The 89,291-nt window shown below is 66.1% G+C and carries 78 protein-coding genes and 5 pseudogenes; 40 read left to right on the forward strand and 43 right to left on the reverse strand.

Features of this window, described 5'->3' with window-relative positions; translation table 11 throughout:
* Position 1: 1 nt before the first annotated feature.
* From G0D83_RS32655 to G0D83_RS16050, 3 genes and pseudogenes are all read left to right on the forward strand, one after another.
* Positions 2-82 (forward strand): annotated as a pseudogene (locus G0D83_RS32655) (LysR family transcriptional regulator); the annotation flags it as partial.
* 221 nt (positions 83-303) lie between these two features.
* Complete coding sequence (locus G0D83_RS16045) at positions 304-1,767, forward strand: aldehyde dehydrogenase (protein ID WP_164195780.1); 1,464 nt, start codon at positions 304-306, stop codon at positions 1,765-1,767.
* 159 nt (positions 1,768-1,926) lie between these two features.
* A complete protein-coding gene (locus G0D83_RS16050; RefSeq protein WP_108970341.1) occupies positions 1,927-3,603 on the forward strand; it encodes a BCCT family transporter in 1,677 nt (558 codons plus the stop codon).
* A gap of 4 nt (positions 3,604-3,607) precedes the next feature.
* On the opposite strand, the gene G0D83_RS16055 is transcribed toward G0D83_RS16050, so the two are convergent.
* The 7 genes from G0D83_RS16055 to G0D83_RS16085 all read right to left on the reverse strand — a co-directional run bounded on the left by G0D83_RS16055 (position 3,608) and on the right by G0D83_RS16085 (position 12,345).
* Positions 3,608-4,441, reverse strand: a complete 834-nt coding sequence (locus tag G0D83_RS16055) for a 3-keto-5-aminohexanoate cleavage protein (RefSeq protein ID WP_164195781.1) — start codon at positions 4,439-4,441, stop codon at positions 3,608-3,610.
* A gap of 87 nt (positions 4,442-4,528) precedes the next feature.
* Positions 4,529-6,070: a phospholipase D family protein gene (locus tag G0D83_RS16060; RefSeq protein ID WP_164195783.1), complete on the reverse strand. Its 1,542-nt coding sequence runs from the start codon at positions 6,068-6,070 to the stop codon at positions 4,529-4,531.
* 205 nt (positions 6,071-6,275) lie between these two features.
* Positions 6,276-7,364 (reverse strand): patatin-like phospholipase family protein, encoded by a 1,089-nt coding sequence (locus G0D83_RS16065; protein WP_164195785.1) that lies wholly within the window; start codon positions 7,362-7,364, stop codon positions 6,276-6,278.
* A gap of 130 nt (positions 7,365-7,494) precedes the next feature.
* Positions 7,495-9,696: a pyrroloquinoline quinone-dependent dehydrogenase gene (locus G0D83_RS16070; RefSeq protein ID WP_203594988.1), complete on the reverse strand. Its 2,202-nt coding sequence runs from the start codon at positions 9,694-9,696 to the stop codon at positions 7,495-7,497.
* Entirely contained in the window at positions 9,693-10,034 is a 342-nt protein-coding gene (locus G0D83_RS16075; protein ID WP_193989103.1) for a hypothetical protein, read from the reverse strand. Before G0D83_RS16075 ends, G0D83_RS16070 begins: the two co-directional genes overlap by 4 nt.
* 125 nt (positions 10,035-10,159) lie before the next feature.
* Entirely contained in the window at positions 10,160-11,614 is a 1,455-nt protein-coding gene (locus tag G0D83_RS16080; protein WP_164195787.1) for a HAMP domain-containing sensor histidine kinase, read from the reverse strand.
* The gene (locus tag G0D83_RS16085) at positions 11,611-12,345 is read right to left on the reverse strand and encodes a response regulator transcription factor (protein WP_164195789.1); all 735 of its coding nucleotides are present in this window, start codon (positions 12,343-12,345) and stop codon (positions 11,611-11,613) included. The genes G0D83_RS16080 and G0D83_RS16085 overlap by 4 nt, the downstream gene beginning before the upstream one ends.
* 213 nt (positions 12,346-12,558) lie before the next feature.
* Here G0D83_RS16085 and G0D83_RS16090 point away from each other — a divergent pair, with 213 nt between their 5' ends.
* The 6 genes from G0D83_RS16090 to G0D83_RS16115 all read left to right on the forward strand — a co-directional run bounded on the left by G0D83_RS16090 (position 12,559) and on the right by G0D83_RS16115 (position 20,342).
* Entirely contained in the window at positions 12,559-13,803 is a 1,245-nt protein-coding gene (locus G0D83_RS16090; RefSeq protein ID WP_164195791.1) for an ABC transporter substrate-binding protein, read from the forward strand.
* A gap of 90 nt (positions 13,804-13,893) precedes the next feature.
* Positions 13,894-14,766: a carbohydrate ABC transporter permease gene (locus G0D83_RS16095; protein WP_095883539.1), complete on the forward strand. Its 873-nt coding sequence runs from the start codon at positions 13,894-13,896 to the stop codon at positions 14,764-14,766.
* Positions 14,759-15,667 (forward strand): carbohydrate ABC transporter permease, encoded by a 909-nt coding sequence (locus G0D83_RS16100; protein ID WP_164195793.1) that lies wholly within the window; start codon positions 14,759-14,761, stop codon positions 15,665-15,667. The genes G0D83_RS16095 and G0D83_RS16100 overlap by 8 nt, the downstream gene beginning before the upstream one ends.
* Before the next feature lie 5 nt (positions 15,668-15,672).
* Positions 15,673-16,770 (forward strand): ABC transporter ATP-binding protein, encoded by a 1,098-nt coding sequence (locus G0D83_RS16105; RefSeq protein WP_108970348.1) that lies wholly within the window; start codon positions 15,673-15,675, stop codon positions 16,768-16,770.
* 397 nt (positions 16,771-17,167) lie between these two features.
* On the forward strand, positions 17,168-18,880 hold the full coding sequence (locus G0D83_RS16110) for a type I secretion protein (protein WP_164195795.1): 1,713 nt from the start codon (positions 17,168-17,170) through the stop codon (positions 18,878-18,880).
* Between the two features lie 178 nt (positions 18,881-19,058).
* Positions 19,059-20,342, forward strand: coding sequence for an FAD-binding oxidoreductase (locus G0D83_RS16115; RefSeq protein WP_164195798.1), 1,284 nt, complete (start codon positions 19,059-19,061; stop codon positions 20,340-20,342).
* 45 nt (positions 20,343-20,387) lie between these two features.
* Here the strand turns inward: G0D83_RS16115 and G0D83_RS16120 are convergent, their stop codons facing one another.
* On the reverse strand, positions 20,388-21,908 hold the full coding sequence (locus G0D83_RS16120) for an aldehyde dehydrogenase family protein (protein ID WP_164195800.1): 1,521 nt from the start codon (positions 21,906-21,908) through the stop codon (positions 20,388-20,390).
* Positions 21,909-22,002: 94 nt separating this feature from the next.
* Here G0D83_RS16120 and G0D83_RS16125 point away from each other — a divergent pair, with 94 nt between their 5' ends.
* Entirely contained in the window at positions 22,003-22,962 is a 960-nt protein-coding gene (locus G0D83_RS16125) for a LysR family transcriptional regulator (RefSeq protein WP_203595613.1), read from the forward strand.
* Between the two features lie 390 nt (positions 22,963-23,352).
* Here the strand turns inward: G0D83_RS16125 and murJ are convergent, their stop codons facing one another.
* The 6 genes from murJ to G0D83_RS16155 all read right to left on the reverse strand — a co-directional run bounded on the left by murJ (position 23,353) and on the right by G0D83_RS16155 (position 29,368).
* Positions 23,353-24,876, reverse strand: a complete 1,524-nt coding sequence (gene murJ / locus G0D83_RS16130) for a murein biosynthesis integral membrane protein MurJ (RefSeq protein ID WP_164195802.1) — start codon at positions 24,874-24,876, stop codon at positions 23,353-23,355.
* 104 nt (positions 24,877-24,980) lie between these two features.
* Positions 24,981-25,760 carry a sulfate/molybdate ABC transporter ATP-binding protein gene (locus tag G0D83_RS16135; RefSeq protein WP_164195804.1) on the reverse strand — a complete coding sequence of 260 codons (780 nt, stop codon included), beginning with the start codon at positions 25,758-25,760 and terminating at the stop codon, positions 24,981-24,983.
* 12 nt (positions 25,761-25,772) lie between these two features.
* Complete coding sequence (gene cysW / locus G0D83_RS16140) at positions 25,773-26,645, reverse strand: sulfate ABC transporter permease subunit CysW (RefSeq protein WP_164195807.1); 873 nt, start codon at positions 26,643-26,645, stop codon at positions 25,773-25,775.
* Positions 26,638-27,474 carry a sulfate ABC transporter permease subunit CysT gene (gene cysT, locus G0D83_RS16145; RefSeq protein ID WP_164195809.1) on the reverse strand — a complete coding sequence of 279 codons (837 nt, stop codon included), beginning with the start codon at positions 27,472-27,474 and terminating at the stop codon, positions 26,638-26,640. Before cysT ends, cysW begins: the two co-directional genes overlap by 8 nt.
* On the reverse strand, positions 27,471-28,493 hold the full coding sequence (locus G0D83_RS16150; protein ID WP_164195811.1) for a sulfate ABC transporter substrate-binding protein: 1,023 nt from the start codon (positions 28,491-28,493) through the stop codon (positions 27,471-27,473). Before G0D83_RS16150 ends, cysT begins: the two co-directional genes overlap by 4 nt.
* Positions 28,494-28,915: 422 nt before the next feature.
* Positions 28,916-29,368, reverse strand: a complete 453-nt coding sequence (locus G0D83_RS16155) for an Rrf2 family transcriptional regulator (RefSeq protein WP_108970357.1) — start codon at positions 29,366-29,368, stop codon at positions 28,916-28,918.
* A gap of 127 nt (positions 29,369-29,495) precedes the next feature.
* Here G0D83_RS16155 and G0D83_RS16160 point away from each other — a divergent pair, with 127 nt between their 5' ends.
* Complete coding sequence (locus G0D83_RS16160) at positions 29,496-29,966, forward strand: Lrp/AsnC family transcriptional regulator (protein ID WP_164195814.1); 471 nt, start codon at positions 29,496-29,498, stop codon at positions 29,964-29,966.
* Between the two features lie 35 nt (positions 29,967-30,001).
* On the opposite strand, the pseudogene G0D83_RS16165 reads toward G0D83_RS16160, so the two are convergent.
* A pseudogene (locus G0D83_RS16165) lies at positions 30,002-30,181 on the reverse strand (CBS domain-containing protein); the annotation flags it as partial.
* A 77-nt stretch (positions 30,182-30,258) separates the two neighbouring features.
* Here G0D83_RS16165 and G0D83_RS16170 point away from each other — a divergent pair.
* Both G0D83_RS16170 and G0D83_RS16175 read left to right on the forward strand, forming a co-directional pair.
* The gene (locus G0D83_RS16170) at positions 30,259-30,582 is read left to right on the forward strand and encodes a hypothetical protein (protein ID WP_164195816.1); all 324 of its coding nucleotides are present in this window, start codon (positions 30,259-30,261) and stop codon (positions 30,580-30,582) included.
* 208 nt (positions 30,583-30,790) lie between these two features.
* Positions 30,791-31,030, forward strand: coding sequence for a hypothetical protein (locus tag G0D83_RS16175; RefSeq protein WP_164195818.1), 240 nt, complete (start codon positions 30,791-30,793; stop codon positions 31,028-31,030).
* Positions 31,031-31,128: 98 nt separating this feature from the next.
* Here the strand turns inward: G0D83_RS16175 and G0D83_RS16180 are convergent, their stop codons facing one another.
* Positions 31,129-34,257 (reverse strand): efflux RND transporter permease subunit, encoded by a 3,129-nt coding sequence (locus G0D83_RS16180; RefSeq protein WP_164195820.1) that lies wholly within the window; start codon positions 34,255-34,257, stop codon positions 31,129-31,131.
* Positions 34,254-35,432 (reverse strand): efflux RND transporter periplasmic adaptor subunit, encoded by a 1,179-nt coding sequence (locus tag G0D83_RS16185; RefSeq protein ID WP_164195822.1) that lies wholly within the window; start codon positions 35,430-35,432, stop codon positions 34,254-34,256. Before G0D83_RS16185 ends, G0D83_RS16180 begins: the two co-directional genes overlap by 4 nt.
* Positions 35,433-35,539: 107 nt before the next feature.
* Here G0D83_RS16185 and G0D83_RS16190 point away from each other — a divergent pair, with 107 nt between their 5' ends.
* Positions 35,540-36,238 (forward strand): TetR/AcrR family transcriptional regulator, encoded by a 699-nt coding sequence (locus tag G0D83_RS16190; RefSeq protein ID WP_164195825.1) that lies wholly within the window; start codon positions 35,540-35,542, stop codon positions 36,236-36,238.
* Positions 36,239-36,261: 23 nt separating this feature from the next.
* Here G0D83_RS16190 and fdhD read toward each other — a convergent pair whose 3' ends face one another.
* Both fdhD and G0D83_RS16200 read right to left on the reverse strand, forming a co-directional pair.
* Complete coding sequence (fdhD, locus tag G0D83_RS16195; RefSeq protein WP_164195827.1) at positions 36,262-37,068, reverse strand: formate dehydrogenase accessory sulfurtransferase FdhD; 807 nt, start codon at positions 37,066-37,068, stop codon at positions 36,262-36,264.
* Positions 37,065-39,368, reverse strand: a complete 2,304-nt coding sequence (locus G0D83_RS16200) for an FdhF/YdeP family oxidoreductase (protein ID WP_164195829.1) — start codon at positions 39,366-39,368, stop codon at positions 37,065-37,067. Before G0D83_RS16200 ends, fdhD begins: the two co-directional genes overlap by 4 nt.
* Positions 39,369-39,620: 252 nt before the next feature.
* On the opposite strand from G0D83_RS16200, the gene G0D83_RS16205 reads away from it, so the two are divergent.
* From G0D83_RS16205 to G0D83_RS16215, 3 genes are read left to right on the forward strand one after another with little or no spacing between them, the layout of a single operon-like run.
* On the forward strand, positions 39,621-41,015 hold the full coding sequence (locus tag G0D83_RS16205; RefSeq protein WP_164195832.1) for a cytochrome ubiquinol oxidase subunit I: 1,395 nt from the start codon (positions 39,621-39,623) through the stop codon (positions 41,013-41,015).
* Between the two features lies 1 nt (position 41,016).
* Entirely contained in the window at positions 41,017-42,024 is a 1,008-nt protein-coding gene (gene cydB / locus G0D83_RS16210) for a cytochrome d ubiquinol oxidase subunit II (protein WP_164195834.1), read from the forward strand.
* Complete coding sequence (locus G0D83_RS16215; protein ID WP_108970368.1) at positions 42,024-42,125, forward strand: DUF2474 family protein; 102 nt, start codon at positions 42,024-42,026, stop codon at positions 42,123-42,125. Before cydB ends, G0D83_RS16215 begins: the two co-directional genes overlap by 1 nt.
* A gap of 172 nt (positions 42,126-42,297) precedes the next feature.
* On the opposite strand, the gene wrbA is transcribed toward G0D83_RS16215, so the two are convergent.
* Positions 42,298-42,891, reverse strand: coding sequence for an NAD(P)H:quinone oxidoreductase type IV (wrbA, locus tag G0D83_RS16220; RefSeq protein WP_108970369.1), 594 nt, complete (start codon positions 42,889-42,891; stop codon positions 42,298-42,300).
* A gap of 223 nt (positions 42,892-43,114) precedes the next feature.
* On the opposite strand from wrbA, the gene coxB reads away from it, so the two are divergent.
* From coxB to G0D83_RS16245, 5 genes are read left to right on the forward strand one after another with little or no spacing between them, the layout of a single operon-like run.
* The gene (gene coxB / locus G0D83_RS16225) at positions 43,115-44,074 is read left to right on the forward strand and encodes a cytochrome c oxidase subunit II (RefSeq protein ID WP_164195836.1); all 960 of its coding nucleotides are present in this window, start codon (positions 43,115-43,117) and stop codon (positions 44,072-44,074) included.
* Between the two features lie 15 nt (positions 44,075-44,089).
* Positions 44,090-46,645, forward strand: coding sequence for a cytochrome c oxidase subunit I (ctaD, locus tag G0D83_RS16230; protein WP_164195838.1), 2,556 nt, complete (start codon positions 44,090-44,092; stop codon positions 46,643-46,645).
* Positions 46,645-47,058 (forward strand): hypothetical protein, encoded by a 414-nt coding sequence (locus G0D83_RS16235; protein WP_164195840.1) that lies wholly within the window; start codon positions 46,645-46,647, stop codon positions 47,056-47,058. Before ctaD ends, G0D83_RS16235 begins: the two co-directional genes overlap by 1 nt.
* Positions 47,052-47,630, forward strand: coding sequence for a cytochrome c oxidase assembly protein (locus tag G0D83_RS16240; protein WP_164195843.1), 579 nt, complete (start codon positions 47,052-47,054; stop codon positions 47,628-47,630). The genes G0D83_RS16235 and G0D83_RS16240 overlap by 7 nt, the downstream gene beginning before the upstream one ends.
* Positions 47,627-48,736 (forward strand): c-type cytochrome, encoded by a 1,110-nt coding sequence (locus tag G0D83_RS16245; protein WP_235940081.1) that lies wholly within the window; start codon positions 47,627-47,629, stop codon positions 48,734-48,736. The genes G0D83_RS16240 and G0D83_RS16245 overlap by 4 nt, the downstream gene beginning before the upstream one ends.
* A 174-nt stretch (positions 48,737-48,910) precedes the next feature.
* Here the strand turns inward: G0D83_RS16245 and G0D83_RS16250 are convergent, their stop codons facing one another.
* The 4 genes from G0D83_RS16250 to G0D83_RS16265 form a co-directional block, all read right to left on the reverse strand.
* Positions 48,911-49,927, reverse strand: a complete 1,017-nt coding sequence (locus G0D83_RS16250) for a phosphatase PAP2 family protein (RefSeq protein WP_164195845.1) — start codon at positions 49,925-49,927, stop codon at positions 48,911-48,913.
* Between the two features lie 366 nt (positions 49,928-50,293).
* Complete coding sequence (locus G0D83_RS16255; protein WP_164195847.1) at positions 50,294-50,911, reverse strand: Isoquinoline 1-oxidoreductase subunit; 618 nt, start codon at positions 50,909-50,911, stop codon at positions 50,294-50,296.
* Between the two features lie 3 nt (positions 50,912-50,914).
* Positions 50,915-53,089: a xanthine dehydrogenase family protein molybdopterin-binding subunit gene (locus tag G0D83_RS16260; RefSeq protein WP_164195849.1), complete on the reverse strand. Its 2,175-nt coding sequence runs from the start codon at positions 53,087-53,089 to the stop codon at positions 50,915-50,917.
* A gap of 4 nt (positions 53,090-53,093) precedes the next feature.
* Complete coding sequence (locus G0D83_RS16265; protein WP_108970377.1) at positions 53,094-53,552, reverse strand: (2Fe-2S)-binding protein; 459 nt, start codon at positions 53,550-53,552, stop codon at positions 53,094-53,096.
* 263 nt (positions 53,553-53,815) lie between these two features.
* On the opposite strand from G0D83_RS16265, the gene G0D83_RS16270 reads away from it, so the two are divergent.
* Positions 53,816-55,105 carry an O-acetylhomoserine aminocarboxypropyltransferase/cysteine synthase family protein gene (locus G0D83_RS16270; RefSeq protein ID WP_164195851.1) on the forward strand — a complete coding sequence of 430 codons (1,290 nt, stop codon included), beginning with the start codon at positions 53,816-53,818 and terminating at the stop codon, positions 55,103-55,105.
* A gap of 213 nt (positions 55,106-55,318) precedes the next feature.
* On the opposite strand, the gene G0D83_RS16275 is transcribed toward G0D83_RS16270, so the two are convergent.
* The 6 genes from G0D83_RS16275 to G0D83_RS16300 form a co-directional block, all read right to left on the reverse strand.
* Complete coding sequence (locus G0D83_RS16275; protein ID WP_164195853.1) at positions 55,319-56,431, reverse strand: zinc-binding dehydrogenase; 1,113 nt, start codon at positions 56,429-56,431, stop codon at positions 55,319-55,321.
* A 392-nt stretch (positions 56,432-56,823) separates the two neighbouring features.
* Positions 56,824-58,329, reverse strand: coding sequence for a tripartite tricarboxylate transporter permease (locus G0D83_RS16280; protein WP_108970380.1), 1,506 nt, complete (start codon positions 58,327-58,329; stop codon positions 56,824-56,826).
* Between the two features lie 7 nt (positions 58,330-58,336).
* Entirely contained in the window at positions 58,337-58,798 is a 462-nt protein-coding gene (locus tag G0D83_RS16285; protein WP_108970381.1) for a tripartite tricarboxylate transporter TctB family protein, read from the reverse strand.
* A 131-nt stretch (positions 58,799-58,929) separates the two neighbouring features.
* Entirely contained in the window at positions 58,930-59,883 is a 954-nt protein-coding gene (locus tag G0D83_RS16290) for a tripartite tricarboxylate transporter substrate binding protein (RefSeq protein ID WP_164195855.1), read from the reverse strand.
* 29 nt (positions 59,884-59,912) lie between these two features.
* Positions 59,913-60,593 carry an RraA family protein gene (locus G0D83_RS16295; protein WP_164195857.1) on the reverse strand — a complete coding sequence of 227 codons (681 nt, stop codon included), beginning with the start codon at positions 60,591-60,593 and terminating at the stop codon, positions 59,913-59,915.
* A 3-nt stretch (positions 60,594-60,596) separates the two neighbouring features.
* The gene (locus G0D83_RS16300) at positions 60,597-61,610 is read right to left on the reverse strand and encodes a hydroxyacid dehydrogenase (protein ID WP_164195859.1); all 1,014 of its coding nucleotides are present in this window, start codon (positions 61,608-61,610) and stop codon (positions 60,597-60,599) included.
* Positions 61,611-61,789: 179 nt separating this feature from the next.
* On the opposite strand from G0D83_RS16300, the gene G0D83_RS16305 reads away from it, so the two are divergent.
* The 3 genes from G0D83_RS16305 to G0D83_RS16315 all read left to right on the forward strand — a co-directional run bounded on the left by G0D83_RS16305 (position 61,790) and on the right by G0D83_RS16315 (position 64,969).
* The gene (locus G0D83_RS16305; protein ID WP_164195861.1) at positions 61,790-62,680 is read left to right on the forward strand and encodes a LysR substrate-binding domain-containing protein; all 891 of its coding nucleotides are present in this window, start codon (positions 61,790-61,792) and stop codon (positions 62,678-62,680) included.
* Between the two features lie 196 nt (positions 62,681-62,876).
* Positions 62,877-64,001, forward strand: coding sequence for a mannitol dehydrogenase family protein (locus G0D83_RS16310; protein WP_164195863.1), 1,125 nt, complete (start codon positions 62,877-62,879; stop codon positions 63,999-64,001).
* Complete coding sequence (locus G0D83_RS16315) at positions 63,998-64,969, forward strand: aldo/keto reductase (protein WP_164195865.1); 972 nt, start codon at positions 63,998-64,000, stop codon at positions 64,967-64,969. The genes G0D83_RS16310 and G0D83_RS16315 overlap by 4 nt, the downstream gene beginning before the upstream one ends.
* A 14-nt stretch (positions 64,970-64,983) precedes the next feature.
* On the opposite strand, the gene G0D83_RS16320 is transcribed toward G0D83_RS16315, so the two are convergent.
* Positions 64,984-65,886: a GntR family transcriptional regulator gene (locus G0D83_RS16320; RefSeq protein WP_164195867.1), complete on the reverse strand. Its 903-nt coding sequence runs from the start codon at positions 65,884-65,886 to the stop codon at positions 64,984-64,986.
* A gap of 204 nt (positions 65,887-66,090) precedes the next feature.
* Between G0D83_RS16320 and G0D83_RS16325 the strand changes: the two genes are divergently transcribed.
* From G0D83_RS16325 to G0D83_RS16370, 10 genes are all read left to right on the forward strand, one after another.
* Positions 66,091-67,116 (forward strand): ABC transporter permease, encoded by a 1,026-nt coding sequence (locus G0D83_RS16325; protein WP_108969970.1) that lies wholly within the window; start codon positions 66,091-66,093, stop codon positions 67,114-67,116.
* A gap of 62 nt (positions 67,117-67,178) precedes the next feature.
* Positions 67,179-68,123, forward strand: a complete 945-nt coding sequence (locus tag G0D83_RS16330; RefSeq protein WP_164195869.1) for an ABC transporter substrate-binding protein — start codon at positions 67,179-67,181, stop codon at positions 68,121-68,123.
* 80 nt (positions 68,124-68,203) lie between these two features.
* A complete protein-coding gene (locus G0D83_RS16335; RefSeq protein ID WP_203594991.1) occupies positions 68,204-69,013 on the forward strand; it encodes an ATP-binding cassette domain-containing protein in 810 nt (269 codons plus the stop codon).
* Positions 69,010-70,032 carry a zinc-binding alcohol dehydrogenase family protein gene (locus tag G0D83_RS16340; protein WP_164195871.1) on the forward strand — a complete coding sequence of 341 codons (1,023 nt, stop codon included), beginning with the start codon at positions 69,010-69,012 and terminating at the stop codon, positions 70,030-70,032. The genes G0D83_RS16335 and G0D83_RS16340 overlap by 4 nt, the downstream gene beginning before the upstream one ends.
* A gap of 335 nt (positions 70,033-70,367) precedes the next feature.
* Positions 70,368-70,610, forward strand: a complete 243-nt coding sequence (locus G0D83_RS16345; protein ID WP_164195873.1) for a hypothetical protein — start codon at positions 70,368-70,370, stop codon at positions 70,608-70,610.
* 374 nt (positions 70,611-70,984) lie between these two features.
* A complete protein-coding gene (locus G0D83_RS16350; protein WP_164195875.1) occupies positions 70,985-73,393 on the forward strand; it encodes a membrane-bound PQQ-dependent dehydrogenase, glucose/quinate/shikimate family in 2,409 nt (802 codons plus the stop codon).
* Between the two features lie 294 nt (positions 73,394-73,687).
* On the forward strand, positions 73,688-74,671 hold the full coding sequence (gene dctP / locus G0D83_RS16355) for a TRAP transporter substrate-binding protein DctP (protein WP_164195877.1): 984 nt from the start codon (positions 73,688-73,690) through the stop codon (positions 74,669-74,671).
* A gap of 59 nt (positions 74,672-74,730) precedes the next feature.
* Entirely contained in the window at positions 74,731-75,246 is a 516-nt protein-coding gene (locus G0D83_RS16360; protein ID WP_164195880.1) for a TRAP transporter small permease, read from the forward strand.
* Positions 75,243-76,538, forward strand: coding sequence for a TRAP transporter large permease (locus tag G0D83_RS16365; protein WP_164195882.1), 1,296 nt, complete (start codon positions 75,243-75,245; stop codon positions 76,536-76,538). Before G0D83_RS16360 ends, G0D83_RS16365 begins: the two co-directional genes overlap by 4 nt.
* A gap of 6 nt (positions 76,539-76,544) precedes the next feature.
* Positions 76,545-76,991, forward strand: coding sequence for a type II 3-dehydroquinate dehydratase (locus G0D83_RS16370; RefSeq protein ID WP_164195884.1), 447 nt, complete (start codon positions 76,545-76,547; stop codon positions 76,989-76,991).
* Between the two features lie 3 nt (positions 76,992-76,994).
* Here the strand turns inward: G0D83_RS16370 and G0D83_RS16375 are convergent, their stop codons facing one another.
* Entirely contained in the window at positions 76,995-77,681 is a 687-nt protein-coding gene (locus tag G0D83_RS16375) for a GntR family transcriptional regulator (protein ID WP_164195886.1), read from the reverse strand.
* Positions 77,682-77,983: 302 nt separating this feature from the next.
* On the opposite strand from G0D83_RS16375, the gene G0D83_RS16380 reads away from it, so the two are divergent.
* On the forward strand, positions 77,984-78,160 hold the full coding sequence (locus G0D83_RS16380) for a hypothetical protein (protein WP_164195888.1): 177 nt from the start codon (positions 77,984-77,986) through the stop codon (positions 78,158-78,160).
* Between the two features lie 76 nt (positions 78,161-78,236).
* Here the strand turns inward: G0D83_RS16380 and G0D83_RS16385 are convergent, their stop codons facing one another.
* On the reverse strand, positions 78,237-79,790 hold the full coding sequence (locus G0D83_RS16385) for an ISL3 family transposase (protein ID WP_164195890.1): 1,554 nt from the start codon (positions 79,788-79,790) through the stop codon (positions 78,237-78,239).
* A 158-nt stretch (positions 79,791-79,948) separates the two neighbouring features.
* Between G0D83_RS16385 and G0D83_RS16390 the strand changes: the two genes are divergently transcribed.
* Positions 79,949-80,977 (forward strand): IS110 family transposase, encoded by a 1,029-nt coding sequence (locus G0D83_RS16390; RefSeq protein ID WP_164195892.1) that lies wholly within the window; start codon positions 79,949-79,951, stop codon positions 80,975-80,977.
* Positions 80,978-81,592: 615 nt separating this feature from the next.
* Positions 81,593-81,676: pseudogene (locus G0D83_RS16395) on the forward strand (IS5/IS1182 family transposase); the annotation flags it as partial.
* A 174-nt stretch (positions 81,677-81,850) separates the two neighbouring features.
* Here G0D83_RS16395 and G0D83_RS16400 read toward each other — a convergent pair.
* The 7 genes from G0D83_RS16400 to G0D83_RS16430 are packed head-to-tail and all read right to left on the reverse strand — an operon-like array spanning position 81,851 to position 86,909.
* Positions 81,851-82,498 carry a transporter substrate-binding domain-containing protein gene (locus G0D83_RS16400; protein WP_164195894.1) on the reverse strand — a complete coding sequence of 216 codons (648 nt, stop codon included), beginning with the start codon at positions 82,496-82,498 and terminating at the stop codon, positions 81,851-81,853.
* Positions 82,489-83,250 (reverse strand): HpcH/HpaI aldolase/citrate lyase family protein, encoded by a 762-nt coding sequence (locus tag G0D83_RS16405; protein WP_164195896.1) that lies wholly within the window; start codon positions 83,248-83,250, stop codon positions 82,489-82,491. Before G0D83_RS16405 ends, G0D83_RS16400 begins: the two co-directional genes overlap by 10 nt.
* Before the next feature lie 10 nt (positions 83,251-83,260).
* On the reverse strand, positions 83,261-84,043 hold the full coding sequence (hpaH, locus tag G0D83_RS16410) for a 2-oxo-hept-4-ene-1,7-dioate hydratase (RefSeq protein ID WP_164195898.1): 783 nt from the start codon (positions 84,041-84,043) through the stop codon (positions 83,261-83,263).
* Positions 84,044-84,050: 7 nt separating this feature from the next.
* On the reverse strand, positions 84,051-84,944 hold the full coding sequence (locus G0D83_RS16415) for a dioxygenase (protein ID WP_164195900.1): 894 nt from the start codon (positions 84,942-84,944) through the stop codon (positions 84,051-84,053).
* Positions 84,941-85,393: a type II 3-dehydroquinate dehydratase gene (gene aroQ, locus G0D83_RS16420; RefSeq protein WP_164195902.1), complete on the reverse strand. Its 453-nt coding sequence runs from the start codon at positions 85,391-85,393 to the stop codon at positions 84,941-84,943. Before aroQ ends, G0D83_RS16415 begins: the two co-directional genes overlap by 4 nt.
* Positions 85,390-86,187 (reverse strand): sugar phosphate isomerase/epimerase, encoded by a 798-nt coding sequence (locus tag G0D83_RS16425; RefSeq protein ID WP_164195905.1) that lies wholly within the window; start codon positions 86,185-86,187, stop codon positions 85,390-85,392. The genes aroQ and G0D83_RS16425 overlap by 4 nt, the downstream gene beginning before the upstream one ends.
* On the reverse strand, positions 86,184-86,909 hold the full coding sequence (locus G0D83_RS16430) for a GntR family transcriptional regulator (protein WP_164195907.1): 726 nt from the start codon (positions 86,907-86,909) through the stop codon (positions 86,184-86,186). Before G0D83_RS16430 ends, G0D83_RS16425 begins: the two co-directional genes overlap by 4 nt.
* Positions 86,910-87,078: 169 nt before the next feature.
* Between G0D83_RS16430 and G0D83_RS16435 the strand changes: the two genes are divergently transcribed.
* Positions 87,079-87,264: a hypothetical protein gene (locus tag G0D83_RS16435; RefSeq protein WP_235940196.1), complete on the forward strand. Its 186-nt coding sequence runs from the start codon at positions 87,079-87,081 to the stop codon at positions 87,262-87,264.
* A 53-nt stretch (positions 87,265-87,317) separates the two neighbouring features.
* Here G0D83_RS16435 and G0D83_RS16440 read toward each other — a convergent pair.
* The 3 genes and pseudogenes from G0D83_RS16440 to G0D83_RS16450 form a co-directional block, all read right to left on the reverse strand.
* Positions 87,318-87,779: pseudogene (locus G0D83_RS16440) on the reverse strand (IS3 family transposase); the annotation flags it as partial.
* A 242-nt stretch (positions 87,780-88,021) separates the two neighbouring features.
* The gene (locus G0D83_RS16445) at positions 88,022-89,047 is read right to left on the reverse strand and encodes an IS110 family transposase (RefSeq protein ID WP_164195909.1); all 1,026 of its coding nucleotides are present in this window, start codon (positions 89,045-89,047) and stop codon (positions 88,022-88,024) included.
* Between the two features lie 63 nt (positions 89,048-89,110).
* Positions 89,111-89,291: pseudogene (locus G0D83_RS16450) on the reverse strand (IS3 family transposase); the annotation flags it as partial.

The raw sequence follows: 89,291 nt of genomic DNA on the forward strand, positions 1-89,291 counted from the left end.
TATCCGCACCTTCGTCCGTGTCTACGAGTTGGGCAGCATGTCCGCCGCGGGCCGCGACCTGCGAATCTCACCGGCGGGGACCTGCGGGCCGAGAACCGGGAAAAACTGCCCGGAAATCTAGCCTTACCCGAGGTGCGGCACGCCGCTTGCGGCGCGGTGGCCGTGGCGGCGCTGGCCAGCGAAATTTCTCCTCGCTAAGACTGGCGCAGAAGCTTCGGTCGCAAACGCGCCCCGCGGCGCAGCAATGCTGCGCGGGAGGGGCCTTGGCGAGACGACCCACGCGAGACCAACACGAGGTACCCCATGACGTTCGCTTTCGATCCCGACAGGCTGACCCTGCCGAACCAGCACTTCATCGGCGGAGACTATGTCTCGGGTGAGGACGCGCTCGAGCTGCGCTCGCCCTCGACCGGCAAGCTGCTCGGCGCCATCCCCTGCGCCGACGCGGCGCTGGTCGATCGCGCGGTGAGGACGGCGCGCAAGGCGCTCGAGACCTCGGGCTGGGCCGGGCTGCAGCCGCGCGCCCGGCTGCGCGCCCTCTACGCCTGGGCCGAGCTGATCGAACGCGAGGCCGAGACGCTGGCCAAGCTCGAGGCGATATGTTCGTCGCGCCCCTATGCCGCGGCGCTGGCCGGGGACGTGATGGTCACCGCCGAGCAGATCAAGTTCTTTGCCGAGTTCGCCGACAAGGAGGCGGGCACGCTGGTGCCCACGGCCGACAGCCAGTTCGGCTTCATCTCGGATCATCCTTATGGCGTGATCGGCGCGATCACCCCGTGGAACTTCCCGATCTCGATGGCCGCCTGGAAGCTCGGTCCGGCGCTCTCGGCGGGCAACGCGGTGGTGCTGAAGCCCTCCGAGATGACCCCCTACACCACGCTCTATCTCGCCGAACTGGCGGTGAAGGCGGGGATCCCGGCGGGGCTGATCAACGTGGTGCTGGGCGACGGGCCGACCACCGGCGCGGCGATCACCGGTCATCCGGGCATCGATAAGGTCTCGTTTACCGGCTCGACCCGCGCCGGGGCCGCGATCATGGAGAATATCGCGCGCTGCGGTATCAAGCCGATGACGCTGGAGCTGGGCGGCAAGAGCCCGATGGTGGTTTTCGCCGACGCCGATCTCGACGTGACCGCCGACGCGCTGGTCACCGGGATCATCCCCAACGCCGGGCAGTTCTGCGTTGCCGGCTCGCGGATGATCGTCGAGGCCAGCGTCGCGGATGAACTGGCGGCCAAGCTCTCGGAGAGGTTTGCCAAGATCACCCCGTTGGAGACCCACAGCGCCGAGGCAGGTTTCTCGCCGATCATTTCGGAGAAACAGCTGCAACGCATCGACAGCCTCGTGCAGGCGGCGACCGATCAGGGCGGCGAGCTCATCTGCGGCGGCGGGCGTTTCGAGCATGCGGGCTCCTTCTACCGTCCGACGCTGATCGGCGGCGTGGACGAAACCAACCCGGCTGTCCGCGAGGAAATCTTCGGCCCCGTGGCTACCTTCCAGACCTTCGAGACCGAGGAGCAGGCGATGAAGCTGGCGAGCCATCCGACCTACGGGTTGGCGGCGGGGCTCTTCACCCGCGACCTGTCGCGCGCGCTGCGCCTGACACGCGATCTCGAGGCGGGCACGGTCTGGGTCAACCGCTACGGCCGCACCCGGGACCATATTCTGCCGACGGGCGGTTGGAAGGCGAGCGGCCTCGGCAAGGATCTGGGCCGCGAGGCGTATCTCGCCAACCGCCGCACGAAAACGGTGCTGATCGACCTCTGAGAGGCCTCATCCCGATGAAACGAAGACCGCCGGTCCCTCGCGGGGCCGGCGTTTTTCTGGCCGGCTCCGCCGAGCGCCGGGCAGCAAATTTGGGAACCAATGCGGAACCCGTTGGTTCGGAAACGGAGCCCACACGGAATTACACATAGGTTTGAGCCCTTGGAACAGCTTGCCCGCCGCCTCGGACTGCGCACCGATCCGACGATCTTTTTCATCTCTGCCGGTTTCACCATCGTCTTCGTTCTCGCGCTGGTGATCTTCCCCGAAGCTATCGGCGATGCCTTTGCCACCGGCCGCAGCTGGATCGTGACCAACCTCGGCTGGTTCTTCGTGCTGGGGGTGAACGTCTGGCTGGGCTTCCTGATCTGGGCAGCCATGTCGCGCCACGGCCACATCCGGCTCGGGCGCAAAGGCGAGCGGCCGGTCTATTCCAACCTGTCATGGTTCACCATGCTCTTTGCCGGCGGCATCGGCACGGTGCTGATGTTCTGGGGCGTCGCCGAGCCTATCAGCCATTTCTCGACGCCGCCTCTGCCGGGGGTAGAGCCCTACACCGAAGAGGCAGCACGCGACGCCATATCGATTGCCATCTACCACCTCGGGCTGCACACCTGGACGATCTTCACGCTGCCGGGGCTGGCCTTCGCCTATTTCATCAACCGCTACGACCTGCCGGTGCGGGTGAGTTCGGTCTTCTATCCGTTGCTGGGTGAGGGCATTCACGGCCCCATCGGCAAGGCCATCGACATCGCCTCGATCCTCGGCACGCTCTTCGGCGTGGCGGTGTCGCTCGGTCTCGGCTCGAGCCAGATCGCCGCGGGGCTCGACGCGCTCTTCGGCACTGGCGACGGGGCCTTCGTCAAGGTGGCGATCCTGACAGTGTTGACCGTGGTGGCCGTGGGCTCGATCGTCGCGGGGCTCGACAAGGGCGTGAAGATGCTCTCGAACCTCAACATCGCCATGGCGGTGGCGCTGATGATCTTCGTGCTGGTCTGCGGCTCGACACTCTTCCTGCTGCGCGGCATCGTCGAGACCTTCGGGCTCTATTTGACCAATCTGCCGCGTCTGGCATTCTGGAACGACATGCTGGCCAACGAGAACCCGAGCACCGACGGATGGGGCTGGCAGGGATCGTGGACGGTGTTCTACTGGGCCTGGACGGTCACCTGGTCGCCTTTCATCGGGCTCTTCGTGGCGCGCATCTCGCGCGGGCGCACGGTGCGGGAGTTCGTCTTCGGCGTGCTGCTGGCCCCGTCGCTCTTCACGCTGATCTGGTTTGCCATTTTCGGCTGGCAGGCGATGGACTTCGACGGGCTCGGCCTCGCGGCGCGCGCAGCCATGGGCGATAGTGCTGGCGAAATCAGCCGCGCCGTTGCCGACAGCGTGCCGCTGGCGATGTTCGCCTTCTTCGAGCATTTTCCCTTCACCACCTTCATCCAGGGCTTTGCGGTGGTGATCGTGGCGATCTTTTTCGCCACCTCCTCGGACTCGGCTTCGCTGGTGGTGGACATGCTCTGCACCGGCAGCGCGACGCCGGGTCCGGTGCATCAGCGGGTGTTCTGGGGCGCGGCAGAGGGAGTCGTTGCGGCGATGCTGATCCTGCTGGCGGGCGATGCGGGTCTGACCGCGCTGCAGCAGGTGATCACCGTCGTGGGCCTGCCGATCTTCGTGCTGGTGAGCATGATGATCCCGGCGATCATCCGCGGCTTCAACGCCGAGGACATCGAGCACATCTCCATCGGTACGCGGCCGGGCCTCGAGGAGTTCGGCCACGGCCCGGTGAGCGAGGAGAGCACGTCCGGCGGGCTCCGGCCGGAGCCCACCGCGGCGGAGTGAGCGGTCAGGCGGCGCGCAGCCCCAGCAGCGCGCGCGCCTCGGCGGGGGTGGCGATACTGCGGCCGTGCTTCTGCGCCACCTCCGCCGCTCGCTGGACCAGCGCGGCGTTCGAGGGCGCCAGCGTATCCCTGTCGAGGCGGATGTTGTCCTCGAGCCCGGTCCGCAGGTGGCCGCCCGCGGCAGCCGCCCAGTCGTTGAGCTCGATCTGGTGTCGCCCGATCCCGGCGGCGCACCACGGCGTATCCTCGCCGAAAAGAACCTTCACGGTCTCCACGTAGTAATCGAACACCCGCTTCACCGCGGGCATGGAGTTCTTCACCCCCATGACGAACTGCACGTAGGGCGTGCCGACCAGCGCACCGCGGTCCGCCATCGCCTTGGCCTGGTAGATGTGAGACAGGTCGAAAGCCTCGATCTCGGGCTTGATGCCGTAGGTCTTCATCTCTGCCGCCAGCCAGTCCACAAGATCCGGCGGGTTCTCGTAGACGCGCGTGGGGAAGTTGTTCGATCCCACCGAGAGCGAGGCCATGTCCGGCTTCAGCGGCAGCATGCCGCCGCGGGTCCTGCCCGCGCCCGAGCGACCACCGGTGGAAAGTTGTACGATCATCCCGGGGCAGTGTTTCTCGATCCCCTCCTTCAGCGCGGCGAAACGCTCGGGGTCGGAGGTCGGTTTTCCGTCGTCGTCGCGTACGTGGCAATGGGCGATGGTGGCGCCGGCCTCGAAGGCTTCCTGCGTGGACTCGACCTGCTCGGCCACGGTGATCGGCACGGCGGGGTTGTCCGCCTTGGTGGGCAGCGAGCCGGTGATGGCAACGCAGATGATGCAGGGCTGTGTCATGGCGGGAGGCTCCGTCGCTTCGTTGCGGTGCCGCGCGGCACCTCGGCAGAAAGATGTCGCAACCCGGCGTCCGCCGCAACCGCCCGCTCAGAGCATCCATTCCAACGGCAGCCAGCCGACGACATGGGTCAGCGCGCGTTTCAGCGGGCCGGTGTTCGGCTCGTGCTGAAAGACCAGCGGCGGGCCGACCTCGGGGGTGTTGGTCCACACAAGCGCTCCTGCGTCATCCAGCGTGACGTGATAGGCGTAGCGGGGCGTGTCGAGCTGCTCGGAAAGCGAGGCCGCGATGGTCGGGCTGTCGATCAGGATGCCCATCTCGGTGTTGATCTGCGCCGAGCGCGGGTCGAGGTTGAACGAGCCGATGAAGGCCCGCTTGCCGTCCAGCCCGAAGACCTTGGCATGCAGCCCCGAGGCCGAGCCCGAGAGCACCTCTGGCAGCGAGCGCCTCACGTGCTCCTCGCGCATGGCGCGCAGCTCGTAGAGGGTGACACCGCTTTCGAGCAGGGGCGCGCGATAGCCCATGTAGGCGGCATGCACCGGCATCACGTCGGTGGCCTCCAGCGCGTTGGTCAGCACCCGGACGCGCGCGCCCTTGCGGGCGAGGTCGGTCAGCGCCTCGGTGCCGCGTTCGCCGGGAATGAAATAGGCAGAGACGAGATCGAGGCTACTCTCCACCTCGCCGAGCAGCTCGAACAGCCGTTCGACGATCTTGCTCTTGGCGGGCGCCCGGCCCAGCCCCTTCGCGGGATCGTCGACGAGCAACTCGGCCTTGCCCCATTCGAGGTTCAGCGCCCCGCCCTTCAGCCCCGAGACGAGCTGGCTCTCGGTCACCACCTTCAGATAGCCGTTGCCGACCGAGGTGCCGCGCGCCGCCTTGCCCGCCTCGGCCAGCGCCGGGCTGACAAACGGATCCAGCAGCAGGTCCGCATCATAGGCCGAGGCGCTGTTCCAGTAGCGGTCGAACGAGGCCGAGACGTCGCTGACGATCGGTCCCAGCGCCAGCGCGTCAACGTCGAAGAAATGCGTCCCATCGCCGTATTCGAAGTAGATATCGCCGATGTTCCGCCCTCCGACTACGGTGGCCGCCCCATCGACGGTCATCGACTTGTTATGCATCCGCCGGTTCAACCGGCTGAAATCGAAGAGGTAGGAGGCGAGCTTGGGCGCGCGCAGGGTGAAAGGGTTGAAGATGCGCACGTCGGCGCTTGGCAGGGAGTCGAGTTCGGCGAGCAGCGCATCGAGGCCAGGAATGCCGTTGTCGTCCACCAGCAGCCGCACCCGCACGCCGCGATCCGCGGCGGCCCGCAATTCGTCGAGCAGGATCAGCCCGGTCGTGTCGTCCTGCCAAATGTAATACTGCGCATCGATCGACTGCTGCGCCGCCCGCGCCAGCAGCATCCGCGCGGCAAAAGCGTCGCGCCCGTCGGCAAGCGGCAGCACCCCGCTCTCCCCAGGGTGTGCGGCAACGATCGGGGCGATGATCCTGCCAAGCTCGCCCTCGGTGTCGGGCGGCAGCCGGAGCTGTCTTTCCGCAAAATTCTGCTTGGGCAGGGGGAAGATCAGCTTCATCCCGAAGACGAAGGTGACAAGCAAAAGAGCGATAAAAAGAAGGACTTCAAGAAAACGCATCGGACGCACCCACATCAATCGGACCCGTCCGGCAAGGCTGTGCGCCGCGCAAATTCCGACTGCCGACCGGACCCTCCGACCGGTGCCTGCGCGCCGCCGTCTTCCCTTCCGTCGCGGGTCTTTGCCGTCGCTTGGGTGAAATCCTAGCGCGAAACAGGCGCTTGCGTCGAGCGTTACCTTCAGAAGCGAGTCAGGCAGAAGCGAGTCAGGCTCCGGTCTGCAGCATGTCGCTCAGGTAGCGCTCCTTGAGTTTCGCGGTGCCCCGCTTGCCGAGATGCTCGAAGTTGTCCGTCAGCCAGCCCTGCGCGGCGGCGCGCCCGGTTTCATGCAACTCGAGCAGCATGTGGAGGGTTGGGTACATCTTGGTATGGGGATCGAGCTCGGAGAGGCTCGCCTCGTCGTGGATCTCGTGGAAGCGCAGCTCGTGCAGGTCGCTTAGCAAGTCCGAGCCGCTGTCGCCCTCATGTGACTTCATATGCTCGACCAGCGCGTCCTGGATGATGGCGATGGCACGGAGTTCGGTAAGCAGCGCCTGGTTGAAGACCATCTCGCTGACCCTCTGGGTGATCTCTTCGGGCGAGCGCGCCGTGAAGGCGCGGCGGGCGGGATTGATGGTGACCAGCAGCAGGTCTGCCTGCGGGGTGAAACGCACGAGGGCGGCGACGGGCGGGTTGGAGGAGTAGCCGCCGTCCCAGTAATCGACCCCGTCGATGGTCACCGGCGGAAAACTCATCGGCAGACAGGCCGAGGCGATGGCGACGTCGGGGCTGATCTCATCGTTGCGAAAGATGCGCGCGCCGCCGCTGCGGGCATTGGTCGCCGACACGAAGAGCCGGGGCGCATCGGCGCGCCTCAGCGCCTCGAAGTCCACTTGGTCAGCGATGAGTTGGCGGAGCGCCATCTGGGCGCCGCGTCCCTGCCAGGGGCGCGAAGAGACGGTGACCTGCCCGCCGCTGACCACCTGCCACCAGGCGGCGGAGGCGGCGAAGAGCCCGGGGAAGGTTTCGAGCATATGAAAGACCGGCGTCGCCTCGCGCGCCGCGGCATTGACCGAGGTCCAGAAGCGGCGCAACGCGGCGCGCCCGCCCTCGCGTCCGCCGGTGGCGATGCCCGAGGCCGCGACGATGGCGTTCATAGCCCCGGCGCTGGCGCCCGAAAGGGCGCCGATTTCAATGCGTTCCTCTTCCAGGAGCGCGTCGAGGACGCCCCATGTGAAGGCCCCGTGCGCGCCACCGCCCTGCAGTGCGACGTCGAGTATTATCTTGCTGGAATCATGTGATTGTGAAGTCGTCATGGAAAAGCAAAAAGCCTCCGAAAAGTGGAGAAATTCTGCGTTGCAGCATAGCGCGGAAGGGGGTGTGGCTCCAGAGCCTTGGGGGGCCTGTCGGCGGCGTGGCGCCGACAGGCATTTTCGGGGAAAGGGCTCAGAGCGGCAGGCGGTAGACCGAAATCATGTCGCCCACCGACGGCTTCAGGATCGAGTTGCCGCCCGAGATGAAGGCGACGTATTCCTGCCCGTCGTGCTCGTAGATGGCCGGGTTCGAGACCGAGGGCGCCTCGGTCAGGTCGCTCCAAAGCTCCTCGCCGCTCTGCAGGTTGTAGGCACGCACCATGCCGTCCATCGTCCCGCCGATGAAGATCAGCCCGCCGGCGGTGATCGCCGGGCCACCGATGGTCGGCGAACCCCAGGCCTCGGGCATGTAGAAGCCATAGCGCTGCGACATGCCGAAGGGCTTGCGCCAGAGCGTCTCGCCTGTGGTCATGTCGAGCGCCATCAACTCGCCGAAGGGAGGCTCCCAGCACGGCATTCCCCAGCGGTTCATCGCGGTCTTCAGCGACATGCCGTAAGGTGCGCCGGTCTGCGGGTGGAAGCCGCTTTCTCCGACCCCGGCTTCGCCGTTCTCGGCCTCGTAATCCTCGCGCGACCACAGCTTGATGTATTGCACCACATGGCTGAGGTTCACCACGGCGATCTGGTGCTCGGGATCGTAGCCGACGCCGCCCCATTGCACCACGCCCGCCGAGTTCGGGTAGGCCCCGGCGCCTTCACCCTCAGTGGTGGGCGCGGTGTACATGCCGTCGTAGGTCAGCTTGCTCCAAAGCTCCGAACATTCTCCGAAGGAGGCGAGATCGGCCAGTTTCCACACGTCCGGCAGGCGCGACTGGTCGAGCAGCGGCTTGGGGATCGTGGGGAAGGGCTGGGTCGGCGCGTAACGCTCGCTCTCGATCGTCCCCGCGGGGACGGGGCGTTCCTCGATCGGCCAGATGTCCTCGCCGGTCTCGCGGTTGACCACGAAGAGAAAGCCCATCTTGGTGGCCTGCATCAGCGCCGGGATCTCCTCGCCGTTCACGGTGATGTCCATCAGCGTCGGGGCTGAGTTGATGTCATAGTCCCAGATGTCGTGATGCACCCACTGCCGCGACCAGATCACTTCGCCGGTGTCGACGTCGAGCGCGGTGGTCGAGGTGGCATAGGGGATGTCCTCGGTGCGGTTGCCGCCCCAGTAGTTGGGCGAGGGCGAGGCCACGGGCAGGTAGACGATGCCGCGTTCCTCGTCGGCGCTCATCGCGGTCCAGACGTTGGCGGTGCCGGTCTTGGCGCGGATGTCCTCGGGGATGGTGTCGAAGGTCCATTCCAGCTCGCCCGACTGCGCATTGACCGAGAATACCGAGCCCGGAGGCGCCTCGGCCCAGTCCCAGTCATTGCCGGCCCAGCCGATGATCACATGGTCGCCGACGATGGTCGGCGGCTGCAGCAGCGACAGCGGCCAGCGGTCGTTGACCGTGTTCCACTGGTTGACGTCGAGCACGCCGCCATCGGCGAAATCCTCGCAGAGCGCGCCGGTGTCCGCGTCCATGGCGAAGAGCCGCGCGTCCATGGTGCCGAGGTAGACGATCTTCTGGCAGGCCGCGCCCTCCTGTGGATCGTCGGCCTCCCAATAGGCGACCCCGCGGTTTTTAAGCGCGGGCTGGGTGAGCGCCTCGAGGGTTGATTTGCTGTCGAAGGACCATTTTTCTTCGCCCGTGCCCGGATCGAGCGCCAGCACGCGGTAGAAGGGCGTGCCGATGTAGAGCGTGTCATTGGCGTAGATCGGTGTCGCGGACCAGACGGTCGCGGGCAGATCGCCCGAGCCGTCCGAGACATCGCCGGTCTCGACCCGCCAGGCCAGTTCCATGTCACCGACGTTCTCGGGGGTGATCTGGTCGAGCGGCGAGTATTTCGCGCCCGAAACCTGCCCGTGGAAGCTCGGCCATCCGGTGCCGGGGGTCGGCACCTTGGCGTCGGACGACGGGCGTGCGGCGGGCACCTCGACATTGATGGTTTCAGCGTTGGGTTCGGGGGCGCTGTCGTCCTGCGCCTCGGCGGCCGGAGCCTCGGCAGCGGGGGCCTCGGCGCCTTGCGCTTCGGGGCTCACGGCATCGCGGGCGGGGCCTTCCTCCGTCGAGACGCCAGTCTCGCTGCCCTCTTCGGTCGCGGTCGCGCCGGGCGGCGGGGTCTCGGGGGCCTCGGTTTCCGGCGCGGCGCTTTCGGGCTGTGCCGGGGGCGTCGGCGTGTCTGCCTGCTGGGCGAAGGCGGGGCCAGTGAGCAGGGCGAGCAGGGCGGTGCTGCGGAGAAGAGAGGTCATGCGTAGGTTCCTTCCGGGCCGGAGAGCGCGGCGATCCAACCAAGCGCGCAGACCGCCAGAGCGGCGAGCATCACCCATTGATGCATCAGCAAGGCGGCGATGGCGGTGAGCAGCAGGCCGAGCGCGAGCAACACAAGCAGCAGGACGCGCAGGCCGCGGGCACGGGCGCGGATCATCAGCGCCGCGCCGAGCAGAAGACAGAGCGCGCCGAAAGCGGCGGCGAGAGGTCCCCAAACCCCGGTCACGCCGGTGAGAGGGGTGAAATAGGCGTAGAGGCCGCAGCCGAGCGCGACCAGCGCCGAGACCATCATGACGGTCAGGCCGGTTCGATAGGACATGGCGAGGTTCCCGTTTGGTTTCAACGGCGGGCCACGCTGCAGGGAAGGCTCGCGGCCGCGTCCCTTCAAGGAGTAGCGCGGAATCCGGAACAGGCAAATTTTCGCGCGAATTCAGTGCGGGGGGTTCAACCGCGCCGGATGGTGAAGAGCGCGCGCAGCCCATGCGGCGCGGTCTCGAAACGCAACTCCCCGCCGTGCATCATCGCGATGGTGGACACGATGCTGAGCCCCAGACCGATGCCGTCGCTCGAGCGCGCGTTCGCACCGCGGCGAAAGGGGGCCATGAGCGCCTCGATCTCCTCGGTGGAGCGCATGCCGCTCTCATCCTCGACGATGATCGTCGCGGTTTCGGCACTGGCCTCGAGGTGCAGCCGGGCGCTGCGACCGTATTTCAGCGCATTGTCCACGAGGTTCGACACCGCGCGCTGGATCGAGACGGGGCGGGCGGTGACGATGACCCGATGCGCGCCCCCCACCACCTGCGCCCCGCGCCGCGCGGTGAAGAGCGATTGCCCGCCGCGCAGCACGATGGGCTCTACCGCACCGAGACTTACCGGCTGGCCCATGTCGCGGTAGTCGTCCACCAGCGCCTCGACCAGCGCCGAGAGCGACAGCTCGCGCGGGGCTTCGACGTTGAGTTCGGCGCGGGTGTAGTTCAGCGCGCTTTCGATGATCGCGGTCATGCGGTCGATGTCGGCCTCGAATTTTCCGCGCAGTTCGTTGTCCTCGATCAGCGCCGAGCGCAGGCGCAGCCGGGTCGCAGGCGTTCCGAGGTCGTGGCTGACCCCCGAGAGCACCACCGCGCGCTTGGCGAGCTGCTCGCGTTCGGCCTCGAGGTAGGTATTGACCGCGCCGACGATGGCGCGCAGCTCGGTGGGGCCGGTGGCCTCGTAGCTTTCCGGCCCGCCGAGGCGACGGCGCGCGGCGAGCGCCGCGGCGAACTCGGTGAAGCGGGCGGCTGTATTCGTGACCAGCGTGAAGATCACCCCGAGCGCCAGCAACGACAGGACGATGGCGGGCAGGCGCAGATCGGCAGGGGCGGCCTCGCAGCCCCAGACCCCCGGCGCTTCGACGCGCTGCCAATCTCCGGCGTCGGGGCGGGCGATGATCTGCGGGTGGCTGCAGTAGCGCGCCATCAGCCGGGTGAGTTGCCCAAGCGTCTCCTCGGGGCGCTGGCCGGGGCGCGAGGGCAGCTCGGCGACGCGGTATTGCAGCCCGTCCGAGACCACCGCGACTTGCAGCCCGGGGCCGCCGGTGCCATCGGGCAGGATCGGCGCGAGGGTGACATAGGCGGGCCTTGGCAGGGCAGAGACCTGCGCGAAGTTGCCCTCTTCAGCGCGTGCGGCATCGGCGGGGTCCAACGGGGCGAGGCTGACACCCTCGGGCGGAGCCAGTCCCCGCGTCAGGGCGCCATAGAGCAGGAGCCCCGCCCGCTCGGCGCGGTCGAGATGCGCCGTCCAACGGGTCTGCGACAGGCTCCACATGCCGGTGATCACCACCCCTGCCAACGCCGCGGCGAGGATCAGCAGCGTGCCCGAGAGGCGCAGGCTCGGGCCGCCGGAGCCCACGCCCTCCGTCATGTCTCCTCGGTGGTCACATCCACCGCGAATACGTAGCCCACCCCGCGCTCGGTGCGCAGCATCTTCGGGTCTTTCGGCGTCTTCTCGATCTTCGAGCGCAGCCGCCCGACGAGCACGTCGATGGCGCGGCCCCGGGCGTCCTCGGTGCCGCCCTCCCCGGTGACGTCGAGCGCCGCGGCGATCTCCTCGCGAGTGAGCGGGATGAAAGGATTGGCCAGCAGCGCCTGCAGCAGCATGGTTTCGCGCCGCGACAGCGGCACCTGGAAACCCTCGGGCGAGGTGACCTCGGCGCGCTTGGCGTCGTAGCGCCAGCCGGCGAAGCGGAACGCCTGCGTGCGGCGGCGGTGCGCCAGCGAGGCGGTGCGGCGAGTGCGGGCCAGCACCGCGCGCACCTGCGCCACCATGAGCTCGGGGTTGAAGGGTTTAGCGATATAGTCGTCCGCGCCAACCTCGTAGCCCGCCATGCGCTGGTGATCGGCCGAGAGCGCCGAGACCATGATGATCGGCACGTCCTGCTCGCGCCGCAGTCGGGCGCATATCTCGATGCCGCTCTCGTCGCCAAGCATCACGTCGAGCAGGATGAGGTCGATGCGCCCCGCCTCCATCGCCGCAGCGATCTCGGCCATGTTCTGCGCCCCATGCGCGATGAAGCCCTGCCTTTGCAGGAACTGGATCATCATCTCGCGCATCTCGGAATCATCGTCCACGACGAGCAGTCTCGAGATGGTCACTGGCGTCTCCTCGCGGCTGTCCCGGCGCGGAGTTTTTGCCTCCGCTGGCGGGCTTTGCAATCGTGCTGTAACAGCCTGTAACAGATCGCCCGGAATTCTGAAGGGATGCTGCGCGGCGGCGTGGGGTAAGCCCTTGCGAACCCGCGCCGCGAAAACGCAGGGTTTTCGCCACACGCTGCTTGGGAAAGCAGCACGAACGGGAGGAATACCGATATGACATACACCGCAAAAGCGGCGATCTCTGCGCTCGCCCTGACGGTTGCCGGCGTCGCCCATGCCGAGCCGCAAGCCGAAGTTCTGCACTGGTGGACCGCCGGTGGCGAGGCCAAGGCCGTTGCCGTTCTGCAGGAAGAGTTCTCGGAAAACGGCGGCACCTGGACTGACATGCCGGTGGCCGGCGGTGGCGGCGATGCGGCGATGACCGCGCTGCGCGCTCGCGTGCTGTCGGGCAACGCGCCGACCGCCGTGCAGCTCAAGGGTCCGGCGATCCAGGAGTGGTACGAAGAGGGTGTTCTCGCCGACATCTCCTCGGTCGCCGACGCCGAGGGCTGGGCCGACGTGCTGCCCGCGCAGATCGCCGAGCACATGAAGTGCGAGGGCACCTGGTGCGCCGCGCCGGTGAACGTGCACCGAGTGGACTGGATCTGGGCCAACAAGTCGGTTCTGGACGCCAACGGCATCGAGATGCCGACCACCTGGGACGAGTTCAACGCCGCGGCCGAGAAGCTGCAGGCGGCGGGCGTGATCCCGCTGGCGCACGGCGGCCAGTCCTGGCAGGACGCCACCGTCTTCGAGACCGTCGTGCTTGGTCTCGGCGGCCCCGAGTTCTTCCAGAAGGCGCTGGTTGACCTCGATCAGGAGGCGCTGACCTCGGACACGATGGTGCAGGTCTTCGACCAGATGCGCACCATGCGCGGCTACGTCGACGACAACTTCTCGGGCCGTGACTGGAACCTCGCCACCGCGATGGTGATGAACGGCGAAGCCGCCTTCCAGATCATGGGCGACTGGGCCAAGGGCGAATTCCTTGCCGCTGGCAAGGTGCCGGGCGAGGACTTCCTCTGCGCCGCGACCCCGGGCGAGGGCTATCTCTACAACGTTGACAGCTTCGCGATGTTCGACGTCGACGGCGACGACAAGAAAGCCGGGCAGGAGCTGCTGGCCAAGCTGATCGTCGGGCCGAACTTCCAGAAGGTGTTCAACCTCAACAAGGGCTCGATCCCGGTCCGTACCGACGTCGCGCTCGACGAGTTCGACGACTGCGCGGTCAAATCCTCCGAGGACATGAAGGCCAGCGCCGAGAACGGCTCGCTGCTGCCTTCCTACGCCCACGGCATGGCCCTGCGCGGCGCGCAGTCCGGCGCGATCACCGATGTGGTGACGGCGCATTTCAACTCGGACATGAGCTCCGAGGATGCGGTGAAGATGCTCGCGGACGCTGTCGCGAACTCGATGTAATCCCCGTTCCCGGTCTTGGATCATACGATCTTTGACCAAACTCAAGCGGGCCCGTCTCTCACCGGGGCGGGCCCGTCATAGGAGAACACCATGGCCAAATGGTTCGAAACCCATTTGCCGAAGATCGTGCTGGCGCCCAGCTTCATCGCGGTCCTGATTTTCGTCTACGGCTTCATCGGCTGGACTGCCTGGGTGTCGCTCACCCGCTCCAAGCTGATGCCGCGCTACGAGATCGACGGCTTCATTCAATACGACCGGCTCTTTGCCTCCCCGCGCTGGGACACGGCAATGAACAACCTCTACATCTTCGGGGGGATGTTCATCGTCATCTCGCTGGTGCTGGGGCTGATCCTTGCGATCCTGCTCGACCAGCAGATCCGCGTCGAGGGCGCGATCCGCACGATTTACCTCTACCCCATGGCGCTGTCGATGATCGTCACCGGCACTGCGTGGAAATGGATCCTGAACCCGGGCCTCGGCGTGCAGGCCATGGTGCAGGGCTGGGGGTTCGAGAACTTCAAGTTCGACTGGCTGGTGAACCCGGACATGGCCATCTACACGGTGGTGATGGCGGCGATCTGGCAAAGTTCGGGCTTCGTCATGGCGCTCTTCCTCGCGGGTCTGCGCTCGGTCGACACCGAGATCATCCGCGCGGCGCAGATCGACGGCATCCCGACCTGGCGGGTCTATACCGCGATCATCATTCCCTCGATGGCCCCGATCTTCCTGTCGGCTTTCATCGTGCTCGCGCACCTTGCCATCAAGAGCTTCGACCTCGTCATCGCGCTGACCGGCGGCGGCCCCGGCTATGCCACCGACCTTCCGGCCACCTACATGTACGCGATGGCCTTCTCGCGTGGCGACGTCGGCCAGGCGGCAAGCTCGGCAATGATCATGATGATGGTGATCTTTATCATCGTTGTGCCCTATCTCTACTCCGAACTGAGGGCGAAAAATGACTGATGTCTCCGCAACGCCCGCTGCCGCGGCGGCGGCCCGCTCGCAGGGCACCGGCCTGAAGACCGCGCTGCGCTGGGGGCTCTACCTGATCCTCGGACTCTTCGCGGTCTACTACCTGATGCCGCTCTTCGTGATGCTCACCACCTCGCTGAAAAGCCTTGAGGAGATCCGCACCGGAGATCTCGTGGCGCTGCCGCGCGAGGTGACCTTCGACGCCTGGGCCAAGGCCTGGTCCGGTGCTTGCACCGGCATCCAGTGCGAGGGGGTGCGTCCCTACTTCTGGAACTCGGTGCTGATCGCCGTGCCCGGCGTGCTGATCTCGACCCTGCTTGGGGCGGTGAACGGCTACGTGATCGCGCAATGGCGCTTCAAGGGCGCCAACATCATCTTCGCGCTGATGCTCTTCGGCTGCTTCATCCCCTTCCAGGTGGTGCTGCTGCCCATGGCGCGCCTGCTCGGGCTGATGGGCCTCGCAGGCACGATCCCCGGTCTGGTCTTCGTGCACGTGATCTACGGCATCGGTTTCACCACGCTGTTCTTCCGCAACTATTACGTCACGATCCCGCAGGAGCTGGTGAAAGCGGCCAAGGTCGACGGCGCGGGCTTCCTGCGCATCTTCTGGTCGATCTTCCTGCCGCTCAGCATCCCGATCATCGTAGTCAGCGTGATCTGGCAGTTCACCCAGATCTGGAACGACTTCCTCTTCGGTGTCTCCTTCAGCTCGGCCGGCACCCAGCCGGTGACCGTGGCGCTCAACAACATCGTCAACTCGACGACGGGCGTGAAGGAATACAACGTCGACATGGCCGCCGCGATCATCGCCGCGCTGCCGACCCTCCTCGTCTACGTCGTCGCCGGCAAATACTTCATCCGCGGTCTGACCGCCGGATCCGTCAAAGGATGATCCCCATGGCTCCGATCCTCGATATCCAGCATCTCTACAAGAACTACGGCGCGACCGAGATCCTCAAGGACATCAACGTCTCGATCGAGCCGGGCGATTTCCTCGTGCTCGTCGGCCCTTCGGGCTGCGGCAAGTCCACGCTGCTCAACTGCATCGCCGGGCTCGAACCGATCACCGGCGGCACGCTGAAGATCGGCGGCGAGGACATGACCCATGTCTCGCCCAAGGACCGCGACATCGCCATGGTGTTCCAGTCCTACGCGCTCTACCCGACGATGAGCGTCGCCAAGAACATCACCTTCGGCATGAAGGTGCGCGGCGTCGATCAGGCGACCCAGGACCGCAAGCTCGCCGAGGTGGCCCGCCAGCTGCAGATCGAGCCGCTGCTGAAGCGCCGTCCCGGCCAGCTTTCGGGCGGTCAGCGGCAGCGCGTGGCGATGGGCCGGGCGCTGGTGCGCGATCCCAAGCTCTTCCTCTTCGACGAGCCGCTGTCGAACCTCGACGCCAAGCTGCGGGTCGAGATGCGCACCGAGATCAAGTCGCTGCACCAGCGGCTCGGCGCCTCGATGGTCTATGTCACACACGACCAGATCGAGGCGATGACCCTGGCCACGAAGATCGTCGTGATGAAGGGTGGCGTGATCCAGCAGATCGGCACCCCGGCCGAGATCTACAACAAACCCGCCAACCTCTTCGTCGCGGACTTCATGGGCTCGCCGGCGATGAACCTGATCCCCGCCAAGGCCCGCGCCAACGGCAATGGCACCAAGCTCGAGATCGCCCGTGAAGGCGCCGAGCCCGTCGTGCTCACGGACACCCGCGCGACGAACCTGCCCGAGGACGTGATCCTCGGCCTGCGCCCCGAGGACATCTCGGAGCCCGGTTACCGCTCGGGCGAGACGGTGCAGCAGGCGCAGTGCAAGGTCGAGATCGTCGAGCCCGCGGGCGCGGACACCTACGTGATGACGACGCTTGGCGGCAAGCAGATCACCGCGCGGCTCCATGCCGAGACCGCGGCGGCCCCGGGGGCAGCGCATACCTTCGCCTTCGATCTCGGCAAGGTGTCCTACTTCAATCCCGGCACCGGCGAGCGCATCCTCTGAGCGGGCGCCGGGTCCGCCCGGCACCTTGCGCATCACAGGCGCGGCGGCAGACCCCTGTCGCCGCGCCTTTTTTTGCCGGCCCGCCTGACGCGCCTGCGGCAGGTCCTCGCCCATCCCCTCGTCCACCGGGTGAACACGCTTGCGCGGACGGGGGTGCCCATCTACCGTCGAGGGCAGGCGCTGGTGGGTTTCGCGCCGCGTAAGCGCTTTCATTCCGATATTTCCGATCACGACCGCGCCGCGGATATCGCGGCCTTCCCTGTTTCGACGCCTGAGACGAGTGCTGCATGGCGGGCCTCTTGTGGCTCCGCCAGAGCCTTTTTGTGCCCGGCTCCGGCCGGTCCAGCGCCAGTTTCCCGGTTTCCCGCTCCCCCCGCGCCGCCACCCGGAGGACGGCATGCCCCTTGCCCTGCCCACCGAGATCACCGCGAGCGGCGCGCCCGCCGGCGCGGCGCTCTTTGGCGGCAATATCCTCGCACCGCGCACGGCGATGACCGGCGAAGGCTCCTATGCGGAGGCCATCGCGGCGCTCAACGTCACGGGGCTGCGCTACCCGGGCGGCTCGCTCACCGAATACTATTTCGACCTTGCCACCCCCGATGCCGCCACCGCCAGCCACGCCGAGACGGGGGAGCAGATACCCTTTATCCCGCTGTCGGACTTCATGACCTATGCGGGGGAGGCGGGCCACGCGGTGACCGTCGTGCTGCCGACCCGCGACCAGCTGTCGGAGGCGCTGGACGCGTCCGGCAACCGCCTGCCGCAGATCGAAGAGGAAGCACTCCGCGACTTCGTGCACGACCTCGTCTCCGGCGTTTACGGCGATGCCGAGATCGCGGCGCTTGAGATCGGCAACGAATACTGGGGCTCGGGCGAGATGACGGCGGTGGAATACGGCCGTCTGGCGGCGCGTATGGCCGAGATCATCGCCGACGAACTGGCGCTCGTGGCCGAGGTGATGGACCTCGACACCAGCGAGATCCGCGTGCTGGCACAGATGGGCCAGAACTACGGGGTCTCGAAGATTTCCGACGGCTACGCGGGCTGGGAGGCCGAGGACATCATTGCCGATTTGGCGCAGACCTATCCGGGAGCCGGGCTCGGCGCCGCCAATATCCGCGGCAATGGCGAGGTGAACTGGTCCGAGGTGACCAACGCGCTGGTCCGCATGGGCTTTGAGACCGAAGCGCAGCAGGCGGCGCTCGATGGCGTCATCGCCCATGTGTACGCCCGCGGGACCGAGGACAGCCGGTCCTACAATCTTGACACGATCCACGACACCTGGCTGGCGCAGGAGGGGTTCGGACATCTCGAGATCCATGTCACGGAGTGGAACCTCAAGTCCTCGGAAAACCTTGATGCGAGGTCGGACTACGGGCTGCTGCAGGCGCAGGAGATGCTGGAGATCGTCGAAGAGTTCGTCGAGGCCGGGGTCGAGCAGGCCCACGTCTGGCCGCTGATCCAGAACACCGCGAATGCGCTCTCGACAGGGGTCACCTACACGGCCAGCACCGTGCCCGGAGAGATGTTCGCCATGATGGCCGGGGCGATCCCCGGCAAGGCCCTGCTCGACTTCGCCCCCCGCGACGCCAGCGGCACCGAGACGGGGGATGCCGCGCTTGCCGTGCATGGCTTTGCGGGGGAGGGCGATCTTGTGCTCTACGTGATTTCGCAGATTGGGGAGGCCAGCGTCACCGATCTCGATCTGTCGGGCCTTCTCACGGGTTTCGGCGGCATGGAGATCACCCTGCTCGGCGTCTCCGGGGGAGCGCGTCCCGGCGATGCGGCCGCCGCGCCGCAGCTCGAGGCGCTCGACCCGGAGGTGCTCTACGTAGACGGGCTGCTCGAGGTCGCCCTCGCGCCCCAAGAGATCCTCCAGGTCGTGATCCGGGACGTGGCTCCGACCGAGGCCTTCGCCCCGGTCCTTGCCGGGATCGACACCGTGGAGGGCGGCAGTTCGCTCGGCACGGGGATGCCCCTGATCGATCTGGCCGAAGCCGAAGACACGCGGCCCGCCGAAGACGAGGAGGGTTCGGACGAGGACGGCGGCTGGGGGGAGCTCGGCATTCTCCTCGCGCTTTTGCCATTGGCCGGGCTCCTCGCCGCCTGAACGCCCGCCTTTTCCTCTGGACGCCAACTTCCCCGGGAGCCCGGCGCGTGGCCCGTGCCAGCCCGGCCACCATGCGCCGCACGTGTCGGTCCATGCGCAAACGGCACTGGACGGCGGCGGAGGCTCTGACCAAGACTGTCCTCGCGGCCAGAGAGGCCGCGAGGACTGGGCTGAAAACATGGAAGACTTCCCGAAGGGCAACCTCTGGCACGCGAGCGCCTCCGAAGAGGTCTTGGCGCCCCCGCTCGAGAATGATCTCGACGTCGACCTGGCGGTGATTGGCGGCGGCTTCACCGGCTGTGCGGCGGCACTCGAGGCGGCGCGGCTCGGCGCCAGCGTGGCACTGCTCGAGGGGCGGGAGATCGGCCATGGTGGCTCGGGGCGGAACGTCGGGTTGGTCAACGCCGGGCTCTGGCTGCCGCCGGACGAGATCCTCGCGCAGATGGGCGAGGCGGCGGGGCGGCGGCTGATCGACGTGCTCGGCGGGGCTCCGGCGCGGGTCTTCGGTCTGATCGAGCGCGAGGGAATCTCCTGCGAGGCGACGCGGAATGGCACGCTGCATCTCGCGCATGCAGCCTCGGGGGCGGAGGATCTCGCTTCGCGCCATCGGCAGGGCAATCGGGTCGGCGCGCCGGTGCAGCTCCTCGACACCGCCGAGACCGTGCGGCGGACCGGATCCGACGCTTTCGCTGGCGCGTTGCTCGACCCGCGGGCGGGCACGGTGCAGCCGCTGGCCTATTGCCGCGGATTGGCACGGGCCGCGCAGGCGGCGGGTGCAAGACTTCACGGGCGCACGCAGGTCACCGAGCTGTCGCGCTCCGGCGAGGGCTGGGAGATCCGCGCGGGCGGGCGCCGGGTCCGGGCCGGGGCCGTGCTGATGGCCACCAATGCCTATCACGAGGGGTTCTCGGAGCCCTTCCGCCCGTCCTACGTCGCGGTGCATTACAGCCAGTTTGCCACCGCGCCGCTGCCGAACGATCTGCGCGCGCGCATTCTGGCGGGGGGCGAGGGATGTTGGGATACGGCGCTCGTGATGTCCTCTTTCCGCGTCGATCACGCCGGGCGGCTGATCCTCGGAGGCATGGGGGATGCGGAGGGGCTCGGCGGCGGTCTTCACGCGGGATGGGCGCGACGCAAACTGGCGCAGGTCTATCCCGAACTGGCGGATGTGCCCTTCGAGCACGCCTGGCAGGGGCGCATCGCGATGACCCGGGACCATGTGCCCAAGGTGGTGCGTTTCGGCCCCTCGGCGCTCTCAGTCTTCGGCTACTCGGGCCGGGGCATCGCGCCGGGGACGGTCTTTGGCACCGCCGCCGCCGAGGCGCTTCTCGAAGGGCGCGAGGACGCGCTGCCGGTTGCGCCGATCGACAGCTATGTCGAGCGCTTCACCGGTCTGCGCAGTGCCTACTACGAGGCTGGCGCGACGCTGACCCATGCCCTCAAGCCGGGGTTCCTAGGGTAGGCCGCACGACAAAGCGCCGGGGGTTGCACGCCCGGCGCCCCCCGATCAGCCGATGTCGAAGACGACGCCCTGCGCCAGTGGCAGCTCCGAGGAGTAGTTGATCGTGTTGGTCGCCCGCCGCATGTAGGCGCGCCAGGCATCCGAGCCACTCTCGCGCCCGCCACCGGTTTCCTTTTCGCCGCCGAAGGCCCCGCCGATCTCGGCGCCCGAGGTGCCGATGTTGACGTTGGCGATGCCGCAGTCCGAGCCGCGGGCCGAGAGGAAGGTCTCCATCTCGCGCAGGTCGGTGGTAAAGATCGACGAGCTGAGCCCGCCGCCGACGTCGTTGTGATGCTCCAGCGCCTCGTCGAGATCGCTGTATTTCATCACATAGAGGATCGGCGCGAAGGTCTCGCGCAGCACCGGGCCGGCCTGCTCGGGCATCTCGACCAGCGCGGGTTTCACGTAGTAGGCGGCCGCGCCTTCGACCGGCGCGCGCGCTCCGCCGTGCACGGTGCCACCAAGTTCCGCCGCTTCCTGCAGGGCGGTCTGCATGCTCTCGAAAGCGGCCTTGTCGATCAGCGGCCCGACCAGCGCGCCGCTGTCCAGCGGGTTGCCGACGGTAACGCTGGCGTAGGCTTTGCGCAGCGCGGGGACGAGCTGGTCGTAGATGCTGTCGTGCACGAAGAGCCGGCGCATGGTGGTGCACCGTTGTCCCGCCGTACCCATGGCGCCGAAGGCGATGGCGCGCAGGGCCATGTCCATGTCGGCCGAGGGGCAGACGATCCCCGCGTTGTTGCCGCCAAGCTCGAGGATGCACTTGCCGAAGCGGGCCGCCACTTTTGGCCCGACGACGCGGCCCATGCGGGTTGAGCCGGTGGCCGAGATCAGCGCCACCTTCGGGCTGTCCACCAGCGCCTCGCCCAGCTCCGGCCCGCCGATCAACACCTGGCTCAGCCCCTCGGGCGCGTCGCCGAAGCGGGCAAGGGCACGCTCCAGTACCGCCTGGCAGGCGAGCGCGGTCAGCGGGGTCTTCTCGGACGGTTTCCAGAGTACCGGGTCGCCGCAGACCAGCGCCAGCGCGGCGTTCCAGCACCAGGGCGCGCAGGGGAAATTGAAGGCGGTGATGATGCCGACCACGCCGAGCGGGTGCCAGGTCTCCATCATGCGGTGGCCGGGGCGTTCGGTGGCGATGGTCAGGCCGTAGAGCTGGCGAGAGAGGCCGACAGCGAAGTCGCAGATGTCGATCATTTCCTGCACTTCGCCCAGCCCCTCGGAAGGCGACTTGCCCGCCTCGATCGAGACCATGCGGCCGAGCGCTTCCTTGGATTTGCGCAGTTCCTCGGCGTAGAGCCGCACGAGCTCCCCGCGGCGCGGGGCGGGCACGAGGCGCCAGGCCCGGAAGGCCTGTGCGGCGATGTTGATCGCCCTGGCCGCGTCTTCCGCGCTGTGGGTTGCGACCGTGGCGACGACGTCGCCAGTCACCGGGGAGACAACCTGCAAGCCGCCGTCCACGTCAAGCGCGGCGGCGACGCCGCAGCTTTCGAGCGTTTCGGCGGTGAGGGTGGGCAGGGGTTTGCTCAGCATGGGGGCCTCCGGGAGCGATGGGTCGGCGTAAGGTTAGCAAGCGGACAGCCGATGCGCATAACGCCAAGTCGGGCTGACCCCATGCGGGTTTGGCATGGTGATCGCCGCTGCTGCGGCCTATCGTGACCGCCGCATCAACCCGAGGACCGACGTGCCCCTGCAACGACGCCTGCTTCCCGACATGAAGGTGCTGCAGACCTTCGAGCTTGCCGCCCGGCACGGCAATTTCACCCGCGCGGGCGAGGCGCTTTCCCTGACCCAAAGCGCGGTCAGCCGGCACGTGCGGGACCTCGAGGCGCAGATCGGCAAGCCGCTGTTCGACCGTCTGCGGGGGCGGGTGGTGCTGACCCAGGCCGGGGCGGAGCTGTTGCCCGAGGTGCTGCGCCTGCTGCGCATGGCCGAGAGCACCATGCGCCATGCCACCGCCGGGGCGCAAGGCCAGAGCCTCTTGGCGCTGAACGCGCCGCCAACCTTCGCCACGCGCTGGCTCATGCCGCGGCTGCCTGATTTCCTGGCGCGGCACCCGGGGCTGCGGGTGGATGTGAGCACGAATCCTGGCGTCTTCGACCTTGGCAGCCGGCAATGCGATCTCGCGCTGCACTTCGGTCAGCCGCTCTGGCCGGGCGGGCAATGCACCTACCTGTGCAGCGAGATCGTGGTGCCCGTCGCCGGAGGTGCGCTGCGGGACCTTCGGATCGGACGGGCGGGGGAGCTGCTGGCGCAGCCCAAGCTGCATGTCACCAGCCGCGCGACCATGTGGGCGGAGTGGTTTGCCAGCTTGGGGCTGGACGGGGCCGATCCGCAAGGCGGCCACTGGTTCGACGAATTCGCGCTCAGCATCGAGGCGGTCAAGGCCGGGCTCGGCATCGCGCTACTGCCCCGTTACCTGATCGAGGCGGAGCTGGAGCGCGGCGAGCTGACCATCGTGCTGGACGCGCCGCTGAGCACCGAGCAGGCTTGGTACATCGTCGCGCCGGAAGGGCGGGGCGACAAGGCTGCGGCCTTCGCGGACTGGCTTCAGGGACAGGTTTCCTTCCGCCCGCTGGTCGGGTGACGGGCTTTCATTAAACGTTTGTAAACAGCCGGCTCCCGGAGTTGCCTCATGCGGGCCAGAGCCATGCGCCGGATGCAAGGCGGGTCTTCTTTTTCGGCAGTGGTGCTGCGGCGCAGCAAATGGCATCAATAGCTCATCGGCACCACGCAGTGCCGAGGAATTTTCTAGAGGCTCTCCTCCTCCTCCCTGAGCCTCGGAAATCGGCGACGACCCTTCTCCTCCTCCCTTGGGTCGTCGCCACCCTTCCTCTCCTCCCGGACTACTCGTCCCCATGCAGCTATGCCCGACGCCGTGTGCGCGCTCCGTGACGCGCGACAGATCGGTCTCGGTCGTCGCGATGCCATGCGCGCCTGGCGTCATAGCCCGTCTCGGTTCGTGCTCGTGATCGGTTCAAAGTTCCGAGCCGCTGCCGCGCAATCCGCCCAGCATCCAATACGTCCCGAGATAGCTGCCTGCGCCGACCAGAATAACGGCCCCGAGAGCAATGTATCGAAGGCCGTCCGCCTCGAGCGCGCCGCTGAAACCTCCGCAAGCTCCCGCCACCGTGGCGGCCATGACAGCCGTGGCGATGCCGATCCGCGGCAGTCGCTGCCGCAACCGCTGATCAACCCGCGTGGCGGCGCCTAAGCTGCGGGTGCCCCGCCAAAGCTGCAGCGCCATGACCCAGCCCGCGACCGTCGTACCAAGCGCCGCGGCCGAAAATCCCATGACCGGCGCGAGGCCAAGCGCCAGCGCGGCGTTCACTGCCATCGACCATAGCGCAAAGCGGAACGGGCTGCGGGTGTCCTCTCGCGCGAAGTAGAGAGGCTGAAGCACCTTTTGCAGCACGAAGGCCGGCAGGCCCGCGCCGTAGATCGCCAACGCCAGTGCGGTCGGGCCGACGTCGGATTCAAGGAACGCCCCGCGGCGGAACAGCACCGAGATCAGCGGCTCGGCGATGACAACCAGCGCCACCGCGGCGGGCAGCGTCAGAACCAGGGCAAGCTCGGCCGCGCGGTTGAAGGCATGGCGGGCGCCGGCGATGTCGCCAGACTTGTGGCGGCGGGTGATCTCGGGCAGCAGCACGATGCCGATCGCGATCCCGACGACTCCCAATGGCAGTTGATAGAGCCGGTCGGCGTTGGTCAGCCAGGCGATGCCATGCTCGAAGTAAGAGCCGACCTGCCGCCCAACCAGCAGGTTCACCTGCACGACGCCCCCCGCCAGCACCGCCGGGGCGGCGACCACGAGCAGCCTGCGCATGTCGGGACTCAGCCGCGGGCGGCGCAGACGCAGCGCGAAGCCCATGCGCCGGGCTGCCCACCAGACAATTGCCAGCTGCGCCAGTCCCGACAACGGGGTCGACCAGGCCATCGCGAGGCCCATGTCCCAGCCGCGCCGGTCCGCCAGCAGCATCGCGGTGATCAGGACGAGGTTCATCACCACGGGTGCAGCGGCGGCGGTGGCGAAGCGGCCTCCCGCATTCAGAAGGCCCGAAAGCAGCGCGGTGAGCGAGATGAACAGGATGTAGGGAAAGCAGATGCGCCCGTAGACCACCGCCAGATCGAACCTCTCGTCGCCGAGAAAGCCGCTGGCCTGCAGCGCCACCAGCCACGGCATCGCCAGATGCGCCAGCAGCGAGACCGCAAACACCACGGCAAAGAGACCAGAAAAGGCCTCTTCGGCAAATCCGCGCGGGTTGTCGCGGGCCTCGAGGCGCCGCGCGAACATCGGCACGAAGGCGGTGTTGAACGCTCCCTCGGCAAAGAAACGGCGAAACATGTTGGGCAGGCTGAAAGCGACGAGATAGGCTTGCGCCACCGGCCCGGTCCCGAGGTAGGCGGCGATCATCAGGTCACGCAGGAAGCCGACAAGACGGCTGGCGAGCGTCCAACTGCCGACCGATAGGATGCCTCGGAGGAGCGGGCTTCTCATCGAGCGGGCATTGCGGGTCGGGGGCCAGATACGGGATCAGGCATGGGACCTCATGGGTGTCGTCTCCTGCGCGCGGGCCCGCGGCCCGCGGTGTCGGTCCTGTGCTATCGCGGCACAGTGGCGCTGTCGAGCACCGCGGTGGCGCGTGTCGGTGTGACGCCGGCCGGCGGCTCGATGAAGCTCCGGACGAACTCGGTGGCCGGCTGGTTGCGGATCTCGGCGGGGGCTCCGACCTGTTCGATCCGGCCCATCGACATGACCGCGACCCGGTCGGCGAGGGTCAGGGCTTCTTCCTGGTCATGGGTGACGAAAACGGTGGTAAGCCCCGTTGCATCGTGGATCTCGCGCAACCCGGCGCGCAGCTCGCGGCGCACCCTGGCGTCGAGCGCTCCGAAGGGCTCGTCGAGCAGCAGCATGCGCGGCTCGGGTGCCAGCGCACGCGCCAGCGCGACCCGCTGGCGCTGGCCGCCCGACAGCTGGCTGGGATAACGCCCGGCGATCTGCGGCAGTTGGATCAGCTCGAGCAGCCGCGCGACGCGGCGGGCGATCTCGGCACTGCCGGGGCGGGCGCGGCGCGGCCGGGCGCGCAGACCGTAGGCGATGTTTTCGAACACTGTCATGTGGCGAAAGAGCGCGTAGCTCTGGAACACGAAGCCGGTGCGCCGCTGCTGCACCGGGGTGCCAGTGGCGTCCACGCCGTCAAGCAGCACCCGCCCGGCGCTTGGCTGTTCCAGCCCGGCCAGGATGCGCAGCAGCGTGGTCTTGCCCGAGCCTGACGGGCCAAGCAGCGAGACCATCGCGCCCGAGGGAATGGCGAGCGACACCGGGTGCAGCGCGGTCATCGTGCCGAAACTCTTGGAAATCTCTTCGATGTCGATGTGCATGGAAGTCTCCGATCAGTGACGGCGGGTGGCGGCCAGCTGGTCCGCGTGGCGCCATTCAAGCAGGGATTTCAGGGCGAGCGTGAGCAGTGCGAGCGCTGCAAGCAGCGCCGCCATCGAGAAGGCGGCGACCGAGAGATACTCGTTGTAGAGCATCTCGATCATGATCGGCATGGTGGTGGTCTGGCCACGGATCTTGCCCGAGATCACCGCCACCGCGCCGAACTCTCCCATGGCGCGCGCATTGCACAGCAGAACGCCGTAGAGCAGCGCCCAGCGGACGTTGGGCAGGGTCACGGTGCGGAACATGTGCCAGCCCGAGGCGCCGAGCGTCAGCGCTGCTTCTTCCTCGGCGCGGCCCTGTTCGGTCATCACCGGGATAAGCTCGCGCGCAACGAAGGGAAAGGTGATGAAAAGCGTCGCCAGCAGCAGGCCCGGGAAGGCGAAAACGATCCTGAGGTCATGCGCCTGCAGCCAAGTGCCGAGCCAGCCGTGCGATCCGTAAAGCAGCACGAGGGCCAGCCCCGCCACCACCGGCGAGACGGAGAAGGGCAGATCGATGAGGGTGATCAGAACGGCCTTGCCACGGAAGTCGAACTTGGCGATGGCCCAGGCGGCGGCGAGGCCGATCGCCGCGTTGAGCGGCACCGAGACGGCGGCGACCATGAGGGTGAGGCGGATCGCCGAGAGCGCGTCGGGCTCGGTGAGTGCGGCGCCGGCGGCGCCAAACCCGTCCCGCAGGGCCTCGGCGAAAACCACCGCAAGCGGCGCGATCAGCAGCACCAGGGTCAGGCCGAGCACGCCCAGCGTGAGCAGGGCGCGGACGGTCGGGCCCTCGGTGGTCGCGCGGAGGGGCTGGGGCCTGTCAAGCGCGGCGGGGTCAGACATGGCCGATCCTCCTGCGGGTCCAGACCTGTGTGGCGTTGATGAAGAGCAGCATCGCGAAGGAGATGCCGAGCATGGCGAGGCCGATGGCCGCAGCCGCGTCGTAGTTGTATTCCTCGAGCCGGATGACGATCAGCAACGGCGCGATCTCGGTCTGTCCTGGCAGGTTGCCGGCGATGAAGATGACCGAACCGAACTCGCCCACCGAGCGGGCCAGCGCCAGCGCAAAGCCGGTCATCAGCGAGGGCGTCAGCACCGGCAGGACGACTTTGCGCAGCGTGCGCAGCCTCGAGGCGCCGAGCGTGGCCGAGGCTTCCTCCCATTCCGAGTCGATCTCGTCGATCACCGGCTGCACGGTGCGCACCACGAAGGGCAGCCCGACGAAGACCAGCGCCAGCCAGATGCCCGCCTCGGTGTAGGCGACGCTGATCCCCAGTGGCGCCAGCGCCTGTCCAAACACGCCGTTCGGCGCGTAGAGCGTGGTCAGCGCGATCCCGGCCACCGCCGTCGGCAGGGCAAAGGGCAAGTCCACCGCCGCATCGATCAGCCGCCGCCCCGGAAAGCGATAGCGGGTCAGCACCCAGGCCAGCGCCAGCCCGAAGACCAGGTTGAACAGCGAGGCGACCAGCGCCGCACGAAACGACAGCAGGAGCGCCGCGCGCACCCGTGCCGGGGCGAGGTGACCGGCGATCTCCGCCGGGCCCATGAGCAGGCCCTGACCCAGAAGCGCCGCCAGCGGCAGCAGAACCACGCCGGTCAGGGCGGCAAGCAGGATCCCCATGCCCAGGCCAAAGCCGGGCAGGGGCGAGGCGACGCGCAGCACCGGGCTCACTCCGCGGAGATCTGGTCGAAGATGCCGCCGTCGCCGAAGAAGCGCGGCTGCGCCTCGGTCCAGCCGCCGAAATCGGCGATCGTGACGAGCTCGAGGTCGGGGAAGCGGTCGATCTCGTCATCCGCGGCCAGCGAGCTGTCCCAGGCGCGGTAGAAGTTTGCGAGCGCCAGCGCCTGCGCCTCGGGGCTGTAGAGATACTCGAGATAGGCCTGCGCCACCTCGCGCTGCGCGTCATCCTTGATATTGCCAGGCACAAGCGCCACCGGCGGCTCGGCGAGTATCGAAACAGAGGGCACGACGATCTCGAAGGCCTCCGCGCCAAGCTCGTCGAGCGCGAGAAACGCCTCGTTCTCCCAGGCCAGCAGCACGTCACCGACGCCGCGTCGGGTGAACGTGGTGGTCGCCCCGCGCGCGCCGCTGTCGAGGACCGGCACGTGTTTGAAAAGCTCTGTCACGTAGTCCCGCGCGCTGTCCTCGCTACCGCCGGACTGGGTCAGCGCCCAGCCCCAGGCGGCGAGGAAATTCCAGCGTGCCCCGCCCGAGGTCTTGGGGTTGGGGGTGACCACCTGCACGTCGTCGCGGATCAGGTCGTCCCAGTCGGCGATGCCCTTGGGATTGCCCTGGCGGACAAGGAAGACGATGGTCGAGGTATAGGGCGCGGAATTATGCGGCAGGCTTGCCTGCCAGTCCTTGGGCAGCACCCCCGAACGCTCGGCGATTGCGTCGATGTCCGAGGCGAGCGCGAGTGTCATCACCTGCGCGTCGAGCCCGTCGATCACCGCACGCGCCTGCGCGCCTGATCCGCCGTGGCTTTGTTCGATGGTGACGGGTTCGTGTCCCTGCGCCTGCCACCAGTCGGCGAATAGCGCGTTGTAGGCGCGGTAGAATTCGCGCGTGGGGTCGTAGGAGACGTTGAGCAGCCGGGTCTCGGCGGCGGCGAGACTGGGGCTCATGACCGCGCCGCTGGCCAGCACGGCGGCGAGCAGGGACGCGTGGGTGCGAAGAAAGGCGAGGCTCATGTCGGGTCTCTCTCACAAGGGGAATGTCAGACCGGCACTTGGCCGGGACGGGTCACGCGGACACGCCATTGCGTGGGGCAGCGGCCTTGCATCCTCTCGCGGGCGGCCCACTTCGGGGGCGCCGGCACGCATGGTCAGCGCGCGGCTGCCGACCTGAAGCGGCAGTCGGGACTCGCGGGTCACGAGGTGCGTCACATGCACCCGCCGCGCAGGACTGGAGTGAAGGGACGTCGGCATTCGGGTCCTCCTTTCGGACGGGCGGGATCGCCCGACGATGAGCTGGGCAGCTTGCCCAATAACCTAAATATCCATCGTGTTAGTCGTATTTGCGAGAGAAGAGGTTCGGCGTCTTGCATCGCTGTGAGAGAACTTTATTCTCTGGCGATCGGTTGCCGCGACAATCCGCTTTCCTGCGCCGCCTCCTATGGCGTGCCGGTGCCGAAGGTTTTCCCTGCCATTACAGGATCTTTCAGCAGATCCTGAAGGGTCAGCGACTCGATCAGCAGTAGGTAGCTGTAGAACACCTCGCCGAAGACCCGGCGCAGCTGGCAGCTCTGCTCGTCGTCGCAATCCTCGCAGCGCTGATAGGCGCGGCGAGAGAGGCAGGGCAGGGGCGCGATGGGCCCGTCGATCTGTTGCAGCAACTCGCCAAGCGAGACTTTTGCGGGCTCGCGGATCAGGAAGTACCCTCCGGCGCGGCCCCGCTTGGCCCCGAGGTATCCGGATTTCCGCAGATCGAGCAGGATGTGCTCGAGAAAGCGCTTCGGCGCTCCCGACCGTTGTGCGACTTCCTCAATGGTCAGCGCCGTGCCCGGTTCGAGCGCCCCGAGGGCCATGAGGGACTTGAGAGCGTATTTGGTCTTCTGCGTGATCATGCGCTCAGTAAAACACCAAATTCACGGCAGGAGAAGTCGTCTTTGCTTTAATCACGACAATGACGGTAGACATATTGTTAAAATGCGACATGCTGATCCGGTAAACCGACTCGCAGGAGGGATCCGGATGGGACTCGACCGCATCGACCGCAAGATCGTCGCAACGCTGATGGGGGACGCGACGGTTCCGCTCGCCCGGCTGGCGGACATGGTGGGGTTGTCACAGACCCCCTGTTGGAAGCGCGTGCGCAAACTGGAGCAGACCGGTGTGATCCGGGGACGCGTGGCTTTGGTGGATCCCGAGCGTCTTGGGCTCGGTCTCACCGTCTTCGTCAGCATTTCGGCACCGGAGCAGAGCGCGGAGTGGCAAAAACTGTTCGAAAGTGTCGTGGTCGGTTTGCCGGAGGTCATGGAGGTCTATCAACTTGCCGGGAGTCACGATTACGTCCTGCGCATCGTGGTTCGCGACATGTCCGGCTTCGAGCGTCTGCGGCGGCAGATCACCGAAGCAGTTCCGGTGCGCGAGATTTCCGCCAACTTCGCGCTGCGGCGGTTGAAGACCCAGACTGTACTGCCGATCGACACCATCACTGCGTAGGCCACCTTGCCGGCTACCCGACTTCAACGGCGATCTCAGCACAAATTCAGCGCCTCGCGTGCCAGCGCGGCGATGAGGTCGGTGCGCGTGACGATGCCGACAATGCGTTCGCTCTCCAGCACCGGGATGGCATCGACATCCCCATCCGCCATCATCGGGAGCAGCGCGGAGGTGACCGGCAAAGAGGCGCCCACACGGGATCGGGGGCGGACACGAGTTCGCCAGCCCCCCTTGAGACGGGCTCCTTCGTGCCGCAAGCTGATCGCGACTGCCCCGAAAGGAGGACCCCCCGATGGTCGAGTACACCCGGACGTTCGCGATGGTTGCCACGGTTATTGCCCTCGGCGCTTGTGCTCAGGGCCCGCAGATTCAACCACTGACCAAGGGCTTCGTCGAGGGCAGTTTTTCCGCGAGCGATGCGGCCGTGGGGGCATGCAAGGCCAAGCTGGCGGCAGAAACCTCGGGCAGGCTGAAGGTCGTGGGATCGCAATCCTCGGGCGCAAGAAGCTCGGTCTACATGCGGATCGGTCCAAGCGGCGCCCCGTGGCGATGCCGGGTGGGCTCGGATGGGAGCAATCCGACCGTCGGATTCATGGGGTATGGCGGGATGGCCTAACGTCAGCGCGCGACAAAATTCTGTTTCCTAGGTCAGGCTGAGAACTGGCGCACCCAAAGTCGGATCGAGGCGATGTCGACGAAGCCGAAGAGACGTTCCGCTGTCGATCATGTGCAGGGCATCCGGCGCGCTAGCTATGGGTTTAGGAAGGCACCGAAATTCCGACATTTTGCCGAGCTTGCCGCCAACGATGTCGAGCCCGAAAAGCATGGCTGTCAAACGGAAGACCTACGGCGCCGAGTTGAAGGCGAAGGTGCCGCTTGAGGCCGTTCATGCTGAGCGGGCATGCGCCGAGCTGGCGGCAAACCGTGGCGCGCATCAAAGCCTGATCAACACACGGACGCGACAGTCTCCCGCGGGCCTGTCCTGCCCCCTGTCGGGCGGGGCCGAGGGGAGGGCGGCCGAGAAGGAGGTCGAGATCGAGACACAGCCCCCCAAGACCGGTTAGCTCGGGGTGGAGGAGGATTTTTCTGGCCAAGGCCTCCGGACGGCGGGCGTGTCCCGGAGGAGAGAACTGATCGTGCCAGGGCACCCTGTCGCTTGGCGTCACTCCGCAGGCTGCGCAGCCTGCGTGCCCAAGGCGCGCCTACCCGGTTTCTCTCGCAGCATGAGCATCGCAGGGGTCACCACGAGGGTGAGCACCGTGGCAATCACCAGCCCGCCGGCGATCGCGCTCGACAGTTCCGTCCAATACTGAGTCGAGGGCGCGCCGAAGACGATCTCGCGGTCGATGAAGTTGATGTTCATCCCCAGCACCATCGGCATCAGGCCGAGCGCCGTGGTGACCGAGGTGAGCACCACCGGGCGCAGGCGTTGCGCGCCGGTCCGCAGCGCGGCTTCGAGCGGCGAGAGCCCGGCCCTGCGCAGGTCATTGTAGGCATCGATCAGCACGATGTTGTTGTTCACCACGATGCCTGCCAGCGCGATCACCCCGACGCCGCCCATGACGATGCCGAAGGGGCGCCCGGTGACGACCAGCCCCAGCAGCACGCCGCCGATCGAGAAGACGATGGCGCTCATCACCACGGCGGACTGGTAGATGCTGTTGAACTGCACCACGAGGATCAGGAACATCAGCACGATGGCGGCAACGAAGGCGAGCGCAAGGAAGATCATCGATTCCTGCTGATCCTCGGCTTCGCCGGCGAAGTCGTAACTGGCGCTCTCGGGTAGATCCGCCCTGTCGAGCTCGGCGCGCAGGGCGGTGACCTGATCGTTGACCAAAAGCCCGGGCGCGACGTTCGCCTCGATGGTGGTGACGCGCTTTTCGTCGATCCGGCGGATGACGCCGACGCGCTCGACTGGCTCGAAGGTCACGAAGTTCGAGATCGGCACGAGACCCGCCGAGGTCGGCACACGCAGGTTCGTCAGTTCCGACAGCGAGCGGGAGTCGTTGGGGAAGCGCACGCGCACGTCGAGCTCGCCGTCGGCGTCCGGCGGCCGGTAGTCGGTCACGGTGATGCCCTGGGTGAGCAGCTGCACCGCCTGGCCGAGCAGGCTGACGTCGGCCCCGAAGCGCGCCGCCTCGGCGCGGTCGACGTTGATCGCCACCTCGACCCCGGGCAGAGGGCGGGTGTCGGTGACGTCTGTGAAGCCGCCGACACGTTCCATCGCGGCCAGGACGGCATCCACCGAGGCGCTCTGTTCCGAGGCGTCGCTCGCCGAGACCCTGAGGTTCACCGGCTTGCCGCTCGAGGGTCCGCCGCTTTCTGTCTCGACCTGCACGTCGATGCCGGCAATATCGGCGATCTTGTCACGGATTTCGGCGCCGATCTCGTCGGCGGTCCGGCGCTCCTGCCAGTCCACGAGGTCAAGCTGAAGCGTGCCGATCACGTCCTCCTCGCCGCCTCCGGCGCTCATGGTCGAGCGAGCGTAGACGCTCTCGATGCCCTCGGTGCCGACAAGCCGGTCTTCGACCTTGCGCACCAGATCGTCGCGCTCGTAGATCGACAGGTTGTCACGGGCGCGCACCTGCACCTGCATGAACTCGGGCTCGACCGACGGGAAGAACGAGATGCCGCGCCCGAACTGGCCGTAAAGCGCGAAGCCGCCAAGCAGCAGCGCCAGCGCCAGGACGATGGTCGTCCAGGGGCGCAGGATGGCGCGTTCGAGCAGTCGCACATAAGCCCCGATGAGCCCACCGATCTGCCGCGGGTCGCCGCGTTCGGCGGCGTGCAGCGCCGCCTTGGCGCGCGCGGTCTGCGGCTGGTTGCGGCCGATCATGCCGCCGAGGACCGGAATGAAGATCAGCGCCATGAAGAGCGAGGCCCCGAGGGTCAGGATGACCGTGATCGGCAGGTACTTCATGAACTGCCCGATGAGGCCGGTCCAGAACAGCAGCGGGAAGAACACCGAAAGGGTGGTGGCGGTCGAGGCGATGATCGGCCAGGCCATGCGTTTGGCGGCATGGGCGTAGGCGGCCTTGGGGCTGTCGCCCTCCTGCAGGCGGCGATCGGCCAGTTCGACCGTGACGATGGCGCCGTCGACCAGCATGCCCACCACGAGGATCAGCGCGAAGAGCACGACGATGTTCATCGTGTAGCCCATCGCCCAGATGATCGCGACACCGGCAAGAAAGGCGCCGGGGATCGACAGGCCAACGAGGATCGCCGAGCGGAAACCGAGCGCAAAGACGATGACGATCATCACCAGCATGATGGCGGCCATGACGTTGGCCTCGAGGTCCGAAAGCAGCGTCTTCACCTGCTCGGACTGATCCTGAAGGTAGGTCACGCGCAGGCTATCCGGCCAGTCGGCGCTCATCTCGTCGATGACCTCTTTGCTGGCCGCAACCGTGTCGATGATGTTGGCCCCCGAGCGCTTGGTGACCTCGAGTGCGAGCGAGGGCTGGCCGTCGATGCGCGCATAGCCGGTGGGGTCCTCGAAGGTGCGGCGCACCGTGGCGACATCGCCGAAGGTGACGACGGTGGTGCCGTCGACCTTGACCGGCATGTCCATCACATCCTCGAGATCCTCGATAAGGCCGGGCACCTTCAGCACGATGCGCCCGCCGCCGGTCTCGATGGCGCCCGCCGCGATCAGCTGGTTGTTGCGCTGAAGCTGGCTGGTCAGGCTCTCGAAGCTGAGGTTGTAGGTCTGAAAGACCGTGGGATCGATCAGCACCTCGAGGAATTCCTCGCGCGCGCCGCCGATGTCCACCTCGAGCACGCCAGGCAGCGCCTCGAGCTTGTCCTGCACCGCCTCGGCGATGTCGTTCAGCGTCCGCTCGGGCAGGGGGCCGGACAGCACGGCGGTGATGATCGGGAAGAGCGCGGTGTTGATCTCGGTGACGTTGAGCGTGGTCGCATCCTCGGGCAGGTCGCTCTGCACCGTGTCGGCGGCCTCACGTACCTTGTCGAGCGCCTCGTCGATGTCGCCGCCGGCGGCGAATTCGAGCTGCACGCTGGCAAAGCCCTCGGTGGCCTCGGCCGACATCTTCTCGAGCCCCTCGATGGCGCCGAACTCGGCCTCCATAGGCTCGATGAGCAGCCGCTCCGCGTCCGAGGGGCTGATACCGTCGAGCGTCGTGCTGACGTAGACGAGCGGCAGGGGAACCTCGGGGTTCGCCTCCTTGGGGATCGAGACATAGGCCACGGCGCCGAAGGCGAGGATCATCCCCAGCAGGATCATCACCGCGCGGCCGCGGGAGAAGGCGGCGTCGATCAGGCTGTTCATTGGGTGTCCTCGGCGAGGTCGAGCGGCAGGGCGGCAGTGGCGGCGGAGCCTTGCCCTGTGCTTTCCTCCCGCTCGGCGCGGACGTCCTCGCCGTCGCGCACGAAGCCCTGTCCAAGGGTGATGAGCGTCGCTTCGTCGTCGAGCCCGGTGACCCAGACGCTGTCGATCTCCGTCTTCACGATCTGGACCGGATGGAAAACGACGCGCCCGTCCTCGACGGTCTTCAGCCCGATCTGACCGGCCTCGTCGAGCGAGATGATCGATGGAACGACGCGATGCGCCTTGGCCTCGCCGGTGGGGATGGTGACCTGCGCCGAGATGCCCGCGGGCACCTCGCCGCCGGGGTTGGCGACCTCGATCTCTGTCAGGAACGTGCGGGTCTCGGCGGCCGCGGCGGCACCGACGAAGCTGACGCGCCCCTCGCGGGTCTGGCCGGTGATGAAACTGACCTCGGCGCTCTGTCCCTCGCGGATCCGGCTCAAGGCCTGCTGCGGCACCTGGATGGCAACGGTGAGCGGGTCGTTGTCCACGATGCGCGAGATGGTGGCACCGGCCTGCACGTATTCGCCCTCGCTGGCAGGCAGCGCCTCGATGCGCCCCGCGAAGGGGGCTTCGACGACGAGATTGCCGATGGCCTCCTCGGCGCTTGCCACGTCGGCCTCGGCGACGGCCAGCGCGGCGCGGGCGTCGGACAGCCGGTCGTTGGTGGCGACGCCGCGCTCGAAAAGCTGCGCGGCATTGTCGAATTCCCGCCGGGCATTGGTGCGCTGTTCCTTGGCCTGGGCCAGCGCGGCCTCGGCGCGGGTCGAGTCGAGGCGGGCGAGGATGTCTCCCGGATCCACTCGGTCGCCCTTGGAGAAGGGCACCTCGATCACCGTGCCCGCGGTCTCGGCGATCACCTCGGTGTCACGATCGGGCAGCGCCTGACCCTCGGCGCGGTAGCTCAGCGTGACCGGCTCCGCCTGCGAGGGGCGGACCCTCACCGAGGGTGGCAGCGGCTCCTTGGCGACGGCCTCGTTCTTTGGCTCGGCACCGGGGAAGAGGAAGCCGCTGCCCATCCAGGCGACGAGAGCCCCCACCAGTGCGATGGCGATCCAGAGCGGCCGCGAGGAGCCGCGGTCGGTTTCGAACTGCAGCGCCGGTCCTTGGGGCGCGGCGTCGGGGCGGTCGGTCATGCTGGTGCACCTTCGCTCATGAGGGCGTGATCGGAACTCGGTCTGCGCGCCTTTACATACCGACCGTCGGTCTGTAATCAAGGGCGCAGATGACGGAGAACGTAATCGTGACCGCCAAACGTTCCAGAATGACCGCAGGGGACCGCCGCACGGCGATCCTGGATGTCGCGGCCGAGCTACTGTCCACCCACCCGTGGGAAGAGGTGACCGTGGCCCTTCTTCTCGAGGGGGCAGGGATCTCCAAGGGCGGCTTCTACCACCACTTCACCTCGAAGGAGGACGTCCTCGAGGCGCTTTTGCTGCGGTTCACCGACGCGTGCACCGCAGCAGGCCAGGCGGTCCACGAGCGGAGCCCGGGCGGCGCGGTCGCGCGCTTCACCGCCTATCTCGGGGGCACGACCCGCTGGGAACTCGACCATGCCGAAAAGATCGTGGCGGTGATCCGTATCGCGATGATGGCCGGGAACGAGTCGATCTTTCTCAAGCTCGAAGAGGAAACCCGGCAGCGGGCCACGCCGCTATTGCGACGGCTCGTCGCCGAGGGCGTCCGGGAAAGGGCCTTCGACGTGATCGACATCGACATGACCGTGAGCTTGCTGCAGCACGCGTGGCGGATGCGCTGGGTGGTCCTCGGGCAGGCGCGCCAGCTCTGCGCAGCGGGCGACTTCGCCGGGGGACGGGCGATGCTCGAGGACCGGCTGAGCCTCGAGGAGCGGATGACCAACCGGCTGCTCGGGTGCGCCGCGGAGACGCCGGTGCGCATGCCCGCTGCCGAGGAATTCAAGGGGTTCTTGACGTCCCTCTGACCCCTCGGCCTGCCCCACGTGCCTCACCGAAGGGTAGGACGTGCGGGGGGGCTGGTCCATCCCGCCAGCCTCCTCGCGCCGCTAAGACAGCACGGCGCCCGCCCTGTGCCGCGGGCGACGAGCGTCAGGCCGGCGTCCAGCGCGATGCGCAGCGCGTAGTCGGTTGCGGCGCTGGGGGCGACCAGAGCCGTTGCGCCGAGCGCGATGGTCTTCTGCACCATCTCCGTCGACACGCGCGACGAGATGATCACCGCGCCTTCCGCAGGGTTCTGGTCGGCCTGGCACAGCGCGCCGGCCAGCTTGTCGAGCGCGTTGTGCCGTCCCACGTCTTCGCGGGCCATCACGATGCCGCGGCCTGGCACCAGAAAGCCCGCCGCATGGCAGGCGCGCGTGCGATCGTGCAAGGGCTGGTGCGCGCGGAGCCGTTCAGGCGCCGCGGCGAGCTCGTCCGGGTCGAAACAGGGGCCATCGGGCAAGCTCGGCAGGTCGCGCGCCACCTTGGCAAGGCTGTCTATGCCGCAGAGCCCGCAGCCCACTGGCCCGACCATGGCGCGCTGGCGCTTCAACACGCGACGGGACGCCTCTGGCGCCAGCCACATGCGCGCCTCGAAGCCATTCGGGTGGTGCAGGATTTCGAGCTCGCGCAGCTCTCCACGGTGCTGGAGGATACCCTCGGTCAACATGAACCCGAGCGCGAAGTCCTCCAGATCGTCGGGGGTCGCCATCATCACCGCGAGCGTGCTGCCGTCGCAGGTCAGCGCCACGGGGGCTTCCCCGATCTGCGGCGGCAGCGCAGGCCCCTCGCCGGTCAGGCTCTGGTGCAGGCTCACGCGACGATCCTCACGGGTGTGCCCTTGTAGGCGGGGGTCTGGGAATTTTTCTCGTGGTAGGTCAGCGGCACCAGCGGGTTGAGTTCGGGATAATAGCCCGCGATGCAGCCATCGGGAAGGTCGTAGGGGGTGATCCTGAAGTCCTCGACCCGCCGGGCCACGCCATCGTCGACGGCGGTGACCAGCGCCACCTTCTGCCCCTCGGAAAGGCCGAGCCGCTCCATCTCGCGCCGGTTGATCATGACGATCTCGCGCCCGCCGCTCAGCCCGCGCAGCCGGTCGGAAAAGCCGTAAATCGTGGTGTTGAACTGGTCGTTCGACCGCAGGGTGATCAGCGTCATCACCTCTGTCCCCGTCGGCGCCTCGCCAAGCGCCGAGAGCGTCGTGGGCTCGGTGAACCCGGCCTTGCCGCTTTCGGTGTGCCAGATGCGATCGCGGGCGGGATTTCCACGGTAGAAGCCGCCGGGCTGCATCAACCGCTCGTTGAAGTCGGCGAAGTCGTCAGGGAAGGTCTGGGCGATCAGGTCGCGCACCAGATCGTAGTTTTCAGTCCATCCCTCCCAGTCCAGCTTCGGGTTCTCGGGCAGCGTCGCCTTGGCCATGCCCGCCACGATGGCGAGCTCGGAGCGCACCGTCTCCGACGGTGGCTCGGCCCCGCCGAGCGAGCCGTAGATATGCGAGAAGGTATCCTCCATCGAGACGGCCTGCGGGCCGGTCGCCTGCACGTCGCGATCGGTGCGGCCAAGGCAGGGGAGGATGTAGCTGACCTGGCCCGGCACAAGGTGAGAGCGGTTGAGCTTGGTGGCCACATGCACGGTCAGGCGCAGGCGCGGCCAGGCGGCCTCCATGCGCGCCCGATCAGGCAGGGCGCGGATCAGGTTGCCGCCGAGCGAGATCATCGCCTCGACGCGGCCGTCGAGGATGCCCTCGCAGGCGTGGACGGCGTTCATTCCCTCGCGGGTCGGTGCTTCGATCCCGAAGAGTGCGCGCAGCTTGTCTGCTGGCATATGCGCCGATTTCTCGCCGATGCCGACGGTGCGCTGACCCTGAACGTTGGAATGGCCGCGCACCGGCGAGATGCCGGCGCCCAACTTGCCGATATTGCCGCGCATGAGGAGCAGGTTGCACAGCATCCCCAGGTTAAGCCAGCCGTTGACATGCTGCGTCATGCCCATTCCGTAGATGCCTATTGCGGTCTTGGCCGAGAGATACACCTCCGCCGCCTCGCGGATCATCGCTTCGGTCAGCCCTGAGTGCCGCTCGATCTCAGCCCAACTGGCGGCCCGTACGGCCTGCTGCGTCTCCGGGAAGCCGCCTGTATGTTCCGTGATGAATCCGTGATCCAGCACGGTGCCGGGCGCGGCGTCCTCGGCCTCGAGCACGCATTTCATCAGACCGGCGATCACCGCGATGTCTCCGCCCGGGCGCAACTGGTAATAAAGCTCGGAGATCCGCGTCGGTGTGCCGACGGTCATCTGCGCCGGGCTCTGCGGGTCGGCGAATTCGATCAGCCCGCGCTCGCGTACCGGGTTGAAGGTGACAATACGGCAGCCGCGCTTCACCGCATCCTTCAGCACGTGCAGGAAGCGCGGGCTGTTGGTGCCGGTGTTCTGGCCGAAGAAGAAGATCGTGTCGCAATGCTCGAAATCCTCGAGCGTGCAGGTGCCGACCGGTGTGCCGATGAAGGTCTTGAGGTTCACGCTGGTGGTCTCGTGGCACATGTTCGAGCTTTGCGGCAGGTTCTGGTGCCCCATGGCGCGGGCGAAAAGCGCGTAGAGATAGGAGGCCTCGAGCCCCGCGTGGCCGGAGGCATAGAAAACTGCCTTTTCGGGGGCCATACCACGCAGCTCGCGACCGATCTCGGCAAACGCCTCCTCCCAGCGGACCGGCAAATAGCGGTCCTGCGCCGGATCGTAGCGCAGCGGCTCGGTCAGGCGGCCGGACTTTTCCAGATCATGGTCGTGCCAGCCGCGCAACTCGGTGAGGGTGTGCTGTGAGAAGAACTCGGCCCCGGCGCGGTTGCGGTCAAGCTCCCAGAGGGTCGCCTTTGCCCCGTTTTCGCAAAATTCAAAGGTGCTTGGCTTTGCCGGCTTGGCCCAGGCGCAGGAGGAGCACATCACCCCGCCCGGCTTATTGAGCTTGGCCAGTACCTTCGTCGCCACGGTGGGGACACCGGTTTCGCCAGCTATCCGGGCGACACCCTTCAGTGAGCCCCAACCGCCGGCCGGGTGACTGTCGAAGGGCGTGTCCGGATCCTGGGTGTCGGCCCGGTGGCCGGCAGAGGAATTTCTTTCGTCCATGACATCGCTCCTTTGCTCCGTGGGGGCTTCGGGACAACCGGGGCGTCGGGGGGATTGTTCCGCCGGTGCCGGTTCCGTGAAGCCTCCGGGTGATCCGCAGCGGCTGCCGTGCCGTAGTCTCCATCAATGGGGCAGACCGACCACGGAGCGATCCGGCCGGACCGGCCGATTGCCCGAAGATCGTCCGGCTGTTTGCCGGATGCGCGGGCGGGGCTAGCTCTACCTAAAGCCACACCTTCGACGGAATTTGCCATGACCGCAGAAGTTCTCGCCCGGCTCCAGTTCGCCTTTACGGTGTCGTTCCACATCATCTTCCCGGCCTTCTCGATCGGGCTGGCGAGCTATCTCGCGGTGCTCAACGGCGCCTGGCTGTGGACGCGGGACGGGCGGTATCTGTCTCTGTTCAACTTCTGGAAGAAGATCTTCGCCGTCGCCTTCGGCATGGGCGTGGTGTCGGGCATCGTCATGTCCTACCAGTTCGGCACCAACTGGTCGGTGTTTTCCGACAAGGCCGGCCCGGTGATCGGGCCGTTGATGGCCTACGAGGTGCTGACCGCCTTCTTCCTCGAGGCGGGCTTTTTGGGGATTATGCTCTTCGGCCGTAGCCGGGTGGGGGACGGGCTGCACATGCTGGCGACCGGCATGGTGGCGCTGGGGACGCTGATCTCGGCCACTTGGATCCTCGCGGTGAACAGCTGGATGCACACGCCGGCCGGCTTCTCGATCGCCGAGAACGGCCAGTTCGTGCCCGAGGACTGGTGGCAGATCGTCTTCAACCCCTCCTTTCCCTACAGGTTGGTGCACATGGTGCTGGCGGCCTATCTGACCACCGCGCTCGTGGTCGGCGGCGCCTCGGCCTACCAGCTTCTTAAGACGCCCGGCCACACGGTGTCGAAACGGAGCCTGTCGATGGCGATGTGGATGCTGGTGCTCGTGGCGCCGCTGCAGATCTTCGCCGGCGACCAGCACGGGCTCAACACGCTCGAACATCAGCCTGCGAAGATCGCCGCGATGGAGGGCCACTTCGAGCGCCACGAGGGTGGCGTGCCGCTGGTGCTCTTTGCCATCCCGGACCAACAGAACCAGAAGCTGGACTATGCGCTCGAGGTGCCGCACCTGGGCTCGCTCATCCTGACACACAGCTGGGACGGGCAGATCCCGGCCCTCTCGGAATTCCCGGTCGAGGATCAGCCGCCGGTTTGGATCGTGTTCTGGTCGTTCCGGGTGATGGTGGCGCTCGGCTTTGCCATGCTCGGGCTGGCGCTCTGGGGGCTCTGGGCGCGCTGGCGAGGCCGGCTCTATAGCGATCCCTGGTTGCTGCGCGCCTGCGTGGCGCTCGGTCCGGCGGGTTTTGTGGCGGTGCTGGCGGGATGGATCACCACCGAGGTCGGCCGCCAACCCTGGACGGTCTACGGCCTGCTGCGCACCTCCGAGAGTCATTCGCCGTTGGACCTGCCGGCTCTGACCACCTCGCTGATCGGCTTCGTCACCGTCTATTTCTTCGTCTTCGGAGCGGGCACCTTTTACCTGCTGCGGATGATGCGCAAGGCGCCCGATACGCCGCGGCTCGGCCTGCGCGACGGGCCGATCCGGACGGCGGGGATCATGCCAGGCCCTGCAGTGACCCCCGGCGAGAGGAGCGACTGACATGCTCGGATTGGAGCTTTCCTTCATTTGGGCAGGGATCATCGCCTTTGCCGTGCTGGTCTACGTGATCCTCGACGGGTTCGATCTTGGGGTCGGCATCCTGTTCCCGCTCGCCAAGACCGAGCAGGAGCGCGACGTGATGATGAACTCGGTCGCGCCGATCTGGGATGGCAACGAAACCTGGCTGGTGCTGGGCGGCGGCGGGCTCTTCGCGGTCTTCCCGCTGGCCTATGCGGTGGTCATGCCGGCGCTTTACGTGCCGATCATCCTGATGCTTCTCGCGCTGATCTTCCGAGGGGTCGCTTTCGAGTACCGTTGGCGCACGAAACGCTGGAAGCGGCTGTGGGACTTCGCCTTTTTCGGCGGCTCGCTGGTGGCGGGCTTCTCGCAAGGCATGGCGCTCGGTGGGCTGGTGCAGGGCATCGAGGTGGTGGATCGCGGCTACGCCGGCGGCTGGTGGGACTGGCTCTCGCCCTTCTCGTTGCTCACCGGGCTGGCGGTGGCCACGGGCTATGCGCTGCTCGGCGCCACGTGGCTCGTGATGAAGCTCGAGGGCGGGGTGCATGACCGCATGCGCCGGGTGGCGCAGCCGCTGGGTCTGGCGACGCTGGTCTTTCTGGGCCTCGTGTCGCTCTTCACGCCGCTGCAGGACGAGGTCTACTTCCAGCGCTGGTTCAGCGGCGGCTCGCTGGTCTTCTCCGTGGCCGTACCTGTGCTGGTGCTGCTTTGCGCGACGGGTCTCTGGAAGGGGCTGCGAGGCGGCGGTGACCGACTGCCGTTCTTCTCGGCGCTCGGCTTTTTCGTGCTGGGCTTCATCGGCATCGGCATCAGCTTCTATCCGATGATCGTCCCGCCCTCGCTGACCATCGTCGAGGCCGCGGCGCCCGACAGCAGCCTTGCCTTCGCGCTCGTGGGCACAGTGATCCTGATCCCGATCATCCTGGCCTACACCGCCTACGCCTACTGGGTGTTCCGCGGCAAGATCGACCCCTCTGAGGGCTATCACTGATGCGGGGCAGGAGGCTGCTCTGGTTCGTAGGGCTCTGGCTTGCGGGGATCGCCGCGGTGGGTGCCGTGGCGCTGCTGATCCGGCTCGCGCTGCCCTACTGAGCCGGTGCGAGGCGAGCGACCCGGCACGCGCGCCAGAGGAATTGGCGAGCAACCGCCACGAATTTGTCACGGAACGCCTGAGGACGCGCCTTTGGCGAGACGGGGGCGAGACGGGCCTCTCCCTGCGCACCAAGTTCTGAAACCCGGTGCGCAAGGGCCCAAGGCAGGCGCGTTAGGCGATCAGCTTCGCGGTGATGTCGACCAGGCGCTTGGCCTGGTGCGAGACCGAGGCCTTGCCGGTCTCGTCAAACGCGCCGGCTTCGGTCGAGAAGCCGTAGGGGTTGCCGCCCGAGGCGTAGATGACGTCGCTCGTATAACCCGGCGCCACGATGATCGCTCCCCAATGCATCGCGGTGGTGTAAAGGCCAAGCGTGGTCGCCTCTTGGCCGCCGTGCACGTTCTGCGCGCTGGTGGTCGCGGTGATCGTCTTGCCCGCGAGCTTGCCCTCCGACCAGACCCCGCCGAGCGTGTCGATGAAAGCCCGCAGCTGCGAGGCGGACTGGCCGTAGCGCGTTGGGGCGCTGAAGAAATAGCCATCGGCCCAGACCATGTCGTCGGGCGTGACGACGGGGATGTCGGCCATCTTCTCGGCCTGCGCCTTCCAGGCATCCTGGCCGTTCACCACGGCCTCGGGTGCGGTCTCGGCGACGCGCAGGAGGCGGACCTCGGCGCCGGCGTCCTTGGCGGCCTCGGCCGCCGCGAGGGCGATCTGGTGATTGGTGCCATAGGTTGAGTAGAAGATGACTGCAATCTTGGGGTGTGCCACGGATCTTGCTCCTGTCGACGGTGGTGTTTCGGGAATACCGGTAAAATTGAAGCGGGTGCTGTCCGCCTGCCGGATGATGATAGGGCAGATCGCGGGTTTGTCGCGCGAAGCCTCTGAGGGAGCGTGGGGCGCCCGCGCCGCGAGGTAACTTTCGCAGGGCTGGCGTGGAACGCTTCGCCTCCTGAATCGTTTAGCAAGAATTTTGCAGCGACAGGGCAAACCTTTGAGGGCATTGGCAGCGGCGGCGGCACTGGTATTTTTGGCCGGGTGCTCGGGGCGCCACAATTGGCTCGCCGGCGCCGGCGAGGAAGCGCGGTCGGTCGAGACGCTTTTCTGGGTGGTCCTGACGGGCGCGGGAGTGATCTGGGCTCTGGTGATCGGCGCGGCCACCTATGCGCACCGTGCCGAGGCCAAGCCGCACCGCGAGCGCGAGGCCCGGCGTTTCATCGTCTGGGGCGGTGTCGTTCTGCCGGTGCTTGTCGTCGGCGGCCTGCTGGTCTGGGGGCTGCTGATCCTGCGCGACATCACCGCAGATGACGGCGCGCTGACGGTGCGCGTCGACGGCGAGCGCTGGTGGTGGCGGGTGATTTACGAAACGCCCGAGGGCCCGGTGACCACCGCCAACGAGATCCGCTTGCCGCTCGGCGAGCGGTCCCTCTTCAAGCTGACCGCCGACGATGTGATCCATTCGTTCTGGGTTCCGGCGCTGGGGGGCAAGATGGACATGATCCCGGGCCGCGAGACGACGCTGGCGCTGACCCCCCGAAAGCTCGGCAACTGGGGCGGCCTCTGCGCCGAGTTCTGTGGCGGCGCGCATGCGCTGATGCGCTTTGACGCCGTGGTGATGGAGCCCGATGACTTTGCCCGGTGGCTTGAACACGAAGCGCGGCCCGCGCAGGTGGCCGAGGGCGATCGGGGTTTCGTCGTCTTCGACGAGGAAGGCTGCGGCGCCTGCCATGCCATCCGCGGCACAGAGGCGCGGGGAGCGGTCGGGCCGGATCTCACCCATCTCGCCTCGCGCGACAAGCTTGGGGCGGGCATCTACGCGATGACCCCGGAGAACATGGCGCGCTGGATCACCGAAACCCACGAAATGAAGCCCGAGATCGACATGCCCGCCTATCCGGGCCTGCAAGGCGAGCGGCTGGATGCGCTCGTCGGCTTCCTGATGAGCCTCGAATAAGGGACCGCGCCGCGCATGACCCAAGAGATCGACCTCTCGAAGCTCCCCCCCGCCGAGCCCTACGACAAGGCGCGCGACGAGGCGCAGCGCGCGCGCCTGATGAAGGTCTGGCAGACCCCGACCGGCTGGCGGCGCATCTCGGCGGTGAACAACTCGTCGGTGGGCAAATGGTACCTGCTGACTTCCTTCGCCTTCTTCGCCTTCGCCGGGTTCTTGGCTCTGCTGATGCGCGCCCAACTGGCGGTGCCGAACAACGATCTGCTGTCGCAGAGCCTCTACAACCAGCTCTTCACCCTGCACGGCACTGCGATGATGTTTCTCTTCGCGGTGCCGATTTTCGAGGCGGTGGCGATCCTCATCCTGCCCGAGATCCTCGGCGCGCGGGACCTGCCGTTCCCGCGGCTCTCGGCCTTCGGCTACTGGTGTTTCCTGATCGGCGGCATCTTCGTCTGCGGCTCGGTGTTCTTCGGCGTTGCCCCGGACGGCGGCTGGTTCATGTACGCGCCGCTGTCGTCCAACCCGGACTACAGCGGGCTGGGGGCGGACATCTGGCTGCTGGGCCTGTCGTTCATCGAGGTTTCGTCCATCGCCGCCGCCGTCGAGCTGATCGTCGGAGTGCTCAAGTCGCGCCCGCCGGGGATGCGGCTCAACCTCGTGCCGCTCTATTGCTGGTACGTGCTGGTGGTGGCGGGGATGATCCTTTTTGCCTTCCCGCCGCTGATCGCCGGGGACCTGCTGCTGGAGATGGAGCGGGCCTTTGGCTGGGCCTTCTTCGACCCCGACCGGGGCGGCGACCCGCTTCTGTGGCAGCACCTTTTCTGGATCTTCGGCCACCCCGAGGTCTACATCATCTTCCTGCCCTCCATCGCGCTCATCGCGACCATCCTGCCGACGTTCGCAGAGCGTCCCATGGTGGGCCATTCGTGGATCGTGCTTTCGGCAGTGGGGGTCGCCTTCCTGAGCTTCGGGCTCTGGGTGCACCACATGTTCACCACCGGGCTGCCCGAGATCTCGCTCTCTTTCTTCTCGGCCGCCTCCGAAGCAGTAGCGGTGCCCACGGGCATCCAGATCTTCTGTTTCATCGCGACCATGCTGGTCAGCAAGGTACGCCGCTCCGTGCCGATGCTCTTTGCCGGGGGCGCGCTGGCGATCTTTGTTTTCGGAGGCCTGACGGGTGTCATGGTGGCGCTGGTGCCCTTCGACTGGCAAGCGCATGACAGCTACTTCGTGGTGGCGCACCTCCATTACACGCTGATCGGCGGCATGCTCTTCCCGCTCTTTGCCGGGGTGCATTACTGGTACCCCTTCGTCACGCAGAAGAAGATGTCCGACAAGCTGGGGCGCTGGAGCTTCTGGCTGATGTTCGGCGGCTTCAACCTTGCCTTCCTGCCGATGCACTGGACCGGGGTGATGGGCATGCCGCGGCGGGTCTGGACCTATGACGTGACCGACGGCTGGGCGGTGCTGAACATGGTCTCCACGATCGGGGCCTTCATCTTCGCGGCGGGCTTCGTGGTGCTGGCGGTCAACGTGCTCTGGCCACGCGGCAAGGCGCCGCTGGTCGAGCGCAACCTGTGGAACGCCGGCACCATGGAATGGAGCGCCGAGGTTCCCGACAAGCCCTGGGGCGTGCGCTCGATCCCCTATATCCACACCCGATATCCGCTCTGGGAGCAGAAGGAGCTGCTCGGCGAGATGGACAGGGGCGAGTGGTTCCTGCCCGACGCCGAAGAGGGCAAGCGCGAGCTCATCATCACCGATATCCTCGACGCGCGCCCGCTCTACGTGCAGCGGGTCGGCGGGCCGAGCTACCTGACGCTCGGTTCGGCCTTCTGCCTCGGCGCGGTGTTCATCCTCGCCACCTTCCACCTGTGGACGCTGACGCTGCTCTTCGGCGCGGGCTTCGTCGGCTTCACGCTCTGGTGGCTCTGGACCGGCACTTCGGAGATCCCCGAAAAGCCGGAGAAAGAGGCGGGGCGCGGGCTGGTGCTGCCGACCTACGCGCAGGGCAACAACGCGCCCGGCTGGTGGGCGGTGTTCATCACCATGACCGGCGACATGACCGCCTTCATGGGGCTGGTGTTCAGCTATTTCTTCTACTGGACCGCGCTGCCCAATTTCCTGCCGGGCGCGGCGAAACTTCCGGGTTTCGGCTGGCTGCTTCTGGGTCTGGCACTGCTGCTGGTGGGCTGGGCAACCGCCCTGCTGGCCCGTGAGCGTCTGGCGGGCGGCAGCACGGGACAGGCGATGGCCTTGTTGCTGGGAGGCGTGCCGCTTGCCGCGCTTGGGATCGGGGCGTGGTGCTGGGCGGCATGGAGCGCCGGACTGAACCCCACCGAGACCTCCTTTGACGCCACCGTCTGGGTGCTGATCCTGTGGATGGGACTGCACCTACTGCTCGACGCGGTGATGCGGCTTTATGTGGCGGCGCGGATCTGGCGCGGGCGCTGCACGCCGCGCTACCGGGCGGACTGCGTGAACTTGACGCTCTTCACCCACTTCCTCGCGCTGACGGCGGTGGTGATCTTCGCGCTGCTGGCGCTCTTCCCGATGCTGATGGGGGTGGTGTGATGGCCCGGTCCGAGGGGAAAAAGACCGTCCCGCCCGGCGAGGCGCCGCGGGTGATCGACCAGGGCTCTGTCTGGATCCTCGTCGCCGCGCCCTCGATCTGGGCGGCGCATTTCCTGCTGAGCTACTGGGTCGCCGCGATCTGGTGCGCCAAGCTCGGGCGCGGCACGCCGCTGGCCGAGCCACGCTGGATCATCGCCGCGCTCGGGGCGCTCTGCATCGCCGTGATCGCAGGTCTGGCTGCGCTGGCGATCCGGCGCTACGGTGGCGTCTTCGTGATCTTCGAGGAGATCACCGAAAGCTCGGAGCGGGCGCGCGACAAATTCATCGGCCACGTGGCCCTGCTGCTCTGCGTGCTCTCGGCGGTGGCGATCCTCTTTACCGTGATCCCCGGCATGGTGCTGGGCCAATGCTGAGCCCGCGCCGCCTCCTTGCGCTCGGCCTGCTGGCGGCTCTCTGGCTCGGGCCGCTGCCCGGGCTGGCGGCGGGGTCGATGGTGCTGCACATGGTGCTGCATCTGGGCGTAACTGCCGTGGTTCCGGCGCTCTGGGCCCCGGCCCTGCGCCTGCCGTCGGGCGCCATGGCGCTGGTGCTGGGCGCAGTGGCCGAGATGCTCGTGGTCTGGGTCTGGCACCTTCCGGCGTTGCACCTATGGGCGCGGCTGAGCACCACTGGCCTCGTTCTGGAGCAAGGCAGCTTTCTGGGCGCCGGGATATTGCTCTGGGCCACGGTGCGCGCGGCGGGCGGTTTCGGGGGCGCTGTGGTGCTGCTGGCCACGACAATGCACATGACCCTGCTCGGCGCGCTGATCGGCCTCGCGCCGCGCACGCTCTACGGGGACATCTGCGCAGGGCACCTGGGCCTCTCGGCGCTGCAGGAGCAGCAGGTGGCGGGGGCGCTGATGGCCGGGGCAGGGGGCGCGATCTACCTCGTTGCCGCATTGCGCCGGCTGGGGCAGGCTCTGGAACTCGGGGAGACGCAGGCATGAGACTGAAACGCTGGATCGCGGGGGGCATCGGCGCGCTGGCGGTCGGGGGCGCGGCGTTCTTCTGGTTCGCGCCCTACAATATCGCGGCCTCGGTCCCGCATCTGCCGGGCGTGGGAGAGACGCTGCACCAGTACCTGCGCAACGCGGTGCGGGTGCGGGCGAACCGGGTGGAGGTGCCGCGCCACGTCGACCTCGACGATCCGGCGCTGATCCGCCTCGGCGCCGGGCATTTCGCCACCGGTTGCCAGACCTGCCACGGCGCGCCGGGCATCGCGCGCAACCCGGTGGTCAAGGGCATGCGCCCGGAGCCGCCGATGCTTACCTCCGGTGACTTCGAGCTCAAGGAGTTCTGGTGGATCGCCCGGCATGGCTTCAAGTATACGGGCATGCCGAGTTGGCCCGGCGAGGGCCGCGACGACGAGCCTTGGGCGCTGGCAGCCTTCCTGTCGCACTACGACAGCTTCGACCGTGCCGCTTACGAGGACGCAGCCTTTGGCCGCGCCGGGGGCTATGAAAGCGAAGGCGTGCGCTTCGGGGGTCTGCCCGGGGCCATTCCGCAGGAACTGGCCTGCGCACGCTGCCACGGCGAGGACGGGCTGGGCCGCGACGGCACGGCGCCGAAGCTGGCCGGCCAGTCCGCCGAATGGCTGGACCTGGTGCTCGGCGCCTATGCCGGGGGCCACCGCGAAAGCGGCTTCATGGAGCCGCTCGCCGCGCCACTTGCCGCCGAGACACGCGCCGCGATCGCCGAACGCTACGCGGGGATGAGCGGCGACTGGCAGGGGAGGGCGCTGCCGTTCGGCGATGCCGAGCGGGGGCGCGAGCTGGCGCAGCGGGGCGACGAGCACGAAGATATCGCCAGCTGCGCCGCCTGCCACGAGGGCGGCGCCGACGGGGTCTCACCCAAGCGGACCGACACCCCGCGGATCGCCGGACAGGACGGCTATTGGCTGGTCAACTGGCTGCATCTCTACCGGGACGGTCCCGCGCCCGACACACCGCGATCCCATCTCATGCAGGCGGCCGCGCGGAACCTTACGGATGCGGATGTCGCTGATCTCGCCGCCTATTACGCGACGCTTGGTCGGGGGACGGTGGGCGAGTAGAGCGCAGACCCGCTTTCACCGGGCGCATCGGCATCGCAACACCCGAGTTGGCTGCAGCCTTCCGTGCGACACGCGCGCTCCGGCGATGACATATATCAACATCCCCCCGGTTGCGCCGCCCTGCATGGCTCAGGCCAAGCGGGTTGCGAAACTGCCGGGGCCTTGTTCCGGGTGTCAGTCCTTGCGGACTCGCTGGAGCCCCCCCAGCGCACCGCCGCCGAGCCCGAGGGATCCTGCCTCCGGCTCCATGCGCTTGCGCAGGTAGGCCCAGAGCAGCGCCATGACGCCGATGGAGAAGTATCCGTCCACGGCGTAGTGGTAGCCGCTCCAGATCGACAGCAGCAGGATGACCGCGCAGAACAGCGCCGCCGGAAAGGCCAACAGCGCCGAACGCTCGCCGCAATAGAGCGCGACCAGCGTGGCGACCGACACATGCACCGAGGCAAAGGCAGAGATCCCGGTGCCAAAGCTCTCGCGCCCCGCCGAGTACATTTCCCACAGGTAATCCTGCAGCGCCCCCATCGTGGAGCCGTCCACCCCTGCGTAGCGCAGCGTCCAGGTCAGCATGGCAAAGCGGTTGCTGTCGTAGAGCCGGTCATAAAACACCGGCCCCACGGACATGCCGCCGAGGGCGATCATATTGCCAATGACGATCCAGCTTGCGCAATAGAGCACCAGATAGCGCTTGACCCGCGTGTGATCGTGGTCACAGGCCACGAGGATCACCGGGAACAGGAAGGCGGCGATCAGCCAGGGTCCGTGATAGAGCGGGGTGAGGCTCAGCATGATGTCGGGGCCGAAGAGCCGGTTGATGACCGTCCAAGGGTCCGTGTCCCCATGCAACCAGGCATCGAACCGCGCGAGGTAGGGATCCGCGTAATAGGGCACGATCTGCGGCATCGTGGTCTTGAACAGCGTGAAGCCGAGGTGCAGGGCGAGGATGGCACCGAAGACCAGCGCAACATTGGCGGCGGCCCTCCCTCGGCTCGCGCCGCGCCGGGTCTCTGCGCGTAGGGCCCAATACGCCAACGCAAGGGCGATCACACCCACGTACCAGAGCGAGACATCGGGCTCGGATCTCACCGTCCCGAGGACATCGGCGATCACCTCGTCGCGAAACAGCACGGCAATCAGAAATGAAAAGAGCGCGTAACCGACGCTGAAGGCAAAGAAGGCCAGGGCGGGGATCATGGTCTTGCTCCCCTCGGAAGCTGGCGCAAATTGGACATGGCTCTCGTCGGAATAGTTGATCGCTTAAAGCTATCTAGGCGAGAGGCACCGAGATTAAAGGCACACCCATGAGCGACGCGCGATTGCTCGCCACTTCGGCTCCGAGACAGACTTCCCCGCCCAGCATGACCGCTTCATCCATGGCACGCAGCTAACCACGCCGTTGGGCCTGGGTCACGCCTCCGGTTGAATTCGGTTCGCGGGGCACCCCATCAACTCGACCACGCTGGCATACTTCCAGGACGTTGATCGAACCCCACCCGGTCCTTCGTCGTTCCTGCGGAGGTGCCTACTTGGTTGTGCCATCCAAGTCCCAGATGGAGAGGATCAGCCATCGGGGCAGGCCGAACCGGTCTCGATCCACGCTTTCGTCAGTTGGCCGAAGACCTCCTGCGTACCGGGGGCAGGTTCGCGCCCTTCGCCCGGCTCCCATCCCCAGCCCACAAGCCCGTCCGTGGCGTTGTGCTCATGCAGGTCTTCCATGCTGCGCCCGCCGTTGCGCTCCGGATCCTTGAGCTGCGCGCAGATTTCCGCGGCGCTCTTGCCAACCCAGCCCATCTCGATCGGGGCGAGCTGCCAGGGTGAATGCCCGGGTATGGAGCCTTCGCCGGTGGTGAAGGCAAAGTTCTCCTCGCCGTGGCAGGTGTTACAGCGCATGCCCGGCGCGCCAAAATCCGCATCCCCCCGCACCACTGGCGGCACATGCGGATGCATGTCCATGCCTTGCCGCGGGCTGTCGCCGACAGGGTGGCAATTGAGGCAGCGCGGGTGCTCGATCACCGCCATCATCTCGGTAAAGAGCGCCACCGAGCGTTCGGTTTCGTTCTCGATGCCATCGAACTCGTCCACGGTGCGCAGGCCTTTCACCGTCTCGTCAAGGGAGGGCAGGGCGAAAAGGGCGGGTGCGGCGCCGAGCAGCGCCGCCATCAGGATCGTTTTGCGCATGGCTCAGGCCTCCATGGTCTTGAGGAAGGGCAGTTCGGTCACCGCTTTGCCGGTCAGTGCCCGCCAAGCATTGGCGACGGCGGGTCCGATCGGCGGGACGCCCGGCTCTCCGACGCCCGTGGGCTCGGCGTCCGAAGCGATGATCTCGACCATCACCTCTGGCATTTCGTGAATGCGCAGCATGCGGTAGCTGTCGAAGTTCGACTGCTGGACCACGCCGCCCTCGCCCAAGGTGATCTCGTCAAAGAGCACCGTGCCGAGGCCGAAGCCGATGCCGCCCTCCATCTGCGCGCGGATCACGTTCGGATTTACCGCAACGCCGCAGTCAACGGCACACCAGACCCGGTGTACGCGCGGCTGCCCGCCCGCGTCCGAGACCTCGGCGATCTGCGCCACGTAGGTCTCGAAGCTCTCGTGCACGGCAACGCCATAGGCCTTGTCGCCCTTGACCTTGGTGCCATCCCAGCCCGCCATCTCGGCGACCTTCTCGAGCACGCCGCGGTCGCGCGCCGCATCCTCGCGCATGAGGTCGAGACGCCCCTGTACCGGGTCCTTGCCCTGCGCCTCGAGCACCATGTCGAGGAACACCTCGGTGGCATAGCCGGTGTGCGTATGCCCCACCGAACGCCACCAGAGCACCGAGACAGGGCTTTCCTGCTGGGCCCAGCCAACGCGCAGATTGCCGAGGTCATAGGGCATCTTGGTCGACCCCTCGTAGGAGGTCGGGTCCATCCCGTCCTGCATCATCTGCGCCATCGGCCCCCCCGCCATGATCGACTGGTTGACGACGATGTCTTCCCAGCCGGTCAGCTTGCCGTCGCCATCAAGGCCGGCGCGCATCTTGTGGATGGTAAGCGGACGGTAGTAGCCGCCGTGCAGATCGTCCTCGCGGGTCCAGACCAGTTTGAAGCTCCCGGGGGCCCCGGCGGCCTTGGCAACTTCGGCGAGTTCAGCGGCGAAATGCGCAGTGTCCTGCGCGCGGCGACCAAAGCTGCCGCCCGCCAGCATCACGTTGAGCTGCACGCTCTCGGGAGAAAGTCCGAGCGTCTGCACAATGGTCGGCTTGTCGAGCGCGGGGAACTGCGAGCCCATCCAGACCTCGGCGCCGTCCTCGCGGACCTCGATGACGCCGTCGAGCGGCTCCATCGGGGCATGGGCGAGATAAGGGAAACGGAATTCCGCCTCGATCACCTCAGCGGACCCGTCGATGCCCGTCACCCCGTCGCCGAGCATCTCGGCGTCCTTGCCGCCCTCCGACGCTGCTTTCGAGAACGCCTCGAAGATCTCGGCGGAGGAGCGCGTCTCCGCCCCGCTCTCATCCCATTCGACGCTCAGCGCTTCACGGCCCTTCAGCGCGGCGTGGGTGGATCGGGCGTAGACAGCGACGCCCTGCGGGATCTGCCGCACGGCCTCGACCCCGGGAACCTCGAGCGCCGCGCTGCCGTCGACGGAGGCAACCGTGGCCCCCAGTTTGCTCGGATGCGCCACGACCACGGTCTGCATGCCCTCGCGGTAGACATCCATGGTAAAGATCGCCGTGCCAGTCGATTTGGCCTTGGTGTCGAGCTTGGGCAGGTCGGTCCCGATCAGCACGAACTGGTCTGCGGATTTCACCGGCGGGTCCTCCGGCGGAGTCATCCCGGCAGCCTTCTCCGCCAGCGCGCCGAAACCCGAGCTTTTGCCCGAGCCGTGGCTGATCTCTCCCTTGGAGATAGTGATCTCGCTTTCGGGCACGCCCCACTCCTCGGCCGCGGCGGCGACCAGCATGGCGCGGGCAGCGGCGCCGGCCTTGCGCATCTGCATGTAGGAGTTGGCCATGGCGGTCGACCCGCCGGTGCCCTGCATACCGAAGGCAAGGTTCTTGTAGAGCTCGTCGTTGGCCGGGGCGTTCTCGGCACGCATCTGGCCCCAGTCGGCGTCCATCTCCTCGGCCACCAGAGTGGCGAGGCCGGTGAACGGGCCCTGGCCGAACTCGATGTGCTTGATGATCACCGTCACGGTGTCATCGGGCGCGACGCGCACGAAGGCGTTGGGGGCGAAGCTCGCTTCGTCGGTCGCCCCGGACTGAAAGGCCGCGGCCGCCCCGGACTGTGCGCGGGCCGCAAGGGGCAGGGTCATGCCGATCACCAGCCCCGCGGACGAGGCCAGGAAACTGCGGCGGGAAAGCACCTGTGTCATCGTCTCATCCCTCCAGCTTGTCCGCGGCGTCATGGATCGCCTTGCGGATGCGGACGTAGGTGGCACAGCGGCAGATGTTGCCGGCCATCGCGTTGTCGATGTCCTCGTCGCTGGGTTTGGGCACTTCGCGTAGGAGCGCGGTGGCGCTCATCACCTGTCCCGACTGGCACCAGCCGCATTGCGGCACGTCGAGCCCTTCCCACGCTGCCTGCACGGCCTCGGCTTCTGGGCCGTCGATACCTTCGATCGTGGTCACCGAGGCACCGTCGACCATGGAGACAGGGGTCACGCAAGACCTGCGGGTCATGCCATTCATCATCACCGTGCAGGCCCCGCATTGGGCGATGCCGCAGCCAAACTTGGTGCCTGTCATCTGCAACTCATCGCGCAGTACCCAGAGGAGCGGTGTCTCCTCCGGCACGTCGACGGACACATCTTTTCCGTTGAGTTCGAACGAAACCATGGCTTCCCTCCCTGGCTGCGCATGCGTAGCGTGGCGCGTGGTTTGTGGAGGGGGAGATAGCGCCGCAATGCGCTGTGTCGATGTCTGGGTCGCCGAAATCCTCGTGTCGCTCGCCCGCGGACCTCGTGTCGCGATGGACGTCGCCGACCCAGGAGGTCTCGGCGCAACCGCCCGCACCCGAGATCGGGGCGGCGCGCCGCTCGGGTCATTGCAGCCGGCGTGCGGCTTGCCTAACGTGCCGCGAGGTAAGGAGGAGTGAATCCATGACAGACAAGACCCCCGGCTTCGACACGCTGGCCGTGCATGCCGGCACCGAGCCCGATGCCGCCACCGGCGCGCGGCAGGTGCCGATCTACCAAAGCACGTCTTACGTATTCCGCGATGCGGATCATGCGGCCCGGCTCTTCAACCTCGAAGAGGTCGGCTACATCTACTCGCGGCTGACCAATCCCACTGTCTCGGCGCTGGCGAACCGGGTCACCGCGCTCGAGGGCGGTGCCGGCGGCATCGCTTGCTCTTCGGGCCACGCGGCGCAGATCATGGCGCTCTTCCCGCTGATGGCGCCGGGCTGCAACATCGTCTCGTCCTCGCGACTCTACGGCGGCACCATCACGCAGTTCAGCCAGACGATCAGGCGTTTTGGCTGGTCCGCGACATTTGTCGACACCGACGATCTGGAGGCGGTGAAGGCCGCGATCGACGAGAACACCCGCGCGCTTTTCTGCGAGACGATCGCAAACCCGGGCGGCTACGTCACCGACCTCGGGGCCATGGCCAAGATCGCGGACGAGGCGGGCATCCCGCTCATTGTCGACAATACCACCGCCACCCCGTGGCTCTGCAAGCCGATCGAGCACGGCGCGACGCTGGTCGTGCACTCGGCCACCAAGTACTTGACCGGCAACGGCACGGTCACCGGCGGCATCGTGGTGGACTCGGGCAAGTTCGACTGGTCGGCCTCTGACAAGTTCCCCTCGCTGTCGCAGCCCGAGCCGGCCTATCACGGGCTGACCTTCCACGCCGCGCTCGGGCCGATGGCCTTCACCTTCCATTCCATCGCGGTGGGGCTGCGCGACCTCGGCATGACGATGAACCCGCAGGGCGCGCATTACACGCTGATGGGGATCGAGACCCTCGGCCTGCGCATGGAGCGTCATGTGAAGAACGCGCAGGCGGTGGCGGAATGGCTCGAAAAGGATCCGCGCGTCGAGGCGGTGACCTATGCAGGGTTGCCCTCCTCCCCCTGGCATGATCGGGCACAGCGCGTCGTGCCCAAGGGCGCCGGGGCATTGTTCACCGTGGCGATCAAGGGCGGCTACGACGCCTGCGTCAGACTGGTGGACAGCTTGAAACTGTTCAGCCACGTCGCCAACCTCGGTGATACGCGCAGCCTGATCATCCACCCGGCCTCGACGACCCACCGGCAGCTCGAGGAAGAGCAGCAGGTGCAGGCCGGGGCCGCGCCGAATGTGGTGCGCATCTCGATCGGCATCGAAGATGTCGCGGATATCATCGCCGATCTTGACCAGGGGCTGGCTGCGGCGACGGCGTGAAGACCTGTTGAGGTCGGAGCGAGCTCGAAGCTTCGCGAGTTCGGGGCCCACTTCGACGCCATCGGCAAGCGGCAGTCTCATGCCGTCGCCAATGACCGTCTGGTGCCCGGCCAGAACCGGCATCGTCGGAGGTTGCGGCCAAGAATGTGCTTGGCCTTCTGTAACCTCCTGTGGCGCCGCCCTTTGCCGGGCGCCGCCGCTCTTGCTCATGTGTCAGGCCCAGGGCGTGACGAGATATTTCTCTCCCGTGCGCATCTCGCGGTAGTCGAGCACAGCATCCTTGGTGAGCATTTCCTCAAGCGTGACCCGAGATTTGTAGCTGCTCGCAAAGGTGCCGGTCAGGTCGTCACGCACGCGCTGACGCATCCGGCCCACGGTCTCGGGCCCGACCGACTGCAGGAACGGGAACAGCAGCCAGCCCGACAGCGTCCAGCCGAACCCGTAGCTGGGTGTCAGGACAGTGGGGCTGGTGTCGAGGCGGCCGTAGATGAACATGCGTTTCGGCTGGTTCGATCCGTAGCGTGAATACTCGGCCATCTGCTCCCTTGCGACGCGCTCCATCGCCCGGAAGGCCGTATCGACCATCGTGCCGCCGCCCACGGGATCGAAGCCGTAAAAGGCGCCCGTCGCACGAATGGCGTCGGCCAGCCGGTCCATGAAGTCCTCCTCGGAGGAGTTGACCACATGCTCGGCGCCAAGCCCCTTCAGCAGCTCCACCTGATCGCTCTTTCGCACGATGTTCACCAGCCCGAGGCCGTCCTCTGCGCAAATGCGCGTCAGCATCTGGCCAAGGTTCGAGGCACCGACTGTGTGCAGGATGGCGTTCTGTCCGTCGGCCCTGGCGGTCTCCACAAAGCCGAGCGCGGTCATCGGATTGACGAAGGCGCTGGCGCCCTCTTCGGCGGTATGGTCACCCAGCGGGAGGCACATGTCCGCGTCGGCGAGGCAATATTGGCTGTAGGCGTTGCCCGGCACGCAGGACACGCGCTGCCCCATCAGCGCCTGCGCGGCATCACTGTCGCCAGCGGCGATGACCGTGCCGGCGCCTTCATTGCCAGCGGGCAGTTTCAATCCGTGACGGGCCTTTGACGCGGCATTCACCGCCTCGGGCATCCGAGCCACGAATTTGCCGGGCGTGTAATCTGCGTTTTCCATGTCGGCGCCGCCGACGAGAATGGCGAGGTCCGAGGGGTTGATCGGCGCGGCTTCCATGCGCACCAGCACCTGGTTTTGGGTGAGGTCGGCAAACGACACGTCCTCGAGCGCGACGGTGAGCGTGCCGTCCGCCTCAAGCGTGGTGAACAGCTGTTTTCCGGTGGTGGCCATGATCGGACTTCCTTCGCGTTTCATCGACTGGTGTGGATATAGGGCCAAATCCGACGCATCCAAAATTCTGCATCCGCCTCAATCTGCTTACTCAGAACGACTGGAACGGGTTCCGGGCAAGTCGGCGGCCCGTGCTGCAGCGGTGGTGCGGACGCGCGCGGCAAGCGCCGTGACAACAGGGTGCTTCATTGGTCGAGCCCCTCCTTTGGCCAGGAGGTGCATCGCTTGTTGCGCAGGGTGGCAGTTAGCGCCACCCTGCGCAAATTCGTGTCACAGAGCCCCGGCGACCTGTTCAGGGGCGAGGGTGGCCGGATGCGCCGCCACGTAGTGCGCTCTTCGTTCCGGGGTTCACCTGTATCTCCTCGACACAGAGTCTCTGTCGCGTGTGGATGTCAGGTCGCGTCTCGCGTCTTGGACTTCGCAAGCTTCTTCTTCAGGATCGGTCCCACGATGACGGCGACGGTGAGGGCGACGATGACAAGGCTGGTCACGTTGCTGAACAGCACCATCCAGTCACCGCGGCCGATCCGCAGGGCGAGGCGCAGGTTCTCTTCGGCGAAGCCGCCAAGGATGAGGCCGAGCACCACCGGCGGCAGCGGGAACTTCAGCTTGTCCATGACCCAGCCCACGGCCCCGAAGCCCAGCATCAGGTAGACATCGAACATGCGGCCGTGGATCGAGTAGACGCCGATCAGCATGAGGACGATGATGATCGAGCCGAGCAGCGGTCGCGGCAGATTCAGCAGGCGCGCGAAGCTGTTGGTTGCCAGCGAGCCGCCGAGCAGCACCAGCAGGATGGCGCCGAACAGGAACTGCCACATGAAGCCGAAGACGACATCGGGGTTGTCGCGGAAGAGCATGGGGCCGGGCTGCAGACCATGCACCAGCAGGCCGCCGAGCATGACCGCAGCAACGGCGGTTCCCGGAATGCCCAGCGTCAGCGCCGGGATCAGGGCCGAGGCGGTGTCGGCGTTGTTGGCGGTCTCGGCGGCGGCAACGCCCTCGGGCTCGCCCTCGCCCCAGGCGTCGGGGTTCTTCGATGCGCGGCGCGCCTCGTTGTAAGACATGAAGGCCGCCATCGAGCCGCCCGCGCCGGGCAGGATGCCGATCCAGATGCCGATGAAGGACGAGCGCAGCCAGGTCTTCCAGAAGTGCTTCATCTTCGGCAGCGCTTTCCAGATCGGCTCCGTGCCGAGCTGGCTCTCGCCGACGTTATCCGTCTTCAGCGGCGTCTCGAGCAGGTCGATGACCGGCGGCAGCGCGTAGAGGCCCACCAGCAGGATCACCATGTTGATGCCGTCGAGCAGTTCGAGCTGGCCGAAGGTAAAGCGGTCATTGCCATAGATCGGGTCCGAGCCGATCACCGAGACAAAGACACCGAAACAGGCGCTGATCAGCCCCTTGATCGGGTTGCCGCCCAGCAGGAAGATGATCGACGCAAGGCCGAAGACCGCCACCCAGAACACCTCGGACGGGCCGAAGAGCAGCGTCACCTTGGACAGCGGCGGCGCCAGCAGCATGAGCGCGAAGGCCGAGGCGATACCGCCGATCGACGAGGACACCACGGCAACCTGCAGCGCGAAGCCGCCCTGGCCCTTTTGTGCCATGGGGTAGCCGTCGAAGGTGGTCGCAACCGCAGCCGGGGTGCCTGGGATGCGAAGCAGCACCGCCGGGATCGCGCCGCCGTACATGGCGCCGTTGTAGATGCCGGCCATCAGGCCGAGCGCCACCAGCGGCTCGAGGCCGAAGGTGAACGGCACGAGGACCGAGATCGCCATGGTGGCCGACAGCCCGGGCATGGCCCCGACGACGATCCCGGCGATCACGCCGATGATCACCGCGAAGAAGTTGGTCAGGCCGAAGACTTCGGGAAGTGCGTGGAGAAGATCGGAATACATGGCGGCCTCAGTTCTGCCAGAGCCGGCCGGCAGGGAAATCCTGCGACATGCCGAAGTCGAAGATCAGGTAGACGGCGCCGACCACGATCACGGTCGCGGCAAGCAGGCCAAGCGGATTGCGGAAGCCGAAGAGCGCGGAGACCAGCGGGATGATCACGATGGTGCTCGGGTAGAAGCCGATGAAATCGGTGGCGACCGCGTAGCCGACGATCAGCGCGAAGGCTCCCATGACGCGCAGCGGCGCGCTGCTCAGTTGCACCGGAGGCTCACCGGCGGAGGCCTTCCTCTGGTCCCGGACCAGAAGCGCCACGGCCAGAACGACGAGACCGGCCAGCATCGCCCCGGGAAGCAGGGCGGAGATCGGTCGCAGGTCGGTCGTGGCGTAAAGGAAGCAGCCGGCCACGACGATGATGCCAATGGCAGTCAGCGTTTCGGGGCGCAGCAGGCGGGATGTGTGTCGGTCGGACATGGATCGGATCCCTGAGTCTGAAGATGCGGGGGCAGTACAGTACCCTGCCGCCGCGCTCTACGGTGATATGTGAGATTAGGCGGGGACCCGGCTTGCGCGACTTGCGCCGGGCCGGGCCCCCTGGGAGGAACTCAGTTCCAGGGGGTCTCGTCCCAGACACCCTTGGCAAGATCCCACAGGTCCTGGGTCAGGACCTTGAAGTCATTGCCCGTGACCACTTCGACCGGGTTCGAGGTCGCGGCCATCGCGGCGAGGAACTCCTCGTCGCCGTCGAGCTGCTCGAAGGCCGCAAGAAGCTTGGCCTCGACATCCTCGGGCAGACCCTTGGGCGCGACGAAGCCGCGCATCGAGCCGTTGACCAGCTCGTAGCCCTGCTCGGCAAAGGTCGGCAGGTCGGGCGCGAAATCCGAGCGCTCGGTGGTCGCGATGCCCAGCACGTTCAGATCGTCCTGGAAGCTGGCGACCTCGGAGATGTTGAGGATGCCCATGGCCACGTGGCCGCCCATCAGCGCGGTGCGCGCCGGGGCCGAGCCGCGGAACGGCACGATGGTGAACTCGGTCTCGGTGAGGTTCTGCAGCTTGATCAGCATGAAGTGGTCATCGCCGCCGAGGCTCGACATGCCGACGGTCACCGCACCGGGGTTCTCGCGCGCCTCTTCGACGAGCTGGTCCATGGTCTCGATGCCGCTGCGCTTCGAGGTGACGATCACGTTGGGGTCGTTCACCACGTTTGCGAGATACGTGAAGCTGTCCGCCGAATAGTCCGCTTTGCGGTCGATGGTACGCGCCATCATGCCCGGCAGGTTGAACGTGCCCAGTGTGTAGCCATCGGGGTCGGCATTTGCGACTTCGGTCACGCCGATCTGGCCCGACGCACCCGGCATGTTCTTGACCACGAGGCTCGCGCCGTCGCCGAGGTATTTCTCGATGAAGGGCGCGGCAGTGCGCGCCATCACGTCGGTGCCGCCGCCGGCGGAGTAGCCAACGATCACCTCGATCGGCTTCTCCGGGTAGTCTTGCGCCATGGCGGCGCCCGCGATCAGCGTGGCCCCGATGACGGTGGCGTACTTGATGGAATTGAACATCATTTTCCTCCCTTGGTTCAACTCGTTCTTCATTCGGTCGGCAGAGCGCAGCCCAGCTTCTTGAGCGCTGCGTCCACCCACGTCCGGTCGTTCGTGCCTTCTGCGATGGCCTTCATCTGGCGCACCTCGGCATCCTGCTTGGCCTCGGTCTTGGCCAGCACTTCTTCTGCATCCGCCAGCGGCACGGACAGCACGCCGTCGGCATCGCCGATCACGATGTCGCCGGGGTTGATCACCATGCCACCAAGGCTGATGGGCACGTTGATCTCGCCGGGGCCGTCCTTGTACGGGCCGCGGTGGGTCACGCCGACGGCGAAGGTCGGCAGGTTGGTTTCGACAAAGGCGTCAAGGTCGCGGATCGCGCCATTGAGCACGAAGCCCACGACGCCGCGCTTGATGGCGTAGGCCAGCATCAGCTCGCCCATCAAGGCATTGGTGGTCTCACCGCCGGCATCCACCACGATCACGTCACCCGGCACGGCCATGTCGATGGCCTTGTGCAGCATGAGGTTGTCACCCGGGCGGCATTTCACGGTGATCGCGACACCCGCCATTCCCCCCGAGGCGTGCATCGGGCGCAGGGCCGGCCCGGCAGCGCTGAGGCGCGACATGGAATCCGAGACGTTGGCGACGGGCAGCTTGGAGAAGGCCTCGACAAGTTCTTTGGACGCGACCTGCTCGCGGGTGCAGATACGGAAACCGATCGACATGGATTAGTCCTCTACCTTGGAAAGTGTGGCGCGCGCGCTGTCGAGCAGGGCGCGATTGATGATGCGTTGCGGGGGAAGCTGCTCGCCGGCGAGATAGCCGATGATGCCGCTGACCGCGTCCACACCGACCCGGGCATTGGCCTCGGCGGTGACGCCGCCGATATGCGGCGTGACGACGATGCGCGGCTCGTCCCAGAAGGGGTGATCCGCGGCGGGCGGCTCGACGGCGAAACTGTCAAGGCCGGCACCGGCAAGCTTGCCCGAGCGCACCGCGTCCAACAGCGCGGTCTCGTCGATCAGCCCGCCGCGGGCGGTATTGATGACAAAGGCACCGTCGCGCATCTTCGAGAAAGCCTCGGCGTTCAGAAGGCCGCGGGTCTGGTCGGTCAGCGGGCAATGCAGGCTGAGGAAATCGGATCCGGCCAGCAGCTCTTCGAAGCTGTCGCACCGGCTGGCGCCGATCGCGGCAAAGGCCTCGTCGCTCGCATAGGGATCGTAGCCGATGATTTTCATGTCGAGCCCGGCGGCGGCGATCTTGCCGGTGGCGCGCGCAATGGCGCCCATGCCCATCAGGCCCAGCGTTGCGCCGGCGATCTCGCGGCCCTTGAAGCCGGGCTTTTCCCAGCGGCCCTCGCGCAGGCTGGTGTCGAGCGGCAGGATCCGCTTGACGCAAGTCATCAGCAGGGCGATGGCGTGCTCGGCGACCGAGACCGCGTTGGCGCCGGTGGCCACGAGCACCGGAATGCCCCGGTCTGCGGCGGCCTGAAGGTCGATGTTGTCGACGCCGACGCCGTGCTTGGAAATCACCTTGAGCGAGCCCGCATCCGCGAGCACGCTGGCGTCGATCCGCCCCATGCGCGAGACGATCCCGACGGCCCCGGTCTTGTCGATGTATTCCTTGATCACCGCGCTGTCGGCATAGGGAGGCGTGTGCACCGTCTCGTAGCCATGGTCGCGCACGTAACGCGCTGCGTTCGGATGCAGATCCGGTCCGGTAACGAGAATGGTTTTGCTCATCGCGTAGGTCTCCACATCCTCCGCAGCAGGGCGGAAGGCATTCGGTCTCATGTTTTCTATTGGATCCGCGTCCTCTCCTCGGGGCGCGGTTTCCTCCTGCCGAAATGGCATATTGGAAAGTTTTACTTCACAACAGCGAATAATTCTGCTTTGCAGATTAAGAAAAACTGGATCAAGCCATGGACACCCGCCAACTCAAGACCGTTGTTGCCATTGCCGCGCACGGGACCTTCGCGCGCGCCGCAGATGTCGTCGGCCTGACCCCCTCTGCGGTCAGTCAGCAAGTTCAGACCCTGGAACAGGAATTGGGAGTCCGTATCTTCGAGCGCGCGTCGCGGCCGCCCCGCCCGACGGCAGAAGGCATGCAAGTTCTTGAAATGGCGAGAAACATGTTGCGCCTGGAGGATGACACGAAAGCCAGCCTGCGGGGGGATCGTATCTCGGGAACGCTCATGCTGGGGTCGGTACGGTCAAGCGCGCTGAACCTGCTGCCAAAGGCCATCGTCCGGATGCGCCGGGATTACCCCGAGTTGAAACTCAATCTCCGGGTCTCGCTCTCCTCGACACTCATTGCCGACGTTGCGGCAGGGCGGCTCGACGCCGCGGTGGTGGCCGAGCACGTCGGGTTTCCCTCGTCCCTCAGGTGGAGCACGTTCCTGAAAGAGCCCCTCTGGCTGATCGGCCCGCGGGGGAGCGATCTGCGCGATTCCCTTGGGGCGCTGAACGCGCTGCCTTATGTCCGGTTCCGCAGCGCGGTGCCCTTGGCCAACGTGATCGACACCGAGCTGTCGCGCATGGGGGTGGTCGCGAACGACATCGCCGAGATCGACACCATCGGCTCGATCGTGACCTGCGTGCGCCAGGGGCTCGGAATCTCAGTCGTGCCGCACGCAGCGCTTACCCAGCCCGAGGACAGCGACCTCGAACAGGTTCCTTTTGGCACCCCGCAGATATCGCGCCATATTGGCATCGTCGAACGCGTGGTCTCTCCGCGTGCCGAGATCATTGCGCGGCTGCACGAGGTCCTTGCCGATCTCTCCGAAGAGCACGGAGTCCATCGCAATATCTGAGCCTGAGCCGCCCCACTGACGCGGTCTGCCCATGAGCGCCGACGCCGGACAGATCATCCCTTGGTGGAATGCGCCCGCTCAATGGCGGGCACCGCCGGACAAGGCCCTTGACCCCGCGTGGGTACTGAATAATAAAAAACCAAATACCGCCGGACCAAGAGGAGTTGGCCCGGCAGAGCAGGGAGGAGGAGACACCATGCTCAGCACGCCGATCCTACAGTTCGGCACGAGCCGCTTCCTGCAGGCCCATGTTGATCTTTTTCTGTCGGAAGCCATGGCCCGCGGCGAGGCGCTCGGGCCTGTCACCGTCGTCCAATCCTCGGGCGATCCCGCGCGCGCCGCGCGGCTGCAAGGTCTCATTGCGCCCGAAGGTTACCGCGTCCACCTGCGCGGCCTTCGCGCCGGGGAGCAGATCGACGAGGAGCGCCGCGTCACCAGCGTCAAGCGCGCTCTCAGCACCGCGACCGACATGGATCAACTGTTGGGGCTTGTGCGCAGCGAAGTGCAGATCATCCTCTCCAACACTGCCGATGCAGGCTTTCGCCCGCAGCCGGCGGATGGCACGGCCGAGACGCGCCCGCAGCAGGAAATGTCTTACCCCGGCAAGCTTGCCCGACTGCTGTTCGCGCGCTTCGAGGCAGGCGGCGGGCCGATCCAGATCATGCCGACCGAACTGGTGCAGAACAATGGCGACGTGTTGCATGAGCTGGTGCTTGCCGCCTCCACTGAGCTTTGCCGATCTTTCCAAGATTGGCTCAGTACCGATGTGCTCTGGGTGAACTCGCTGGTCGATCGCATCGTCTCGGAGCCGCTCGAGCCCGCCGGGGCCGTCGCCGAACCCTATGCGCTCTGGGCCATCGAGGACCGTCCCGGCCTGATCCTGCCCTGCGCCCATCCCGAGGTTCAGGTTGTCGGTGATCTTGGCCGGGTGGAGCGGCTCAAGCTCTTCATCCTCAACCTTGGCCACACATGGTTGGTCTCGCGCTGGCTGGATGCGGGGCGCGAAGGCCCGGCGCTGGTGCGCGAGGTGCTGGCCGACCCAGAGCGCCGCGCTGCGCTCGAGACGCTCTACCGCGAGGAAGTGTTGCCGGGCTTCGCGGCAGCAGGCGAGGGCGCGGCCGCCGCTGCCTATGTGGCTGAGACGCTGGACAGATTCGCCAATCCGTTTCTGGACCACGCATTGGCGGATATCGCGCAGAACCATTCGGAAAAACTCGACCGCCGTATCGCCGCCTTCGTGACCTGGGCGCGCGGCCAAGGCGATCGCACCGCGAAACCGCGCCTCGAGGCCGCGCTTGTACACAGGAAGGACACCGTATGAAGACCAGGACTATCGGCAACACGGGCATCGAGGTAACCGAAGTCTCCTTCGGCTGCGCCAGCATCGGCAATCTGTACCGGAAGGTGAGCGATGCAGACGCCGAGGCCGTGCTGCAGACCGCCTGGGATGCGGGCATCCGTTATTTCGACACCGCGCCGCATTACGGGCGCGGCCTGTCGGAAACCCGGCTGGGACGTTTCCTGCAGGGTCGGAACCGGAGCAGCTACGCGCTTTCATCGAAGCTCGGCCGGGTGTTGTCGCCCTCGCCCGAGCCGATCGCAGAGGCCGACAGCTACATCGAGCCTTTGCCCAATCTGGTGTCCTACGATTATTCCGGCGACGGCATCCGCGAGAGCTTCGAGCAGACCTGCGGGCGGCTCGGCGTCACCCGGCTCGACATCGCATATGTGCATGACATCGGCGCCTATACCCACGGGGCGGAGGTCAACGCCGGACACATGGAAGCCTTCTTCGGCAGTGGCTACGAGGCTCTGGTGAAGCTCAAGGAAGCGGGCAGGATCGGCGCTTTCGGGCTTGGCGTGAACGAGTGCCAGGTCTGCCTTGATGTGATGGACCACGGACCGATAGACGTGATCTTGCTCGCGGGGCGTCTGACGCTGCTCGACCGCTCGGCCGAGGACGTGCTGGTGCCGCGCTGCGTGGCGGCGGGGACGAGCCTTGTGCTGGGCGGGGTGTTCAACTCCGGCATCCTCGCCACCGGCCCGGTCGAGGGCGCGACCTATGACTACGGCCCCGCACCGAAGGAGGTGCTGGACCGCGTCGCCGAGTTGCAGCGCGAGGCCGAGGCGCTTGGCATGCCGCTGGCCACCGCCGCGCTGCAGTTCGCGCTCCGTCACCGGGCGACGGCCTCGGTGCTGCTTGGCACGTCCAAGGCCTCGAGCCTGACGCGCAACCTCGACGCGCTGAAAGCCCCTGTCCCCGCGGGGACGGAAGTGCTTTTCGACTGACGACCGCGCAGGCTTCAGCCGAGGCGATGGTCCCGCAGCGAAGAAAGCAGCGTCGTCTTCGAGGTCAGGAGATGCCGCCGCGCCGCCTGTTCCGAGGTCGCCGCGTCGCGCAGCAGCAAGGCGTCGAGCAGAGCGAGGTGCTCTCCGATGGCGGCTTGGTTGCGATGCCGCTCGAAGGTCTTGTCCCACATGTAATGGTAGTGGAATATCAGAGCGATCACCTTCTGGAATTCCGCCACAAACCGGTTCTGTACCACCGAGTTGATCGTTGCGTGGAAGCGTTCATCCAGCGGTGAGAAGGCGTGAAAGTCGGTCTCGATCCGGTCCAGCAGGTCGAGATGCTCTGCGCGGAGCGTTTCCAGCTTAGGCCAGATCGGGTGGCTGCCAGGCAGGGTCACGAGCTGCTGCACCGCGTTGAGTTCAAGCAGGCTGCGGAACTCCGAAAGCTCGACCGCAAAGGCCGCAGTGAAGCCGAGCAGCAGCCAGCCGCCCTTCTTGCGCCGCTCGACGAGGCCGAAGCGGCTGAGCCCGGCCAGGAACTCTTGCAGCAGTTGCGGTGTCACGCCGAACTCGCGCGAGAGCGCCGCCACGTTGAGCGGTGTCCCCGCGGGGACATCGAACCGCAGGATCCATTCGAGAAAGCGGCTCTCGAGCATCTCGGGATCCTCGGTCTTGGTCTCGAGGGGCAAGCGATCGTCGGGGCGCGGAGCGCGGAGCAGGGATTTCTCGCGGCCCTCCCAGCGGATCATCCCATGTGTCGAGGCGTGCTGAAGGCAGGCGCGCACCACTGTGCGGCTGACCCCGAGCCGGTCGCCGAGGGCGTTCTCCGACGGGAGCGAGTCGCCGGGGGCGTGCCCGCCGCAGAGGTCGAGCAGGCTGTTGTAGGTCTCGCGGAAGCGGGTGTCGCTGCGTGCCATTTCTCAGCTCTCTGCGGGTCGGAGTGGATCAGTCTGCGTCATGTGGCCCCTGCCGGTGCCCCTCAGTTGGTATTTTACCGATGAATTAAATTATTAAAAACACTTGACCCAGGTCAAGCATCGCGACACGCTGTTTTTAATAATTTTGTGCCGCATGGAGGGGAGACCATGCCTCGGCGCATCAGCCGGACCCCGGGAGGACCCATGGCCAATATCTCGCAGCCGTCGCAAGGCGCCTGGACCCGTATGTTGCCCGGTTCCGCGGCAGCCTTTCACCGCATATCGGCGTTGCTGACGCTGGCAATCCTCGTGATCGCCTTTTCCTTCGCGAGCCCCGCCTTCCTGTCGGTGAACAACACGCTGACGATCCTGCTGCAGACCTCGGTGATCGGGCTTCTTGGCATCGGCATGACCATGGTGATCATCACCGGCGGCATCGATCTTTCGGTGGGCTCGGTGCTGGCGCTCTCGGGCACCGTCACTGGCTTGATGGTCAAGGCGGGCGTTCCGGTGGTGCCCGCGATGATGCTCGGTGTCTGCATGGGCGCGGCCTGTGGCCTTTTCAACGGCTTCGTCGTTACCAAGATGAAGATCACCCCCTTTGTGGCGACGCTCGGGATGATGCTGATCGCCCGCGGCGCGGCATTGCAGCTGACCGGCGCGGCCCCCATCTCGCAACTCGGCGAGGCCTTCGGGGTGCTTGGCAACGGCGCGCTCTTCCGCGTGGTCGAGATGCAACCGAACGGCTTTCCCAAGGTGATCTTTCCCGGCATCCCCTATCCGGCGATCCTGCTGGTGATCGTGGCGATCGCGGCCTCTTACATGCTGCGCCGCCGCGCAATCGGGCGGCACATCTATGCCACCGGGTCCAACGAGGAGGCGGCGCGCCTGTCGGGCGTGCTCGTCGACCGCACCAAGCTGATCGCCTACACGCTTTCGGGTGCGCTGGCCGGCGTTGCGGGCAACGTGCTGATGTCGCGGCTGATCACCGCTCAGCCAAGCGAGGGCGTGATGTACGAGCTCGACGCCATCGCCGCGGCGGTGATCGGGGGGGCCTCGCTGATGGGCGGTGTCGGCGGCATCTCGGGCACGATGATCGGTGCCTTCATCATCGGCGTGCTGCGCAACGGGCTGAACATGGGGGGCGTTTCCTCCTTTATCCAACAGATCGTCATCGGCTTCGTCGTGATCGGCGCGGTCTACATCGACCAACTGCGCAACCGCCGCTGAGGCGGGCCGCAGAGGGTACAGAATTTTCCAACGAAGACTGTCATCTAGGGAGGAAAGACAGGATGAACGGAAGACTTACAACGCTCATGGCAGCCAGCGCGCTGGCGCTGACCGCGGCGGGCGCCGCCCAGGCGGGCGAGATCGCGGTGATCGTCAAGACCACCAGCTCGAACTTCTGGCAAAACGTGAACCTCGGCGCGACCGCTGCGATCGAGGGCCAGTCCGAGCACACGATGACATTCGACGGGCCGGCCACCGAGAGCGCCATCGCCGACCAGGTGAACCTCGTCGAGAACGCCATCAACCGCGGCGTTGCCGGCATCGTATTGGCGCCTTCCGACCCCGAGGCGCTGGCCCCGGCGGTAAAGCGCGCCTTTGAATCGGCGATTCCGGTGGTGATCATCGATAGCGCACTGGCCGAGGGTGCCAAGGGCACCTACCAGGCGTTCCTATCCACCGACAACTGTGCCGCGGGCGAGTTGGTCGCCAGCGCGATGATCGACAAGGTGGGCACCGAGGGCAAGGTCGCGGTGATGTCCTACGTTGCAGGTGTGGGCTCCGAGATCGGCCGCGTCGGTTGCTTCAGCGACTATCTCAAGGCGAACTCTTCGCTCGAGATCGTCGGCCCTTACTACTCGCAGTCGCAGATGGCCAACGCGCTGAACCAAACCACCGACGTGCTGGCAGCGAACCCCGACCTCGTGGGCATCTTCGGCGCCAATGAGCCGACCGCCGTGGGCATGGGCCGCGCCATCGAACAGGCGGGCAAGGCGGGCCAGATTGCGGCCTTCGGCTTCGACGGCAACGCCGATCTGCAGGATTTCGTGCGGTCCGGCACGCTCGACGCGATCGCCGTGCAGGGCTCCTTCCAGATGGGCGAGCTCGGTGTGAATGCAGTGATGGACGTGATCGCCGGAAAGACCGTCGAGAGCTTCATCGACACCGGTGTTGTGCTGGTGACCAAGGACAACATCGACGCGCCCGAGGCGCAGAACGTCCTCTACTGAGCCAAGCGGCCGGGGTCCTCGGGGCCCCGGCCGTGCCCTTTGACGACCGCCGTGAAGACCCAATTCGAGGACCGCCCAGCATGAGCCAGACACAGCTTGCCCCGCAGGCACCAGCCCCCCTTGTCGAGATGCGCGGCATCGAGAAGCACTTCGGCGGCGTGGTGGCCGTCAACGGTGTCTCGCTCGATCTGATGCCCGGCGAGGTGGTGGGCGTGCTCGGCCACAACGGCGCGGGCAAGTCGTGCCTGATGCGCATCCTCTCGGGCGCCATGGCGCCCAGCCACGGCGAGATCCGCATCCGCGGCGACGTGGTCGAGATGGGCTCGCCGCAGGATGCGCGGGCGCATGGGGTCGAGACCATTTACCAGACATTGGCGCTGGCCGACCATCTGGACGCGCCGTCGAACCTGTTTCTGGGTCGCGAACTGAAGACGCGCTTCGGCAATCTCGACGACAAGCGCATGCTCGCCGAGGCGCGCAAGGTGCTGGCGACGCTGAACCCCAATTTCACCAACCTCAAGGACCCGGTGTCGAGCCTGTCCGGCGGGCAGCGGCAGGTCATCGCCATCGCGCGCGCGATCTACTTCGACGTGAAGATCCTGATCATGGATGAGCCCACGGCGGCGCTCGGCCCGTCGGAAACGGCGATGGTCGCCGAGCTCATCCGCAAGCTGCGGGCGCAGGGCATCGGTATTTTCCTCGTCAGCCACGACATGCATGACGTTTTCGATCTCTGCGACCGGGTGGTGGTGATGAACAAGGGCAAGCTCGTGGGGGCCCATGACATCGACGAGGTGCACAAGGATGACATCTTGTCGCTGATTATCAAGGGCGAGCTGCCGGCCGACTGGCGGCCGCGCAACCTTGGCACCGGGGAGCGGGTGCAATGAGCCGCCCTACCGAAACCATGCTCTGCGGCACCTGCGTCGAGCCCGGCAAATTCGCGCTCGAGGGCCGGCCGAAACCCGTCAGCGCGCCCGAGGGTTGGGTTCTGGTGGATATTGCCGCCGCCGGCCTTTGCGGAACCGATTACCACATTCTAGAGGGCAAACATCCCTACCTGAACTATCCGCGGGTGATCGGGCACGAGCTGTCGGGCTTTATCACCGAGGACGCGGCGGGCTGGCGCGCGGGCGATCTGGTGGTGATCAACCCCTATGTTTCCTGCGGCAGCTGCAGGGCCTGCCGGCGTGGCAAGCCCAACTGCTGCATGTCAATCGAGGTTCTGGGCGTGCATCGCGACGGCGGGCTCTGCGCGCGGATCGCCGTTCCGGCGACCAATCTCTATGCCGCGGAGGGGCTCCGTCCCGAGCAGGCGGCGATGGTCGAGTTTCTCGCCATTGGGGCCCACGCGGTGAGCCGCTCGGGCATCGCGCAGGGCGACCGCGTTCTGGTGACCGGGGCAGGGCCGATCGGGCTTGGGACCGCGCTCTTCGCCCGGCTCGAAGGCGCCGAGGTGCACCTGATGGACCTGAGCCCGGCGCGGCTCGAGCAGGCGCGGCGCCTCTTCGACTTCGAGCATCTCCACATCGCGGGAGAGCCGATCCTGGAAGGCGATCTGTCGGACGGCTTCGACCTGATCTTCGACGCCACAGGCAATGCCAAGGCCATCGAAGCGGGCTTCCCGCTGCTGGCGCATGGGTCGTCCTATGTGCTGGTCAGCGTGGTGAAGGATCAGATCACCTTCGAGGACGCCGAGTTCCACAAGCGCGAAACGCGGATCATCGGATCGCGCAATGCGCTGAAGTCCGATTTTGAGCGGGTCATGACGGCCATCGCGGCGGGCGACATCGATACGGACGCTCTGCTCTCGGAACGCATCGCGCTGGCCGATCTGCCTGAGCGCTTCCCGCTGCTGGCCAAGGAGCGGGACGAGCTGATCAAGGCAGTGGTCATGCCGCTGGGATAAGTGGCTGCCAGGGGCGTCAGGGACGTCAGGCGAGCGCCAAGACCAGCGCGTGCTGCACATGGCCATTGTCGCTGCGGCTCGGACCTAGGCCGCGATCTGCGCGGGGCTGCACGGGGGACTTGGCGCGCGCGATCTCCTCGCACCCCAGCGATGGACGAGATTACCGCCTGCGCTGCCAGAACGCCGACGTCGGCGCCGTAGATTGCGGCGGGGTCAATGCTGTCGAACAAGGCCGGCACGGCCCCTCGCGCGTGGCATCGACATTCCGGGTGCCCCGGGTGCCGGTCCCCGGATTGCCGGAGAGGAGCTCGCTCACGCAGTTCCGGAGGTGGTGGGTGCCACTCTCGACAGGGATCCTGCTGGAGAACGGCGCGTTGCGCGTCCGCGTGCTGGCTGGCAACAACGCCGGTGGCACGCCGTGGGACGTCACCCACCAAAGGGAACTCGCCTTTGTGCAAAGCGCCCAGTCGACGGATCGATACTTTCCATCCAAGTACATATCACGACGTTATCCGCTGTTATTCCAGAGCGATGACACCCTCAGCAAAGTTCCCGCGAATGCGGAGGCGCCTGAGTAAGAAATTCCTTGGCTCGTCCCGCTCGCGCTTCTCGACTGCTGTTTCGCGACGCAAGGCGTCGGGCCGCACACTTGTAACAGGCGGCAGGTTGGTAGGCGCGGCGCTCTTCGATCTCCTACTCCAACACGGGCTCTCGGCTGCAATGCGCCCGCGTGGGCTATGGGCTCGCATGTGAAGTGTCGCACCCTCTCAGCGTTCACGATTGGGTGTGCACGCGCAATCACGCACACGCTCGGTGCCGTCCTGCCCTTGCGTCGCTCTGCTCGAGGTGAAATTCACCGGCTGGTACATTCGAGTCGCGTGGGCCCCAGGGAGGAGGATTGCTCGCGCACTTTGGCTCGTGTGTCTGAGTGAAGCTCACCAGGAAATAAGACATGACCGAAACATCCTCCCTTTCCCGGCCACTGACGTGGCTGATGGTCCTATTTGGCGCGCTCGTTGCGCTGGCGGGGCTTGGGCTGGCCGGCGGCGGCGTGATGCTCATCGCGCGCGGCGGCAGCTGGTACTATCTTTTGATGGGGCTTTCGCTCCTCGCCTCGGGCGTTCAGATCGCGCGCGGCGCGCCCTCGGGCGCCGTGGTCTACACCGTAGCCTTCGCCCTCACAGTGATTTGGGCCTTCTGGGAAGCGGGCCTCGACTTCTGGGCGCTGCATGCCCGCATCTTCACCTTCCTCTGCGCCTTCGCGGCGATCCTCGCGCTGCACCCGCTGACGCTGAAGCGCGCGGGCCGAAAGCCGATGACCGGTGCATGGCTCGGCGTGGCCGCGGTGGCGCTGATCGCCGTGCTCGGCATGGGCTGGGGGATGTTCCAGCCGCATGGCAAGCACGTCTCGCGGGTTGCCGCCGGCGAAACCCCGGTGCCGGCGAATGCGCCGCAGGACTGGACCAGCTACGGCGCCAATGGCGATGAGACCCGTTTTGCCGCGCTTGACCAGATCACCCCCGACAACGTCGGCGAGCTGGAGGTCGCATGGACCTTCCGCACCGGCGACACCCCGGTCAGTCCCGGCGGCGGTGGCGCCGAGGATCAGGGCACGCCGTTGCAGGTGGGCGATGACCTCTTCTTCTGCTCGCCGAACAACACGGTGATCTCGATTGACGCCACCTCGGGGACCGAGAACTGGCGCCATGACTTCCCGACCGAGACCCGCACCTGGGTGCGCTGCCGCGGCCTTGCCTATTTCGACGCCGCAGTGCCGCTGCCGCAGCCGACGCTGCCGGGCGCGACGCCGGTTAGCCCGGTGAATCTCTCCGATGACGCCGCCTGCCAGCGCCGCATCTTCATGAACACCATCGACGCTGTGCTCGTGGCGCTCGACGCCGAGACTGGCGCGCTCTGCGAGGACTTCGGCAACGGTGGCACCGTCGACCTGAAAGAAGGCCTCGGCGCCGCGCAATCGCCGCTCTATTCGCTGACCTCGCCGCCGACGCTGGCGGGCTCGACCGTCGTCGTGGGGGGCCGCGTGGCCGACAACGTGGCGCTCGACATGCCGGGCGGCGTGATGCGCGGCTTCGACGTGATCACCGGCGAGATGAAATGGGCCTTCGATCCGGGCAATCCCGAGGATCGTGATGCCCCTGCAGAGGGCACTGCCTATACCCGCTCGACCCCGAACGTTTGGGCGCCGATGACCTATGACGCGGCCTCCAACACCGTGTTCATGCCGGTCGGCAACGCCGCCATCGACCTCTGGGGCGTTGAGCGTACCCCGGAAGACGAAAAATACGGCGCGTCGATCCTCGCCCTCGATGCCACCACCGGCGACGAGAAGTGGGTCTACCAGACCGTGCACCACGACCTGTGGGATTTCGACGTGCCGATGCAGCCGACGCTGATCGACTTCAAGGGCACGCCCGCGCTGGTCTTCGGCACCAAGGCCGGTCAGATTTTCGTGCTCGACCGGGTCACCGGCGAGCCGCTGACCGAGGTCGAGGAAGTGCCGGTGAAACCGGCGACGATCCCCGGCGAGAAGTACTCCCCGACCCAGCCGAAATCGGTGGGCATGCCGCAGATCGGCGCGCAGCACCTGACCGAGGCCGATATGTGGGGCGCAACCCCTTTCGACCAGCTGATGTGCCGGGTGATCTTCAAGGGCTACCGCTATGAAGGGCTCTTCACCGCGCCGGACAGGGACTACTCGCTGTCCTTCCCCGGTTCGCTCGGCGGCATGAACTGGGGTGGCCTTTCGTATGACCCTACGGCCAACACCGTCTTCGTCAACGACATGCGTCTCGGCCTCTGGGTGCACATGATGGAGCAGGATCCCGAGGCGGCGGCCTCGAACGGCTCCGAAGCGGTCAACACCGTGATGGGCGGCGTGCCGCTCAAGGGCACGCCCTATTCGGTGAACAAAAACCGCTTCCTGTCGCCGCTCAGCATTCCCTGCCAGGAGCCGCCGTTCGGTACACTGACCGCGATCGACATGGACACCCAGCAGGTGGCCTGGGAGGCGCCGCTCGGCACCGTGCAGGACACCGTGCTCTTCGGCATGAAGATGCATCTGCCGATGCCGGTGGGCATGCCCACCATCGGCGGCTCGCTCAGCACCCAGGGCGGGCTCGTGTTCTTCGCCGCGACGCAGGACTACTACCTGCGCGCTTTCGATAGCGCGACCGGCAAGGAGGTCTGGAAGGCACGCATGCCCGTCGGCTCGCAAGGCACGCCGATCTCCTACGTCAGCCAGAAGGACGGCCGGCAGTACATCGTGATCTCGGCCGGCGGCGCCCGCCAGTCCGCCGATCGCGGCGACTACCTGATCGCCTACGCGCTGCCGCAGGGCTGATCGGCCGGGCACACGGCGGATCGCAAGAGCATAAGGCCGGCCCGAAGGGGCCGGCCTTTTCTGTTGCGGGCTTCCGCTGGATCGAAGGCCGACACCGCGCGCAGGTGGTCTGGGGCGCATGATCGCCGAGGGTTCCTCGCATCTTCCCATTCGTTCGATGCTGACCACCAGACGGGGCCTTCAGTTTCAAGGCAGCGGGGGGACACCAGGGTTTACGCGTCGCGCTGTTTCGACGTATGATCTTATGATCATCATATGATCGGAGAATCGTATGTTATCAAATGGGAGGAACGAATGACCAACCGCAGAACTTTTCTTGGGGCCATCGCTGCTGGCGGCCTGGCACTGGGCGCGGGCCTGCCTGCCTTCGCGCAGGATGCTGCAAAACTTCGCTTTTCTGCCGTGTTCTCAGAGCAGGACATCCGCGCCGAGATGATGAAGAAGCTCGCCGCCTCGGTGTCGGACTTTGCAGACATCGAGCTTTTCTACGGCGGAAACCTCTTCAAGCAGACCACCGAGATTATCGCGATCCAGCGCGGCAACCTCGAGATGGGCAACATCGCGCCTCAGGACATCGCGACTCAGATCAAGGAATTCTCGATCCTGACCTCGGCTTATCTGTTCCGCGACGTCGACCATTTGAATGCCTTCTTCGCGAGCGATGCGGGTGCCGAGATGGTGGCCTTGGCGGAAGAGCGGCTCGGGATCCACATCCTTGGCCCGACCTACTTCGGCACGCGGCAGGTCGGTCTCAGGATCGACAAGGAAATCAACACTCCCGAGGACATGAGCGGGGTGAAGCTGCGTATGCCGGGCGGCGATGCCTGGCAGTTCCTTGGCAAGGCGCTTGGCGCGAACCCGACGCCGATGGCCTATGCGGAGGTCTACACCGGCCTGCAGACCGGCGCGATCGACGGCCAGGACAACCCGCTGCCGAACGTCGAGAACATGAAGTTCTATGAGGTGATGGACCAGATCGTCATGACCTCGCACCTTGTCGGCTACGATCTTCTGGTGATTTCGGCCGAGGTCTGGAATGGCTTTACTGACGAGCAGCGCGCCGCATTCCAGGCCGCTGCCGACGAGGCGATCGCCTGGAGCGCGGAGCAGCACCTCGCCCGCGAGGCCGAACTCGCCGAATTCTTCAAGGAGCAGGGGCTGAAGATCTCAACCCCCGATGTCGACGCCTTCCGCAGCTACGCGCAGCAGATGTACCTCGACTCCGAGCTCTCGGCGGACTGGCCCGAGGGCATGCTCGAGCGCATCAACAGCCTCTGACCGGCTGACCCCCACCAATGCCGCACCCCAAACGGGTGCGGCACCCGAAAGGTGAGACCTTGGAAAGACTGACCGCAATCGGGCTCTGGCTTCGGCGCAGGGCAGAGAACATTGCTGCGCTCATGCTGGCGGTGATGTTCGTCGCCTTCATCGTGCAGGTGGCGTTTCGCTATCTGCTGAACTTGCCCGTCGGGGGAGCCTCCGAGCTGACCATCATCATGTGGCTGTGGCTGGTGCTCTGGGGGGCGTCTTTTGTGCTGAAAGAACGCGAGGAAATCCGCTTCGATTTCCTGCTTTCCAACGTCGGACCCAAGGCGCGGCGGGTGATGAGCTTCTTGGCCTGTGCCGCGCTGCTGTTTCTCTACGGTTATTCGCTGCCGGCGGTCTGGGACTTCGTGACCTTCATGAAGATCCAGGAAACCTCCTACCTCGACATCCGCTACGACTGGGTGTTCTCGATCTACGTGATCTTTGCGGTGGCGACGCTGCTGCGCTACGCGTGGCTGCTGCTGGCGACGCTGCGGGGACGAGACGTGGAGGGAGCCCGATCTGCCGGTGCGGAGGGGGACCAATGATCGATCCATTCACCGCCTCTGTTCTTTCCATCGTGCTGCTGGCGCTGCTCGGCTTGCCAGTCGGCCACGCGATGATCGCCTCGTCGATCCTCTACCTGATGCTCAGCGGGCAGGACATGGGGATCGCCGCCGAGCAGCTGCTCAACGGCATGTTCTCGAGCTATATCCTGCTCGCCGTGCCGCTTTTCATCCTGGCCGCCGAGCTGATGAACTCCGGGAATATCACGCTGCGCCTGCTGGCATTCTGCAATGCGTTCATCGGCCGCTTCCCCGGCGGGCTTGCGCTGGTCAACGTCGCGCAGTCGATCATCTTCGCAGGCATGTCCGGCTCGGCCATCGCCGATGCCGCCGGCTCGGGCAAGATGATGCAGCGCATGATGACCGAGGGGGGCAAGTATCCGGCGGCCTTTGCAGCCGCGCTCACCGCCTCGACCGCGGTGATCGGCCCGATCATTCCGCCGTCGATCCCGATGGTGATCTACGCGCTCGTGTCGGATGCCTCGATCGGCTACCTGTTCCTCGCCGGTGTCGTGCCGGGTATCCTGATGGGGCTGGTGCAGGCCGGGATCATCGTGCTCAGCGCGCGGCGCCGGCAATTCCCGGTGGAGAAACCGGTGCCCCTGCGCGACCTGCCCAAGATCACCCTCGACGCGCTGCCCGCGCTGATGATGCCCGTCGTGCTGCTTGGCGGCATCTATGGCGGGGCAACCACACCGACCGAGGCAGCGGCGGTCGCGGCGCTCTACGCGCTGCTGGTCTCCGCGATCCTCTATCGCAGCGTCTCGTTCGGCTCGGTCTACAGCTCTGTCCTTTCCAGCGCCCGCACGACGGCTTCGATTGGCATGCTCATTGCCGGGGCTCTGGTGTTCAATTACGTCGTCACGGTCGAGAACATTCCGGCGTCGCTCAGCACCTGGCTTGCCGGGTTCGAGCTGTCGCCGATCGCCTTCTTGTTGATGGTCAACCTGATCCTGCTGGTTCTAGGCTGCCTGCTTGAGGGCACCACGATCCTGCTGGTCATCGTGCCGGTCTTCATTCCCACCGCGAATGCGCTTGGCATCGACCTCGTTCACTTCGGGATCGTCTGCGTGGTCAACATCATGCTGGGTCTGGTGACGCCGCCCTACGGGCTTCTGCTTTTCGTAATGACCACTATTTCGGGCTGCTCGCTGAGCCGGATCATCCGCGAAATCCTGCCCTTCCTTCTGGCCCTTCTCGTGGCGCTGGCGCTCATCACGCTGGTCCCGGACCTGTCGCTCTGGCTGCCGCGCCTCTTCGGATACAACGGATAAAATAAGATGAAGAAACCTGTCTATGTGCTGAACGGTCCGAACCTCAACCGCCTCGGCAAGCGCGAGCCGGAGATTTACGGCCATGTCACGCTCGCCGAGGTGGAAGAGAATTGCACGAAAGCCGCAGGCGAGGCCGGTCTGGTGTTTCGTCAGACCAATTCCGAAGAGCGGATGATCGAGTGGATCCACGAGGCGATCGACGACTCCTGCGCGCTGCTTATCAACCCCGCCGCCTTTACGTTTTATTCGATGGCGATCATGGACGCGCTGAAGATGTATCCGCATCCGCTGATCGAGTATCACATCACCAATGTTCATCGCCGCGAGAAGATGTACCACACCTCGCTGGTGTCCGGCGTGGCCACAGCGGTGATGGCGGGCGCCGGAACACGCGGCTACGGCTACGCGGTGAAACTCCTGCTGGAGATGGCCGCTGAACGGGAGGCGGCGTGATCCTTAGGCGGGGATCTTGCCGCTTGAGATGATGTGTTCCATGCCAGCGGTGACATGAGAGGTCAGCAAGGCAACCGACGCTTCGGCGTCGCGCCCGACGACGAGGTCGCGCAGTCGCGCGTGCTCTTCCGCAGCCGGACGGCCGCGAAAATCAAGCACGTGGAGATGGTAACGCATGTAGCGGTCAAAGATGTTGGAGTGGGTGGCATTGAGCGCCGGCATGTCGCAGGCCATCACCGTGGCGTGGTGGAAGTCCCAGTCGTATTGCACCCATTTCATCACCAGCGCCTCGTCGCCGCCGATCAGCTGGCTTTCGACCGAATGCAGCTTGTGATGGCAGGAGACAACATGGGCCTCCCACTCGAGCGAGCCGACGGCGATCGAGCGGCGCAGCGCATGACACTCCAGAAGCAGACGCATCTCGCAGACGTCGCGCAGGTCTGCCTGGCTGATCTGCGCGACACCAAAGCCGCGATTGCCTTCGGCGACGACGAAGCTCTCGGCCACGAGGCGGTTGAGGATTTCGCGCAGGGTGCTGACGCTGGCGCCATAGATCTCGCGCAGCCGCTCGAGCCGCAGGCGATCCCCCGGCTTGAGCGTGTTGGTGATGATGTCGAAGCGGATCCGGCGCAGGACCTTCTCGGCAATGCTGCCCCCTTCGTCATGCATTACGAACGTTTTCTCGGTCACGTCGGCCTGTCCTGTTCTGCCCGTTGTCTGTCATCACTGCCGACCCGCGCGAAAGTCGCGCAGGCGCCAGCGGTCATATTACATGATTCTGAGATATCAATCATATGACGCTGTCATTATCATACCTGACCCTTGATCATCATACAATCGAGAGAGCGATCGGGATCGCTGCGCAAACGGGCTATGAAGCGCTCGGCCTTCGTCTCGCCCCGGCCTTCCCGGGTGGCGAGGCCCAGTCCATTCGGAGCGGTGCCGGTACGCTTCAAGGACTCCGTCGCGCGCTCGCGTCGAGTGGATGCACCGTGTTTGATGTCGAGATGGTACGCCTTGATACCGATTTCCGCATCGCTCGGGTGCTCGACCTGCTCGACGATGCCGCCGCGCTGAACGCGAGCCGCCTGCTCGTGGTCGTCGACGATCCCGACCTGCGGCGAGCGGCGGACTCCTACGCGCTTCTGCGCGCCGAGGCCAGTGTGTGAACAGGCATGGAAAACTGACCCCGTAGCGGGGTGATCGGCGTCCAAAAATGGGTCCGACTCAATTTCTGTGACGTCTTCATGCCGAATGCTGGAGACGTGCAAGAAGGAGGTTGATACCAGCTGCACCATACATCTGCCGTTTCAGCATCTTCAGCCTGTTGATCTGGCCTTCAGTCTGGCCGTTGGACCAAGGCTCGCGAAGCGCCGCCGCAACCGCGTCGAGATCGGCAGAGAGCCCGCGCGAAAAGGCGGCCAGTCCAGACGCCTTCGCCTGATCCAACCAGTCAGCCAGCCAGTCCTCCTCGCAGTTGCGGACCATGGAGGTGAAGGCATCGAGGAGCCGACGGTCCTGCGCCAGTTGCGGCAGAGCGTGCTCGACCTGCGTGACGAATATGCTGTCCGTCTTCGAGAGGTGGTGCCGACCAGAGGCCATCATGCGGAAAATCCTGCGGCTCGGAGGACACTTGCTTGAGCCATGGGGGATGGCGGCCTCGGCGCGGCGTTGACGCGTGGCCCATTCACCGACGACGCGGAGACTTCCTTGGAAGCCGTTCGACCGCAGTCGGCGCCAGGGTTCAGCGCCATTGCGACAACCCTCCAGCCAATGCTTCTCCAACAGCGGGAACCAGGGCGTAAGGCTGCTTTGTCGCAGCCGGAAAACGTCTTCTCGTTCGCCACGGAGGACGCGCCGGACCAGACCCCGGCTCAAACCAGTGTTCCGGACGATCCGCTTGATGGGCACACCTTCGGACCCCATGCGCTGGATCATCACGTTGGTTTGCTGGCGCCGCTGAAAACCTTCGAATTGCAGGCGTTCCGCCGCAGTCAGAATGCCGGGATCCAGTGCGGCGCTGCAGGCCGTTCTTCCTATGGTGGGCATTGCGCGACGGACGGCGGCCAAAAACGCATCGCTCGCGTTCTGCAAGAGATGCCAACGGTCGGCAACCTGGGTCGCATCAGGAAGCGCTTCGGAGATTGCCTGCCTGTATCCGCCGTTTCGGTCACGAGCGACGACTTCGATCTTCGGATGCTGACGCAGCCAGGCAGCGACCGTCGCAGGCTCGCGATCCGGCAGCAGGTCGATGACGGCACGCCGCTCGAGATCGCAGATCAGCGTTCCATAGCGCTGTCCCTTGCGCCAGGCCCAGTCGTTGATTCCGACTACGCGCGGTTCACAGCCCATGGTCCGCACACGTGACGCAGCCCTGCGGAGAAAGGTATCCTTGCTCAGGCTGAACCGCAGTCGCCGCCCCAGTGCCTGGGCTGGTCGACCGCCCATCGCACGGCCGAGGTAGGCGGCGAGGTCCTGAAATCGCCCGGTCCGACGACCATAACGGCACGCAAGGCAATCCGGGACTTGCTCGCTGAAAGCTTTCGTGGCGCAGTTCGCCTCAACACAGCGGAACCGCTGCACTGACAAGCGTACCTGCACAGCACGACCATGCGCTGGAAAATCCTTGAGGTGCCGGACACAACGTCCATGCGGACGGGAAGACCGCTGCCCGCAACCCGGACAGATCACCTTGGCGTCAGTGACCTCGGCGTCAATCGCAAGGATCGCGCCATCTGCGCGGTATCCGGTTGCGCGAAGCCCCTCAGGCAACAGCTTGGTGTCGAAACGTCCTGTCATGGCGCTCATCCCTTCAGGTTATACGCCAAATGTAGGAGCTATGCCGCAAGACATCACACGATGTGCGTCGGAGCCAAAGTTCGCGGCCGGTTTTAGGATGGCCCACCCTTCACCGCCCTTGAGGTATCCTCCTGGCATCGAAGGAGAGGGAGAAGGCAATGAAGGTATCGGTCATCGGAGTTGATCTCGGCAAGAACTCCTGCAGCTTGGCAGGAATGGATGAAACTGGGCGCCTGGTCTTTCGAAAGCGGGCGAGCCGTTCTGGTCTCGTCGAAATAGTTGGGAAGCATCCCGGCTGTATGGTCGCGATGGAGGCTTGTTGCGGGGCGCATCATCTCGGTCGCGTCTTCGCGGAGCTTGGGCACGAGGTGCGCCTGATGTCACCTGAATACGTCCAGCCCTACGTAAAAGCTCAGAAGAACGATGACCGTGACGCAGAGGCGATCGCTGAAGCTGCGACGCGTCCGACTATGCGCTTTGTGCCGGTTAAGACACAGGCACAATCAGACCTCCAGTCCCTGCACCGAGCACGTGAGCGTCTCGTGGGAGATCGCACTGCCCTGATCAATCACCTTCGAGCGCTGCTTCTCGAGCGCGGGGTGATCGTCGCAAAGGGGCGCGCCAAGTTGGCCCGGGAACTCAGTGATGTCCTATCAAACCCTGCTCCAGAACTGAGCTCTCGCATCCTTCTCCTGATTGAGGACCTTGTCGACGACTGGAACCGCCTCGACGCGCGCATCGCGGCTTTTGACAAGGAAATCGTTGCGGTTGCCCGTGCCGACGAAGCGATGCGCCGCCTTACCTCGATCCCGGGCATCGGACCGATCAACGCGACAGCGCTGGTCGCCGCGATCGGTGATGCCAGTGTCTTCACCAAGGGGCGAGACTTGTCTGCCTGGCTTGGCCTGGTTCCGAAACAAGCAACAACCGGTGGCAAGCCGCGGTTACTTGGCATCACCAAGCGTGGGAACCGCTACCTGCGAAAGAACCTCGTCCACGGCGCGAGGGCAGTCCTGCCCAAGCTCGCCGCACAGGATACACGCATCGGGGACTGGTTGCGCGGGATGCTGGCCCGAAACCACAAGAACGTTGTCGTGGTGGCGCTGGCGAACAAACTCGCCCGGATCTGTTGGGCGGTACTGACTGGACAGCAGGCTTTTAAGCACGAGGCCAAGCCTGCACACTGAGATGAGGCCGTCGTCCTCAGAGTATTGAAGGCGACTGCCGACGATGTCTGCGAAGAGTAGGACAGATGGCAAAACAGTCGAACGGCGGTGTGGAAACCTGAGCGTTGTCAACGGCCAACATGGCCGAGCCGATTACGAGGACCACATCGCGCGTATCTCCATCTTGGCAGGGAGTTCACTCCGAGGCCGGATTCGTTGACGCAGACTGTGAAACCTGAATGTCAAACCACTTGCAGACAGGGTGGGCCATACGTTGACAGCGATGGTCGGGAACGAGCCCGTTTCGGAAGGGCCAGTTCCTCACTGCGGGCGTTAGCAGCAGAGTCTTCGCTGCGGCGCGGTAAAATTTCATGCTGCACCGCAGCTATGGATCTCGTCGTTCGTGCGCCGCGCAGCGAAATCCTCGGGAGAAGCGACCAAACCGCCTACGGAGTGTGCGTTCGCTGCGAATGTCGGTCCGAGTAACAATTGGATTCGGATGTTTCTTGGCTCCAGGTTCGCTGGAACACCGCATCTACCCGGTACTTTGGACACGCGAAGCGGCGTTAGGCTCAGATGGACCCATGGATTAGCACGGCTTCGCGCGATTCAACCTCCGCTAGAAGGAGGCTGACGATGTGCGATCTTTTCTGGTTAACCGAAGCGCAGATGGAGCGGCTGCAACCTTACTTCCCAAAGTCGCACTGCAACCCACGGGTGGCCACGCAGAATAATACCGGGAATGAGATTCTCGTCTTGAAGCGCAGAACCATCGCACAGCACGTCGACCAACACCGCGTGCCTCAGCCGCGCGGGTGAAGCTCTCATGCGGAGCGGCCGCCTCTTTTCTCGAGCGACACATGGCATTCCTGCCCTCCGATACATCGGCTTAACTCACTCGTCACCGTGAAAAGTCTGAACGATTTGGTCTACGAACGCCATTTGCGCGCGGTTCTGGCGCGGTAGCGCCACGGCCTGTTCGATCTTGGCGAAACAGTCGGGTACGACACCGTACGCCGCATCTTTGTGGTCGGACAGGGTGTTGCGGATGCCCGCCAGCGCAGCCCCTTCGCCTGCCCGGAACCGCGCGAGCGCCTCGGCGGGCGTGGCTGCGGCGACGAGATCGCCCGGCTTCGCGAGGGTTTCGAGGTACGCGTGATAGGCCGCACCGCGCGCGCTCAGGATAGGCTCCCCCGACGCCAGAACGGCTGAACACCTTAGCATTGGAGATCGGTCGCGCACGAGGAAGGTTGCCTCCACGGATCGGTATGGCACGCTGAAGGCGATCCGATCCGTCCGCGCGGGATCGATGGCGAGAAAGGCAATGTCCCACTCGCCTCCGACGGCGTCGACCGCCGCGCGTGCGTTCGGATACTCGACAGGAACGAGCCGCAGCCCGGCCACTTCGGCAAGTCTCTGGGCGAGCGCGTAGGCGACCCCGGTATACGCAGCGCCGTCCTTCCGGATCAGCGCGGCGTTGTTCATGTTCAGCCCGACGCGGAGCGTGCCGCCCTGTCCGAGCGCGTGGCCTGTCAGTCCCATTCGGCCCGCCGCGACAGGGCCGCCTTGCGGAGAAGTCCGCTATCCACGTCAACCGCGATGAAGCGCGCGCCTGCGGCTTTCGCCTCGCGTAGGAACTCCTGGTCCAGCGAGAGGATGCCCGCCGGAACGCCCAGCCGGTCCAGCTTGGCGAAAGCCTCGAGGATCGCCGCCTTCACCTCGGGATGCGAAGGCTCGCCGGGATAGCCGAAACTGGCGGCCAGATCGGCAGGCCCGATGAAGACGCCGTCCACGCCCTCGACGGCAGCGATCTCTTCGATCCTGTCGAGCGCCTCGCGGGTTTCCACTTGCAGGAGCAGACAGATCTCTTCGTTGGCACGTTGGGCATAGCCCGAGACCGCGGCGTAGCGGGTGGCCCGGGTGATCCCGGACACGCCGCGGATTCCCTTCGGGGGGTAGGTCACGGCAGCGACGGCAGCCCGCGCCTCGTCCGCGTTCTGGACATAGGGGATCAGCAGGGTCTGGGCGCCGGCATCGAGCAGCTTCTTGATCTCGACCGGATCGTTCCAGCCGGGGCGCACCACGGGGCTCGTGGGATAGGGGGCGACCGCGCGCAGGAAGGAGATCGCTTCCGCCGGGCCGACCGGGGAGTGCTCGGTGTCCAGCATGACCCAGTCGTAGCCGCAGCCGGCCAGCAATTCGGCGACCGTGGGGTCGCACAGCGAATGCCAGATGCTGATCTGGCGACGGCCCTCGCGGAGGGCGGTTTTGAAGGTGTTGGGGGGCAGATTCATGATACTGATCCTATTCGAAGCCGACGCCGATCGAGCCAAGCTCGCCGTAGTCCGCCGCGATGACATCGCCGGACTTGATATCCACGGGTCGCGTGAAGGCACCGCCCAGGACGATGTCGCCTTTCTTCAGGCCATCCCCCAGCGGTGCCAGTTTGTTGACAAGCCAGGCCAGGCCCGCGGCGGGGTGTCCCATGACGGCCGCGGCGAGGCCGCTTTCCTCGATCACGCCGTTCTGCGACAGGGTCGCGCCGACCCGGCGCAGATCGACGTCGAAGGGCCGGATCGGGCGACCGCCCAGCACGATGGCGCCGAAGGCAGCGTTGTCGGCGATGGTATCAACGATCTGGCGGGGGACCTCGGTGCGGTAGTCGATGATCTCCAGCGCGGGCTGCACGAATTCCGTCGCGCGCAGCACGTCGTGGATCTGGCACCCCGCTCCGGACAGGTCCTCGCCCATGATGAAGGCCAGCTCGACCTCCAGTCGGGGCTTGATGAAGGTGCCGGCGGTGATCCGGGCGCCATCCTGAAACAGCGCATCGTCGAGGATCACACCATAGTCGGGCTCGGTCATCTTCGAGGCCTGCTGCATGGCGCGGCTGGTCAGCCCGATCTTGCGCCCAACGATCCGTGCGCCGTCGGCGATGCGTGCCTCGGCCCAGCGGCGTTGCACGTCGTAGGCATCCTCGAGGGTCATGTCCGGCCATGTGGCGGAGGGTTGCGGGCAAACCTCACGGGACCGTTCGGCGGTCAGGATCGCATCCGCCGCCGCCTGGCGGTTCTGGTCGCTCAACATCTCAGTCTCACTTGATTGGTGGAATGGGGAGGCGGGATTCGCCGGGTTCCATGACGAGGGTATGCTCGAGGGTGTACCATTCGCCGATGTCGCCCTCCTCGGGGTGCGGCCCGTCATGGCGCTCGAGCTTGCCGATCAGCGCCTCGGTCACGCCGAACTGCACGTCCGATGTCAGGTAGTCGGTTTCGTCCACGTAGGTCTGGTTGATCAGTGTCTTGAAGCCCTGCTTGTGGGCAAGGACATGCACATGCGCAGGGCGATAGGGGTGGCGGCCCTGCGCCTTCAGCAACTGGCCGACGGTGGTGTCGGTCGGGATCGGGTAGCCGATCGGCTTGACCGACTTGAACCGGACGACCCCGTCTGAATCGGTGATGAACTTGCCGCGCAGGTTGTAATCCGCCTGGCTTTCATCCTGGTTCTCGTAGAGCCCCACGGGCGAGGCGTGCCAGATATCGACCTCCAGCCCCTCGACCGGACGGCCGTCCTGATCGTGAAACTGAAACAGACCGTAAAGTCGCGGCCCGGGCGTATCAGAGCGTAGGATCGAGCCGCCGTTTTCGGTCAGCGGCTGGTTCATCCGCCAGAACGGGCCGAGCAGCGATTGCGTCGTCTCTGTTGCGCCGCCATCGCCGTTGTTCAGCAGGCACACAAGCGAGGACACCCCGAGCGAGCCTGCCATCAGCACAAACTCGTTGTGCTTGTCATTCGACTGCTGCCCCATTGCGTTGAGGATCTTGGTGGCGGCCTGAAACTCGGACTCGCTCAGCCGCACATCGCGAATGAAGCCGTGCAGATGGGTGATGAGGGATGTCATGATTTCGCGCAGGCGCGGGTCGCTGGTTTGCGCCATGACGGCCTGTACGGCCGGCGTCACGTCTCGTTCGCTCTTGATGATCGTCATGTCGCAGCCTCCGTCGATCTTTCCACAAGCTGGCAGATGCGCCGCACGCCGGCGGCATAGCCTTCGATCCCGAGGCCCGCGATGACACCGTCGGCGCGATGCGACACGTAGGAGTGGTGGCGGAATGCCTCGCGCTTGTGCACCTGACTGATATGGACCTCGATGACCGGCGGCTCATAGGTGTTGAGCGCGTCCAGAATGGCGACCGAGGTATGCGTGAAGGCGGCCGGGTTGATCACCATCCCGCAGGTCGTCTCGCGGGCCTCGTGGATCCAGTCGATGATCTGGCCTTCATGGTTCGATTGCAGCAGCCGGATATCGAAATCCTCGGCGCAGGCGGCCTCGCAGAGTCGGGTGACATCCTCGAGCGTCTCATGGCCGTAGATCTGCGGCTGGCGCTTGCCGAGCAGATTCAGGTTCGGCCCATTCAGGACCACGATGGTCTTCATGTCGGCTGTCCTTCCAGAAGGGCGGTTGTGGCGGAGTGAATGGCACGGGCGCGCTCCGCCGGGGGGCGGGGGTCGTCGGCTGACGGCAGTTCGACCGAGATGACGGTGTCGGCGGGCAGCGCGGCCACGATTTCGCGCAGGGGCAGGGCGCCCTCGCCGGGTAGGAGGCGCCCGCCGCGGGCCTCGGCGATCAAGGCGTCGGTGGCGCTCGGGCGCGCAGAGGGGGCATCACAGAGCTGGGCCGAGACGACGCGGTCTTCGGGCATCGCCGCGATGCCTTGCGGCGTGCCGCCACAGCGCACGTGATGCAGCGCGTCGACAAGGTAGGCGGCGTTGGGCGCGCCGGATCGGTCGATCAGCTCGAGACAGGCCTGAGGGCTGTCGATGCCGCGCCATGCCATGCACTCGAGATCGACGCCGAGACCGCGCTCCTGTGCCAGCGCGCAGACCTGCGCGAAGCGATCGGGCAGGCCGTCGAACAGGTCGGCGCAGGTGTTCACGCGCCTGCCGCCAAGCTCCGCCGCCGCATCCATCGCCGGGATCAGTGACCGGGGGTCGAGGGCGCGGTCGATGACCACCGTCTCGATGTCGTAGAGGGCGATCCTTTCGCCCTCCATGACGCGGCGCAGCTCCGAAACGTCCTGCGTGGCGGGAAGGTAGTGGACCCCTCCCGGCGCGACGGGGTGAAACCTGAGGCCCACGAAGTCGAACCCCGATCGCCGTGCCAGCCTGACGAGATCGGCGGGGGCGAGGTCGAGAAAGGTGAAATGGCCGAGGCCGAGCGGACGGGTCATTCTGAGACCTTGGGAAGCTCTGCGGCGATGAGGCGGCGCAGGTTGTTCGTGGATCTCTCGATATGTCTGCACAGCAATTCGGCCGCGTCATCGGCGCGCCGCTCGACCGCCGCCTGCGCGATGGCCGTATGCTCGTCGATGACCTCCCGCTGAATGCCGACCGCTTGCAGGTAGATGTGCCGATACCGGTCGTTCAGGTTGACCAGCGAGTTGTACATCTTCAACAGCAGTGGCATGTCGCAACGCTCTATCAGGGCAAGGTGAAACGCGTTGTTGGCAGCCTCCCATTCGGCCAGGCTGGCATTGTCCCCGGCGATGCGGTCGGTCTTGTTGAGGCGGTAGAGCGCCGCCATCACCGACGTCTCCCAGTCGAGGCCGCCATTCGCGATCGACCGGCGCAGCGCGTAGGGCTCGAGCTCGATGCGCAGCGCGCTGACCTCGTCGAGATTGGCGACCGAGGTCGGGGTGACCGTGTAGCCGCGCTGAGTCGCAACCTCGATCAGCCCATCGGACACCAGACGGGTCACGGCCTCGCGCAGCGGCGAGAGGCCGACACCCATCGTCGTGCGCAGCTGATCGAGGTTCAGGCGCGCGCCGGGCTTCAGGATCCCATGCAGGATGTCGTGCCGCATCCGCGCCTCGACCTGACCCGCAATCGTCGGCTTGCCGACGGATTTCTGGGCGGTGTCCGGTGTTCTGGCTGTTGCATCCAACGTGGTCATGGGGCGTGTCCGAAGTTTCTATGAGTGGAAGATTTCATGGCTTAGTATCGATGTAAAGATTGAAAATCGATTTCTCTAGACTGGGTGGATTTATTTCTCTACTCCTCGATTCATTGGATTCGGCGGGGCCGGTGACGGTCGCCCGAACTGAAATTCAGGGAGGAGACAAATGTCATTTTCGGTTACTCGGAGTGCTGTACTGGCCGCCACGGCGGCTCTCGCCGTCACGTCCGGCAGCGCGTTCGCTCAGGATAAGGTTCAACTCCGGCTGTCGGCGGTGAATTCCGAAACCGATCAGCGCGCCGTCGCGATGACCGAGGTTTTCGGGCCGGCGGTTGCCGACTTCGCGGACTGAGGTGGTCCCCATTTCCCGGACAGTTTTGCGGCGCTGCTAAGCTTGCCTGGTGATCATGCTGCCGCCTTGAGGCCGGGGCCCTGATGGGCCTCGACCGGTGTTCTGCCTCCAAGTGCCGAATGTGGGCGCTCGGTGTTGTAGAAGGTCATCCACTTTCCGATGCCTGCCCGGGCCGCAGACCCGGTTTCGAAGGCGTGGAGGTAGACGCACTCGTATTTCAGCGACCGCCATAGCCGTTCGATCATGACGTTGTCCATCCAGCGTCCTCGACCGTCCATGGAGACCTTCACTGTCGCGTCCAGCAAGGGCTGCGTGAAGCGCGGGCTGGTGAACTGGCTGCCCTGATCCGTGTTGAAGATCTCGGGCCGTCCGTGGAGCCGAAAGGCATCCTCCAGCGCCTCAATGCAGAACTCGGTGTCCATCGTGTTTGAGAGCCGCCAGGACAGCACTCGGCGCGTCGCCCAGTCCATGATCGCCACGAGGTAGAGGAAGCCCCGCCGCATGGGAATGTAGGTTCTTTAATTGATCCCTTGCGCTCGTTCAGTTTGTCTTTCCGGTCGGCCGCCTGCAAGGTTCTTTCCGAAGTCATCCGCGAAGGAGCTTCATCTCGGCGTTCAAGGCTCGGACGTCCCCAGGTGATATGCGCGGTATCCGCTTGGGTCCGCAGGTAGATCTCACGGGATCGATCCGTTGCCTGCCGCTTTGGCCGACGCGGCAACTGTGTGGCGCGCCTTGTTGGGTCAGGTATCGGACATGTTCACGCCTCCCGCTCCTCGAAGACGCCGCCACTTGTCCAGATCGCGTGCATGATCACGGCCAGCTTGCGCGCCAAGGCGACGACGGCCTTCTTGTGGCTCGTTCGTTGCTTCAAAGCCGTGGCCCAGTTCTTGAGCGCCATTCCTCGTCCGGGTTTTACTCGGCAAAGCAGTGAGTTGGCCGCTTCGTACAGTATTGTCCGCAACAATCGGTCCCCGCGTTTGGAGATGCGGCCGCCGTAGTCGATTGCACCGGACTGGTACCGTCTGGAGGTCAGCCCTGCATAGGCCCCCACCGAGCGCGATTTCGCGAAGCGCTCCGGCGCGTCGATCGTCGCCACGAAGGTTGCAGCCGTGACCGTTCCCACTCCGGGCACTGTCATCAGGCGGAGGCATGCGTCGGACCCTTTCACCTGCCGGACCAGTTCCTTGGTCAGCGCAGCGGCCTGCCGCAGGGCTTCCGTGCGTACCGCCAGAAGGGGCAGAATGATTGGCGCCAATGCGTCGTGCCCCTCAAGAACAGCGCATATGCGACCCTCGTAGGTTCGTGGCTGAGTCGGCACGCGCAGCCCGAAGCTGGCAAGAAGACCGCGGATGGTGTTTTCCGCGTTTGTACGAATGCTGATCGCCGCGTCGCGGGCAGCCAGTAGGGCTCGACGCTCCTGCGCCTGTCGGCTCTTGACCTCGACCTTCCGATAAAAGCCCGTCCGAGCGAGATCGGCCAGCATCGCTGCGTCGTTGGTATCAGTCTTGTTATGCATCTGGCCGAGCACTGCATGGGCCTGCCGGGCATCGACACACACCGCCGGCAGGCCGCGCCTTGTCAACTCATCGTAAAGCCAGTTCGCCATGCGGCCTGTCTCGAGAATGACGCGTTCAAGCCCATCCCGAAAGGGGGCGAGCGCCGCGAAGATCGCATCCGGATCAGTCCTCGTCTCACAAGCCTTATCCATGCTGCCATCCGAGCGGCGTACGCAGATCGCGGTCTTTTCCTTCGAGACGTCCAGTCCGACATAGTATCGTTCCATTTTCACTCTCCTCTTCCGTAGTTCCAGAGAACCGTCAGAGAGCGCGGGGGATCAATTACTCCGAGTGATGTCCGCGCACCAGACCTGGTTCGGGCGCTCGATCACCAAATCCCTGAGCAGATAGGGATACTTGCGGTGCTCCGGGTGGGGCACAGTCGTGCGCGGCTGCTGGTAGACAGCGCGCAGGCCCATCCTCGCCATCAGCCGCCGGATGCGCTTGCGCCCGACGCAGTAGCCCTGGTTG

This window comes from Salipiger sp. PrR003, assembly GCF_010500785.1.
In the GTDB taxonomy this organism is placed as follows: Bacteria; Pseudomonadota; Alphaproteobacteria; order Rhodobacterales; family Rhodobacteraceae; genus Salipiger; species Salipiger pacificus_A.

Coding starts and splice junctions, on each gene's coding strand:
- G0D83_RS16305 (WP_164195861.1), top strand. CDS start 61,790: ATGGACACCCGCCAACTCAAGACCGTTGTTGCCATTGCCGCGCACGGG.
- G0D83_RS16430 (WP_164195907.1), bottom strand. CDS start 86,909: ATGACCACGTTGGATGCAACAGCCAGAACACCGGACACCGCCCAGAAA.
- G0D83_RS16445 (WP_164195909.1), bottom strand. CDS start 89,047: ATGGAACGATACTATGTCGGACTGGACGTCTCGAAGGAAAAGACCGCG.
- G0D83_RS16125 (WP_203595613.1), top strand. CDS start 22,003: ATGGTGATCGCCGCTGCTGCGGCCTATCGTGACCGCCGCATCAACCCG.
- G0D83_RS16370 (WP_164195884.1), top strand. CDS start 76,545: ATGAAGAAACCTGTCTATGTGCTGAACGGTCCGAACCTCAACCGCCTC.
- cydB (WP_164195834.1), top strand. CDS start 41,017: ATGCTCGGATTGGAGCTTTCCTTCATTTGGGCAGGGATCATCGCCTTT.
- G0D83_RS16340 (WP_164195871.1), top strand. CDS start 69,010: ATGAGCCGCCCTACCGAAACCATGCTCTGCGGCACCTGCGTCGAGCCC.
- G0D83_RS16160 (WP_164195814.1), top strand. CDS start 29,496: ATGGGACTCGACCGCATCGACCGCAAGATCGTCGCAACGCTGATGGGG.
- G0D83_RS16390 (WP_164195892.1), top strand. CDS start 79,949: ATGAAGGTATCGGTCATCGGAGTTGATCTCGGCAAGAACTCCTGCAGC.
- G0D83_RS16135 (WP_164195804.1), bottom strand. CDS start 25,760: ATGCACATCGACATCGAAGAGATTTCCAAGAGTTTCGGCACGATGACC.
- G0D83_RS16080 (WP_164195787.1), bottom strand. CDS start 11,614: ATGACGGAGGGCGTGGGCTCCGGCGGCCCGAGCCTGCGCCTCTCGGGC.
- G0D83_RS16285 (WP_108970381.1), bottom strand. CDS start 58,798: ATGTCCGACCGACACACATCCCGCCTGCTGCGCCCCGAAACGCTGACT.
- G0D83_RS16045 (WP_164195780.1), top strand. CDS start 304: ATGACGTTCGCTTTCGATCCCGACAGGCTGACCCTGCCGAACCAGCAC.
- G0D83_RS16270 (WP_164195851.1), top strand. CDS start 53,816: ATGACAGACAAGACCCCCGGCTTCGACACGCTGGCCGTGCATGCCGGC.
- G0D83_RS16060 (WP_164195783.1), bottom strand. CDS start 6,070: ATGCGTTTTCTTGAAGTCCTTCTTTTTATCGCTCTTTTGCTTGTCACC.
- G0D83_RS16330 (WP_164195869.1), top strand. CDS start 67,179: ATGAACGGAAGACTTACAACGCTCATGGCAGCCAGCGCGCTGGCGCTG.
- G0D83_RS16255 (WP_164195847.1), bottom strand. CDS start 50,911: ATGCGCAAAACGATCCTGATGGCGGCGCTGCTCGGCGCCGCACCCGCC.
- G0D83_RS16205 (WP_164195832.1), top strand. CDS start 39,621: ATGACCGCAGAAGTTCTCGCCCGGCTCCAGTTCGCCTTTACGGTGTCG.
- G0D83_RS16265 (WP_108970377.1), bottom strand. CDS start 53,552: ATGGTTTCGTTCGAACTCAACGGAAAAGATGTGTCCGTCGACGTGCCG.
- G0D83_RS16260 (WP_164195849.1), bottom strand. CDS start 53,089: ATGACACAGGTGCTTTCCCGCCGCAGTTTCCTGGCCTCGTCCGCGGGG.
- G0D83_RS16185 (WP_164195822.1), bottom strand. CDS start 35,432: ATGACCGACCGCCCCGACGCCGCGCCCCAAGGACCGGCGCTGCAGTTC.
- hpaH (WP_164195898.1), bottom strand. CDS start 84,043: ATGTTGAGCGACCAGAACCGCCAGGCGGCGGCGGATGCGATCCTGACC.
- G0D83_RS16115 (WP_164195798.1), top strand. CDS start 19,059: ATGGAAGACTTCCCGAAGGGCAACCTCTGGCACGCGAGCGCCTCCGAA.
- G0D83_RS16300 (WP_164195859.1), bottom strand. CDS start 61,610: ATGAGCAAAACCATTCTCGTTACCGGACCGGATCTGCATCCGAACGCA.
- G0D83_RS16400 (WP_164195894.1), bottom strand. CDS start 82,498: ATGGGACTGACAGGCCACGCGCTCGGACAGGGCGGCACGCTCCGCGTC.
- G0D83_RS16110 (WP_164195795.1), top strand. CDS start 17,168: ATGCCCCTTGCCCTGCCCACCGAGATCACCGCGAGCGGCGCGCCCGCC.
- G0D83_RS16075 (WP_193989103.1), bottom strand. CDS start 10,034: ATGTCCTATCGAACCGGCCTGACCGTCATGATGGTCTCGGCGCTGGTC.
- G0D83_RS16170 (WP_164195816.1), top strand. CDS start 30,259: ATGGTCGAGTACACCCGGACGTTCGCGATGGTTGCCACGGTTATTGCC.
- G0D83_RS16100 (WP_164195793.1), top strand. CDS start 14,759: ATGACTGATGTCTCCGCAACGCCCGCTGCCGCGGCGGCGGCCCGCTCG.
- cysW (WP_164195807.1), bottom strand. CDS start 26,645: ATGTCTGACCCCGCCGCGCTTGACAGGCCCCAGCCCCTCCGCGCGACC.
- G0D83_RS16105 (WP_108970348.1), top strand. CDS start 15,673: ATGGCTCCGATCCTCGATATCCAGCATCTCTACAAGAACTACGGCGCG.
- G0D83_RS16325 (WP_108969970.1), top strand. CDS start 66,091: ATGGCCAATATCTCGCAGCCGTCGCAAGGCGCCTGGACCCGTATGTTG.
- G0D83_RS16295 (WP_164195857.1), bottom strand. CDS start 60,593: ATGTCGATCGGTTTCCGTATCTGCACCCGCGAGCAGGTCGCGTCCAAA.
- ctaD (WP_164195838.1), top strand. CDS start 44,090: ATGACCCAAGAGATCGACCTCTCGAAGCTCCCCCCCGCCGAGCCCTAC.
- G0D83_RS16245 (WP_235940081.1), top strand. CDS start 47,627: ATGAGACTGAAACGCTGGATCGCGGGGGGCATCGGCGCGCTGGCGGTC.
- G0D83_RS16090 (WP_164195791.1), top strand. CDS start 12,559: ATGACATACACCGCAAAAGCGGCGATCTCTGCGCTCGCCCTGACGGTT.
- G0D83_RS16200 (WP_164195829.1), bottom strand. CDS start 39,368: ATGGACGAAAGAAATTCCTCTGCCGGCCACCGGGCCGACACCCAGGAT.
- G0D83_RS16320 (WP_164195867.1), bottom strand. CDS start 65,886: ATGGCACGCAGCGACACCCGCTTCCGCGAGACCTACAACAGCCTGCTC.
- G0D83_RS16275 (WP_164195853.1), bottom strand. CDS start 56,431: ATGGCCACCACCGGAAAACAGCTGTTCACCACGCTTGAGGCGGACGGC.
- G0D83_RS16335 (WP_203594991.1), top strand. CDS start 68,204: ATGAGCCAGACACAGCTTGCCCCGCAGGCACCAGCCCCCCTTGTCGAG.
- G0D83_RS16385 (WP_164195890.1), bottom strand. CDS start 79,790: ATGACAGGACGTTTCGACACCAAGCTGTTGCCTGAGGGGCTTCGCGCA.
- aroQ (WP_164195902.1), bottom strand. CDS start 85,393: ATGAAGACCATCGTGGTCCTGAATGGGCCGAACCTGAATCTGCTCGGC.
- murJ (WP_164195802.1), bottom strand. CDS start 24,876: ATGAGAAGCCCGCTCCTCCGAGGCATCCTATCGGTCGGCAGTTGGACG.
- G0D83_RS16415 (WP_164195900.1), bottom strand. CDS start 84,944: ATGACGATCATCAAGAGCGAACGAGACGTGACGCCGGCCGTACAGGCC.
- G0D83_RS16280 (WP_108970380.1), bottom strand. CDS start 58,329: ATGTATTCCGATCTTCTCCACGCACTTCCCGAAGTCTTCGGCCTGACC.
- G0D83_RS16215 (WP_108970368.1), top strand. CDS start 42,024: ATGCGGGGCAGGAGGCTGCTCTGGTTCGTAGGGCTCTGGCTTGCGGGG.
- G0D83_RS16310 (WP_164195863.1), top strand. CDS start 62,877: ATGCTCAGCACGCCGATCCTACAGTTCGGCACGAGCCGCTTCCTGCAG.
- G0D83_RS16120 (WP_164195800.1), bottom strand. CDS start 21,908: ATGCTGAGCAAACCCCTGCCCACCCTCACCGCCGAAACGCTCGAAAGC.
- dctP (WP_164195877.1), top strand. CDS start 73,688: ATGACCAACCGCAGAACTTTTCTTGGGGCCATCGCTGCTGGCGGCCTG.
- G0D83_RS16290 (WP_164195855.1), bottom strand. CDS start 59,883: ATGTTCAATTCCATCAAGTACGCCACCGTCATCGGGGCCACGCTGATC.
- G0D83_RS16405 (WP_164195896.1), bottom strand. CDS start 83,250: ATGAATCTGCCCCCCAACACCTTCAAAACCGCCCTCCGCGAGGGCCGT.
- G0D83_RS16315 (WP_164195865.1), top strand. CDS start 63,998: ATGAAGACCAGGACTATCGGCAACACGGGCATCGAGGTAACCGAAGTC.
- G0D83_RS16235 (WP_164195840.1), top strand. CDS start 46,645: ATGGCCCGGTCCGAGGGGAAAAAGACCGTCCCGCCCGGCGAGGCGCCG.
- G0D83_RS16095 (WP_095883539.1), top strand. CDS start 13,894: ATGGCCAAATGGTTCGAAACCCATTTGCCGAAGATCGTGCTGGCGCCC.
- G0D83_RS16070 (WP_203594988.1), bottom strand. CDS start 9,696: ATGACCTCTCTTCTCCGCAGCACCGCCCTGCTCGCCCTGCTCACTGGC.
- G0D83_RS16155 (WP_108970357.1), bottom strand. CDS start 29,368: ATGATCACGCAGAAGACCAAATACGCTCTCAAGTCCCTCATGGCCCTC.
- G0D83_RS16065 (WP_164195785.1), bottom strand. CDS start 7,364: ATGACGACTTCACAATCACATGATTCCAGCAAGATAATACTCGACGTC.
- G0D83_RS16425 (WP_164195905.1), bottom strand. CDS start 86,187: ATGACCCGTCCGCTCGGCCTCGGCCATTTCACCTTTCTCGACCTCGCC.
- G0D83_RS16175 (WP_164195818.1), top strand. CDS start 30,791: ATGGCTGTCAAACGGAAGACCTACGGCGCCGAGTTGAAGGCGAAGGTG.
- G0D83_RS16435 (WP_235940196.1), top strand. CDS start 87,079: ATGTCATTTTCGGTTACTCGGAGTGCTGTACTGGCCGCCACGGCGGCT.
- G0D83_RS16350 (WP_164195875.1), top strand. CDS start 70,985: ATGACCGAAACATCCTCCCTTTCCCGGCCACTGACGTGGCTGATGGTC.
- G0D83_RS16055 (WP_164195781.1), bottom strand. CDS start 4,441: ATGACACAGCCCTGCATCATCTGCGTTGCCATCACCGGCTCGCTGCCC.
- G0D83_RS16180 (WP_164195820.1), bottom strand. CDS start 34,257: ATGAACAGCCTGATCGACGCCGCCTTCTCCCGCGGCCGCGCGGTGATG.
- G0D83_RS16365 (WP_164195882.1), top strand. CDS start 75,243: ATGATCGATCCATTCACCGCCTCTGTTCTTTCCATCGTGCTGCTGGCG.
- G0D83_RS16150 (WP_164195811.1), bottom strand. CDS start 28,493: ATGAGCCTCGCCTTTCTTCGCACCCACGCGTCCCTGCTCGCCGCCGTG.
- G0D83_RS16250 (WP_164195845.1), bottom strand. CDS start 49,927: ATGATCCCCGCCCTGGCCTTCTTTGCCTTCAGCGTCGGTTACGCGCTC.
- G0D83_RS16240 (WP_164195843.1), top strand. CDS start 47,052: ATGCTGAGCCCGCGCCGCCTCCTTGCGCTCGGCCTGCTGGCGGCTCTC.